This is a genomic window from Paenibacillus sp. FSL R5-0470 (genome assembly GCF_037975205.1).
Taxonomy (GTDB): Bacteria; Bacillota; Bacilli; order Paenibacillales; family Paenibacillaceae; genus Paenibacillus_AQ.
The window spans coordinates 1,730,141-1,845,483 of sequence record NZ_CP150238.1 but is presented as its reverse complement, the minus strand read 5'-3'; the positions used below and the strand labels follow the sequence as shown (position 1 = coordinate 1,845,483).

The following is a 115,343-nucleotide window of genomic DNA, read 5'->3' as shown; positions in this document are numbered from 1 at the left end:
TTAAAGATGACTGTTATATTGTTCCAGAGGTCGCCTCCTGCATGATTTCTAAGCAGGTACGACACGATCCCCCCATCACAGCGCAGAAATTCCAGCGAACGCTCAATTTCCTGCCGACCATGTAGACGAAATGCCGGATGTGTTCGCCGCAGTTCGATCAAACCTTTATAATATTGAAATACAGGCTTAAACATACTCTTCATGTTCCAGCGGATCGCGTTAATCGTATCACCGCTACGATAGCTATTATGATCTCCAAATTTACTGCGCAGTAGCTCATCACCGGCATGCAGGAATGGAATCCCTTGCGAGGTCAGGATGATTCCATTTGCAAGTAGGGATCGGCGCACGGTCTCATTGCTGAGAATATTCTCCAGATCTACATTCACGTAAGGATTAGCCCGTGAAACGGCATCCTGAAATCCCCCTTGAACGGTAAGCACCTTATCCCATAAATTCAAATTGTCATGGGCCGTTACATAGTTCACCGATTCCACTGGGGAGTCTGTAAATTCGTGGATGGCTCCTTTGATTCCGGCTGCAATAGCCCCTTCTTTGCCGTATTCCCCTGTAATGAAGCCCCGTCCCCATCCATCACTATCACCTTTGATCGCGGAACGAAAGTTATCATTGAAGACAGCATATCCTTTCCCCCGCTGCACACCTTTTAGCGTCTTTGTTGCCAGTGGAGAATCTCCACCTGTCCAAGGTTCGCCATATAACAGCAGATTAGGATTCACCTCAAGTCGAAGCTCTTCCGTTATTTCACGCATGGTCACACTATCCATCAGACCCATAAGATCAAATCTGAAGCCATCAATATGATACTCCGTAGCCCAGTAGGACAACGAATCCTTAATATATTTGCGTACCATCGGACGCTCTGTAGCCAGCTCGTTACCAACTCCCGAGCCATTAGATAAACGTCCCAAGTAGTCACGGCGATAGAAGTAATCTGGTACAAGCGGCTCGAAGGGGCCCTTCTCCACAGCGTACGTATGGTTGTAAACCACATCCATAATCACTGAAATCCCACGACTATGCAAAGCCTGAACCATTTCTTTAAATTCCCGGATTCGTAGACCTGGATCGGTAGGATCAGTGCTATATGATCCTTCCGGTACATTGTAATGCTGAGGATCATATCCCCAATTGTAGTCGGTATGTTCAATGGACGAACCACACTTTATTACACTTAACTCATCTACGGTCTGGAAATCAAACACAGGCATCAGATGTACATGGGTGATACCCAATTCAACAAGATGATCAATACCTATTGCATTTCCTTCCGGATCTCTTAAGCCAAATTCGGTAAATGCTTTGAATTTGCCCTTATAGTACATGCCAGAGCTCTCATGTGAGGAGAAGTCACGCACATGCAGCTCATAAATAACCGCGTCTGCAGGATGCTGCAATGGAGGAGCAACGTCCTTCTCCCAATGCTCAGGATGGGTCCTACGCAAATCAACGATTGCTGTTCTTAAACCATTTGCCGATACGGCTGTTGCATAAGGATCTACTGCTTCCGTCACATTTCCATCAGCAAATACAGCACGGTACATATAAAATTTCCCTTTTAAATCACCTGATAACTTAGTCTGCCAGACTCCGCCGTTCTGACGCTGCATATATATAATACGCCCACTATCTGTAGAGCTCGGATCAAATCCAATGTTACGTTGATTTCCATCTGTTTCGTACATAACTAGAGATACAGCAAAAGCAGTAGGTGCCCAAACTTTAAATACACTGTACTCCACCGAGTACGTCAAGCCCAGGTCTTTACCTTCATAGACCTCTAACATTAATTCTGTATTTATAACATTTTTACTCATGAGTTAACACCATCCTATGGCTCCCTGGCTAACTTATAGGGATGCTTATAAGTCCAAATATTTCCAATTTAGATCATATTAATACTTGCACAGCTCTGCAAGTCGGTAAAGGAGTATAAACTTTCTATGGATTCATACTATTATTATATGTAAGACATATTTACAGGTTTGGGTTCCTTACCGACTTTATACTCATCACTATTACTATCGGCATAGACATCTGTGCAATAAAGCAAATAAAAAGTGAATTTAATTATTCTAAATTGAGTATAACGCTCACGTATGAACTTAAGCCAACGTAAGAAATAAAATTATCGATATACACACAAAAAAACCGACCTCCAAACATCGGAAGTCGGTAATAGTAGTTGGAACGTTATAAAACGTTTAACGGAGTAATGCATATGGAAATAGTTAGTTAGTGATGCTTTGAACAAGTGCAGCTACTTCTTCAGCAGTGCCAAGTTGCAATGCTTTTGCAGCCAGTTCCTTCATGTCGGCAGCCGACAATTTAGAAATTTGACTACGTGCTGGCAGAATTGACGTTGCACTCATACTGAATTCATCAAGGCCAAGACCTAGTAAGAGTGGAATCGCTGTTGCGTCCCCAGCCATCTCACCGCACATTCCTGTCCATTTACCTTCTGCATGCGCTGCATCAATTACATTCTTGACCAGACGCAGGATGGCCGGATTGTATGGCTGATACAGGTAAGACACCCGTTCATTCATACGGTCAGCAGCCATTGTATATTGAATAAGGTCATTCGTACCAATACTGAAGAAATCAACTTCCTTTGCGAACTGGTCAGCCAGTACAGCAGTGGAAGGAATCTCAACCATAATGCCGAGCTGAATGTTGTCAGATACTTCCTTGCCTTCTTCACGAAGCTTCGCTTTCTCTTCAAGCAGAAGATCACGAGCTGCACGGAATTCACCAAGTGTTGCGATCATAGGGAACATAATGCGAAGATCCCCATGAACACTTGCTCTCAGTAAAGCACGCAGTTGTGTACGGAAAATATCCTGACGATCCAGACAAAGACGAATCGCACGGAATCCTAAGAAAGGATTCATTTCCTTTGGAAGATCCAGATACGGAAGTTCTTTGTCGCCACCGATATCAAGTGTACGTACGACTACCGGTTTGCCTTTCATATTCTCAAGCACAGTACGATAGGCGTTATATTGAATTTCCTCAGAAGGCAGCTTATCGCGGCCCATGTATAGAAACTCAGTACGATACAAGCCTACACCTTCGCCACCATTCTCAATTACACCATTGACATCGTTTGGTGTACCGATATTAGCCGCCAGCTCCACGTGCTTACCGTCTGCAGAAATCGTTGGTTTATCACGAAGTTTCTTCCACTCTGCAATTTGCAAGTCGTAAGCTTCCTGCTTGCGAACGTACTCTGCCACTTCTGCTTCACTAGGATTAATAAGAACGTCTCCGTTCAGACCATCAACAATCACTAGATCCCCAGAATTCACTTCTGTCATGACATTTTTAGTTCCAACTACCGCTGGAATTTCTAAAGAACGTGCCATAATCGCGGAGTGGGACGTACGTCCACCAATGTTTGTTGTAAAACCTTTAACATACTTGCGATTTAGCTGTGCTGTGTCAGAAGGTGTTAAATCCTCAGCGATAACAATAACCTCTTCATTGATTTCTGCAGGACTAACATAATGAATACCCAGCAAGTGGTTCAGCAGGCGTTTGGTCACATCACGCATGTCAGCTGCACGTTCTTGTAAGTAAGCACTCTTCATGTTTTCGAACATTTCAATGAATTGTGTAGCTACTTCGTTTAGTGCATAGTCCGCGTTAACCGATTCCTGACGAATTTTATCAATTACGGGATTAATCAGCTCAGGGTCCTCAAGAATCAGCAGATGGGATGCAAAAATCTCTGCTTTCTTCTCTCCTAGTTCTGCTAAAGTACGCTCTTTAATAGTCTGCAGTTCAGCACTTGATTTAGCAAGTGCGTCATTCAACTTGGCTACTTCTGCTTCAGGATCACTGATACTAGTTTTTGTAATTGTATAATCCGGATGTTTCAGGATAAAAGCACGGGCTACTGCAATCCCTGCTGAAGCCGCGATTCCTGAAATTTTATTCATGGATTTCCCCTAGCCCTTCTTTAATCATTACATCAGAAAGTGCGCTCAGAGCTTCAGCTTCTTCGCTACCTTCAGTAATCAGAGACAAAGTGTCTCCAGCTTCTAGACCCAATGACAATACGCCAAGAATAGATTTCAATGTAACTTTTTTGCCTTTTGCTTCTGCATAAGCTTCTGTACCTTTGAATTTCGTAGCTGTATTTACCAAGGCAGTTGCCGGACGTGCGTGAATTCCATCTTCATCAATAATTCTGAATGTTGTTTGCATAATATTATCCAACTCGCTTTCTTTTAATAGAATATTTTTAAATTTATAGTGAAGGCTTCGCTCCCTTTAATGTTTAAAGGAAGCGTCCACCCTTGCACTTTTACTGAATGGTAATAATATCCTTATCGCCAATGGATACCTTACCTGGCTTCTTCAAGGTTACGGAAGAGCCTTCTGGTAAATTGGAGAAAATAACAGGAGACATTACTGATGGTGCATGTGCTTTTACATATTCTAAATCCACTTCCATGATCGGCTGTCCAGCAGCTACAAGGTCGCCCTCTTCGACTAGAACTGTAAAGCCTTGACCTTTAAGCTTAACTGTATTAACCCCTATATGAACGAGCACTTCCTTACCTCCATCGGACATAATGCCGATCGCATGCTTGCTCGGGAATACATTAAACACTTTACCGTAGACCGGTGAAGCAATCTTTCCATCATCGGATAAGAAAGCAAAACCATCACCCGTCATTTTTTGGGAGAATACTGCATCGGGAACCTCAGTGATATCCACTAGTTCACCATTTACCGGAGAGACGATATCTTCTTTGATAATCGCTTCACCAGCTTCACCTGCCTGCTGTTCTTCTTCAGGCTGTGGCGTAGCCGCTACCGGCGTTGGTGCAGGTGTCTTCCCGCTAATTACATCTTGAATCTGAGATTTAATGGTATCGGAACGTGTGCCGAAGATCGCTTGAATGTTATTACCCACCTCAAGCACACCTGATGCACCTAACTTCTTCAGACGAGTCTTATCCACACCTGATTTATCTTTAACCTCCACACGAAGGCGGGTAATACAAGCATCCAGATGAGCGATGTTCTCTTTACCACCCAACGCTGACAAGATATTTCGTGGTAAATCATCACCCGTTTTAGAAACGGCTTCTGTGTTAGTATCTTCAACCTCACCCGTATCCTCTTCACGACCCGGTGTCATCAGATTGAACTTCCGAATAACAAAGCGGAATCCGAAGTAGTAAATTACGGCAAGGGCAAGACCTACTGGAATTACGAGCCACCAAGCCGTACGGTTCGGGATAATACCAAAGAGCACGTAATCAATAAAACCTCCAGAGAAGGTCATACCAATCTTGACATTAAGAATATGCATGGTCATAAAGGACAAACCTGCAAAAACAGCATGTACTGCGAACAGCAATGGAGCTACGAACAAGAATGAGAATTCAAGTGGCTCTGTAATCCCTGTCAGGAATGAAGTCAATGCTGCGGAAAGCATCAAACCTCCGACAAGTTTTTTATTATGAGGTTTAGCTTCATGATAAATGGCCAAAGCAGCTGCTGGAAGACCGAACATCATGAAAGGATACTTACCTGTTGTAAATGTTCCCGCTGTGAATTCTACGCCATCACGAAGCTGCTGCATGAAGATCCGTTGGTCACCACGAACCAATTCCCCAGCTTTATCTACGTAGGTACCAAATTCATACCAGAACGGAGAATAGAAGATGTGATGCAGACCAAAAGGAATAAGCGAGCGTTCGATTGTTCCGAAGATAAACGCTGCGAGCGTTTTATTCGTATCAATCATACTTTGTGATACATAATTCAGACCGTGTTGAATTGGCGGCCAAACTAAGGTCAATGCCAAACCAAGAATCAAAGACGTTACCGCAGTCATGATCGGAACGAAACGTTTACCTGCGAAGAAACCCAGGTAGGATGGAAGTTCGATTTTGAAGAATCGTTTGTACATGGACGATGCCAATATACCGACGAGTATACCTCCAAATACCCCCGTTTGCAGTGTTGGAATTCCTAAGACGCTAGCATAGGAAAAGTCGCCTTGGCTCAGGACATAATCATTGACGCCAATTACAGTACCCATCGTAACATTCATTACGAGGAAACCAATAATAGCGGCTAGACCAGCAACACCCTCACCACCGGATAAACCGATGGCAACACCCACGGCAAATAGTAAGGATAAATTATCAAATACAATTTGCCCTGAGTTCATCAATACGTTCGCAATTGCCTGAACTACATCGTTCTCAAGTGCCGGAACGTATTGTAGAAAATCGGGGTTTACCAGCATGTTTCCTATTCCAAGGAGCAGACCGGCTGCTGGCAGTATGGCTACTGGGAGCATCAGCGCTTTACCGACTCTTTGTAAAACGCCGAAAAGCTTTTTGAACATCATGGTCACTTCCTTTCATTATTCACATTTTCAGTAAAACAGATGCCAAAAAAGGCATGAGCAACACAGTATAAAGGTTGTTATCTAACGCTAAGGTTAGATTACCCCAAGATGGGGACTAGCAACCAAAATACTGTAAATCACTCATGCCTGATCGAATCAGTTACACGCTTGGTATTCTGTTTTAATTAGGACACCGATATTGTAGCACCGTTTTTTTGTAGTGACAAGCTTTTTTTAAAATATAAGAAAGTATAAGTTTCACTTTATACATTATCCTTATATTTCTCGCTTCGTCTCCATATCCACTTCATCCTCTTTCTTCTGGGCAAGACGTTGCAAATGAACTGTCAAATAACTGACCTCTGCTGGATACACAGGAATTCGAACTCGGTTCTCAATCACCTTAGTTAATTGCCAAGCCAAGGTATACATTTCGGGATACTCTCGTTTCATAAGACCATCCAGCGTAGAAGTCTCCCGCACTGATTCTCCACGGCGCAGTCTTTCTAGAACAAATCGTAGATGAGTCACCAACCGCGAATAATCAAGTGAATCACGTGGAATTCGATATTCGAGATTATTCTCTACGATTCCGATCAAATCACCAATCAAAAGAGAATGCTGTCTGACCTCGGAAATTTGTCTATTACTCAGCGCGCTAACGATATGAAGTGCAACAAAACCCACCTCATCTACAGGCAATTCCACGCCCATGCCTTCATTAATCCGCTCAATCGCATACTCTGCCATCTTATACTCTTCAGGATAAATTTCCTTAGTCTCATACAGAAACGGATTATGAATTGGGATATCTTGTTCATAACGCCGTATAGCAAATGAGATATGATCAGTGAGTGCAATATGAACATGCTCATTAAGTGGTTGACTACTGCTATGCATAATATATAACAAAATTTCATGTACAATCTCAATCAACTTCTCATCCACTTGGGGAAGAAGCTGTTTATATTGTTCCTGTTCTTCTTGGCTGCGGAGAATAAACATCTTCTCCACAGAGGATAGGTTAATCCGATCATGCAATTTTCGATTAAAACCTATCCCTTTTCCAATTACTACAACCTCGGAATATTGGGGATGGTCCGCAATGATAACGTTGTTATTTAACACCTTTGCTACAGTTATGCTACTCATTTTTGCCACCTCTTTTATCTCTAAACACCTGACTTCCAAGCAGCAAACGCAACATGAAACGGTATGATCAAGCAAAAAACGCCTTTGGCGTCCCTAAAGGACGGTAAGCGTTTGTGCGTGAAATATAAGGATAAAGTATAACATGAAACTTATACTTTCTTATATTTTAAAAAACTCTCGTTACCATCATATCATCAACATTCCGATATTAGAAGAACACTCGCATTCTATTTTACCCGGAAAGTTCGGCTGGAGAACTTGTATACCAACGTCACGGCAATAACCATATAAGCAATCGTTCCCGCAAGAACAACTAGCGTAAATAGTAACGATGCTTTTGGAAATCCGATACAAGCGACGCTTAGTCCCAATACAATGCTGTTGACGATAAAAAAGAACGGATTTTTCATGTTTAGCTCCGTGCTGTACGGTTGAAAGATATAATACATGAACAAATGGTGCACTGAGAAGAACAAGGAAAGACAAAGAATCGTTACCCAAAAGATCACCGCATCCATCAAACCCCAATCTGCACCAGAGAGCAGAAACAGCAGAGTACATGCTAAACATATGGCGACAGCAGGAATAAGATTAAGGCCACTCAATTTAATAAGACGAATCTTAAAATTGTCCAGAATCGCAGCTTGTTCACGATAGAATCCATAGCGCAACAAGCTTAAGTCACAATTGTAAAACATCGCTTTGCATACGCGCTCACCTATAGAGGTATAGTTCATTATAAATACAAAAAAGGGAAGTCCACCGAGCAGATATGCTGTAAACTTGGACGAAGTCTCCGGCGAAATAAGCATCATTAGGACAGCCACTATAAAGAGCACACCAATGATCGTTAAACGCCTCTGGATGGGTTGAATCAACAAGCGTTTATGCCTGGAGAAAAAAATAGCATTAAGGTAGGCGTAACCTGTCTTACCTTGAAAAGCTTTCCCCTTAAGTTCTTCCGACGAAAAGTCCTTCTCCTTGGTCTGAACATCTGCCACCCTCGCTTCTTTCATCATCCGGTTCATATCCAGCAATGGATCATCTATCTTGGTAACGACATCTACAGCACTGCGATAGTTAGGATATTTCCCAATATACACAGCTGCAATTCCTCCAAGTACAACAATCACAAAACTCACTGGGACACTAAATCCTGTCGCATCATTTACAAAAGCATATCCTAGATAAAGAGGCACATAGGCAAGTAGGCCACCTAGGCCAATCACCGTCCACACCCAGCTCATCTTTTTAACTAACACAATTTCTTTTTTGTCAAAAAACCAAAGATTTAGCGCCTCGGTGACTATTCTCCAGGCCGTTAACAGTAGTGTTAGCCATACGCCATGCCATAGCGGTGCCCCAAAAATCCCCGCAAACACGGTTAATGCCGGAAAAAAATATATAAAGAACGTTAGCCCTTTAAGCAAAAGCGTAGCATGCATATACTGTTTCGCCGGAATTCTCATCAGCTTCACACAGATATATTTATCCCGTTTGGGCTCTAATATAAATACATTCGAAACCCCAGCCACTATAAAGCTCAGAACTATAAAAATATGTAAGAACAATGCATACTGTTCGGCGAGCGGCAATTCTTTGTGTGTAAGGACGATTGGCAAATAGATCACAATTCCCAAATAGGCGAACTTGCCTAAAAACCCCCACACTACCCTCAATGCAAGTACTATCCCAGCGAAGACTTGTTTTAGTGCAATGTTAGAGTAAATATCCCCTTTTAAAAGTTTGCCAAGAACAGGCAGCTTTTTGAAATAGTAAATCAGCCGATTGGCTCCGGACGAACCTCTAATCCTCTGAATGCTGCGAAGTGTACTAATCATTGTTGCCATCCTGAAGTAAAGCTATGATTTGCTCCTCAAATTCTGGACTTTGCAGAGTCTCACGCGGAATTTCTTGAAGGGTTCCATGATTTAGAATAACCAACTCGTCACATAAATCGGCGGCTAATTGCAAAATATGCGTAGAAAAAATAATGATGTGATCCTGCTTCATCTCACGCAGCAATTTCTTGATCTCAAGAGCCACAACCACGTCAAAAGAAGTTAAAGGCTCATCTAATAAAATCAAAGGCGGGCGAGTAATGATAAAGCAGAGCATTTGAATTTTATTCTTCATCCCGTGGGAATAACCCTTAATCAGCCGGTGCCGATCTTCTTCCTCAAACTTAATAATTGAAAAATAATCTTCAATGCTTTTATTCGGATCGATCTTTTCACGGTTGATGTCCATATAAAACTTTACGAACTCATAACCTGTCAGAAACTCAGGCAAAATGGGTAGGGAAAATACATATCCGATGTCCTCGTCACGAAGCGGACGGACACTATCCTTCTCACCAATAAAGGCAGCTCCGCTATCCATTTGGATCTCACCACTCAAACAATTGAAAAGTGTAGTTTTACCTGCTCCATTCCGTCCAAGCAGCCCGTAGATCTTCCCTCTTTCAAAGGTGAAGTCTGCATCTTTAATCACCTGTTTACCATCGAAGCTTTTATGGATATGATCTAAAGTTAGTTGCACGCTCGCGCACCTCTCCTATTCTATAGCTAAGACCCAAAACATAGAGTAAGCCCGGTAGCAATCACCGAGCTTACCTTAAGTTAAATCATTCTATAGTAGTTATTGCTTTAACTAGTCCTCAGGTTGCTCAGCCACAGAAGTTGAAGCTTTGCTCGCTCCCCCCGATGCTGCTGGAGGTTGTATGGAGGTCACTGGTGTGACCGGAACAGCCTTGCTTCCAGTTGACCCTGAGGATCTAGTCGTCAGCCCTTTAATCAGGGCCTCTACGTCAATTCCAGAGACGTTCTTCAGCATCTCAGGAGCCGTAGACATCAACTGGGTTACATAGTTGCTGACACGTGCCGCACCTTCACCATTACCGGTATCTACAACCGTAAGCTTATCAATGGATGCCAGCGGCTTCGCGATTTGGCCAGCCAAATCAGGCAGCATTTTGACGATAATATCGAGCACGGCTGCTTCGCCGAATTTCTGGAAAGCTTCCGCCAGCTTTTCTTTGGCTTCTGCTTCCGCTAGACCGCGCAACCGGATAACCTCAGCATCCGCTGTACCTTTAGCCAGCTCTGCATCCGCCATCGCTTGACCTTCAAGACGCTTCTGCTCAGCTGTCGCTTTAGCTTGCGTTTCAATACTATATTGCAAGGCATCTGCCTCACGCATTCTCTTCGCCTTATCAGCTTCCGCCGCTTGCTCTACTGCGTAACGATCCGCTTCCGCTTTTTTCTTAACTTCTGCGTCGTACTGCTTCTCGCGAACTTGAATTTCTTTGGCTTGCAAATCGATTTCACGTTCCTTACGTACCAGCTCAACCTTCATCTGTTCTTCAACAACGGTCTGCTTTGCACGTGCCTCTTGAATATGATAAGCCTGGTCGGCTTCCGCTTTCGCTGTATCCTGATCCCGTTTAAACGCAGCCACCTTAAGCTGGTTTTCCTTGGAGGCTTCGGCGATATTCGTATCCCGCAGCAGTTCTGCTTTTTGCCCTTGCTCTTCAGCGTTTGCCTTTTGAATTCTCGCATCCCGCACTGCTTCTGCTTCAGCGATCTCTGCATCCCGCTTCACTGCAGCTATCCGCGGTTTACCTAATGCGTCAAGATATCCATGTTTGTCTCGTACATCCTTGATAGTAAAGGAAACAATTTGCAGACCCATTTTCTTAAGATCACGTGCCGCTACTCCTTGAACCTCTTGCGCAAAACGGTCACGGTTACGATATACTTCCTCAACGGTCATCGAACCGAGAATGGCCCGCAGATGACCCTCAAGAACTTCTTGTGCTTCGCTCTTCAGCGCTTCAATCGGTTTGCCCATAAATTGCTCAGCGGCTGTCGCCACATCTTCAGTCGAGCTACCCACTTTAATAATCGCTACACCGTCAGCAATAACCGGAACCCCTTGTTCGGTGTATACTTCCGGGGTCGTCACATCGAGTTTATGAGAAAGAAGCGACATAAATTCAGCCTTCTGAAAGATAGGGAGGATAAATGCCCCGCCCCCACGTACTATCTTTATTTTACGACCAGATCCATCGTCTGAAATATGATTTTTCCCCAAGAACGACCCCGTTACGATCATCCCTTCATCTGGTCCAACAGTTTTGTAACGTGCCCAGAATGCGATACCTAGCACAAACAAAACAGCAACGACAACAGCAGGGACTAACAAATACTCAGGAATACCGAACATTAAAGATCCACTCCTCTTCTCTTTTCGAATTCTGACACCAATGCAACGCCTTCTCTAACCTCCACTACAACAACTTTAATCCCTGCCGGAAGCAGCTCATGATCAAAGCTTGCTGCCGTATGCAGGCTATTGCCGGCGCCAAACTTTACCATAATCTCACCATAACCCGTGGCGGGAACAGGAATTGTGATTTCCCCGATCTTGCCAGGCAGATCACTCATAGAGAAACCATTGGACATTTCGCTTTTTTCCATGGGCTTAACCACCCCTAGATACATAAGTACTCCCAAAAAAGCGGCGGCTAACAAAGATAAAGCAATGATCGCCCCAGCTTCCAGAGCGCTGTACCGGGTTAGAAGAATGCCCGCTCCGCCGAACACGGTTATTCCTCCTGCCAGTACGGTGGGATTCAGAAAATCTACGGATACGAAATCAAAGACTCCATGCAAAGCATCTCCGATCACATCACCCACCAGGACGCTGACTATGGCAAATATGACGCCTAGCGCCAAGCAGCCTAAATACAGCGTTTGCATATTTACTTCCTCCTGTCTTCATTCAGGACTGTCATATTACTTTAAACGAATAAAGTAGGTCATTGGTTTCACAAACTTTGGATATTTACCCATAAAAGTTCCATTCTGAGGATAAACGCACGAAAAATGCGGTCAGCAGCAGCGGAGATCAGGGACGATGTTGAGGAGAAATCCACAGTAGAGCATAAACGCAAAGAAGCGATTCATCCATTATGGAAGAATCACTTCTTTGACGTTCTATAACATCTTCTAGACTAAAGACGAAGGGTCTCTTTCGTAGAAGAATTTACTTACAAAGCCATTTTATAAATTTCAACTACATCCTCACGGTCAAGCTTGCGGAAATTACCAAACGGTCCGAAACGAACCGCCTTATCAGCCATACTGCCGATCTCGCTGTCATCAATATCATAATCAGCGAGTGTCTTCGGTGCACCAATGGAATCCCAGAAGCTACGCAGCGCTTCAATTCCTTCCAGCCCTATTTCCTTATCGTTCTTGCCCGCAGGATCAACTCCAAACACGTTTACAGCAAGCTTGCGGAAACGGGCAGGATCAGTATCGATATTATATTTCATCCATTGTGGGAACAGAATGGCCAGGCCTCCACCGTGTGGAATATCGTATACAGCTGATACTGCGTGCTCGATGTTGTGAGTCGCCCAATCTCCTGCAAAACCCATGCTAACCATACCGTTAAGCGCCATTGTGCCGCAATACATGATCGTCTCACGCAGTTCGTAATTATTCAAATCTTCAATAAGCTTCGGTGCGGTTTCGATCACCGTACGTAGCAAAGTCTCACAGAAGCCGTCTTGTACCGGTGTGTTGCCATCAGTATGGAAATAGTGCTCCAGAACATGAGACATGATATCTACCATGCCGTAGACCGTCTGATCACGTGGCAGAGTGAAGGTATTCTCTGGGTCAAGAATCGAAAATGCAGGGAATGCATGAATACTGCCCCAGCCCATTTTTTCCTTGGTCACTTCGTTGGTGATTACAGAGCCGCTATTCATTTCTGATCCTGTAGCTGCCATCGTCAGCACTGTACCGAGTGGGAGAGCATCTTGAGCAGCTGCCTTACGTTCAACAAAGTCCCACATGTCACCTTCATATTTCGCCCCAACAGCAACTGCTTTAGCACAGTCCAACACACTACCGCCGCCTACAGCGAGGATGAGGTCGATATTATGCTCGTGACACAGCTCTACACCTTTATGTACGGTGGAAAGGCGTGGATTCGGCTCTACGCCTGAGAGTTCAGTAACCACAGCATCTATTGCACTCAGCTCAGCCATTACCTTATCGTACAGACCGCTACGCTTGATACTACCGCCACCGTACATCAACAATACATTCTTGCCGCACTTAGGAACCTCAGTCTTCAACGCTTCCAGCGTACCCTGTCCAAAAATCAGCTTGGTAGGATTATAAAAATCAAAATTACGCATATGTGTAAACCTCCATTAGTTATTTCAGAATGTTTTGCTCACTCGTATTATAAACCTCTGAATTGCCGCATTCAAATGGATTAGCTTCAAGCCACATAAATATCCCCACAAAGTGGTGCTTTACTTCGATGCAAACTCAGGTACTTTGCGGGGACCCCAAATATATAACCTAAAAAAAAAGATGTCCTTAAGCCTACAGGCTTAAGGACATCTTTTTTCCAAACTTTAGATCGCGCCGAAGCTCTTCACGAAACGACGGAAAGCAGCTTGCCCTTCCGGAGTCCGTTTATAGACACCCGCGTGTTCAAGAATATGTGTAAACTTGATGCCGACTTCGTTCTGCACAATCTTGACGGCTTCTTCATGCTGTAATGCCGTTCCGAAACGCTCTACAAGCTCCTGAACCCAAGCAGCGTGCTGCGCAAGTGGATGACTAGGATCATTCTTCACCGCTTCTAATAGTGCTTGATCTCCTGTAAGGATGCTCGCAATAGAATCGAGCTCTTCCTTCAGACGACCTGGCAGAATTGCGAGTCCCATAACCTCAATCAAGCCGATATTTTCCTTCTTGATATGGTGCATCTCCCGATGGGGATGGAAAATCCCTTCAGGATATTGCTCGTTAGTCCGGTTGTTACGCAGCACGAGATCCATCTCGAAGCTGCCATCTTCTGCCCGACGAACGATTGGAGTAACGGTATTATGAGGCTGCACTTCACCATCAACTTCGCTGAATGCCAACACTTCTGCATCAGGATCACTATACGCCTTCCAAGCTTCATAAAGTGCATTGCCACACTCCAGCAATACCGCTGGATCGTCACCATTCAAACGTAATACGGACATAGGCCATTTTACGATATTAATGCTGACACCCGGATAAGATGCATGCGTGAACGTATCTTCCTTAGGCGCTTTCTGAATAGGGAAGGTGTGACGTCCACCCTGAAAGTGGTCATGCGTCAGAATCGATCCGCCAACAATCGGCAAGTCTGCATTCGAGCCAATAAAATAGTGCGGGAAAGATTCCACGAAGCTAAGTAGCCGCTTCAAGGTATCCTTGGTAAGCTTCATTGGCACATGATCATGATGGAATACAATACAGTGCTCGTTGTAGTAAACATATGGCGAATACTGAAAGAGCCATTTCTCATTATTCAGCTGAAGTGGAATGACACGCAGGTTCTGGCGCGGCGGATGATTAACCCGACCAGCATACCCAACATTCTCGCGGCACAGCAGACATTTTGGATAGACCGGCGGCGGGAGCAAGCGGGCCATAGCAATTTCCTTCGGACTCTTCTCAGGCTTGGACAAATTGATTGTCATCTCGATGTCACCGTAAGGCGAATCTTGCAGCCAGTAGACATTCTTGGAAATCCGGTCCATCCGGATATAGTTGGAATCTATGCTTAATTTATAAAAGCGATCTGTAGCCGCGGAGATACCTTTTTCAGCAGCTAAACGGTTGAACTCCGCATTTACGTCTGATGGACGGGCCATTAGGAGTCCCATAATCTTGGCATCCAGCAAGTCACGGTAAGTGTCGCTATTCTCTGGAATCAATCCGATTTCAAAACCATAATCAATCAGTGCATCCAGTGGAACCTGTGGACCTGTAAGTGGACTTTGATCGATCTCGCCGACGAACGGCTCACTAAATCCGAACTGATCTAGCAGCACATTACGGCTATAGTCTTCATCTGATGGAGCAATGAGCTGCTCACGTAGTGCGAACAGAACTAGCTGTTCAATCGCATGTAAGGCTTTCTGGCCAGCAGGCGTAACCTTATTCTCGTTGTGCATTTTCAATTCTCCTTAAGTAGGGTCTCATGCTCTAGTTAAGCTATCTAAAGCCCCTTATTCTCCGTACCCCTGCGGATTGGCAGAATGCCAGTTCCAGGCGCTTTGAATGATATTCTCTAAGTCAGCATGCTGAGGGTTCCATCCAAGGATAGAGCGCGCTTTATCGGAGGAAGCTACCAGTACTGCCGGATCTCCAGCACGGCGTTCTTGAATAACTACAGGGATTTCTAGTCCTGTAACTTTCTTCGCAGTTTCAATAACCTGTTTTACCGAGAAGCCAAGTCCATTTCCCAAGTTAAAAATATTACTGTTGCTTCCGCTACGCAGATAAGTTACTGCGCGAACATGGGCGTCAGCCAGATCGCTAACATGAATGTAGTCGCGCACACAAGTACCATCTTCTGTAGGATAGTCGTCTCCGAATACGGCGATACTCTCCCGTTGCTTCAAAGCGGTTTGCAATACCAGCGGAACCAAATGACTTTCCGGACGATGGTCTTCACCGATTTTGCCACTAGCATGTGCACCTGCAGCATTAAAATAACGAAGCGCTACATATTTGATACCCAGTACTTTATCAAACCAAGCCATCATGCGTTCCATAGTCAGCTTAGTTTCGCCATATACGTTTGCTGGCTCGGTACGGTCTGTTTCTTCAATCGGCACCTTTTCCGGTTCGCCGTAGGTTGCAGCTGTAGACGAGAATACGATTTTGTTCACGCCAGCTTTTTGCATAGCTTCCAAAAGGCATTGTGTGCCGTATACGTTGTTGTCATAATATTTCACTGGATCCTTCATGCTTTCACCAACCAAAGAGCTTGCTGCAAAATGGATAACCGCATCAATCTCATTCTCGGCGAACAGCTTGCCAAGCAGCTCCTTATCACGCAGATCGCCTTCGTACAGCTTGCCACCCAGTAGCGCCTCACGATGCCCTGTTAGCAGATTGTCGATGACAACCACTTCTTCGCCGCGATCCAACAGCTCTGCTACAGTATGAGATCCAATATACCCTGCTCCACCTGTTACTAAAATTGCCATTTGATTACACTCCCTTCAATTCTTGGACACCATTACCGATGCCGCAAACGTAGAACTCACCAACCAAACCAGATCTTGTGGTATATGCCTCGCCTACTTCACGAATGAAACGTTCTACATCATCTTCATGTACCAAGGACACAGTACAGCCACCGAAACCTGCACCAGTCATACGGGAACCCAGTGTACCAGGAATACGCTGTGCTTCTTCAACCATAATATCTAGCTCTTCACAGCTAACTTCATACAAATCACGCAAGGAAGTATGTGAGTCATTCATGAACTGTCCAAACTGCTTCAGGTCATTGTTCTTTAAGACCTCAACGGATTCTAGTACACGTTGATTCTCTTCCACAACATGGCGAGCGCGGCGTCTAACAATTTCATCGGTGATTTTATCTTGATGTGCTTCGAATTGTTCACGATTGAGCTGTGCCAGATAAGCTAGTGAAGGCACTTCTTTTTGCAAAATAGACAAAGCCTCATCACACTGCTGACGACGCTCATTGTACTTGGAATCTACAAGTCCTCTGCGTTTGTTCGTGTTGCCGATAACCAGTTTGTAAGCACCAGTGATGAAAGGTACCAGATTATATTCAAGCGTATCGCACATTAACAGGATTGCATGATCTCGTTTGCCATTAGCAACTGCGAACTGATCCATAATTCCGGAGTTTACACCTACGTACTGGTTCTCAGCACGCTGAGACAAGAGTGCAATCTCAACGGTATCCGTGTCGCCGCCTTCGAGAGTTAGGAAAGCATAAGCAGTCACGACTTCAAGCGAAGCCGATGAGGACAAGCCTGCGCCATTCGGAATATCACCATGGAACAGCAGATCGTAACCTTTAGATACTGGAGTGCTTTTCTTCTCCAATTCAACCATTACTCCAACCGGATAGTCGATCCATTCTCCAGTTTTGGCCTTGCCAATTTCACTATAATCAATAGACGCTTCATAAGGAAAATTAGTAGATGCAAAATTCACTTTGCTGTCACTGCGTGGGCGGACAATCAATGTTGTTCCGAATTCCAAAGCTGCCGGCAGCACGTATCCACCGTTATAATCCAAGTGCTCTCCAATGAGATTAACACGGCCTGGTGCATAAAATACTTGAGCTTCTTGCTCGCTTACCCCGTACTTTTCGATGAATTTCTTTTTAAGTTCCTGTGTGCTCATTAATGCCACTCCATCCTTTCGCTGCTTCAGCCAGTGGGAATAAGTAAAGCGTTCTTTATGTATTCATTATAATAGAATCAATCATCCTCTGATAATGCAATCATGTGTGTAATGTATGGATAAATGTGACTTCCCATAATATAATAATTACACAAATAATTGATACACCCTAAACTATAAGCCATAAAATGACAATAACACAAGAAAGGCTGTCTCAAATGGAGCATACTTATTCCGTAGGATCTAATCCCGTATATTACGATAAACAAAATCTCCATGTACTGTTTGCTGGTCAAAGTCAGACGATTCCTATGCATCAAGCTGGCCCTAAGATTTACGATTATTATTTACTTCACTTTATAGAGTCTGGCTCAGGTGTTTTCCGTACTGAACATCATCAATATGCACTGGGAAAAGGTGACTGCTTCCTTATTCATCCAGGACAGCTGGTCAGTTATGTTTCGGATAAAGATCAGCCCTGGTGCTATCGCTGGGCAGCTTTTACTGGGAGTGAGACTGATAGCCTCGTGCTGCAGACAGGCTTTACACCTCAAAAACCTGTGGTGACTACAACGGGTGATAGCGTCATCCCAGGTGCCCTTTCCAGTATCATGCAAGCCTTCAAAGCAAACAAAGAAAGTGCACACCTAACTTCTCTAGGGTATCTTTATCTCATTGTAGGTGAAGCCGCAGATTTACTCTCTTCCTTCTCCCGTCTTCCTGGAGCTGAATCGCAGGTTAAGCGTACTGTGAAGCAAATGATCCACTACATGGCCTCCCAATATGCTCATCCAGTATCCATTGAACAAATGTGTGATACTCTTGGCTATAACCGGGCCTATCTATCCCGTGTATTTAAGCAAGAGACCGGATTATCTCCGGTGACCTACTTGCTGAAGCTGCGCATTGAAAAGTCCAGACAGCTGCTGCGTGAACGGCCCGAGCTGTCCGTGGAACAGGTAGCAGCATCCGTGGGGCTCACCGATGCTTTATACTTCTCACGCCAATTCAAACGGTTTTGTGCTCAGTCACCCACCGCTTACCGTCTCACAACGACTAGACATGTAAAAAAGACAAATCAGTAAGGGAAGCCTTTGAAAAAGGGATTCACATATTAGGCAAGTCCAATATGTGAATCCCTTTATTAAGCTGATCTTTCAGTTAGCTTCGGTTATGTTGCATATAGACTCAGATATTCAGGGTAAGCACGAAGATGTATCTCTTTTGCCCTTTTCTGAGCCATTTCCTTCAGTTCTGGCACTTGCTCCGCTTCAACATAGTCAGCGAGAACATCAATCACATCATCAAGGAGCTTCGCTCTAAAATAAAACTCAATCCGTTCCAATATTGCAAGGCCTGCTAAATCAATAACTAGATCCCTACAGTAAGTCCAATCTTTTGATTTATAGAGCGGCCAAAGTAGTACGGAATAATCCATTGCAGCGTCTCCAAAAACCGTAAGGTCATCCCAATCAATAATCCAAAATTCATTATTATCATTGACTAAGATATTCTGCCAATTCACATCATTGTGTACGATGTCCGACGCCTTTCTCTGAAAAGAAGGGTGCTGACTAACCATAATTCTCAAAGCTTCCACTTCTGTATCGAACCAATCTAAAGTGTCCGCCGTTACGAAGTCCAGCAAATGCTTTTCCGCTCTAATAATTTGCAGATCTTCTTCAAATCGATTGATGTATTCGTCAGTAAATGCGGCGGCATAATTGTAGTCCTCATCCTCACTTACAACTGCCATCCTAATTCCTTTATCCGCATGTAATTGATGAAGGGACCTCAGAACCTTTTCAACCACTGGCAGTGGATCGGAAATGGAGCTTAATGGTTTACCTTCGATAAAATCAAACACTAAACCATAAGAATAACCAGATGTTATTTCTTGTGTAATCTCCCTAATCAACCGTGGTGCCTTGTAATTATAAGTCAAATGTTCACTGATCTTAACCCATTGTTTAAGTCCCACTGCTTTTTGTTCTTGCGAGAGTTTTAAATGACGAAAGGTTTGACCATCCGTTATGCGATAAGATTGGTTTACAAACCCTCCAGGATTCCAAATATACTTAGCCTCAATCTTCGACCTATTTAAGCCTATAGATTCAGAGTTGGCTTCGGCCCACTCTTTCACCTTGTTCTCATCTTGAAGCAACTCCATCGATGCAGCTCATCCCTTCACCTACGTCTTCATCCAGTTCCATTCTCCGTTTGAAGAATAGTCTCAATGCGATCCAATTCTGCCTGCGAGAACTCCAAATGCTGAAGTGCAGCTATATTCTCTTCAATCTGACTAACTCTGCTAGCCCCTATCAATGCAGAAGTAACCTTCCCATCACGTAGTGTCCAAGCTAGTGCAAGCTGCGCCAAACTCTGGCCTCTTGAAACAGCAAGCTGATTTAACGCGTGGATCTTGCGCTTCACATCCGGTGTAATTCGGCTTTCATTTAACGCAGCAGAGGGTTTGGCCGCTCTTGATCCTTCTGGGATTCCATTTAAATACTTATTGGTTAACAATCCTTGAGCCAGAGGTGTAAAAGCGATACTGCCAACTCCGCTCTGTTCCAGCACACCCTGTAAACTCCCCTCAATCCAGCGATCGAGCATAGAATAACTCGGCTGATGAATTAAGAGCGGCGTTCCTAAGCTGTTTAAGATTCTAACCGCTTCGAGCGTCTGCTCCGCGGTATAGTTAGATAATCCTACATACAGAGCTTTGCCGGAACGCACAGCATGGTCTAATGCCTGCATGGTTTCTTCAAGTGGTGTTTCCGGGTCCGGCCGATGCGAATAATAGATATCAACATAATCTATGCCCAGCCGCTTCAGACTCTGATCCAGACTAGCGAGCATATATTTACGCGAACCCCATTCGCCATAAGGACCGGGCCACATGTTGTACCCTGCTTTTGTAGAAATCACCACTTCATCTCGATATGGAGCCATATCACTTGCAAGCACTTTCCCAAAGAGCTCTTCTGCTGAACCCGCTGGTGGTCCATAGTTGTTGGCTAGATCAAAATGAGTAATTCCAAGATCAAAAGCACGAGTGATCATTTCTCTGCCATTCTCGTAAGTATCAATTCCACCAAAATTCTGCCAAAGTCCTAATGAGATTGCCGGAAGCTTAAGACCTGAGTTCCCACAACGGTTATAACGCATGTCTTCATATCGTGCTTCATTTGCTACATATACCATTGCTTATCCCTGCCTCTCATTACGCGCTGTTTCTGTACTACCTTATCTTTAAACTACTAAGCGCAATAATAATCTGGCAACCGACAAGCGATGAGATTATCCCTTCTAACCAAGCAGATCCTTTACACTGCCGAGTACTTTCCCAATCCGATCTGTAATCAGAAGATCAGCTTGATCATCAAAAGGTGTCGGGTCGCCATTCAGCAGCACCGTACGTTTGCCCCGGAAATAAGTGACTAGACTAGCCGCAGGCTGGACCGTAAGAGAGGTTCCACCAATCATAAGCATATCTGCATCTGCTATCACTTCGACAGAACTCACCAGCACCGAGTGGTCCAATTCTTCTTCATATAGCACAACATCCGGCTTAATAATGCCACCACATTCGGGGCAGCGAGGGACGATCTCAGTGGTACTTAGGAGCTGCTCCAACCCGTAATAACGTGAGCAGTCCATGCAATAGTTACGATGAATGGAACCATGCAGCTCAAGTACCTTTTGGCTACCCGCCAGCTGATGTAGGCCATCAATATTTTGCGTAATAACTGCCTTAAGCTTGCCCTGTCGTTCCAACTCTGCAAGCAGCAGATGTGCGCCATTCGGACGAGCATCGGGATGAATCATTTTACTGCGGTAAAAATCAAAAAAAATGTCCGGTGAGGACATAAAAAAAGTTCGGCTCAGCATCACTTCAGGCGGATAAGGTGAATTGTGCTGAGTCTGGTATAATCCTGCTGCCGAGCGGAAATCCGGGATCCCACTCTCTGTTGATGTACCTGCCCCTCCGAAAAAAACGATGTTGTCACAGTCTTTAATCCAAGAAGCAAGTGTCTGCAATTGATCCATATGTTGTAGCACATCCTTTCCATTAGTATGCTGATCAGTAGGTGATCCTTAACTCATTATAGCTAGAAATAATCACATCTGCGTCAATCAAGTGATTTCCATCACCCATGTTGGAGATTCCAACGGCGAGGCGTAAGCCTGCACCTTTACCCAATTGCATATCTGCATTACTGTCACCAATAATAATCGTCACTTCAGGAGACAGCCCCAGCTCCCCGCAGGCTAATTCAGCCATTTCAGGTGCGGGTTTTCCGTTTAATACTCTGTCTCTTGTAACTACCGAATGAAAATAATGAGCAATACCAAGCCAATCCAGATGCTCCTGAGTGGTCTTTGCGCCATCTGAGGTAACCACCCCTAGCTTGAGTGATGCAGCCGCACACTGTTCCAGAAAAGGAAGAAGCCCTTCTAGAGGTTGTGCCGTGCGGCGTTTGCGTAATTCATACATAGCGTCCTTAGCTATACTCTTTACACGGGTCAACGCTTCATTCCAAGGAACACCCGCAGCATACAGCTGCCATGCAAGCACACCATAACTTTCTTCTTCTGTAGCCATGGTGAGCGGCCCTGCTGGATCATAACCAATCAACTTTCCTGCAGCATCATGCTGGGTACCTAGCACTTTACTCCGATCCACGATAAAATCAGTTCCCATAATCGCAAGCTGATTTTCCATCCCACATAGTACAAGCTCGGCCCAATTCCCCCAAGTGGCTAATAGATCCAATAACGTGCCATCTTTGTCGAACAATATTCCTGAACAGGGAATGCATTCATCGTTAATCTGTAATTCCGGCATAAATATCCTCCCTTTGTTGGAAAGACCGAAGGCTACCTGATATTCCCAAGCCAATCCAGCATGGCTCGCACAGTGTCATTTTGCTGTTCTTCTTCGGAAATGGTTGCTTTCCCGTCTCCTTTTTGTGGTCCATAACTTCCAAACTGAGCGTGATTTCCACCGACGATTGAACTATAAACCGTATTATCTGGCAAATAGGAACGTCCTTTGTTGTAGCTGTCTCTGTCAATAACCTGATCCTCTGTACCCACTACCGACAATACTGACAAAGTAGTCTCACGCAGACTACCTTTTTCATCTGGATAAGAAGCCAGGAAAAACACACCTTCCAGCTGGTCCGCATGCTCAATCGCATAACGTGACGCCATGACACCCCCAAGCGAATGCCCACCTAGAACAAAAGATTGCTTTGGATGCACACGAATAATCTCTTCTGCAGCATCGCCCTTTGTTACTGCTAAATTAAGCGGCATTTTAGCGATGTAGAACGGATGCCCCGCAGCAGCAATGCCCTTCGCCAGTGGGGAGTAAGCTTCTGGTTTCACCAGAGCTCCAGGGTAAAATATGATCGAGGCCCCCTTAGTAATGGAGGGTTCGAACGAAATCCAGTTTTCATTCTGTTCAACTGTAACTCCACCACTTGAAATCAGTGCAGTTTCTGCTTCTTCAGCCGGTGCATACGGAGTTAAATATTTCCACAACAGCAATCCGGCTACAACAAGAATGATTAGTACAATTAAACCAATACGACGCTTAGTTATTCTTTTCTTCAACATGCTCCACTCCCGGATGTTACTGCATATAAGAAAATTATAGTAGAAACCCACTGTTCTAACAACCTTCAACACATCGCCACATTTGGCACTAATGACAACGCTTTCAATAGTGAGTTAATTCACAATTCAATTGAAGAAAATCTTGTATTTTAAAATTAAAGCATCAAGCATCTTTGGGGGGAAGTCATGGTAGGAGAAAACTCGCTAGACACGCCTGGAAAGACCTTTTTTCTAAATTTACGTTTTGTTCTCATTGTTACTGTAATTGTTGGAAACGCCATAGAACCATTGATAGGCTCAATGAGCAGCTTGCATAGCTTATATATGTGGATCTTCAGCTTTCATATGCCGCTCTTCGTGCTCGTTACAGGTTTTTTTGCCAATAAACACCTTACGGGTACACAAGGCCGTCGCATTATCATGCAAATCGGATTGCAGTACATTATTTTTCAAAGCCTCTACTCTGTGCTGGACGCCACCATATATCAGGTGCAGGGTATCCATCATTCCTTTTTCGCCCCCTATTTGCTCTTATGGTTCCTGGCAAGTCATGCCTTCTGGCGTATACTGATGATCGGGATGCGTAAATGGGCTCCTGCCACTCAATTCATTTTTGCTGTCGCCGCTGGAATTGCCGTTGGGTACCTACAGCTTGATGGCGTATGGTTCAGCATTAGCCGCACTTTTGTATACCTGCCATTCTTCGTATTAGGTTATCATTTTTCGTTCCAGTCCTTTTCTCGCTTTTTTCAAAAATGGATTAAAATTACCGCTGCCGCAGTCTCCATCCTTCTATTTCTTCTGTTTGCATCTTGGGGATCAGACTTGCCGATAGGCTGGCTTTATGGAAGTATGACCTACATGCAGCTTGGGCTTCAAGAATGGTACGCAGGAATTTATCGTCTGGGCGTTTACGGGCTACAAATCACTGCTGCACTTGCGTTTATGGGGTGGATTCCTTACTCGCTTAGCCGGCTGACTGACTGGGGTTCCCGTACGTTATATGTTTTTCTACTTCACGGATTTATCGTTCGTTTTGCTGCTGTTTCTGGCCTGTACGCTTATATCAACCATTCTATAGGTGCCATGTTATTGGTGCTTTCTGCAATCTTACTGACCATTCTCTTAGCCCAACCAAGTGTAAAAAGGCTGCTGCATCCTATTGTTGAGCCCCCCGTTGGCTGGATGATCACCCTGCAGCGTGTTGCCTTAAGGCGCTCATTATAAGTGGCCTATCCCCTTGCGGATAGGTTTTTTTATACTATTTAAGGTCGGTCTCCTCATGAGAAACTTCACATTGTCCGGTAGAAAAAACGTGCTCTTTGTGATAGACTCACTAATAACAATGACTTCTCCGTTCATTATAGGCGGGAACCGTTTATACCAAAACAGCGGCATTTTTTATAGAATCGGCTTCGCCTTCTTCTCTAGGAAGCTCGTCCCCGTTCATTCTATAAACCGTATATACGCAGGTCCTTGGAGTTCATTGCGTTAATGCGACACTATATTTCATTGCAATTTATTTAGGGGGGAAATGTCAATATGGCAGCTAAGAAAATGCGTTCAGACATGATTAAAAAAGGCTTTGACCGTGCTCCACACCGTAGTCTCCTGCGTGCAGCCGGAGTAAAAGAAGAAGATTTCGGAAAGCCGTTTATTGCGGTCTGCAATTCCTATATTGATATTGTTCCAGGTCATGTGCATCTTCAAGAGTTCGGTAAGATCGTTAAGGAAGCGATTCGTGAAGCTGGCGGCGTTCCTTTCGAATTCAATACGATCGGCGTTGATGACGGTATCGCAATGGGACATATCGGCATGCGTTATTCACTACCAAGCCGTGAGATCATCGCTGACGCCTTGGAAACTGTCGTTTCCGCGCATTGGTTCGATGGCATGGTCTGCATCCCTAACTGCGATAAAATCACACCGGGAATGATGATGGGCGCATTGCGTGTCAACATCCCAACGATGTTCGTAAGTGGTGGTCCAATGAAAGCCGGCGTAGACAGTAAAGGTAAAAAACTCTCCCTTACCTCCGTATTCGAGGGCGTAGGTGCTCACCAAGTCGGAAAAATCAATGATGCTGAGTTGCTTGAATTAGAACAATTCGGTTGTCCTACCTGTGGATCTTGTTCAGGAATGTTCACTGCCAACTCCATGAACTGTTTGGCAGAGGCACTTGGACTGGCATTGCCAGGTAATGGTACCATCCTAGCTGTAGCTGATGAGCGCAGAGAATTTGTACGCAGATCTGCCACTCAACTGATGGAACTGATTAAGTTAGACCTTAAACCAAGAGATATCGTAACTAAAGAATCACTCGATAACGCTTTTGCACTGGATATGGCAATGGGTGGCTCCACCAATACGGTGCTACACACCCTTGCACTGGCTCAAGAAGCTGGTATCGATTATCCGCTTGAACGCATTAACGAAGTGGCTAACCGTGTTCCTTATTTGGCGAAGCTGGCTCCAGCATCCGATATTTTCATCGAAGATGTGGACCGCGCAGGCGGCGTTAGTGCCGTCTTGAATGAATTGCTGAAGAAACCAGGTGCTCTGTACGGAGACTGCATGACGGTTACCGGCAAAACATTAGCCGAGAACGTAATCGGACATGAGATCCAAGATACTTCCGTTATTCATAAGATCGATAACCCTTATTCCGAAAGAGGCGGTCTCGCCGTCCTATACGGTAACCTGGCTCCTGAAGGTTCCATCATTAAAGTAGGTGCAGTAGATGCTTCTGTTGGTGGATATCACAAAGGTCCTGCGATCTGCTTTGATTCCCAAGAATCCGCACTCGAAGGTATCGCTAACGGTAAGGTTAAAGAAGGCCATGTAGTCGTTATCCGTTATGAGGGTCCAAAGGGTGGACCGGGAATGCCGGAAATGCTAGCTCCTACATCGCAAATCGTGGGGATGGGTCTTGGTGCTAAGGTTGGTCTGATTACAGACGGACGTTTCTCGGGGGCTTCCCGCGGAATTAGCATCGGGCACATTTCTCCAGAGGCTGCTGAAGGCGGCCCGATCGCTTTTGTTGAAGATGGAGACATCATTGAACTCGACCTCAACAATCGCAAGATTGAACTCCTGGTTGACGAAGAAGTATTAGCGGTTCGCCGTACGGGCTGGAAAGAGTTTGAGCCTAAAGTTAAGACTGGTTACCTGGCTCGCTATTCCAAAATGGTTACCAACGCAAGTAACGGTGCAGTACTGAAGATTTAATTAGCAAATCCGAGTTCTAGTTGTTCCTGGCATACAAGAGCAGTCTACCTTAGATAATCTATGGTCGGACTGCTCTTTTTTATTGGGCACAAGAAAAAACGCCCCACAATCCATTTCTGGTTTGTGAGGCATCTATATTACGGTTCATTATATAAGACTAAATAATATCATGAATCAATTCGTTACTGTTGCCCCTGGCAATTCCACTTCTGTGAGTGAATCATTAAGTGACAACGCTTCTTCTTGCTGCAGTTTACGTTTTCTTACTGACCTTTCATCATGAGGCAGTTGCTTATTCATCTTCTTGAGCAATTCTGAGACAGGCATCAGGATTAGCTTCGGTACAAGGACCTCACTACGCTCCTTGAGCCTAGCACCACCATCTGGATGAATCACACTTAACAGGATCTTTAAGTAAAACTTGGTGGAGCGTGCGAATATGCCATCGGGCAAATCATGTACACTAAAGCCGAATTTCTCTGGCCCACGGTTAATCATACTAACCCCATAAAGTGCTTTGGCTTGCGCGAGGTTTACATCTTCGGCAATAACTTCTGCCAGCATTGGCAACCCTTTCTCCATTCTGCGGATCATGCGAATCGCAAGTTGAGCAGAAGAACGAGAATGAATACCTAACTCGAATAATTGCCTGTTATCAATATGCAGCTCAATGACTTTATCACCTTTACTCAGCAAGGTTCCATCACCAAGTTCAACAGGCTCTCCCTGATATTTACGCATTCGATAATGCATGAATGGATCGGCCGGGTTAATCGTCTTGAGCTGGAACATCACTTGGAATACCTGCTCCCAAGCCAACCAGAGTCCGACCAGTACTCGTTTACCAAAGGATAAACGCCGAATCGGTGATTTCTCCGCCATCTTGATCATGTCATCCACTCGAATGCTGCGCAGTCCTCTTCTTTGGGCCTCCTGCAGCGTCAGTTCAAGGGCTACAAGCATATTCTCGGGTGCGTCCGGATCGGCACCTAACGTTGTGCCACTATCATGCAGCAGCATCACTTCACCGGGATTCAATCGCGCCAGCATCTTCTCAGTGAGACGCTGCGCACCAAGCTTCTCACGCCAATCTCCAAACATTACCGACCATAGAACAATTTCAACTTGGCGACGCTTGGAAATATCGAACAAATTGACAATCCCCCAAGGCGGACGGTAATAAGTACTACGCTCGCCTATTATGTTGTAGATAATATCATTCGTGCGCTGAATCTGCCGACGAACGGTTGCGGGCCGCATGAGCCAGTTCGTCTTGTGAACATAATTATGAATTCCAATAAGATGTCCCTCTTCATGTATCCGCCTAATAAGATCCGGATAACGTTCAGCGTTAGATCCTACTACAAAAAAGGTTGCTTTTGCATCATACTTCTTCAATAAATCCAGAAGTAACGGTGTAAATCGAGGGTCAGGTCCATCATCAAAGGTCAACGCGAACTCATTTCGCCCAGTTCCTTTACGAAAGACACGGTAACCAAAAATGCGGCTAATCATACCCGGGATAAAAGCATAAAAAGATGAGATATAAAATAACCAGAGCAGCAAAGTCTGCATATGAATTCCTCGCTTTTCCAGAGTTGACTTTGGCTCGCCTTACGTCTGCAAGCAGAACCTGTGATACGGCCAAGTGAAGTTAGATAAAAAATACGTTACCCCCTATTTTAACACATGTATCAAAGAAATAGACGGTTTTTAGGTAAAATCATGTACAATGTATTCAAGCTGACCTATCAACTTATTAAAAAAGGGAGTTGTTTATATCTATGCTGCCGTTATACAAAAAATATTGGCGCACGTTCTTCGACATTGGATTAATTGTCCTCACGGTCTATCTGGTTATGTTCGCCTTCAGTAAATTGTATCAGTTAGCTGCACCTGTATTCCTATCTTTTTTTGTATTTTTGCTTATTGAACCGCTTGCCCGTTTCTTGAACCGACGGGGGCTTGCTAAACCATTCGCTTCAGCGATCTCAGTGCTTCTGTTCTTAATCGTTCTTCTGGGTACGTTATTTGGCGCTGGGCTATTGGTCACCATCCAAGCGCTTCACTTTCAAGATAACCTTCCTAAGTATACATATGTGGTGCAACAACATTTCGTGGAATCCACAACCTACCTTCAGCAAAAAATCGAAAGCTTGCCGCCGGATATTACCGATAAAGTAAATGGCTATTTTAAAGATGCCACGAATGTTCTTACTGGATGGCTTGTTACTTTTCTAAAATATATGGTCGGTGTGCTCGGATCCTTCTCCTCCTTCATGGCCAATTTTGGGATCGCCATTATTTTAGCATTTTTCCTTAGTATGGAGATTAAAGATTGGCGCAAGATTGCCCATGACAAAATGCCAAAAACATTTAAAACTGCTTACGCTTTTTTGCAGGGCAACGTCTTTAAAGCCATCGGCTCTTATTTAAAAGCCCAGCTTATACTGATCAGCATTACCTTTGTTATAGTACTGGTTGGCTTATTCATACTAAGGACCGGTAACGAAATCACTATGGCGCTTATCTGTGCTGTATTTGATGTTTTGCCGCTCCTTGGTGTAACGACGATTTTAGTCCCTTGGATCATCTATCTGTTCATTGTTGGCAATACCTCATTAGCAATCGGTTTAATCGTACTCCTGGCGATTGTATTGATTGTAAGACAGCTGCTTGAACCGAAGATTACCGGGAATTCGATTGGCGTATCGTCTGCTTTTCTGATGCTGTCCTTCGTCATTCTGTCCACATCCGCTTTCGGTATGGCCGGTCTGATCCTGTCGCCGATTCTGCTTATTCTGATCAAAGAACTAATTCAACAAGGATATCTTCAGAGCTGGATCTATTTGCCTCAAGAAGAGTTTATCGTTTCGCCCTTTGCTGCAAATGGCCCTTCATCTAAGGGCAAGGCCACTGCTACTCCTCCGGAGCCTCAAGCTTCTGTAGAAGACGATAATAAATCAAATATCTGACCGAACAGCTTAATGGCGAGATGCGGACTATCCGGAGCGACATTCTCTACTGCAACTGATACAGCATATTTTGGGTGATCCACCGGACCGTAGCCGATAAACCATTGATTGTTGCGTGCTACGCCCTTAACCAGCGTCTGTGCCGTCCCAGATTTACCTGCAACAGGCCAGTGTGTGCTTTGTAGACGGGTTCCCGTTCCTTCCGTTACAACTTTGCGCATCATGGACAGTAACTGGCGGGCTGTAGACTCAGAAATCCTCCCTGCTGAGGAAGGGGACAGATGTCCCGGCAGCTCCTCCAGCTTCTGCCCGTTCGCAAATGTGATTCGCTGCAGAATCCTTGGTGCCCTTACTTCACCTCCGTGCAGTAGCGTTACAATAAGATTAGCTGCTTGTAAGGGTGTGACTTGTACATCCCGCTGTCCAATTGCAGTTTGTACCCTGGCTCCCTTGTCATCCGGCAGTAAGGTAGTAAAGATGGTTCCCTTTTGCTCTCCGGAAAGTGGTTTTAGAAGTGGAAACCCAAGTGTCTTCTCGGCTTGCCAGCTGATATCTCTACCGAGTCCTAGCGCCAGTGCAGTTGATTGAAGCTGGATACCGCTTAAGCGCTCTGCCAGAGCAGCAAATACAGTATTACAGGACACGGCGAATCCTTGCGCCAGCGTAAGGGGTCCGTGTCCTTTTCCTGTCAGACAAGACAATCCATATTTCTCAAATTGCCCTGAACAATAAAAAAGCTCATCAGCGGAGGTTACACCCGCTTCTAAGGCCGCGGCGGCTGTAACGATTTTGAAGATCGATCCAGGAACGGCAGCCTGGAGTGCCCGATTGTTCCACTCCCCGCCTTGCGGAGATATCTTCTCTGGATTATAAAAGGGTAAAGATACCATGGCTTCAATATCTCCCGTCCCGGTATCTAACACCACTATGGCTCCTTCCTTCATTCCGGATTTGAGCGCAAGCTCCTCAATTCCCTCCTGAAGCTTTTTATCAATCGTTGTATATAACGACAGAGGGAAATAAGGATTGCCCGGAGCTTTAACTTGAATGGGACTGCCTGGAAGGCGATTCCCACGCGCATCCACTTGAACATATGCTTCCGTGTGTCCTACCCCTTGAAGCAAAGGCTCTAATGTCTTCTCTAAACCGTCCGTTCCCGTCATAGGAACTCTAAGACCCGTAGGAGAAGCCTTAGCTCCAGCATGCATAGTGGCTTCCGATAAATAGCCTAGCCATTGCCGACCTGAAGAAATCCCATCATATCTGCGTGCGAAAGGAAGCACGCCTACTCCGTCGATCCCCAGTGCACTCACTTCTTCTGCCTGTGCCTGAGACAACGCGAGTGGTCCTTTTCCCACTGAAGATGGCCATAGTAAAGGTTCTTTAAGTGACGACCGCTTATTTAACAGTTGTTCATAGCTGACACCCAGAATCTCCGCCAGTCGGTGCATGGGTTTAGCTTCTTCGTAAACAACCTTCGTCACAGATTTCTTAGCCATCTCCTCTTGTGGAAAAAAAGCCGCCGTCCAAATGGTTTCCCCCGCAAGAGGCTCATTCTTGCGGTCATACAGACGTCCCCGACCGCTATCCAGTACAGTCTCCCGTTCACTTTGAATTTCCGCCATCTTCGCAAGTGTATATTTTGTTCCAGGAACCGTCTGTTCCTTCATAATTAGCTGAACCCACGCCAGCCTAAGGATCAACACAGCTACAGCCGCAGATAAAATAAGAAGACCGCTGAATACACGCCGATGTTTGTTATTACGCAATGTCTTCCCTCCTGAGCAGACTCCACACTTATTATGTCCTACCTACATCCATTAGAATCGCCATAAAATGTTCATTGCAACATCAGAAGCTAAAATTTATATTCTGGCTTGTCACCGCTCAAAACAAAGAACCGCTTCTCCAAAAGGAATAAGCGGTTCTTTAATTTAGTATTCTGTTACGGCTACCCTACACGCTGAACTTCGATAATTTCTCCTTTAACTGCAAGGATGCATCCTCCAGCTTCAAAGAAAGCTCTACCAAATGATCACTTACACTTTGTTGCTCTCCACTAAGTGAGGCTACTTCTTGAGAGGCAGCTGATGATTCCTCAGCTATTGAGCTTACGTTGCTCATCGAATCGGATAGAACCTTTTGCGATTGACTCAGGCTGTCCATCGACACAGTTACAGCATTCAGACGGGCGATAAAATGCTGCATCTGATCCTGCACAGATACGAAGATATCGCTAGTGCTCTGCACGGAAGTCATTTGCTGATTAAAGAGCGGTGCAACTTCTGAAAGGACCACAACCGTCTCGTTCATATCTCTCATAACGGTATCTGTTATTTCTGCCACAACAGCGATAGACTCTTTCGATTGATCTGCAAGCTGGCGTATTTCATCGGCTACCACCATGAATCCTCGCCCGGCCTCGCCTGCTCTTGCTGCTTCAATGGTGGCATTCAGAGACAAAATATTTGTCTGCTGAGTAATATTTTGCATCACATTAAGAACCTTCATAACGGAAGATGCCGTTTCTGTCAGCTCGTTAACCTTCATCACAAGCTGATTCGTCTTCAGGCCCGTCCTATTCGTCTCATTAAGTAATTCTTTCAACCTGTTGAAGCCTTCCTCACTGAGTTCACCGATGCTATGTGCGGTGTGATCCATCTCGTGAGTAGCTGAATTAACTAAATCCATCTGTACCGAAATTTGCCCCGTCAACTCATTGCCACGATCAGCTTCCAAGGCCAGACTGCCAGCACCACCCGCAATTTCTTCCGTGGCCGCGGCAATATCCATAGCTGCATCAGCGGTCTTGCGCGAAACACCGCTAAGCTCATCGGCGGTTTCCAGTACCTTCCGAGCGGTTTCATTCGTATGGATAACCAGCTCTGTTATTCGTTCCATCATCATGTTAAAAGAACTGGATAACTGACCGATCTCATCACGTGAGGTGATATTCGTACGCACCCCTAGATTCCCTTCGGCTCCCTCTGACATCAAATTCTTAAGTCTGGTCAGCGGTCGAGATACCATTCTGAACATCCAATACCCTATCAAAATGGCGATAATAGCAGCTACAGCAACAATAATATAAGTAGTCTTGAGAATACGCAGCGCGTCTTTCGTCAAGTTCTCAGCCGGTACAACACCAAGTAATCTCCATCCCGAGGTCTCTAGTGTTCCATATACAGCTAATATAGATTTACCCTTCTCATCCTTTGTTGGCAATGAGCCTGCTGTATTCTGCAGCCCCCCCAAAAGCGTCCCTCCCAAATTCAGATATGTATCTGTGCCCACTTGCTGGGAGGAGGCAATCAATTCATCCTTATTCGTCAGCAATTGCATGTAAGAGCTTGTTCCAAGATCCACTTTACGAAGCTGATTTTCTAATTCGCTAATTCTAATATCGTTAATGACTATGTATCCCGAGCTTTTAGAATCACCGGCAATCGATTTTGCCAAATGGAAAACACCTGATGTATTTCCTTCCTGGCCCTGTAATTCACGTGGAATCCATATACTCTGTGGCTTCTCTTCTAGCTGCTTAAACCATGAGGATTCTCTGAAACTCTCAATAAAAGCGCTATCTTTGGTACCCGCCGAAGAAATCGAAAAACCTTCATTCATCGGAATAAGGTATACGGCCTCCACACCGTTTGATGCCGTGAGCCAATCATTTAGCTGCGCACTAATCTGGTTAGATAGTACCTTACGTTCCTCATTACTTGTAGTGGGATTATTCCCTTGTTTGAGTGCACTTTGAATTTCATTGTCATACAAGATTCTTCCTAGACCATCCTCATAACGTAACAATTCCACATCAAACTTCTCAGCGGTTTGAACGACTGTCTGTTGATTGGCTGACAGCGCATTCGTCTCGATCGTATGCTCAGCTACGGAATAGGAAGTGTAGCCGAGAGAGAGCACGAGCACCATCGTCGAAACAAAGAAGATGAGAAAAAGCCGCACCCCAATGGATTTGGATGGATGCAGCTGGAATCGTCTTTTTTCTTTTTTCACTTGTACTTTCATCTAATCATTCACCACCGTTGTCGTCTGTTATGCCTACTGGCTTATCGTTTACAAGGTCATGAACATTTGTAACACCCGATCGGAAAGATATGGCAAATACTCATGACCGTACTCATAATAAACCATAAGCTCTTTGGGCGCTAGTACTTTGTTGTACGCGGCAAACTGCGTTGAAGGTGGACAAATCACATCGGATAACCCTGTAACCCATAACATTTTGGCTTGAATTCGCTCCGCGAGATTCTGAATATCGATGTAACCCAGTCTATTAAAAATCTCGTCCTCACGTAAATGATGAGGATCAAAAAAGCGGAAATAATAGTTAATTTCCTCATAAGCTGACGTAGTGATATCAAGCTCCCAAGCCCGTCTATAATCTGAAAGAAACGGATACACAGGAACGGCCATGCTCACACGCGGCTCTAATGCTGCACAAGCTACAGTAAGCGCTCCGCCTTGAGATAAACCAAAAGCACCTACTCGTGCTGGATCAACTTCCTCCATAGACATCAATATTCGAGCAGTCTGCGCTGTATCCAGAAACACATTACGATAGTAAAGGTTGTGCGGATTAGGATCGTCAATGCCGCGAATAATATGTCCACGAATGGTTGTGCCTTTTACTGTAAGATTATCTTCGGAAAGTCCGCCTTGTCCCCGGCAATCCATCGCAAGGACACTAATTCCATGGGCCGCATAACTCACCTTCTCCATCCAATCCCCGCTGTCACAGGAATATCCATGAAACATCACGACACCAGAACCTTTTTCTGAACCCCTTTTCTTCGGTCTTACATATTTACAATGGATTCTTGCTCCACCAACGCCGGTAAAATACAGATGAAAACATTCCGCCAGCTCGCTGACGAACTCCGCAGGCTCTAGCTCATAATCTAGTGACTGGGCGTCCAGATCATGCAAAGCCCGCTCCCAAAATGCGTCAAAGTCGACTGGTTTTGAGCTGCTTCCGTTATATTTTTTTAATTGTGACAATGTCATGTCGTTTCCCATATTAAGGTCCTCCTTAAGGTTTTTTCACTTAAAAAACAATGGAAACGGAAAACCCGCTTATGTGAGTTTTCCGTTAGTTTCTTCTAATAACAAGAGCTCGCTAGTTGCACTAAACACCACCAAACAGGTTAGTTTAAGTGCACTTTGTGCAATAGAATCTCTCCATATGAGCATCAGTTGGTGTTCTATTGTACTTTGTGCAATCAGTTCGAGCGAAAATGAGCATAAGAGTGATTTTTGCGGAAATCCATTGCAGAGAGTGCAATAGATTCTATTTTTCAGACGAAATCGAGAGTTTCTATTGCAGAGAATGCAATGAAAAGCTCAAGCCACATAACACATAACACAAAGCGCGCAACGTGCAGAACCCAGCACATAAAATACAGCACACTACACGCCGCACACTTTTTTCGAACGCTGCTCAGCCACCAAATATCTACCCAACTTCACTCTACCTAAAGCTTGTTCCTCAAAGGTTGTTCACCCTATTAAATTTTACCTAAACCCGCATCATCGCCAACCTCTTCATGGGTGTCGATGACATAGTTGACGATTTCATCAACAGTTGTATATGCAACGCCTACATAAGTGTCAGCAGCGCCATAATAGATGGCGATACGGCCCGTTTCTGCATCATGCAGAGTGGCACATGGGAACAGAACGTTATTCACAAAACCTCTTTCCTCATACCATTCTTCAGGAGTTAGCACAAAATTTTTCGAGCGATATTTTACTTTCGAAGGCTCGTTAATATCCAAAATAACTGCACCCATGCTATATACAAGACCGTTGCAGGTACCAGTAACGCCATGGTAGAACATCAACCAGCCTTCTGTAGTTTCAATCGGTGCAGGTCCGCCGCCAATCTTGACACTTTGCCACCAGCCTTGGCCACCTTTACTCATGACATGGCGGTGTTTACCCCAAAATACAAAGTCAGGACTTTCACTAAGGAATACATCACCGAATGGTGTATGGCCGCTGTCACTTGGACGGGACAACATCACGAAGTTATTGTTGATTTTTCTAGGGAACAATACACCGTTCCGGTTGAAGGGCAGGAATGGATTTTCCAAGCTGGTAAATGTTTTGAAATCTTGCGTTTTAGCAACACCGATAGCTGCGCCGTAAAAATCTGTACACCAGATAATATAAAATGTATCTTCGACCTTAACCAGACGTGGATCGTAAGCATAACGCGGCTGATAAGAGTTACCTTCTTCATCTATAAATCGGATCGGCTCATCATCGATTTCCCAATCTAGACCGTCAACACTATGTCCCATGCGCAAATGCGGACGCGTTGTGTTATCTTCTACACGAAATACTCCGATAAAACTACCTTCAAACGCAGTAACCGCACTATTAAAAATACGGGCTACTCCTTTTGCAGGATTTCTTTTGATAACCGGGTTATCATTATGTCTCCAAATCGGGTTCTCGTAGCCAGCAGGCTTATCCTGCCAAGGCATGTTCGGGATGTTCACTGCACTCGCTCCTACCAATTTCACTTCATTCATTAGTATTCCCTCCAAATGTATGCAACTTTTCAGTATGCTACTTTATCTAGTGCTGCTATGAAATCTACTACTAAGCTTACTTAACGGAACCTTGCGAAAATCCATTGTAGATATACTTTTGCAACGCGGTAAACACAACCAATGTCGGAATAATCGCGATCATAATCGCCGCACATATTACTTCCCACTGCGATCCATATGGACCTTTAAACTTAAAGAGTGCTGTGGAGATCGTTTGGAGATCTGTTTTCGGCATATATAGGAAAGGAGTGTAAAAATCGTTATAAATATTTACGCCCTTCACAATAATTACTGTTACAATTGCCGGTTTCAGCAGTGGCAAAATAATTCTCCAATAAATCGTCCAATACGAAGCCCCGTCCAGCATCGCGGATTCATCCAGTGACTCGGAAATCGAATCCAGAAACTGCATGAAAATATATACAGCGATAATATCCGTACCGAGGTACATCACGATGGGTGCCCATCTGGTATTAAACAAGCCCAAGTGATTGATGATTTGGAAGGTTGCCACTTGCGTTGTAACACCCGGAATCAGGGTAGCAATCAGAAACATACTGATAAGAACTTTACTGCCTTTAAATTTGAAGCGGGATAAAATATAAGCCATCATCGAACCCGTCAGCGTTGCACCCAGGATAGAGATCACAACGATAATGACAGTGTTTTTAAATCCTAGAAGCATTTTGCCATCAACAAAAGCCTTAGTGTAGTTGGAGAAATTCAGCCAATTCTCTGGTAGCGTTAACGGTCCGGTTGAAGCGTATTCCGGCCCTGTTTTTAATGAGGCAAAAAATACAACTACGATAGGTATCAATGCTGCAAGTGCTCCCAAAATCAAGGTGAGATATTTGAATATACTAGCAGTGGTATATTTTACAGAATGCATAGTTTATTTCTCCTCCTTGATCAGAACGCGCTGCAAAATAGTAACTACTATAACGATACCCAGCAAAACTACGGCCATCGCTGACGCTAATCCAACTTTGCTATATTTGAACGCTACATCGACTGTCTGAATAACAAATGTGCTACTTCCGTTAGATCCGCCTGTCATGACGTATGGAATTTCAAACACACCAATAGCGCCACTGACCGCAAGAATCAGGTTCAATTGCAGAATACGTTTAATACTTGGCAAAATAATATGCATAAACTGATGCCATCTGTTTGCACCATCAATCTCAGCAGCTTCATAAATATCCGAACCGATCGAGGAAATAGCCCCAAGGAAGATCAGGAAGTTCATCCCCATGTATCTCCACAGTGACGCACCTGCGAGCGAGAAGTTAATCAAATTCGGATTGAGCAGCCACTTCTGCTGTAAACCGCTGAGTCCGAGCAGGTTAAGAATCGTATCTAGCGTTCCATCTGGTTTGAAAAAGAACAGAAAGATAAAGCCGATCGCTACACCGTTTAGCAAGGTTGGGAAGAACAAAATCCCTTTGAATAAATTTTTCATGCGAACACTAAAGCTCAGTATGGTTGCAAAATACAAAGCAAGTGCCATCTGAATAAAGGTAGTGAAGAAATAATACAAGCTGACCTTAAATACGGAAAAATACTCCGGTTTCGTAAAAATGGTTTTGTAGTTTTCTAACCCAACGTACTCCATATTTTTACTTAGGCCATTCCAGCTGGTGAAGCTGTACCGAAACATACTGATTACTGGATAATAAGCAAATGTGAGTAGTAATACGATCGGCACTAATGAGAACAAGCATATGATGGCAATCCGTTGATTTTTGTAACTCAAATTCGAAAACTTGAACACCCGATACACCTCCAGAAAAGCATCCTCATTTATTTATGACTCGTTTAAATGTGAAGGGGGAAATGCCCGTTCGCATATCCCCTCCCACATCCACTACCGCCTATAGCATTTAAGAAAGCTTATAGTTGTTACTGTGCTGTGACTTTAGCGCGAGCGGCTTTCCACTTGTCGTTGAGGTCCTTCATGATGTCATCATAGGATTCTTTTCTGTTGCCAATTGCGGCTTCAATAATCCGTTTCTTGAAGTCTGGTTGCCAAGCACCGATTTCGGCTTGTTTGTCGATTTCATCAGACCAGCCTTCTTCACCGGCTTTAGCAGCTGCAAGTGTATCAAAGGTTACTTCAGTGCCTTCATATTGTTTCAGAATTTCTGGAAGCTCTGCACCGATAGCCGGGCTCATACCGCCACCTTCAGTCGTTGGGTAGCCAGATTCGTTAATGAACCAATCCACCCAAGCTCTAGCAGCTTCTTTGTTTTTACTATGAACGCTGACACCCAGATTGTAGTCACCAGCAAGTGGTACAAGGATTTTATCTGCATTCGTAGGGAATGGCATAAAGCCAACATCATCTGGATTCGTTGCTAAACCTTTGATTTGACCGATTGCCCAAGATCCAAGAACCATCGTGCCGATTTTTCCGTTAGCCAGATCCGCTTTGGAAGATTCCCAGTCTGTAGTCGTTGGATCTTCTTCAATCAAACCTTTTTGTGCTGCATCGTACAGGATTTTGTACAGCTCATAGTGAGGTTGACCTGGAACATAGTTATCGTCGCTAGCCACTTGACCAATGTTCACATAATCACGGTTACCAGCTACTGTAGCCAGATCCGCTTCCCATTGGGTCAATGTCCAGCCAGCTGCGTAGTTTGTGTACAGAGGCACAGCTTTCGTTTTGTCTTTAACAGATTGCAGAGCAGTTAAGAATTGTTCAGGCGTTCTTGGAACCTCTGTAATCCCGGCATCTTTAAAGACTTGTTTGTTGTAAATAATACCGTTAAAGTTGATGGTCATTGGAATTCCGTAAGCCATTCCGTCTACTGCTCGTTCTTCCACACCTGTATATTGTTTTTGCATATCTTCGAGTGTACCCAGTGGTTCGAAGAAATCGGGAATATCTTTAATAGCTATGCTTGTAGGTAACAACAGAACATCGCCATAGTCACTAGTGCTCATGCGAATTTTAATTTGATCTTCGTAAGTAGCAAGCGCTTCAAAGTTTACCTTTACATCAGGATATTTCTCATTGAACTTAGCCGCATACTCTTTGAATACGGTATCAACAATATCCGTTCTTTGCGTAATAACCGTGATATCCCCTTTAATATCCTTGTCTGCTGCATCATCAGCCGGAGCTACCGTCGCCTCTGTTGAGGATCCATTGCTTCCTGTGTTTTTAGCGCCTTCATTGTTGGTGTTGTTGTTTGAGGAACAACCGCTAAACAATCCTGCCATAAGTGTCAGTGCCATCAAGCCCATCATTGTTTTGCCTTTTTTCATGCTTTTACGACCCCTCTCTTCAATTCGAATCTAATTTGGTTTAATAACAAAAATAATAACTTTTATCATCACTATCAATTTAATAGAGTAATCGCTATTATCAAACTCACTGAAATACTCTTAAAAAAAGTGATGATATCGCTTACAAACTCATTATAGATCTATTTTTAACGCAAAACGATGGTTTGAATTGCTTTTTCTGGTCTTGTATTTGTTATTTTTGTTTTTATTATGGTGTTTTTATTATCTAATTTATTGAAAATAGCCACAAAAAAAGAGAGCTTATCGCTCTCCTAAATAATAGCTTCCTATATAGGACTAAAACTCACGTTCCAATTTCGGTAATTTACAGCCACTTTTGTAATCCTTAGGTGTCATACCACACATTTTCTTGAACAATTTATTAAAATAAACCGGATCACTATAGCCAACCTTATCGGCAATTTCATAATTTTTTAAGTCGGGATGCTCGATCAGCAATTCTTTCGCCTTAGTAATACGAATCCGAATTAGATAATCGGTGATGGTTTGCCCCGTCTTTATTTTAAACAACCGGCTGAGGTAGCTCGCATTCATACCGACGGTCTCCGCCAAACGCTCAAGTTCGAAGTTCTGATCATACTCCCTCTCCAGTATGCTTTTAGTCTGTTCAACTACGTAATGCTCTCCACCATCTGCCGCTTGAGAGAACATCTCCTCCTGCTCTGTGACGTTCTTTTTCTTTGTATCCTCTACTCTCTTGAGCAATTCATATAGCTGAGTCTTATCAATAGGTTTTAGTAAATAATCCATCACCCCATGGCGGATTGCTCGGCGGGCATATTCAAATTCACTAAAACCGCTAAGAACGGCAATAGGTATATCCTCCATATGTCCTCTAACCTGTTCAATCAACATAAAGCCATCCATTCTAGGCATTTTGATATCTGTAATAAGCAGATCAATGTCATCTCGGGATAACTTTTCAAAATGCTCCCAGGCTTCCACCCCGTTACCGTAGGATCCAATTACATGTACATCTAGCTCCATCCTCGATGTGATTTTTTCTAGCCCCCTGCGAATGACCTCCTCGTCGTCCGCAATCATAACATTTATCATTTGAGCACTTCCCTCCAGTTGTATCTGCCAGTTATTATGATTGCTCCATCATCACGAATAGAATTCTTCCTATGTATTACGTCAATGTACGATTACACTCTTTTATAGTCTTGTATTTACTATAACGAAAGTTATTCTAATTTCCCAGCTGCAACTATAAATTGTCCTTGAAATCATCTTCGAAAAAGTATATAACTAAATTAAGTTGTTATTATAAACTAACAAATTAATAATAACTATATAACAAAATTAATTTACTAATTATTCTCTTTTCTATTTTCAATGTAAGGTGGGGATTCTCGATGATATTTAACAACGAATACATTGCAGGCATAACCTGGGGCTTCTCGGGTACACGTGGTTCATGGAAAACGGAAGAAGCGGAACGTTCGATGGAACTCATGTCTTCAGTCACTGGAGCGAACTGGACGGCCATTGCCTTTAGTGCGCTTCAAGCTACCGCTCATTCTACGGAAATTCCCTATGGGGAGGCGCCAACCGTTACCGACGAAGAAGTGAAACAGTCCATCAGTAAAGCGAAGTCACTGCAGCTAAAGGTATGCCTGAAGCCGATCGTTAATTGCGCGGACGGAACTTGGCGTGCTCATATTAACTTTTTCGATAAGGATGTTCCTTGCGAGCCTAAATGGTCTGAGTGGTTCAGCTCTTATACTAAATTTATTCTGCATTATGCTGCTATTGCTGAAGAAACAGGCTGTGAGATGTTCTGTATCGGCTGCGAGCTTGTACAAACGGATAGACGAGAAACCGAATGGCGTACGCTTATTGCCGAGGTTCGGAAGGTTTACTCAGGAATTCTTACTTATAATTGCGATAAGTATCAGGAGGATAACGTGACCTGGTGGGATGCGCTCGATGTGATTTCTTCAAGTGGATATTATCCAGCTAACGATTGGGAAGCTCAGCTCGACCGGATTGAGCATGTGGTGAGATCACAGAATAAGCCATTCTTTTTCATGGAAGCGGGTTGCCCAAGCCGAAGCGGGAGTGCGGCGATTCCTAATGATTGGACCTTGAAGGGTGAACCAAGTCAAGCAGAACAAAGCAAATTCTATCAGGCAATGTTTCAAGGCTGTGAGCGCAGAGATTGGGTTCAGGGCTTTATGCTTTGGGATTGGCCTACTCATCTTTATCCAATTCATGAAGCAGAACACAATGATGATTATTGTATGTATGGCAAACAAGCCGCTGGGATCATCAACGATTACTTCACCTCGAAAATCAATAAGTAATGTGAGGAGTGACTACTTACCAATGATTAATTCACCAGAATTATGGTTGACCCAGCTTGAGGATGAGCTACAGGGTAATATTCTTAGTTTTTGGATGAAACAGACGAAGGACGAAATCAATGGCGGTTTTGTTGGTGAAATCGACAATCAGCTGAACATTGCACCTGACGCGGAGAAAAGCCTTGTGCTTAATGCCCGCATTCTTTGGTCCTTTGCCAGCGCTTACCGGATCTACGGCAAGACAGAATATCTGGCCATGGCAGAACGTGCCTATGCCTATTTGATGGATCATTTCATCGATAAGGAGTATGGCGGATTATACTGGATGGTGAATGCTGAAGGCAAACCTTCTCAGGAGAAAAAACAGATCTATGGTCAAGCTTTTGCTATCTACGCATTGGCTGAATTCTACCACGCAACTGGACGGCCTGAGGTGTTAGATGAGGCTATTCAAATATTCCAGCTTGTTGAGAAATATGGCTATGATTCAACTTATAAAGGTTATCTTGAAGCTTTATCTCGGAAATGGCAAATCACCGATAACCTCAGTCTTAGCAGCAAGGACTTGAATGAGAAAAAATCAATGAACACGCATCTACACGTGTTGGAAGCGTATACCGGACTTTATCGAGTATGGAAGTCAGAGGAGTTGGCGAGTACGCTGGCTGAGCTAATCGAAACGATGCTGGACCATATCATTGATAACGAAGGCAAGCATTTTCATCTTTTCTTAGATGAGGCATGGAATGTAAAGTCAGATATTATCTCCTATGGACATGATATCGAAGGCAGCTGGCTGCTTGTGGAAGCCGCAGAAATACTTGGCGAAGAAAAGCTGCTACAGCGTGTTCGAACCGTCGCTATCTCCATGGCAGAAGCTGTTCTTGCAGAAGGTATAGATACCGATGGCGGGATATGGAATGAAGCTGATCCGAGCGGATTGCTAAGCAAAGATAAAGATTGGTGGCCGCAAGCGGAGGCGGTTGTTGGATTCTATAATGCTTATCAGCTGACCGGTGACAGCAAATTTAACGAGGCTGCCCAAGCCACCTGGACTTTTATCGATAAATATATGGTGGATCACAAACTAGGCGAATGGTACTGGGGCGTGGACGAGAACCATCTGCCCCTCCCTCACGCAACCAAGGTTAGTGCCTGGAAATGCCCTTATCATAACAGCAGAGCCTGCTTCGAAATGATCGCACGACTGAATTCAACCCTAAAGGAGACTGTATAATGTCATCGTTATTTCATGAACGCAAACAACAATTAACAGAACGTTATGAAGCGCTGATCACCCGTAAAAATGAAAAGCTTCCTTATGGAAACGGTATTTATGACCGTTATGCTTATCCACTGCTTACCGCCGAGCACGCTCCTCTAATCTGGCGTTACGACTTCAACCCTGACACTAATCCTTACTTCGCTGAAAGAATCGGCGTCAACGGCGTTTTCAACCCTGGTGCCATAGAACTTAACGGTAAGTTCTATCTTGTTGCCCGCATGGAAGGTAATGACCGTAAATCTTTTTTTGCTGTAGCTGAAAGTGACAATGGTGTGGATGGCTTCCGCTTCTGGGATCATCCAGTCGTGTTGCCTGAGACAGAAGTTCCGGACATCAACGTTTACGACATGCGCTTAGTAAGCCATGAAGATGGCTGGATCTATGGCCTCTTTTGTACAGAACGTAAAGATCCAGACGCTCCACACGGTGACCTTTCCAGCGCAGTAGCACAATGTGGTATTGTCCGTACAAAGGATCTGAAGATCTGGGAACGTCTGGCCGATCTTAAGACAGGTTCTGCTCAACAGCGCAATGTCGTGCTCCACCCTGAATTTGTGGATGGAAAATACGCCTTCTACACTCGCCCTCAGGATGGCTTTATTGATGCAGGATCCGGTGGCGGTATTGGCTGGGGACTCTCGGATACGATTGAGGATGCCGTGATTACAAGTGAGACAATCATGGATGAGCGCCACTACCATACCATCAAGGAAGTTAAGAATGGCCAAGGTCCAGCTCCAATCAAAACACCAAAAGGCTGGTTGCATATCGCACACGGTGTGCGAAACACTGCAGCTGGGCTTAGATACGTCCTCTATGCCTTTTTATCTGACCTGGAGGAGCCAAACAAAGTCACACATTCACCAGGCGGTCATTTCATCGCACCAGACGGTGAAGAACGTGTCGGTGATGTCTCCAACGTTGTATTCTGTAACGGTGTAATTGCACGCGATAACGGTGAGATCTATATCTACTACGCTTCCTCCGACACCCGCATCCATGTAGCAACAACTACGGTTGAACAAATGTTAGACTACGTACTGAACACACCAGAAGATCCACTCCGCTCTTATGCTTGTGTAGAGCAACGTATCGCCCTCATCGATCGTAATTTAGCGCTGTAAATAAGAGTTCAGAGTCCATAAAAATCAACAGAGCAGCGATTCTCCTTAATGGAGGGGGCGCTGCTCTGCATTTTTGATCATTCTGTGTCCCCTAGCACGTTACTGTGGGTATCTGATAGTGTTTACTGATGCTCTTTCGACTTGTAAATCTGTTCATGGATACTCCCTTATTGTTGATAAATATCCATACTTTTTAGCCGTTTAATGATTAATTCCTATAGATTAAGCTCAAAATAGCTCAGTAATCCCCTAACTCCAAGGAGGCTGAGATATAAATGTTCAAACGTATGGATGAGATCATGATCGAGATTCCTGAAGTTGAGAAGCCAGATCCCAATGCTGCTGCCGCTGTACAAGAACTGCTTGGCGGAAAGTTTGGAGAAATGTCGACCCTTAACAATTATCTCTATCAATCCTTTAATTTCCGTTCAAAAGACAAACTGAAACCCTTTTATGATTTGGTGATGAGTATAACAGCGGAAGAGCTAGGCCATGTGGAGCTAGTTTCGCATGCCATCAACAAATGCCTTCGAGGGTCAACAAGTTATAAAGAGCCAGATTCCACCCCTCTAGGTTCCGTAAAAGATGCGCGTTTATCCTATCACTTTCTGGCGGGGGCTCAAGGTGCTATGCCTTTTGATTCAACGGGGAATCCATGGACCGGAGCAAATGTATTTAATAGCGGCAACCTAGTGGAAGATCTGCTACATAACTTCTTCCTCGAATGTGGAGCCAGAACACATAAAATGAAAGTTTACGAAATGACGGACCATCCAGCTGCACGCGCTGTAGTCGGATTCCTCTTAGTGCGCGGTGGCGTCCATGTGGTCGCTTATGCCAAAGCCATCGAAATCGCAACAGGTGTTAATGTAACGAAACTCGTGCCGGTTCCTTCGTTAAATAACAAATCGTTTAGTGAAGCGAAGAAATATGAGGAGAAAGGTGTGCATACAAAGCTGTACACCTGGAGTGACAGTGACTTCGGCGCCATCGATCAGATTTGGAAGGGAACCCACCCAGAGGATAACCTCCCGCTTGAAGTTATTAAGGGAGCACCTAAAGGCTTCCCGATCCCCGTAGCTCCTGCAGTCGAAGAGGAGTTCGCCCCAGGAATCTCCCCCGAAGACTTTAAAGAAATTGCCAAACGCCTCAAAATGGCTGGAAATATTACAGAATAATATTTAACGTGAATCTGGTGAGGAATTTACGCAGCATCTTCCTCACCATAGGTTCACTTTTTTTAATTGTACAAAGCCCGATATTCATCCTCCAGCATAGACATCAGAATCATGTTATGAAATTCTCCGTCTACATAAAGAGCATCCCGCTCCACACCATCGTGCTTGAAACCAAGCTTCTCATAGACATGAATGGCTCTTGGATTAAAAGGATATACACCCAGATGGATACGATGCAGCTTCAAGGCTTCAAAGCCATATCGCAGCATTTGAGTCATAGCCTCAGTACCGTAACCCTTCCCTCTATGTTCATGACTACGAATCCCAATTCGAATATTTGCGCTACGGTTGTCCGGATCTATTTCGTTCAGAACCACTTCTCCAACAAGCTCATCCGTTTCCTTGACGATAATCATTAGATCCACACGATCCTCAGCTGGAACACTAATCTTTCGAATCCAAGCCGAAGTCTGCTCGCGAGAGATTTCCCCTTGCGACCCTGTTAGACGACCCATCTCATCATCAAGTAAAAATTTGTAATAGGCCTCCAGATCGGACTCTCCTACACCACGCAGATGAATATTTTCGCCTTCGATCTTTGGTATTGCAACTGCTTCTGACATAACTGAGTCCCCCTAACCAAAATTCCATGGCTTTCAATTATTTTTAATCGGCTAATTTCTATTCTCTCGGTATATCCACAGAATCACGATGCACTATGTCTGCTGCAATCAGAATCTTCTCCAATGGTGCAGAGGGATGCCCAATCCGACTTAGCAATTTCTCCACTGCCGCCCGACCCATCGCTTCTTTAGGGACATGTACAGTAGTAAGCGGCGGAATGCCTCTTGAGGCATCCTCAATATTATCAAAGCCCGTGACCGAGATATCCCCTGGAATATTAAGACCTTCTGCCTTCAGGATGTCACTGACCGTAAGTGCTGTTTTGTCATTGGCGCAGACCAAGGCGGTTGGGAGTGTCTTAGCTTTTTTCCGCTTCATCACCCAATTTTTAAAATCCTCTTGGAATACCTCTTCCTCCACCCCTTCTAAAAAGAGATTCGCATCATCTTCCAAAGGCAGTCTTATCCCACTCTCCTCCAGCGCACTCCGGAAGCCAATCCATCGATCCCGAAAACTGCGTGAAAATCCAATATTCCCGATAAAATGCATTTGTGTATGGCCTGTCCCCATCAAATGATTAGTAAGTCGAGCCATGGAATCCACATTGTTCGCGAATACAGTATCACTTGGAATTAATGGATCTTCATGGTCAATCAACACCATCGGCAGACCGATGCGATGTACCTCAAGTAGTAAAGAAGTGGAGATTTCGCCCACACCTACCAAACCAAGAATCCCGCTTGGGTTCAAGATATTCACGAAATTATCCGCACGATTCTCAGAGATGATCACCATTCCAAGTCCTTCTTGATCCAGCGCAAGGGCAATACCGTCCACAATTTTTCCCCAATACAAGGAATCCTGAGTTTGCGAGCGGATATTCGGCATTAATACAAGCACAGATTGCTTATTCCGATCACTCCCCCCTACCGGAGGAGTCCGTTTGACACCTTGGACAAAAGCATTTTTTTGCGTAAAATAGCCTAACTGCGAAGCCGCTTGAATCACTCGTTCTCTGGTCGTCTCATTAACGCCAGCTTTACCAGAAAGTGACTTGGAGACAACAAATTTGGATACACCGAGATGATCAGCTATTTTTTGCATGGTGACCTTTTTAGCCATATTAAACCCTCCAGAGATTGTAATAAAATTAATGTTAAACCAAAGTTAAGGCTGAGAAGTTACCTGTGTTGCTACCCGCGCTTCCGTCCATTTTGCATTTAATTCGTCAAAAGACTTTTGTAAATCAGGCGCAGCAAGTAACTCTTGAATATAATCTCCGGACCAAAAGGACAGCTTAGCTCCATTTGCCAGATCGATGAACGCATCACTTTGTACCGTGCCATAAACCAGCTTAGGTTCATAAGATAAAAATTCACGGTACTGCGGCATAAAAGGGTTCAGACTACCATCAGCAGGAAGGAATCCCCAATCATCTGAATACGAAGTCTCTTTTACAAAAAAATTCAACCAAGCCATAGCAAGCTCTTTATTCTTACTGTATTTGCTAACACCCACGAACCAGTCTGGATTGATCGGCGCATAGTGAGTACTGCTATTATCATAAGGAAATGGGAAGAATCCGATATCATCTGGTGAAGCCCCCACATCAAGCACTTGACCAACCGCCCAATTTCCAAGTAAATACATGCCAGCTTGACCTTTAGCGAGTCTAGTCTTAGAGATCTCCCAATTGTTCGAGAAGAGTTCATTCTCTACATAACCTTTAGCAATTAAGGTTCGAGCAATGGAAATGGATTTCCCCCACTCATTATCAAGCTGCCATGGACTATCCTCATTTACCATATTATTTAGATACTCAGGGTTGCCTGTCATATAATTGACCAGACTATTTCCCCATTCACGCAGTGGCCAGACGGCTCCATAATTCATATACAGCGGGATAATTCCAGCCTCTTTTAATTTAGCGCAAGCTTCGTAGAATTGATCCAGTGTCTGTGGAACCGCGGTAATTCCTGCTTTTTCGAAGGACCTTTTATTATAGACAATCCCTACCGTGGTAGTTCCCGTAGATAGCCCATATCGCTTTCCATCATAAGTAGCAAAAGAAGTGAAGCGCTCACTAGCCGAAGTTTCTTCATCCAACGGTTCGAAAAAATAATCCAGTTCCTTTGATGGAAGATTCACAGGAAGCAAAAGTACATCTCCGGCGTCCTTGGTGGACAGTCTTACCAGAATGTCCGTTGCGTAATTGGATAAACCTTCAAATTCAACATTCGCTTCGGGGTACTTTTGCTTAAATTGGTCTGCGTACCCTTGAAAGGTTCCATTCTCAATCAGATCTATTCGATTGGTCATCATGACTATGGTGCCGGATAAGTCAGACTTCACCTCGTTTCCAACTGGAGGCACTGTAGATTCCGTCTGTTTGGTGTTGTTCTCACAGCCACTAATCGATAACAAAATGAGAAGCAGCAGTATGGTACGCGTAGTCCAGTGTAATCTCATCCCCATCAACGGACAGCCTCCTCTTATTTCAGTCAGATAATCTAATCATTTCCGGTTCCAGCAACGGCAGTGACAAAATAACATCCGTCCCTTGTCCAAGCTCACTATATACCTCAATTCCAAAAGCCGCTCCATAATGAAGGCGCACTCGCTGCTGTATATTTTTCATACCAATGCCCCCATTGATACTTTTCTTAGGAGGACTTTCTTTCTGCAGCCCATCGTTCAATCTCTCCAAAGTGATCTTATCCATTCCACAGCCATCGTCCTTAATATGAAAGAACAGCATTTGCTCAGTCATCTCACAACGGATACTTAAATGCATTTGTGGTTTATTATCATCCAAGCCATGATAAGCAGCATTCTCTATGATCGGCTGGAAGACCAGCTTGATAATAGAGTAATTATCTAGCTCCTTCGGTACGTCGATCTCGAGTACGAAACGATTAGGGTAGCGACAGTTCAGCAGTTCAACATAATTGCGTACATATCCAAGCTCTTGCTTCATTGTCGTTTTGCCGCTCAAATCACTTGTACTATACCGTAGCAGTTTACCTAAAATTGAGATCATGTCCGCAGCTTCAATATCATCATTGAGCTCAGCGGTCATTCGGATCGACTCCAGCGTATTATAGATAAAATGAGGATTAATCTGACTCTGCAGTGCGTGAAGCTCCGCTTCCTTCTTCTGTTCTTCAATTCGGTAGATATCCTGAATTAACTGCCTGATCCGAGCCAACATTCGATTAAACTGATGCCCGAGCAGACCAATCTCGTCACGCCGTCTAACCCTAAACATCACATCTAGATCGCCGCCCTGAACCTTTTTCATCAGTTGAATCATCTGCGATAGTGATTTAGTGAGTGCAAAGGAAAGGATAATAGAGATAATTAACGCAAGTACAATGATACTTAATGTAGCAGCGAGCGTTGTATTACGGGTTACCTTCACATCCCGCATTAGCACATCTACAGGAATCGAAATAATGGCCTTCCAATTGGTCTTGTTAGAGCTTGAGTAAATATTTAGAAAATCTTTTCCGTTGACTGTATCATAGAAACTCCCGGATTTCCCATCGACCCTTTTGAATAGCTCTGAATCAGATACATCCGTGGCAAGAAGTTTTTTGTCACTGTCGTACACGACCATCCCCATCTCATCAACGATCAAAGATTTGCCATGCGTTACTTTATCCAGCTCCGTAACCCGATTCTCCAAATTGCTAATATTCGCTTCAACCGCGATCAGCCCAATCGGATTTAACAAACCATCCACGATTTTGCGAACAACGGTAAAAGCATATCGAGTGCTCTGCAAATTACTCGTAAATGATTGGGTACCAAACAAAAGGGCCTCTCCGCTGGAATCCTTCGTCTGCTGACTCCAGTACTTATAGCTTTGATCGAGGTCGAGCCGTACTCCACCATCCTTGGCAGAATAATAACCATTCCCATGCGCGTCAAAAATATAAACCGTGTTCGCGCCTCGCTTAATATTATTAATAAATGAAATGTTGCCTTCTATGCCCCGCTGAATGGACAACAGTAAATCAAAATCTCCGGGTAACAATGTAGCACTGCCTGATTCGCCACCCATGATCTCTTTCTGCTCATGATAGTGGTTCGAACGAATTAAATTTTGTTTAATATCGTTCACATAGGCTGGCATAGATGAAATACGCTTCATATCTTCGATATAATCATCTACTCCATCCATCATTTGATCGATTAACTTCTCAGAATAAGCAATGGTGTTGCCCTGAATAGATTCTGAATAACTCTTATAAGTAAACACACTAATGAAGGTAAGCGGAAGGGTAATAATTATTAAAAAGACGAGGAGCAGCTTGCGTTCCATACTCATGTCCCCGATAACGGACCACCAGCCAAAGATGCGTTTACCTTTCATACGGTCCTTCTCCTTAACCCTTTTTTACCTAACTTGTTATTATTATTTACCTAACAAAATTATTATACGGGGAAGTCCTTCTTTACACAATAACAAAACCGCTTCCTCATAACGAAGAAGCGGTTTTGTTATGTAAATCATAAAAAAATTAGTTAGGGACCCACTTATTTTATCGTGAATAATGACAGTTTGTCCTTTAACTGTCCTGAAGCACTTTCCAGCTTACCTGACAATGAAACGAGTTGATCACTTACACTTTGTTGTTCATTACTGAGTGAAGCCACTTCTTCGGAAGTCGCTGATGATTGCTCAGCTACAGCACTTACGTTACCCATGGCTTCCGACAACACAACCTGTGAATGATTCAAGCTACTGATCGCTGTTGTCACCGATTCCAGACTAGTAATGAACTCATCCATCTGTCCTTTTACGGATACAAAGATATCGCTCGTGCTCTTCACTGAGCTTATTTGCTCTTTAAAGAGAGGTGCCACTTCAGATAATACAGCTTCCGTTTCGTTCATTTCCGTTATGATCTTGTCGGTGATTCCGGCTACAAGAGCAATAGACTGCTTCGATTGGTCGGCAAGCTGTCTTACCTCACCTGCTACCACCATAAAGCCCTTGCCAGCTTCGCCTGCACGTGCGGCTTCTATCGTCGCATTCAATGATAAAATATTCGTCTGCTGTGTGATACTCTTCATCACATCCAGCACCTTAATCACTGAGAATACTGTTTCTTTCAAATTGTTAACACGTTCTACAAGCGCACCTGTCTTTTCCCCAGTACGGCTAGTTTGATCCAGTAAATCCGTTAATTGCTTGGCACCTTGAGCACTAGCTTCTCCAACCCCGCGTGCTGCCTCATCCATCTCACTATTGGCACTAATCACGGTCTGCATTTGCGTAGCTATCACATCTGTAAGCTCATTACCACGTTCAGCTTCAAGTGCCAGACTGCCTGCTCCTCCAGCAATTTCTTCCGTAGCGGCTGCTATTTCCTTCGCGGAAATAGCTGTCTTACGCGAAGCTTCTCCAAGCTCACCAGCGGTCTCTAGCACATCTCGTGCAGTTTCTCTCGTTTGCGATACAAGCTCAGTAATACGCTCCATCATCAAGTTAAAGGAGGCTGATAGTTGTCCAATCTCATCCTTAGACACATATTCTGTACGTACACTTAAATCTCCGCTTGCACCTTGAACCATAAGATCCTTCAATCGTGCCAGAGGGCGAGCAATCATACGAACCATCCAAATCCCAATAAATATCGCAAGCAATGCCGCACCGGCAGCCGTAATGAACGTCGTCAACAGAATCGGACGGGCTTCCTTCACTAGTTCTTCTGTAGGAACTACACCTGCGAGCTTCCAATCTGCCCGCATCATCGGATTAAAGACCGCCAGAATTTCTTTTCCGTTTGGATCTTTAGCTTCTAGGCTATTATTATTTTTCTTACTCTCTTTGATAAAAGAAAACTCCGATGACTTTCCATCGTCTAGCGGATTAGAAGAAGCCACTACTGTACCTTGCGGAGACACAAGTTGAATACGGGAGCCGTCTCCCAGCTTCACACTTGCGAAAGATTCTTCCAGCAGTGTATTCTTCAACACAAGCATAATCATGTATCCTTTATCTGCTCCCAGACTTTTAAGAGATCTTACCAAAGCAATATCTTTTTCTTCTGCTCCTTGAAGAGAGGTTGAAAACCAAATATTTTTAGAGTCGTTATTGTTAGCGTCTGAATAATAAGAATTATATTCTTTAGAATCGGCCACAATTTTCTTGAACCATTCTTGTTCTCGTAATCCATCAAAATAAATGCCACCACTGCCAGATGTAACAATTTCCTGTTCAAGTGACTCGGGAATCAATGCGACACTGAGAATATTAGAATCTGTTGTAGTCTGATTGGACAATTTCTTACTTATTGAGCTTGTTGCTTCAAATTTCTCGTAAGCAGTTTGTGCAGTAGCCATTGATCTAAGATCCGTTTGCAACTGCACATCAAAAAAGAGCTGCAATACCGTATTCTCATATTGCTTCAAGGTAATATCCAGCTTCTCAGCAGTCTGAACAATAGTCTGGCGGTAGGCTTCGGATACGTTATTCTTTATCGTTGTTTTTGCCTTCGAATAAGATATAAGTCCAAGTGACATAACTACGATTACAGTGGAACATAAGAATATTAGAAATAACTTCACACCGACGGATTGGATAGGATTAACTCTCTTGATTTGGCTTCCCCAACCCAACATCATTTTCTTAGCGTCTAACTTTGATGTCTTTCCTGTACCTACTTCATTGCTCTGTACATTTACGGATTTTTTATTGTTCTTCTTCATCTCTCTAACCTTCTCTCTTTATGCTTTTCACTAATACTATTTTGATCAGGATCCCCATCATGATCATCTACCCGCTAATATTAGAGGACATATGAAAGCGCTAACCATATTATATATCGGTTTATTAGGCCTTTTTTCTTAGCTTTACTATACTTTTTTTATAACTTTTAACCTATGTATTCTGAAACAAAAAAACTCCCTTCGTTCTACCCTCCTTTTGGATTTATTTGTTAGTTACTAATATATATATCTTATTGTTAGCTTTGTCAAAAGAAAAACAGGGATGCTCTTATAGAAAGAACATCCCTGTATCTTATTAAGATTTTCTCTTACGCATCATATCAAAGTATGCTACCGGCTGATCTACCTTCATGCGGACACGTTGCAGAGGATGACGAGCTGCGTCAAGCGGGTTGCCTGCTTCATCCCACAATTCCGCTACAGTCTGCTTAAAGAATGTATCATTGGGTCCGAAGAATTCAACTTCCTGCCCTGGCTTGAAGTGATTGCGTTGCTGAATGAGCGCCATTCCACTCTCAGCATCGTATTCTAGTACAAGTCCGGCAAAATCATAAGGAGCGGCTTTTTCTTCAGGCTCATAGATATGATCTTCATGATCCGGAGTATCATAGAAGAACCCTGTGTTAAGCGGACGATTCGCCGCTTTATTCAGCTCATCCAGCCACTCTTGCTTCAACTCGTACCCTTCCGGATCAGCCATGTAAGCATCAATAGCTTTACGATAAGCGTTAACTACAGTAGCTACATAGTGAATCGACTTCATTCGTCCCTCGATCTTGAAGCTGTCAATGCCTACTTCAATGAGTTCAGGGATACTTTCCAGCATGCACAAATCCTTAGATCCCATGGAGAAAGGATTATCTCCTTGCTGATGCAGTGGAATCTGAGTTACACCCGGAAGCAAAGGGGCCGGAGATTGTGCTACAGCTTGATCTTCTTCAGATACCCAAGCGCCTTCAGGACGCGCATCCTCGAACAAATCATATTTCCAGCGGCAAGACTGACAGCAGCCTCCGCGATTGGAGTCACGATCTGTAAAGTGATTGGATAATACACATCGACCGGAGTACGAAGAGCACATCGCACCATGAATAAAGCTCTCGATTTCAATGTCAACATGCTTCTTAATCTCAGCGATCTCTTCCAGGCTTGTCTCACGTCCGAGTACTACACGTGGCAGACCCTCTTCTTTCCAGAAGGATACCGCTTGCCAGTTCAGTGTAGACTGCTGAGTACTCAAATGTACCTCTAATCCAGGTACTAAACGGCGTGCTGTATCTACAATGACCGGATCAGCAACGATAATAGCCGCAATGCCAACTTCATATAAGTTACGCAGATATTCTTCAATCCCTGCGACATCTTCATTGTGAGCATAAATGTTCGTTGCAACAAATACCTTAGCGCCGTATTTCTTGGCGAATTCAACACCTTCACGCATTTCCTCAAAGCTGAAATTGTCTGCTCCTGAACGCAAACCGTATTTCTGCCCTCCGATATAAACAGCATCCGCACCATAGTGTACTGCGAATTTTAATTTCTCCAAATTACCGGCCGGAGCTAGGAGCTCCGGTTTGTCCAGACGGTAACGTTTGCCCTTGTATTGCGGCTTTGTCATGGTTCCCATTCCTGTTCTCCCCTCCATCGCCCCACAAAGTGATGTCTGTGCATGCTTACTGCACCTAGTCTTTGCGGGGAACTAAAAAACTTTCATTAAATTAAACTTAATATACTTGCTCTTTATAGAAAAATCCGAAGCTTAGCTCCCGTTCTGGATCCTGCAACGTTCTGATAGCTTCCATCCAATCCTCTTGGAAAGAATATGCTTCTGGATCAGCTACATAGAGATCAATAGCTTTGCGATAAGTCTTAACAACCGCCACATTATACGCTGTTGATTTCAACAATCCTTCAATCTTAAAACTCTGTACGCCTGCAGCCATAAGGATATGAAGATCCTCCAAAATACAAATATCTTCCGAGCTCATAATATGTGTACCGTTCTCGTCTTCATAGATTGGGAACTTTTGGTCATCTCGTTCTGCCTCGATCAAAAATAGACCACGTTCCTTACCAAGACTGCCGCCCTCGCTTGGACGTCCTTGATGTGACATATAGCTTTCTACAAGCTTACGCTTGGAATGGTATATATTAGTCATGCCGTGAACCTGAACCTGTGCCTCTACCTCTAAAAGCGGAACCATTTCCGTCATTTCATCCATATTCAGCTCACGGGCAAGAACGACGCGAGTAGCACCTTTACGCCCCCAATAATTCGCGGTTGCGTAATTGGTAGAGGTCATTTCCGCATTCCAATGCAGATTCATGCCCGGTGCTTCCTTCTTCACTGTGGTTAACACAGCAGGATCACCGAACTCAACACCGTCAACACCAAGTTCACCTATCGCCTTCACATAGGCAGGGAGCTCTTCGAGAAGAAGGTTGGACATGAGTCCACCTAGTCCAGCATATACTTTGCAGCCACGCGCATGTGCCATTTCTACAACAGCAGCTGTATCTTCCAGAGAGAAATGTCCGGCAAGACGCATGCCAAAACGGTCATCCCCGATGAGCAATGCATCTGCTCCGGCATCCAGCAAAGCAGCAGCTTCCTCTAAGGATGCTGCTGTCGCCAGCAATTCCGGTTTGTTAATCATGTTGTACCTCCTACTTGTACAGTTATTTCAACCGCACCACTCTTCATTTTAATATTTTATTTCGATTCTTGCTTACTTTTTTCGATATTGGCTAAATGTTCCTTGTAGGTCTTAGCAAACAAATGGCCCTGTGTACCATCTTTCTTAGTCACATAGAAGTAGTATTCAGATGCCTCAGGTTCAAGTGCCGCCTGAATGGAGGCCAGCCCCGGATTACTAATAGGTCCCGGAGGAAGCCCAATATTTCTATACGTATTATAAGGACTGTCAACTTCCAAATCTTTATATAACAGTCTTTCCTTCTGTTTGTCGAGCAAATATTGAACCGTAGCATCAATCTCCAGCTTCTGCTCTTTCTTTAAGCGGTTATAAATCACGCCAGCAACTAGTGGTCGTTCACTATCTACCACAACCTCACGCTCGACTAACGAGGCCACTGTCAACAGCTCATGAAGTGTCATTCCACGTGCTTCTAGCTTTTGCTTCCAATTCGGAATCGTGTCCAGTTTCTTCTGGAACTGATCCAATAATGCCTCTACAACTTCCTGCGGTGTACTATCCTTGGCTAGTTCATACGTTTCAGGGAACAAATACCCTTCAAGCCGATGACGAAGGTTCTTATTCTGTGGGATACCTAGAACATCAATTGCCTTCAAGCCCGCACCGGTATCCATTATTTCGAGAAAAATAGCAGCATCCTGATTCCAAGCCTCAGCAAGCTTCTTGGCAATCTGCTCAGTAGTATATCCTTCCGGAATCGTAAAAGTTACGGTCTCTTCCTTAACAACATCACCCGCATTTAGCCTCTCGATGAGCTCGTCATAGGTGTCTCCTGGACTAGCAACATAAGTACCAGCTTTGAAGCTGGAACCTTCTTTGGTCCATTTCAAATATCCCTTAAAAAAAAGACTGTTCCTAATAATGCCATTTTGTTCGAGCAGATCAGCAATTTCCGCGCTGCCCATGCCCTTCTCTATCGTAATTGTTACGGCAGGTCCTGCAGGTTCTACCGGCTGCATTCCGTTCCAAATGTACCAAGCGCCTCCGCCTCCTGCTGCTACCAGCAAAAGAATAACAATAAGCACAGTACGGATTGCGGATTTCAAGTCAGGTTCCTCACTTTCCGACTATAAAGTATAAAAGTGTACTACTTAAAATTCAATACATATTTCATGATCATGATTGTTGTATTAATTATATTGATCGTATTCCAAGCAAAAAGAGCGCGGAATTCTCCGCCCTCTTCCGTACTCATCATAAATGTAACGTACATGTTTAAAGTTTATTCTGCATCGTCCACTGGAAAAGTCATCTCATCATATAGCTCAGAGATGTCTTCCCACTCTTCATCGTCCACGATGTTCTCTAGTTCCGGAAGTCCGTTAGGAGAGACAACGATACGCAGAATTTCATATTCCACGTCTTTACCGGTGCCTTTCAGCACCGCATAGCCAATACCACCGACTTCAAATTCGGCGATAATATCGTAAATGGAAGACTTGCCCTGCTCATCTTCCAGTTCTACTGTTTCTCCATAGGCTTCCTTAAGCCGCGAAGTCCATACCGCTTGATCAGCGGATACATCAATCATTCTCAGATCCTCCGTCCAACTCGTCAACCAGTGTGTTGAAAGTCTCTTCGACAATCGCCCACTCCTCGTCATTATCGATCATGAACAATTGAAGATCGTCGCCTTCTTCCACATAACGGAACGCATAAACCTCATCGGTTTCCTCGTCCTCGGAATCAAGCGGAACCACCATCATGTACTTAGCGTCCGAGCCATCAACCTCAAACTTCATAATGACCTCGAATTCCTCTTCATTACCTTCCTCATCAGGAATATAGATAATTTCCGGTTCTTCCTCTTGGCCAATCTGTTCGTTTGTCATATCCTCGCACCCCTCACCTTTTACTGTTAGCATCCAAAAAATTTTGCAAAATCAGGGCTGCAGCCATTTTGTCCACAATCCCTTTGCGTTTCTTCCGGCTGACGTCCCCTTCAATCAGCACCCGCTCTGCGGATACCGTCGTCAGACGCTCATCCCAAAGGTGTACGGGCATTGCAAATTGCTCCCGTAGCTTGTCAGCGAACTCTATGCAGATTTCGCCCCGGGGTCCTACTGAGCCGTTCATATTCTTCGGTAGACCAACGACAATCTCTCCAATTTCGTGCTCCGTAACAAGTTCACGAATACGTTCGAACTCATTACCAGTACCGCGGCGCTCAATCGTTTCAAGAGCTTGTGCCGTCCATCCAAAAACATCGCTTGTGGCTACACCGATTCTACGGTCGCCGTAATCCAATCCTAACTTCTTCATCATCTGGGATTATCCACCTTGTGATTGACGAGGTAGAATCTAACCAGCTCTTCAATCAGCTCATCACGTTCTTTTCTCCGGACCAAACTTCTCGCATTGTTATGACGCGGAATGTAAGCTGGGTCTCCGGAAAGTAGATACCCTACGATCTGATTGATCGGATGATACTCTTTCTCCACCAGTGCATCGTATACAGCGAGCAATATTTCCTGGGGAGAAGCTTCCTTTTCGTCGCCCTTCACATTGAATTTGACCGTTTTGTCCATGGAGTCCATTTGTGACACCTTCCTTCTGCAAAATCACCCTAAAAGGGCGGCTTCGCAAAGTTGCTACTGTGCAGCTCACTTGCTTCCTTTATCATAACATATTCATAGCCCAACGAGGAAATCCTGCGCGTGGAATAACGCTTTTTTTGGCATTTCCTCTACAAAAATAATGATATTTTTGGCTTTTAAGCTATTGTCAAGCACAACTATTCATGAAAATCTAACCACCTGTTAATAAAGAGTAGCGGTACTGATGTCAAACTCTCAGTACCGCTATGTTTTTTCGTAATACGTTTAAAATAAGAAATAGTTTCGTAATTTTTATTTATGCTAGGGAAGCGACTAATTCTTCTGCTTTAGCCAGTGCCTCGCCAAGCTTGGAGGCATCTTTACCACCAGCTTGTGCCATATCTGGACGTCCGCCACCGCCGCCACCGCATACTGCTGCGACTTCTTTAACGATCTTACCAGCGTGGAAGCCCTTCTTCACCAGATCCTGTGGTACAGCTACAACAAAGTTCACCTTGTCGTCCATGGCAGCACCCAGAACAAGTACAGCATCCGGGAGCTTGGATTTCAATTCATCTGCAGTAGAACGCAGAGCGTCCATATTTCCTGCTTGAACAGCAACAGCAAGAAGCTGTGTACCTGCACCAACCGTCTTCACACTGCTTGTTAGTTCAGCGGCAAATGTTGCGCTCAGCTTAGATTGCAAGGATTCATTCTCACGCGAAAGCTCACGCACTTGGTTATGCAATGCTTCAATCCGTTTTGGAACGTCGTTCAGAGAAGACTTCAGTAGACCCGCAGATTGCTTGAGCAGATCCAGTTGGCTCTCAGTGAACTGATAAGCGTAACGTCCAGTCACCGCTTCGATACGGCGCACTCCGGAACCAATACCACTTTCACTAAGCAGCTTGAAAATTCCAATTTGAGACGTGTTGGATACATGGCATCCACCACAAAGCTCAAGGCTGTAATCGCCGACTTGAACGACACGGACAATATTGCCATATTTTTCACCAAATAATGCCATGGCGCCCATAGCCTTAGCTTCGTCAATTGGCTTGTTCTCAATGACTACATCAAGGCCACGCCAAATTTGTGCATTCACACGATGCTCGATGTCGCTTAGTTCTTCCGGTGTAATCGCTCCGAAGTGGGAGAAGTCAAACCGTAAACGTGCACCTTCTACTAAAGATCCTGCTTGGTTGACATGACCGCCAAGAACCTCTTTGAGCGCTTTATGCAGTAGATGAGTAGCTGTATGGTTCTTCACGATATCTTCACGCTGTGCACGATCCACTTCAGCGCGAACCGATTCGCCTACTTTCAATTCTCCAGCTTCCACAGTTACCAAATGTACATGTTGACCATGTGGAGCCTTGAACAATCCTTTTACCTTAGCTGTAACTGAACCGCCAGTAAGCAGACCTGTGTCACTTACTTGTCCACCACTTTCAGCGTAGAACGGTGTTGCTTCAAGAATTACTTGGCACTCTACGCCTTCGCCAGCGGTATCGACCAATTCATCACCCACAACAATAGCCATGATTTTCGACTCTGTTACCGAGTCATTATATCCAACAAATTCACTTTTAACCGTCAGATCCGCTAATGCGCCACCTTGGATCTTCATGCTGCCACCGTCATGACGTGCAGCTCTTGCACGATCACGCTGTTCTTGCATAGCGACATCGAAGCCTTCACGGTCTACAGTTAATCCTTGCTCTGCTGCGAAATCTTCAGTCAGGTCAAATGGGAATCCGTAAGTGTCATATAGCTTAAATGCATCAGCTCCAGCAATCGTGCTGTGCCCATCTGCTTTTGCTTTAGCGCTGATCTCACCCAAGATAGCCAATCCATCAGACAATGTCTCATGGAAACGTTCTTCTTCTGTACGGATAATCTTGGCGATATATTCCCGATTCTCGACAACGGATGGATAATACACACCCATAATCTCACCAACGGTTTCCGTCAACTCATGCAGGAACGGACGATCCAGACCCAGGGTCTTTCCGTAACGAACAGCACGGCGTAGCAAACGGCGGATAATATAACCACGACCTTCATTAGAAGGAAGTACTCCATCCCCTACGGCAAAAGTAACGGTACGCACATGGTCAGCGATAACTTTAAGCGCGATATCCTGCTCAACATTATCTTTATATGTTACACCAGCAAGCTCAGCTGTTTTTTGAATAATCGGTTGGAACAAATCGGTATCGAAGTTGGAATCTACATCTTGAAGAATGGATGCAAAACGCTCCAGTCCAGCACCGGTATCAATGTTCTTGTTCGGAAGCGGCGTATAGCTGCCATCCTTGTTATGGTTGAATTGTGAGAACACAAGGTTCCATACTTCGAGCCAACGTTCGTTTTCTCCACCCGGATACATTTCTGGATCGCTCATGTCGCTACCATAAGCTTCGCCGCGGTCATAAAAGATTTCCGAACAAGGACCACAAGGGCCTTCGCCGATATCCCAGAAGTTCTCATCTCCCAGCTTAATGATGCGTTCTGCTGGCAAGCCCACTTTTTCATTCCACAGCTTGAATGCCTCTTCATCCTCAGCATACACAGTTACGGAGATACGTTCTGGATCGAAGCCGATCCACTCCTTGCCAGTCAAGAATTCCCAAGCCCATGTGATAGCTTCTTCTTTGAAATAATCGCCGATAGAGAAGTTACCTAACATTTCGAAGAATGTATGGTGACGGCGTGTCTTCCCTACATTCTCGATATCATTGGTACGAATACATTTCTGCGAGTTCGTCAGGCGCGGATTCTCAGGAATCTCACGGCCATCGAAGTATGCTTTCAGCGGTGCCATACCTGCGTTGATCCACAACAGCGAAGGATCGTTATGCGGTACGAGAGATGCACTAGGTTCAATCTTGTGACCTTTACTTTCAAAAAACTTAAGCCATTTGGAACGAATTTCACTTGCTTTCATTGTTTACAGCTCCCGTCTCATCTTTTTAATTCGGCTCATGCGCCAGATTGTACAAATTTTTTAAAAAATAAAAACAAAAAAACGCCCCTGAATAATTCAGGGACGATTAATATCGCGGTACCACCCTGGTTATCGCCTTGACCCAATTTACGGGAAAGTTAAAGGGCGATCGCCTTGTCGCGGCTGATAACGGGTGCCCCCGGTGAGTTTGTGATCTCACACTCCGAAATTAGCTTTCCACCGGCCTGTCTTCAAGGTTCTCACAGCCATTACGAAATGCTTTCGTAAAGGAACCTGTTCTCTGATCAAGCCATCCTCCGGCGTACTTCATTTTCATCAACGTTTTATCCGATTTACATTTTAACATTTCAAGTATAGCCAGTGCCCCTTCATCTGTCAATCTGAGGAGGAGTTAAGGATAACGTGAGAATATATGATTTTTGTAATGGTGAACTCGGGCACTTAAAGAATATAGTAAATCTCAGATAGTATTTGGAAAATTATGTATTATAAATAATACTCTAGAATACGCAATGCTCGGGTAAAACCTAAGGAGGATTACAAATCATGCTGCGCAATAAAGTAACTGAGGAGCTATCGATTGTTAAAGTTAAGCCTACATCAATACGCTTTATCGTCAGTCTCATTTTTATTCATATTCTCTTCACTCTAACGGTTAACCTTGTCCTTTTTGCAAATGGAACTTTAAGCGTTATTGCCGAAAGCACAAACGGATGGATCAACGAAACGTTAGCTGCAAATCTGTTCGGTCTTGTGTTAGAAGTGGTTATTTTCTTATGTACAATAGCTAAATTATCGCTGAGGGATTTGGGGTTAAAAAGGAATACATTATTAGCAGGACTTATCGGCACTTTTCTATTTTGGCTCGCAATTAACATTGTTGATTTAGGTATGACATTACTGACTCACTCAAGTTTAACATTCAATAATGATATTTTCACGAATTCGAACGTCGTCTTTGGTGAATTCCTGGGTCAGATTTTCGGAAATGCTTTACTGGAAGAAGTTTTGTTTCGGGGCTTTCTGCTAGTTCAAATCTATCTCTTATTAAAAAAAGTCAATAACCATACTTCACGCATCGGTTGTGCAATGCTTATCTCACAATCCATCTTTGCCGCTATACATATCCCAAATCGGATCTATTCAGGATTAGTCGGAATGGATTTTGTTTATGATTTTATCGTACTAGTAATTCTAGGGGTCATATTCTCATTACTCTATGTCTTAACCAAGAATCTATTTTTCGTGATTGGCGTCCATTCCTTAATGAATGTTCAGATTATGTTTTGGAATAGTAGTTTTACTCATACAGCAACTTTAATCTGTTTGTTGTTACTGACTTGTCTTTTAATTTGTTTCAAAAGGAAGGAATTCCGAGCACAGAAATCAGAGGGGGCAGTGCCAAGCTGAATAAATGGAATCGGAGAATTTTCTAGAATCGCGACTGACCCAATTGTAAACATAATCAGCTAAAGCAAGCAGTCGATAACCAAAACGGAGGGCAGCAATTCTCAAGTAAATATGAGAATCGCTGCCCTGTGCTGTATATTTACGTTTTTAATATAAAAGAGCTACGTTTCCGTCAGCTGGCGCAGGCAGTACGTATCCTTAATAACAATTCTAAATCAGCTTGTGTGCAAACCACTTTTCGCCCCTGAAGCGCCAAAGAAAAATGCCCCCGCGAACGGCCCACTCGCAGTTCATCGCCAGCCAGACACCCATGACACCGTAGCCCAGTACGATCCCAAGGATGTATCCAAAAATCACCCGAAACAGCCACATCGTCAGCATTGAGGTAATTGAGGTGAAGCGGGAATCTCCTGCTGCCCGCAGTGCGGACGGCAAAATAAAGCTGATGGCCCACAGCGGAACTTGGGCAATGGAATTCACCAGCAGCACCACAAACAGATCATCAATGATCTCGGAAGGTGGGGAAAAGATCGATACCAGCGGGTGGAATAGCGGCATCAGAATCAAGGCGATCAACGCCAAAGAGCCGGACCCGATCCAGAGAAAGGACTTGATGAACTTTCTGGCTTCAGAGACATTCCCCCGCCCAATACATTGGCCGACCACCGTTACAATAGTAAGCGACAGCGCGCTGGCTGGAATTTGAAACACCAGAGCCAGCGAGCCGGCAATGGCATTGGTCGCAATGGCATAAGTGCCTAGGCTGACAATAAACACCTGAGTGAGCAGTTTCCCCCCGTTGAAGAACATCTGCTCCGCTGCGAACGGCACGCCGATGAACATGATTCTCCTCAGCATGGTCAGAGGGATTCGGAATAGGTCACGAAAACGCACCCGCAGGGCCGTATCCACCTTGAACAGATACACCAGGGCACAAACCATACCTGCATACCGCGCGATATTAATCGCAAGCGTCATCCCCAGCACACCCATGTGCAACAGGTTAATGAAGACCACGTTCAAGATAACATACAGCAGGTTCATGATGAGCGACAGCATCAAAGAAGCCCGTGTCTTGCCCACACCTCGCAGAGCTCCGCATACCGCCTGAACCACCGCGATGCCCAGATATGAAATACTGCTGCCGATCAGGTAGATGCGGGCATTGTCCAGCACTTCGGGTGAGGCGGTTCCGAACAAAAGGTTCAATATAGGAGTATGGAAGCCCATCAGGAGCAGACCGATTCCCAAAGCGATCAGCGACACCGAAGCGACCGAAGCCGCCGTAGCCTGGGACACCATCCGGTCGTTTCCGCTCCCTTTATACTGCGCGACTACCACTGTCCCCCCGGTTGCAACCGCCACAAACACATTGATCAGAAAAATATTCAGCGAATCCACCATATTCACTGCACTGACCGCCGCCATCCCGGACGAGCTGATCATTGCGGTATTTACCAGATTAAGTCCAATAATGAAGGCCTGGTCAATCAGAATTGGAATAAATAAAGCTATAATTTGCCGATAATCCATCCCCTCCCCAGAAAGATATTTCTCCAGCAATCTTTTCTTCTGAAGACTAGCCCGAAGCTGCATAACATATCACATTCTTTTCTGTAAAATGGAAAAAACTCTTCATCCGAAGAGCTTTTCAACAAATTATACCCATTATACCGTGGGCACTTTACATTCAGTTTACTATAGATACACCTTTAAGTCTTTAATCAGGAGTCAAAAAACAGCAACTGCCCTTCACATATTTGGAGAAAATAAACTTCATCAGAATTATGCAGCTTCAGACCATCAGACCATAGAATCATTCGTTCATCAAAAGTATTGGCAAAAGTCTTTAAGCGGATTGCGTTATGCTTGATGATTATGATCGATCTTTGCATTTACGCAAGAAAAACGCCTGACGGCTTTCTTGGAGGTAGAGTTACAAGCTGAATACATCCGTAATTCCATAATCGTATCCATATACACCTTCGTAGTGAGGTTCCGAGAGACGAACCATATTGCACTTATTCCCTAATAACAAGCCCATTCCGAGGTGACTTGGGGCGGATAACGGCGCTGGCTCGCTTACTTTACCGTAGGCACATTGTATTCGGTTTTTCACATACATTTGGCTCGTTTACGTTACCGTCGGCACATTGTATTTGGTTTTTCGCATACATTGGGCTCGCTTATGTTACCGTCGGCACATTGTATTCGGTTTTCCGCATACATTTGGCTCGCTTACGTTACCATTAGCACATTGTATTCGGTTTTTCGCATACATTTGGCTCGCTTACGTTACCATCAGCACATTGTATTTGGTTTTTCGCATACATTCGGCTCGTTTACGTTACCGTCGGCACATTGTATTTGGTTTTTCGCATACATTCGGCTCGCTTACGTTACCGTCGGCACATTGTATTCGGTTTTCCGCATACATTTGGCTCGTTTACGTTACCGTCGGCACATTGTGTTCAGTTTTTCGCATACAATTGTCCGTAAGTTTGACTAAAACATGTATTTCGAAGGATATAAGGTCCGCTCGGCACGTTATACATCCCAAAGAGGCGTGTGCTTAATTAATAACAGGGCTCCCCATGTCCACTAGTTGAATATAGGCCATCCCATAAATTCATTTCACATTTCTCCGCAATCTCGAAATTTTATAAATTCTATTCCATAAAAAAAACCCGCGCTAGGCGCGGATTCTTAAAGAAACTATTAAGCCTTCTATTATTTTGCACTCTCGGCAATCGTCTTATAAGCTGCTAAATCTGTATACACTTCCACCTTAAGCGGATTGCGTTTATGTTTGGTAATTTTATAGAAGTGATAGACAAACACTGCAATATTAGCTGCTAAAGATAATGCACTCACAACCCAAAGTGCCGTTTCGCTGTGAGAAGATTGTACGGAGAACTTTGAATCGCCAACAAACGCCGGGAACGACATTGTAAACATCATCCAAATCGCCAAGGTTTGTGCACGGTGCTGTAGCCATGCTCCTTTTTTGAAGAAGAATGCTGGAATTGTACAAGAGATCAGAAGAGCTGCACCTGCATAGAAGGAATGGTCAGAAACTGCGTTATATACATAGGCAAAGTTCCAAATGTCATAAGCAATGATCCAGAACCACAGCTGGTCCGGCCACAACATATCCTTACTCTTGTCTTTACTAATAACGATACCCATCCAACCAGAAATCGTAATAATGTTCAGAATACCTGCGATCCCGTTCATAATGTTCCAAGGACCACCTACCATCATTACGCCATCCACCATGCCTTGCAAGCTGTACACTTGGAAATCACGGATAACTGCTTCAAGAATGTTAACTGCAAGGATAATCGCCGGGAACATTAATATATATTTATTTTTGTCCCATCCCTTAACATAACGGATAGCCATAAACCCTATACATCCTGCCAAGGCAGAATATACTTTTACCCAGTGAAACCATGTTCCAGTACTGGAGCCTTCGCCTGCCGTATTCGGCCAGACCGCTATAGTAAGAACAATAGGGACAACGATAAACAGAATGATTGAGAACCACTTGCTTCTTCGAGCTATTTCGTTGAAAATCATTAATCCTGCAAGTACCACTAACCACATTAGAGCAGAGTACCAAGGAATCGATTCGAATAAAAACATAATGTATTCCTCCTTCATATTTTGTATATAAGCTATGTCTTGAGTCCAATATATCCCATCCTCCTTCGAACGATCAAACCGCTCAAAACGTTGATTTATCAAGGTTTTCATAGTCTCATTTCGAGTTGAGTTTACACATCAATAGGACTGGATTTCATCCAAGGTCCTACCCCAAGTAAGGGAATCTATTAGAAACTATGTCTACAGAACTACAAACTGTAAACCTAACTCGAACGTAAAATATCCCCCACAAAGTGGAGTTTTGCTTTAATGCTTACTCAGGTACTTTGCGGGGGGCCCAAAATATATACTTTATGCAATACAAAAAACCTTGCCGACAAATTTCTTTGTGGACAAGGCTTACTACTCACGCATTATCAAAAAAATCTTTCAACTAAGTATTTCGAATATACGATACAGTTCTCCAGTGTAGGAAAATTCATAATTTCTCCAGCATAATAGATCTTATCTCTTCCTTGCATTTGATCAAGCCGTTCATAGAAGCCTTCACGGATCGCATTAGAATCTACATGGGGGAACTGCTTCCAGCGCTTCATCATATACAGACGGATATTCTCGCCGCCAAGCTCGCGAAGTTTATTTTCTACCTTTTCCCTCATCTCGAGATCTGTCATCTCATCATTCTCCGCTACATAAACCGTAACTAGATCCGTTGTTCCCATATCTGCCCACCTGTAATACCATGCCATCATATGTCCCTTGCGTTCAGGATTCATATTGCAGGGGATATATCCAGAAAGCTCCGGCAACCCCTTCACTCTGTAGGCATATACCCGAAACCGTTCATAGATTATACACTCAAACAATGCTCTATCTACCGAAGATAAGTGAATCATATCGCCCAGATGCTCTAAGGAAGCAGTATAAATAACCTTGTCAAAATAAAAGATATCCTGGTTTGTTTCCACCCGAACTTGACCATTTCCCTCTTGCTCCATATGTAGCACTTCACAAGTCAGACGCAGATCCTCTACTTGGTCGGCCATTCTTCTAATGAGTTCAGTAACTCCCTTAGGCCAGGTTATCATGTGAGTGATCTCAATAAAGGATAATAAATTATCATAAGTAAGAAATTTCAATACATAGGCGGCCGGCACATCCTGAATACTCCCAAAACCAAAAGTATTGAAGTAATGCATATATACCTGCCCAATTACAGATAGCTCATTCTCCGTACACCAATCTGAAAAGGGCTGACATAGATCTGCCGGTAAGTGTAGAAAACCCGGTTCTTGTAGTGACTTATAACGTTTCAAAATATCTGGCAACCGTTTGAATTCTTGGGTAAACATCTGAATTTGGTCCATAGGAATCTGAGTAGTTTTTTGCCCATTTGTATCAAAAAATCCCCGTTCCAATAGTGGCCCCTTGTCCATAAGATCAAACTCTCTCATGAGTTCTATCGTATGTTTATAAGTTGGCAAGCCGATTAGAGTTCCCATTTCATAAGTTTTCCCTTTGTATTCGATGGAGTGGCACTTGCCACCTACTCGGTCCGACTTCTCAAGGAGAGTAATATGAGTATATCCTTTTTTCGCTAGTTGGTAGGCAGCTGAAACCCCAGAAATCCCTGCACCGATGATCCCTATCCTGTCTTCATACTTCATATTAGTCATCATCCGTTATCTCCTTGTAAATAACCATAATGGCAAGGTCTCACGCTGACCTGCATACTCAAGTGCGACATCCGATGGTATTTTACCTTGATTAGGTCCGTCTGTGATCACCCTGCTGAAGTTATAGATCCTCAAATATTCGTGTAAACGCTTTTCTAAAGTCTCAAAGGAATCAATCGTATCATCCAACCAAGCCTGCTGATAGAACTCTTTCGTCAACACCGCTGCAAATTGCTGTAAGGGCTGAAATACTTCTGTCTGATCTGCAGTAATAGCTACTTGATTTATGTTGTTCTTATGTAAAAAATCGCTGTATTTATGTTTACCTCTATCCCAGTTCGTAGTAAATTCACGACTCTTGTTCGTAACCAGATTATTAATTTGGAATTCTAAGGTCTTCATCAATGGGATGACCTTCAAATCCATAAAATCGATAAAATGAATGGCGGACTTCCGATTATATAGCTTAACTAAGCCTAATCTGGAATAGGCATCGTAGACCACGTATTGATACACCTTTCCTACCCTTGGGAACACTCCCATATAGCTAATACTCTGTTGGCACATATACCCGGGATGAGCATTTTCCGGATTTTTCATCCTATAGTCCAGAGGTTTGGATTTCTCTTTACACCCTCTGCTGTTAGCCGCTTGCGCGCCGTCCCGCTTCTTTGCTTTAACTTCTTTGGCGTAAGCCTCCCGTTCTATTCTCTTACTAAGTCCATTTCGACGCAGCACATTATAAATACCTGACTCCCCTATGTTCACACCCTCATCCTGCAGTTCGTAAAAGATTCGCTTGGGTCCATCTTCAGGGAATTTGGCAACGTATTGTAAGATCAATCTTTCCGTTCGCTTATCCACTTTATTAGGCATTACCGGCTTTCGTTCCTTCTCTGCCAGTCCATCCATCCCCTGCTCTTGGTAAGCTTTACACCACTGATAATAGATCGTCCGGGATATGCCAAACTCCTTGCAGGTTTCGCTCACATTGTTGCTGACAGTTCCTTGCATGAGGATATGATATTTGTTGTTTGCATTCATCTATTACACCCCCTATTCTTTATTTTATACATAGTTGGCGTTAAATACAGTGCTATTCTACAAAGGATAGGTGAAAAACTTATACTTTCTATTATTTTAAAAAAGGAGAGACAGCTCAAGGCTTCTCCCCATTCCGAACAAAATGTGTGCTGTATGCCCCACCGGAAATCTCCAAACAGTTCAGACGTTGACCATAGGCACATCCACCATCCACACCAATCTTATCGCCCAGCGGACTAAACCAGATGTCTTCCGAATCATGTAGATCCATCGTCGAGGTATGACCGAAAATAACCGTTTTGTCAGTGCTAACTACAGGATTCGTATAAAATGGCTCTCTGATCCAGATAAAATCATATGGATCCTGCTGCTTCCAATCCTCTATTAATGGATTAATGCCTGCGTGGACAAAGATATGGTCTTCCGTCTCATGATAAAGTGGCAACGAACTTAGAAAATCCAAATGATGTTTGTATTTCTGTCTAATTTCTTCTTTCAGCAGCATATAATCATGCCAGCCAAAATCCACTTTAAAAAAGTCAGAATCCGCCTCGCAATAGCTCATCAATGTATACAAACCACCGTTGTTTAGCCAATGCGTATCCAGTTTATCATCCTCGCTGGTGAGCGCGTCATAGGCCATTTTATCATGATTGCCTTTTAGAACTGTGACGTCCCATTCCCGCTTTAGGGCCATAACTTGATCCACAATTCCTTTGCTATTGAGACCTCTATCCACATAATCCCCCATCAGGATGAGCTTGTCCTCGGATGGCCGATAGTTTATTTTTTTTAATAATGCGTTGAATTCGGAATAGCTTCCGTGAATGTCGCTAATCGCTAATATTCTGATTGTAATTCCTCCTTGCTCTGGATGCTGCAAGCTAAAACGCCTTCGGCGTCCTTTAAAGGACGGTGAGCGTTTATGCGAGAATTATAAGGATAAAGTATATCGCGAAACTTATACTTTCTTATAATTAAAAAAAGACGTTCCGGGCAGAGGCACCGAAATATCTTTTTTTTTGTAATGGTCGCTATACGGAATCCATAACGAGTGGATCTTCATCGGATTGAGTAAAAAGCTGGCGGCTTCTGACTTCATGCACCGCTTCTTGAAAACGATCACATAGAAAAATCAACTGGTCGATCTCTTTCTTACCCACCTTTTCCGTAACTTCACTTAAAATACCTGAAAAAGTAGCCATCTGGGAATCATAAATCTGCTCCCCTTTATTCGTCAGACCAATATATACAACCCGCCGATCGGTATCGGACGTTGTTCGCACCACGTAACCCTTCTCCTCCAAACTGTTAACCATTTGTGTCGCAGTAGGTCTGCTAATTTGGAGCAAGTCGCTTAATCTAGAAATCATGACTCCCTGCTGCTCTTCGACTTCGTCTGAAAGCTTCTTTCGCTTCATTAAATTGTTTATGACATACATCATCATAAATTCTCTATACGAAATCACTTCCTTTGAGGACGGACGAGAGGTCAAACGTTTAATATTTTCAAAGGCTATAATTAGCTTTTGCTCTTGACTATTTTGAGTATCCATAGGGCACCTCCAATTTAACTCAATCTAATTAGATTACTTACCTATTTCCAAAAAATCAAGTCCAAATCACATTCTGTTTCCATAAAAATTAAATAATTAAACAGTTGTGCTAAATGATGAATTTGTGTATTATACATAAATGATAGTTTGGCTACCTAATTATTAAGACATGAATTCCCAAACTACAATATATAGAACTTAAAGGAGAGGAACAGCTCTGGAGCATCTTTCGCAAAAGAAAAAAGTTACAATTATGATTGCTTTAATGGCGGCTATGTTTTTCGCAGCAATCAACCAGACCATTGTGGGTACTGCAATGCCCCGAATTATTGCGATGTTAGGAGGCATTGAACATTATACTTGGGTAATTACCATCTATATGCTCACCTCTACAATCGCTACCGTACTTGTCGGCAAATTATCCGATATCTATGGAAGAAAACCATTCCTCTTAGCGGGGATCGTTATTTTTATTATAGGCGCTTTCCTGTCCGGATTGTCGACAAATATTTTCCAAATGATCACTTATCGCGGGATTCAAGGTCTTGGCGGCGGGATTCTAATGTCGGCTACCGTAACCGCTGTAGGTGATTTGTTCGCTCCTAGAGAGAGAGCCAAGTGGACTGGAATTATGATGGCCATATTTGGATTCTCTAGTGTAATTGGTCCTACCCTTGGGGGCTTCATGGTGGATCACATGGCTTGGAAATGGATCTTCTGGATCTTCTTGCCTTTCGGTATCGTGGCTTTCTTTATGATTTGGAAAATGTTCCCTAAAACTGCACGCTCCACTTCAGAATCCATTGACTACTTAGGCTCCATTTTCCTTTCCCTTACCATTGTTGCACTCTTGCTCGGCTTTTCATGGGCGGGTACAAAATATGAATGGGGTTCCCCAGAGATTCTCAGCTTGTTCGGGGCATCTATTCTCGGAGTTATTATTTTAATTCTGATTGAACGAAAAGCTAAAAGTCCAGTATTGCCATTATCCTTATTTAAGAATTCCATCGTAACCATCTCCATGGTTGTCGGCTTCCTGATGAATGCCGGTATGATGGGCGCAATGATCTATCTGCCATTTTTTGTCCAAGGTGTAGAAGGTGTCTCCCCAACCAACTCGGGATTCATTAATATGCCAATGTCACTGGCAATGATTGTACTTAGTACGCTCGTGGGTAGATGGATCTCCAAATCAGGTAAATACAAGCGTTATGCCCTGATGGGTATGCCATTTATGGTTGTAGCCATGATCATAATGGCCTTTATGAGCAACATTGCGATGGCCGTAGTCAGCATGATTGTCTTCGGGATTGGTTTAGGACTATCGATGCCTGTCTTTACCTTAACCGTACAAAATGCTGTAGCTCCCTCCATGCTAGGGGTTGCTACTGCTACAAATACTTTGTTCCGTAATTTAGGTGGAACCATCGGTATCGCTATTATGGGTACCATCATGAACACTTCATTAACGAATAAACTAGAGGCAGCAGTGTCCTCTGGCAAGGGTCCAGATTTAACCAAGCTTGACCCTGAATCCGCTAAACAACTTTCCGCATTTATGAATCCGCAAATGCTGCTAGATCAGCCTAAGCTGAAGGAACTGCACACAACGCTGCCAGAGCAAATCCAGCCGCTCTTCAATCAATTGATTGAGATGCTGCGGAACGCACTAAGCGATTCTCTGACGGTTGTATTCTTAAGCGGCACGGCACTGTTAGTCATTGCAGCATTGCTTGTCCTGTTCCTTAAAGAGATTCCGTTACGAAGTGGTGAGAAAAAAACAGAGGTAACTGCAGAGGGAAAAAGCGAAGGCAAAAACCTTGAAAAGTCAGTACCTGCTGCACATTAATCACAAATAAATATACATTAGAGATGTCCGTAAACAGCTTTGGCTGTGCGGCATCTCTTTTTTATGTGAAGGAGATTAGGATTCGGTTGGTTGATCGTTCAATTCTTCGAAATAATCGTAGACTTCGTTTAACAGCTCCATTAACGAATCTGTCTTTTCTCTACCCATATAATCTATCATGCCTTTAAAGGTATTTCGGGATTTCGTCACGGCCATTTCGGCCAAATGCTCTCCTTTTTCCGTAAGCGTGATCTCACTGATTCGGCGATCCTGGGCATCGGCAGAACGCACTACATATCCCTGTGCAATCAGACTATTGACCATCTGTGTAACCGTAGGAGAAGTGACTTTAAGAAACTTGCTGATATCTGATACGGTCTGGCCCTTCTTCCCTTCCCGTTCCTTGCCGAGCTTTAAAGAAACCAACATCCGAACCTCACTTGGCTTCAATCCCCAGACTGTAGTTTTACGCCAATTCATCCTGGCAAATTGCTGGAAAGCTTCCATTAGTCCATCAACATTCTGATATTTATCTTCGTTCATCAGTACACCCCATAAGATCCATTTAACACTAAGTATAGCCTAATCGAGCTTAAAAAAGAATTGATAGATGTCAGATATCCATTTTCAAATCATTACTATCGAGATGTATAATGGGATCAGAAGAAAGGGCTTGGTCGTCCTTTACTGACGATAAATGATACATTGTTATATATAAAATACAGGCAATTCACGCCTATTCGAAAGAGGTTATCTATCATGTCCTTTTCTTATTCTACATATGACGCTCTAGGGCTTGCTTCGCTTGTCAAAGCACGTGAAGTCTCCCCTCGTGAGCTTGTCGAAGCCGCTTTCGCTCGGCTCGATGAAGTCAATCCAGTTCTTAATGCAGTCGTGCGCACTCGTAGAGAAGCTGCTCTTAAGGAAGCTGACGATATGCCTGTTCATGATAGCACTCGCCCGTTTGCCGGCGTTCCTTTTCTGCTCAAGGATATCTCCCAAGCTATCGCTGGAGAACCTCTTACTTCGGGTGCCTTGCTTATGAAAGACAATATTGCCAGACGTGACTCGAACTACGTAGCACGAATCAGAAACGGCGGATTTATTCCGCTTGGACATACGAATACACCAGAATTCGGCCTCAAAAACATTACCGAGAACGTCCTTCATGGCCCGGCACGTAATCCGTGGAATCCCGAATATTCCCCCGGCGGTTCAAGTGGTGGTGCAGCTGCAGCTGTAGCTTCTGGTATTGTTCCGGCAGCGGGTGCTAGTGATGGTGGCGGCTCGATCCGTATCCCTGCCTCGTTCACCGGCTTGTTCGGACTGAAGCCCACCCGTGGACGTACTCCAGTAGGACCAGGTGTCGGTCGTCAATGGCAAGGCGCTTCTATTGACTTTGCATTGACAAGGTCCGTACGCGATAGTGCTGCCATGCTGGATCTACTACAGGTTGTGCAGCCAGAGGCTGCTTTTCAAACACCTCTATATCCGGGCGTCTATTTAGACGATCTATTCAAGCCAGCACAGCGAAAACTGCGCATAGCGTTCACAACAGCTTCTCCAGTAGGCACTCCTGTAACGAATGAAGCAGTCATTGCTGTGCTCAAAACTGTAAAATGGCTCGAAGCTGAGGGGTATGAAGTTGAAGAAAAGCTAAGTCCAGTAAATGGTGTTAGGCTGATGGAGAATTACTATACAATGAATACTGGCGAAGTGGCAGCGATGTTCGTATCGCTGGAAAAAATGATGGGACGTTCCATTACTTCCAGTGAAGTCGATATCGTTACTTGGGTCCTTGGGGAAGCCGGAAGAAAAGTCTCTGCGGCAGAATTTGTGCATAGTCTGGATGAATGGGATATTGCAGCCGCTCAAATGGCAGGTCTGCTTAACCGCTACGATCTGTATATCACACCAACAAATGCGGATTCAGCTCCTAAGATTGGCGAGTTAACGCATAGCTCTGCTGAAATCGAAAAACTGCTGCATGTACATGAGTTGCCGAAAGAGGAACAAGAGCGAATGATTTACGCTATGTTTAAACCAAGCCTAACCTACACACCGTTCACCCAGCTCGCCAATTTGACGGGTCAGCCAGCTATGAGCGTTCCCGTCCATATGTCGCAAGAGGGTCTACCGTTGGGGGTACAGGTAATGGCTGCTAAAGGCCGGGAAGATTTACTGCTTCAGCTTGCAGCCCATCTTGAACAATCCGAGCTGTGGGTAGGGATGACAGGGAATCCGCTCTTTCCATGATGAATTAGAGGGAACAGATTGCAAAGCTCACGCTACTCCTGCTCCCGCCCGCAAATGCCATAGAAGAAGAGATGGATGGCTTCCTCCAGAAAGGCATCTATGTCTTCTTGTTTGCTGGCTTCATCTAGCATTTCCCCCGAACTTCGCATGTACATTCCCATAAATGAAAGAATCCCTTTGGTGGATACTTTATTTGAAATTTCTCCTCGTGCTTTGCCATCCTCCACCATCTTAACCATCAATGGTAAAACGTCGTTTGTATACCGTTCTTCAAGATAATGAAACATGTCCTGATCCTCAATCATAAGCTCCTTCACAGTCGTGGGAGACAATGAACTGTAGGTTTCTCTCTCCATCGTCATAATGTATTCAATAATCTCTTTTAGAGAATGCTCTCCATGAATGTAATCTTCAAATTCGCGAATCGCCTTCTCTATAAAATCCTTAAAGGACTCACCAAGCAGCGCTTCCTTGCTGCCAAAATAATTATAAATCGTCACCTGTGAGACACCTGCTTCTTTCGCAATGTCTGCGATCCGGAGACGTTTGGGCTCACAGCTCTTGAGCATTTCCATCGTAGTCTTCATAATTTTGAATTTTATTTGAGCGGCTCTTTTCTCAAATCCATTCATGCTATTCACCCTTAACTTCATTATATAGTGCGCTTATTTAAATTTAATGAAATATTTATTATCAATTATTTCATAATTCCATTGACTTCACTATTCACTAGGAATAATATAACATATGAAATATCCAATTAGTAATAGTTCATTATTTTGCAGCGGGGGTGGCGGCATGCTTGTAGTTGAAGGCTTAAGCAAACGATTTTCGAATGGCAAGGGAATCGAAGATGTTACGTTTACCGTAAATAAAGGTGAGGTGTTTGGGTTTCTGGGGCCTAATGGCGCGGGTAAATCTACGACCATAAGACATATCATGGGATTTATGAAGCCGGACAAAGGTAATGCGAGCATCCATGGACTTGATGTATGGAAAGCACAGGGTACAGTCCAGAAGCATATCGGCTATCTACCCGGTGAAATCAACTTTTTTGACGGGATGACAGGCATTTCTTTCCTTAAATTCATGTCTGGCATGCAAGGGATGAAGAACACTACTAAACGTGACCGCCTCATTGAACGACTGCAATTTGATGCCTCAACTCCGATCCGCAAAATGTCAAAGGGAATGAAACAAAAAGTCGGTATTGTCGCAGCTTTCATGCACAATCCTGAAGTTATTATTCTGGATGAACCAACCTCGGGACTCGACCCGCTTATGCAAAAGGTATTTATAGATCTCGTATTGGAGGAAAAAGCAGCCGGAACCACATTTCTAATGTCCTCTCACAGCTTTCAAGAAATTGAGCGCACCTGTGACCGAGCTGCGATCATTAAAGACGGACGTATCATCACTATAAAAAATATCCATGAACTGCAATCGATGCAGCGGAAGCTGTTTGAGGTTGTTTTCGCGAGTCGCGAGGATGCAGAACAATTCGCCGCCTCCGGCCTGCAGGTGGAAGCTCGTGAAGGGAATATGGTCCGCATTGCCGTTCAGGGTAATTACGATCGATTCATTCAGGAGACCGGGAAATATAATATCCGCAGTATGGATGTGTTCACGCAGAATCTAGAGGACATTTTCATGGACTATTATGACCGTGAGGGGGCCGTGCAATGAATCTTCCACTCTATAAAGAAATGATGAGGGTGAACCTCAAAGGCATTATGAATTACGCCTTCGGTTCTGCCTTCTATATTCTGTTTATGATCTGGCTGTATCCAGGGATCGCCGGAAGCACACAAGCCATTGATGACCTCATTAAAGCTATGCCGGAAGGTGTAGGTAAAGCCTTTGGATTAAACAGCGGATTTACCAGTGCTGAGGCTTTTATCTCAGGAGAATATTATGGACTTATTCTGGTACTGATTCTATCCATTGTATGTGTACAAATGTCGACGCAGCTCATGGCTCGACTTGTGGATCGTGGCTCTATGGCTTATCTTCTGATAGCACCAACTACGCGGAGAAAAGTAGCTACCACGCAGGCGCTTGTACTCACAACAGCATTGCTCCTGATTATGGGCGTAACCACACTCGCCGGATTATTAGGTAAAGCATGGTTCCTCGGCAGTGAATATGAATTTAATAGCGGCCGATTCGCTCAGCTGAATAGCGTAGCGTTTTTATTGTTTTTTGCCGTGGGGGGACTTGCTTTTCTCGTATCCTCGGTTTGTAATGATGAGAAAAAAGCGCTTGGAATTTCCGGCGCTATCACCTTCGGATTCTTCACTCTGGATCTGCTAGGCAAAATAAGCGATAAACTGGAGGGGTTACGTTACCTGACCTTGTTCTCCTTCTATCAGCCTGATAAAATCGTTCAAGGAAACGTGGAGATTATTCAGGTTTCTAGTTGGTTACTGTTGATCGGTATTCTCGCTTTTGCCATAGGGATCGAACTGTTCAGACGACGGGATCTTCCATTATAGGATTAAGGGACGCTCCAATAGCATGTGGCTACTGGAGCGTCCCTCTTTCATATAGAAGAATATACTAAGCTTCTTCACACTAGAGAAGCATTATTTTAAGATTTCGTATCAGGTCTAGGGACACCAAAGTTTGGCGTTCCATCCTCATTCCACTGGATCACTTGCACACGCGCGTGCCGATTAGGATCATATAATGGGTCTCCCACAATTTCCTTATAGCTTCTAGCATGGAACACTAGGATATCCTGTTTGCCATCTTCTGAGACTGTAAAGCTATTATGTCCCGGTCCATATTGACCGTTTTCTTCAGAAGTTGTAAACACAGGTTCTGGTGTTTTGACCCATGATTTCGGATCCATTAAATCACTATCCTCATCAGCGGTTAACAACCCCATACAGTAGTTATGATCTGTTGCACTTGCCGAGAAAGTCATGAAAATACGTCCATTTCGCTTAAGAACTGCCGCACCCTCATTCACCAGGAAGCCGATTTTTTCCCAATCATATTCAGGCGTGGTGATGCACACCTGCTCTCCTTTTAACGTCCAAGGATTTTCCATTTCAGAGATATACATATTAGAATTACCAGGGATATCAGGATCCTTTTGTGCCCATACGTAGTATCTAACCCCTCTGTGTTCAAAAGTGGTTGCATCCAGGGCAAAGGATTCCCATTTCGTTTTGATTTGACCCTTTTCCACCCACTCCCCTTCTAATGGATTTACGGATGAGTTTTCTATGGCAAACATGCGATGATCAAATAAGCCATCTTTCGTATCGGAGGTATGTGCAGCTGCAAAATACACGTACCATTTTCCATCAATATAATGAATCTCGGGCGCCCAAATATTGGCACTCATTAAGCCTGTTTCATGCTTAAGCCAAATGGTCTTACCCTCAGCCTCAGCTAATCCCTGAATGGATTCAGAACGACGAAGCTCGATTCTATCAAACTCCGGAACCGAAGCTATGAAATAATAATAACCATCAGTATGTCTATAGATCCATGGATCTGCCCTTTGCTCAATAAGCGGATTTTTCGCATTGAATTCTCTCATGATGACAACTCCTATATCTCTCTTTATTTTTAATTTTATGGGTCACCAAAACACACCCTTCCTTATAAGAAGGCAAGGTGTATTTAAGCTATGTTCATTTGATCTACCCTTTAATACCTGAATTCAAGTTAATAGATTGAACGAAGTATTTTTGAGCAAATATAAATAACAGTAGGGTTGGAACGATCGCCAAGATTGCCGACCCCATTAATTGCCCGATCATACGATAGTTTCCGTAGATATCTTGTAGCAAGAGCAACCCAGCTGTGACTGGCATTTTGTCTACATCTGTGTACACGATAACCGGCCAGAGGAAGTCATTCCAAGATCCCGTAAAGGAGAACAATCCGCAAACAATCAGAATCGGCTTAACTAACGGCAATATAATTTGCGCAAAAATTCTAAAGTCACTAGCACCATCAACTTTTGCAGACTCATCTAATTCTTTTGGGATACCGTTCATAAACTGTCTGACCAAGAAGATATTCCCCATACCCGCAAGACCGGGAATAATCATTGCCCAAGAAGTGTTCACCCAGCCCAAGGAATCGATAATTTTGTAAGAAGGAATTAAGTTAACTACACCCGGGAAAAAGGAGATCCCTAACAAAGTAAAGAACAGTGTGTCTCTTCCTTTAAAGTTAATACGGGTATAACCAAAGCCTGTAATCGAAATCACAATAACGACCAGGATCGTATGAGTTGTAGCGATAAACAATGAATTGCCTAACCAACGTAGAATTGGGGCTGTAGAAGTATTGTTCAGAATCGTAACATAGTTCTCAAATACCCATGTTTCAGGAAATAGTCTAAAGCCTGAAGAAACCACTTCCGTTTGTGATCTAAAAGACGTGGAAATCCCGAATATTACTGGAATAATCCAAATCACACAAAGGATAAGCAAAAAAGCATATGATACATATTTTGAAATGCTAACATTGGATGATCCTTTTACTTTGCCTGGTCTATTTACAACTGGACGATTATCTAGGCCATTTACCGCCTGATTTGACATTTTAGTACACCTACCTTTTCCATTTCCTTGTTAATCAATTAGTTCTCAAGAACCTTATGTGGCATTTCGGTTCATTACATAATATTGCAGCGCTGAGATCACCAAGATTACTAATCCCAATAACACTGCCATCGCCGATGCCATCCCTGCAATGGATTCACCGTTTCCGAAAGCTAATTGACGAATATACATCATGAGTACGTGTGTACTTTGTCGAGGCCCGCCATCAGTCATCATTAACGGTTGGCCGAATACATTGAAGGCTCCGGCAGTTGTCATAACAAAGGTATAGATTAATGGAAAACGAATAGATGGCAAGGTGATACTTGTGAATCTTTTAATTGAACCCGCACCATCGAGCTCGGCTGATTCATATAATTCTTGCGCAACGCCACTTAAAGAAGCACGATAAATAATCATGTTGCCCCCAATACCGCCCCATAGAGTGATTACAATGATGATAATCCACGCATACGGCTGATTTGCAGGCCAAGCAATTTGTGATCCGAATAGATTACCAGTAATCCCTAATTGCTTATTAAAGATCAAAAGCCAGATTAGTGCAGCCGCAGAAATCGAAATCAAGCCCGGAATATAGAGAATAGATTGAATTAAGCTCTTCATTTTAACTTTTTTATGTTCTAGTGCAACAGCAACCATTAATGGGATAACTATTAATAATGGAACAGAGAGACCCACAAAGATCAAAGTATTTTTTAGACCTCTGAAAAATTGAGTATGAAACGTTGATTTGCCATCAAATAGAATGGCCTTATAGTTATCAAAGCCCACCCATACCGGGTCACTCATTAAATTCCACTTTGTAAATGAAGCATAAATCCCATAAATCGTTGGCAATAAAATGAAGACAGCAAACAAAATGACGTGCGGACCTACAAAGAAGGCAGGTGCCCAGTTTATTTTCTTTTTCATAGGATTTCATTTCTCCTTTTGCACAAAGTAATGCACCACAGTACGGCACATTACTTCGTACAATCTATTCTATTTCGCTTTATTTCGCTGCACTGCTGCTTTCTGCGATCTTATCTTCTACAAACTTCTGCATGGTTGCCAAGGTCTCATCTAGATCAACGTTACCGCGAACGATATCTGCGCAATAAGTATCTACTGCTTCTGCAATGTATGGGTAGTACTCATATGTGTAAATGTAAAGGGATTCAATTTCTTTTTCATTAGAAGTAAAGAAGGATTGCATGTAGTTTTGGTATTCCGGACTTTGGTTAACTACGTTACTTGCGACGTTTTGACCAGCTTTTGCCCATTCCATTGAGTTTGTACGCACATATTCTAAGAAGTTAGCAATCCCTACTTCTTTTTCATCTGTTCTCTTATCGTTCTTAAGCATAGCGAACAAGTGAGAAGAAGATCTATTCGTGAATTTATCAGCGGTTGGAGAATAAATGTTAGTCACACCAAAGTTCAAACCTTCAACTCCAGCATGTGCGGTAGAACTCCAAGTTCCGTCTGTGGAGAAGAGTACGTTTTGGGATTGGAACATCAAGTAACCGTCTTCACCAAATGGAGTCATCAAACCAGCATCAGCAATTTTCTTAACGTCTTCAAAGGCTTGTTTAAATACTGGGGAGTTAACAGCCGGTTTGCCGTCCACCTGAATATCTCCGCCCAAGTTTTGAATTTGAGCCAGGATAACCCATCCGAGCAAGGCATCATTAACTACATAGTCGCCTTCATCCAATTTACCTTGTAAGGAAAGCATTTCATCAATCGTAACAACGTTATCATCCAAGAAAGATTCAGCATTATATTTCTTGAGCAAATCTTTATTGTAATACATTACGTTACTGTGGATATCAAGAGGTACTGTGTATTGTGTTCCGTCGATGTTACCAGTGTTCCAAGCTTGTGGTAAGTAATTTTCAGCTTTTAGTTCAGGTTGTGCCGGCAATACAGTATCTTGCATGGGTTCTAAGACACCTTGCTTAACAAACCCAGGAACACGGTCAGCGTGGATAATTGCTAAATCAGGAACACCTTTGCTGGAAGCCAAAACGGTAGAAATTTTCGTGTACATATCAGCTGTAATAACGTGCTTCACTTTAATCTCTGGATTCGTTGCATTGTACTCTTTAACGATTTGATCCATATAAGCACCATCATCACCAGTCAGCGGTGTCCAGAACGTAATCGTCTTACTATCATCTTTACCACCACATCCTGCTAACACTGTCGTTAACATTAGAACCGTTGCTAATACTACTCCAAATTTCTTTTTCATTACTCTCTCCCCCTGCAGCTGTAATGTTAAGATAATCATTCACATTAACTTTGTTGGAAACGATTAACTTAAACTTAGTATACAGTCGCTTTGAAAGCGTAGTCAATAACTTTTAAATAAACTTAATAGATTTTTTTAAAACTTAGTTAACCTTTTAGTTCATTAAGAGGAGATGAAAGCGATATATTATTTACTTCAGTTACCTTTCGTGTTACTTTATATAGAGATTAATAAACTTTACAGTATATGAAATTACTTTGAAAGAAGTGGATAAAATGCAATTGGAAATAGACAAGTCCTCTCTCGTTGTTTATGAAGCCTTGGCAAGTGAAGTACGAATAAAAATTATTCAGTTACTCTCCAAAAATAAGATGAACATCAAAGATTTGGCAGAAGAACTTAAAATAAGCAGTCCCATCGTAACAAAACACATTAAAAAGTTAGAAGATGCAGGAATCATAAAAACAGAAAAAGTTCCTGGTAAATCCGGAATGCAAAAAATCTCAATTCTTAGAGTCGACCATATTGAGATTAACTTTCCTAAAAAAATCTTTCATTCCTTTGCCTCCTATGAGACATCGGTGCCGATTGGTCATTATACGGATTATGATCTGAAGCCTACATGCGGACTTGCCACAGAGAAAGAGTTTATCGGCAGAGTAGACGAACCTAAATATTTCATGGATTCTAAAAGAGTCGATGCAGAGATTCTATGGTTTACCCAAGGTTATGTTCAATACAACATTGCCAATTTTCTGAAAAAAGATGAAACCTTACAGCAATTTGAAATTAGCCTAGAGCTTTCTTCCGAATTTCCATTTGCCAATGACGTATGGCCTTCAGACATCACCTTTTCTTTGAACGGCTTGGAATTAGGTACTTGGACAAGCCCTGGGGATTTTGCTGATGCAAGAGGTAAATTCACACCTGAGTGGTGGCCGCACAATATTAACCAGTATGGATTACTAAAAACGATTAGAATTACTAATCACAATGGAACATACATTGACGGTGACCCCATGTCTTCCGTTTCGATTGAGGATTTAGATACGACCTGTGACCGATGGACTTTCCGGATCGAAGTGAAGGAAGATGCAAAACACGTCGGAGGCGCTACAATTTTCGGAAAAAAATTCGGAAATCATGATCAAGATATCATGTTCAAAATGTATTACCTTTAAAATCTTCTAGTATGCACATGTATCAAGGTTGGTTCTTTCATGGGGGCGAACAACTAATTAGTATTTATTCTTCCTTAGCCCCCCTATCTGTACTGTGATATGAACCAGTTATCACTTTCCCCTATCCATCTCTTTATCGCCCACATTTCCCACCTTCTTTCACTTTCCACAACTCCAGTAGCAATCTACAGTACTTTTCATATGCTATCCAAACCCAACTACATTTTGTTAATAAAATTATAAATAGATTCATAATTTCATAAATTTCTATTTGACTATATGCTAATATCATGCTTAAAATGAGAACAACATAAAACGTTTTCCACGATATGGTTTGTATAAACATAAAACAAATCCATTTTGGTTTGTGAAAAACGTTTTTTTAATTGCTCTATTGTAAGCGTTTTACATTTTTCGTACCGCCGCAATCTCTAATCAATAGAATCGGAGGATCATGAATTTGAGGAAAACAACTCGTAAGCTAACTGCTTCACTTCTTGCACTCACGCTGCTAGTACCTACACCATTCATTTCAGCAGCTTCTGCAAGCGATTCCAAAACAATCGCACCATCCACGCAACAACAGGCTGTCGATTATTCGGGCCACTGGGCACAGAAAGATTTTCAATCCTGGGTGGAAAAGGGCTTGATTTCAGGCTATGGAAATGGAGTTTACAAACCTAATCAAGAGATCACCCGCGCGGAATGGGTCACATTGATCAATCGGGTCTTTAATTTGCAGGAAAAATCAGAAATTGCCTTCACGGATGTACTGGAGTCAGGTGCTTATTACAGCGATATCCAGAAAGCTTCGGCTGCAGGATATGTATCAGGATATAGCGATGGCACCTTCCGACCAACACAGGTAGTAAGTCGTCAAGAAGCCGCGGTTATGCTGCACAGACTATTCCAGCTCAATTCTTCTGCAAATACCTCTGCACCAAAAGATGTTGAAGATTTACCCTCATGGAGCCAAGAAGCTGTATTATCTTTATTTGGTGAAGGTTATTTGAATGGTTATAGTGACGGCAGCTTTAAAGGCGCAAAAGCCGTAACAAGAGCGGAAGCACTGCGTATGATTGAGAAGTTGGCCGGGGAAATCACTTCTAAGAGCGGGAGTTATACGGGGATTACCACTCAGAATATGGTAATTAGTAACCCGGGTGTTGAGTTGAACAACTCCACCATCTCCGGAAACCTGTATCTTACCGAAGGTATTGCAGAAGGTGATATCACGCTGAATAACGTCACTGTTAAAGGAACAATATTCGTATCCGGCGGCGGCGAAAATAGTATCGTACTTATTAACTCTAATGCAGGTGACATGGTTGTAGATAAGCGTAATGGGAAACTCCGCGTCGTTACTAAAGGAACGAGTGCCGTACCAAGTGTACGTGTACATTCCGGTGTAATGCTTGAGGAAGATACTACTTTGACGGGAGCAGGCTTCGGCCGGGTCGTTATAGAGAATACGCTCCCGAACGATTCAATCATCAGGCTGAGAGGAAATTTTGATTCTGCTGAGGTACGAGCGGTAGGAGTGCCTACACTACATCTAGCCGCAGGCAATATTACTGAAGTTACATTGAACCAATTAGCCAAGCTGCGTGTAGATGCTGGTGCAGCAATCAAGAATCTTATCCTTGGTATAAACGATATGATTACTATCCAAGGCACCGGGAAGGTTAGCTTTGACAGTAAATACAGTAACTTAATCAAATTTGAAACACCTACTCCGACAGCTACGGCAACGTCTGGTTCTGGTAGTTCAGGTTCTGGTGGATCGGACGGCGGCGCTGTTGCTACACCTACTACTACTCCGGTTCCTACAGCTACAGTGACTCCTACTGCTACGCCGAGTCCGGGAGCTACAGCACCAGCACTCACCAATGTCTCTGTACATGATCCGTCGGTGGCTGTAGACAAAGGAACGTATTATGTGTTCGGGTCTCATATCGATGCGGCCAAATCGGATGATCTGCTGAACTGGACTCGTTTCACAAATGGTTATACAACACCGGGCAACGTACTCTTTGGTGATCTTTCCGCGAATCTGGCAGAATCCTTTAAATGGGCTGGAGAGAACGATTCTGACAGTAAAGGCGGATTCTCCATATGGGCTCCAGACGTTTTCTGGAATGAGGATTATAAGAATGCGGACGGAACCACTGGCGCTTACATGATGTATTACAGTGCTTCTTCCACTTACATCCGCTCAGCGATTGGCTTTGCCACTTCGCAAAATATTGAAGGTCCTTATACCTATGGAAATACCGTAATTTATTCCGGCTTCACCAAGGAAGAAGATTACGATACTAACAGCAAAATTAATAAAAAATGGACAAATACAAATATTCAAAAGCTTATTGATAACGGAATATTAGAAGATGCCAACCCAGATTGGTTTGACGCAGGCGGTTCATATAAGAACAAAACGTATACAAACGCAATTGACCCGACGTTATTCTACGATAAAGATGGCAAGCTGTGGATGACTTATGGATCATGGTCAGGCGGCATATTTATTCTAGAAATCGATCCAGCTACCGGCGAGCCAAAATATCCGGGTAAAGATGGAACGACCGCTGATGGACGTATAATCGACCGGTATTTCGGTACCCATATTTCTGGCGGTATGACCAAATCGGGCGAAGGTCCGTATATCGTTTACGACAAGAATACAGGTTACTACTTCTTATACGTAACTTATGGAGGACTTGCGTCCGACGGTGGTTACAATATGCGTCAATTCCGTTCAATGAATCCGGATGGTCCTTATGTGGATGCTGCCGGACAAAGTGCAGTGCTGGCAACGACCAATGATCATTCGGCCATTGGCAACAAAGTTCTTGGTAATTTCATGTTCACGAACGTGAATAGTGATCCAGAATTCCAAACTTACGGCTATGTTGCATCAGGCCATAATTCAGTCAATTATGATGAAGAGACGGGTAAAATATTCAACTTCTTCCACACTCGCTTCCCGCAGCGTGGTGAAACACATGAGCTTCGTGTGCATCAAATGTTCACCAACGAAGATGGATGGCCGCTCACTTCTCCTCATCGTTACACTGGTGAAACTATCGCAGCTGTTATGCAGGAAGATGTTATTGGAGCTTACCAGTTCGTGAATCACGGGAAAGATACTTCTGCTAAAATTAAATCCACAACAGCTATCGAACTGCGAAGTGATGGAACCATTACAGGGTCCGTAACCGGTTCTTGGGAGCTAAAAGGAGAGTATTACGCCGACCTGCTCATCAATGAAATAGAAAACGGAGCTACTGTACAAAATCTCTACAAAGGTGTATTCGTAAAACAATGGGATTCCACTCGTCAGAGCAATGTTATGACTTTCACAGCCATGTCCAATAAGGGTGTTACCGTCTGGGGCAGCCAAATTGAACTGCTGAGCACAGATCAAATTGTATCCAATGTTAAAGATAGTTTAAGCTTGGGCAACACAAGTAAAGTATACAAAGATCTTACGCTCCCAACTGAGGCCGTAAGAGGAACAGTCATTACGTGGTCGTCTTCCAATGAAGCCGTAGTAGGAAACGATGGTTCAGTTGTTCGTCCTGAAAAAGGACTCGGAAACGCAACGATTGAACTTACTGCTACGATTGCGCTGGGTGAGTCTACTGCAACTAAGACCTTTACTATCATTGTAATGGAACTGACTGGAAATATACTGGAAGACGGTTTGGTGGCAGCGTATGATTTTGAAGGAGATCTTTCAGAGAACGGAGATCGTACTGATAAGGGTACAATTACCGGCAATCGGATTAACAATACTGGTGGGAACATCACCTATGAGACAGGTGAAGTTGGTCTTGCAGCTAAATTCGACGGTAGCTCCGGTATTCGCCTACCAAATGGTTTGATTAAAGGCAACACCTACACAATAGGCATGTGGCTTAACCCACAAGAACTGACTCAATTCACTACAGCCTTCTTTGGTGCTACAACAGATACGAATTGGATTAGTCTCTTGCCTTATGGAAACGGTGGAGCTACTACCCGGATGTGGTTTGGTAGCCAAACCTTCCACGATGCAGAAGCAGGCATGCAGATTCCAGTTAACCAATGGTCGCATATAGCTTTCACTTACGATGCCGGGACTGTGAAGCTGTATGTGAACGGAGTATTGAAGTACACTGGAAAAGGATTTACGGATGTATTTAACAGTGCAGATGCAGTATTCGCCCTGGGTGTAAACTACTGGGATATCCCATACAAGGGTTTGATTGATAACCTGCGTATCTACGAAAGTGCACTTTCCGCTGAAGCTGTAGACTTGCTGGTAAACGGTGAGCCTGACAGTAATGTAAAAGTAAGTACGATAACCATCCATGATGCTGAAATGGATGTGGCTGTGGGGAATACCTTTACCCCTCAAGTAAAAGTACTGCCTACCAATGCAGGAAATAAGAAGCTCACTTGGAGTTCTAATGATCCTAGCGCCATTTCAGTTGATGCTACAACCGGAACCGTAACAGCGCTAAAAGTAGGTGGCGAAGCAGTGATTACAGCCACTGCGGCTGATGGTAGTGGTGTCTCAGCAGACTATAAGGTAAACGTTACGGATGGAAAAGTAGCCTATTATGCTTTTGATGGAAGCCTTGATGACTCCCTCCAATTGGTCGGTACTGGCCAGGTTACGGGAATAAAAATCGAAGCTCCAACTGTTGGTAACATCACTTACGGTAACGGTATCACTAATCAAGCAGCAGTATTTGACGGTGTTTCCGGAATCCGGTTACCTAATGGATTAATTGACAGCAATACCTATACCGTATCTATGTGGTTAAACCCTGAGCAGCTTACTGATGCAACAACAACCTTCTTCGGTGCTGCTTCGATAAACAGCTGGATTAGCTTCGTTCCACAGAACGGCGCAGGTAAAACACTGCTATGGTCTGGCGAGGCATGGTATGATGCTGTTTCCGCTATGAAGATTCCAGAGAATAAATGGACGCATGTAGCATTTACGGTCAACAACGGTACCGTGAAGGTATACCTCGACGGAGTTGAGCAATTCTCCGGTGAGGGCTTCCCGAATGTGTTTAAGAACAAGAATGGTGTGTTCGCTCTTGGCGTAAACTATTGGGACGTACCTTATAAGGGAATGATTGATGAACTGAAGATTTATAGCAGAGCACTCAAATCAGACGAAATACTGACCGAATATAACTCAAATGTAAATTAAGAGAATCATCATTTGGAAAGAGAGCGGAGCCTCAGGCTCCGTTCTTTTTATCTTAAGTCACGCGATCAAAGTGAATGAGCGCCCATAAAATTTCTCACCTTCGTATTGTAAAACAAGCATTTAAATAATATAATCATTAACTATACGTCTTGAACTAAATTGGAGGCCATCTATGAAACTTGACCTGTCGGAAGAATCTCTTCCCGTCTACGAAGCTTTAGCCAGTTCAGTTCGTCTGCACCTGCTGCGCTTGCTTGCCGAGAACCCAATGAATGTCAAGGAATTGGCCGCAGCGGTAAATTTGAGCAGCGCCATTATGACAATGCATGTGCGTAAGCTAGAAGCTGCAGGACTTATCCAGACACATATGGCACCTGGACGAAGTGGTCTGCAAAAGATCTGTACGCTGGCTGCTGAAAGCGCCGAGATCACCTTTCCAGGCAGACAAATTAATGAGCGCAAAAGCTACCGCAAGGAGATTCCTGTTGGGCATTATTCTGACTTCATGATCGAGCCTACCTGCGGTCTTGCCACTACAGAGCAAGTGATTGGCAGCTTTGATGATCCCCGTTATTTCTGGGATCTCGAGCGTATGAATGCTGGTATTCTCTGGTTCGGCAAAGGGTATATCGAATATAAAATCCCTAACTTCCTTCTCTCCAGTCAACAGCCCGAGGAGCTAATCATTACGATGGAGATTGCCTCCGAAGCGCCTTCCATTAATAATAATTGGCCCTCCGACATCACTTTCACACTGAACGGAGTACAGCTTGGATTCTGGACCAGTCCGGGTGACTACGGAGATAGACGTGGTAAATACACGCCAGCTTGGTGGCCAGCACTCACGAATCAATACGGCCTTCTTAAGCAGCTGCGCATTACATCTAAAGGCACGTTTATGGACGGCCTGAAACTGTCCGACGTTACGCTGGATCAAGTGAACATTCGCAACAAGCAATGGACTTTCAAGCTTTCCGTCGATGAAGAGGCCGAGCATATTGGCGGCATTACCCTTTTTGGCAAAGGCTTTGGCAACTATAATGATGATCTAATCGTTGAGCTGTTCTACACAGATACCCATGAATAAAGCCGCATTCATCTCCCATTGGAGAGTCGAATGCGGCTCTTATTTTACCTTATTTCATGTTCAATGAAGGGTCCCCATAATCCGCCACCAGGCAGTGGACAGCCACGTTCCTTAAGCTTAGCTACAACAGGAATAATGCATCCACAAGCTACGCAAGTCACACTCTCATGCAGCTTAGGACAAGTCCCGCAAAGAGAAATCCGTTCAGCATAAACCTCATCTGGAACACAAAGCTCTGTCTTAAACATGGATGATGACAAGATTCGCTCTATCTGTGCATCGGTAACCTTATAATCGTCGCGACACCCCTTGCATGCAGATGTTGTTGACATGATAACACCACCTTATACCTTCGGCGTAATCTCCAGCACAGTTACTGACATTGGAGCCAGCTCTACATTAAGAAGATCACCTTCAAGTGTAAAGGCTGTAAAAGCTTGCGGTACGACAGCATCTGGCTGAATAAATGTATTATGAGCATCTATCTTGTTACCTGTGAGCGTAGTGCCTGTCACTTCAACCTTCTGCCCGGAAAGGCCACGTAGCTCGAGGGGTACAGTAGCTGATGCAGCGTGATTCAAGTTGCAAAGACTGACATGAATGATCCCAGCGTCTGTTACGGAAGCTGAAGCAGATACTTCAGGAATCTCGCTGCCCTCAAAGCTGTAAGTCCCACTATCGATTGTTAACTCCAACAACTCAGCATCCTGATGGACTTTAAACATATTGAATACATGATAGGTAGGCGTTAGCAGCATTTTTTCTCCTTCGGTTAAAATCACTGCTTGAAGCACGTTAATGGTCTGCGCAATATTTGCCATCCGTACCCGGTCACTGTGTTTATGGAAAATATTCAGGGTTACGCCAGCTACAAGGGCATCCCGAATTGTATTTTGTTGATATAGGAATCCTGGATTCGTACCCGGCTCAACATCATACCAAGTTCCCCATTCGTCGACGATAAGGCCTACTCTTTTATCTGGGTCATATTTGTCCATAATAACGCCATGTTTAGTAATCAGCTCATCCATGCGAAGGGCCTTCTCCAAAGTGCTAAACCATTCACTAGTTTCAAAGCCTGTTGCTGCCCCTTTATTCTCCCATGCTGGACCAGGAATCGTATAATAATGAAGGGTAATCGAGTCCATAAAGCGTGTAGCTTCACGCATTAGAACTTCCATCCAATGATAATCATCCACGTTAGGACCACAAGCGATCCGATGAATACGATTCTCCCCGTAATTACGTACATACGTCTGATATTGTCGATAAAGATCTGCATAATATTCTGGACGCATATTCCCGCCGCAGCCCCAATTCTCATTGCCAACGCCAAAATAAGTGACAGCCCAAGGCTCTTGATGACCGTTCTGCTGGCGAAGCTCAGACATCGGTGAGACACCGCCAAAGGTTAAATACTCTACCCATTCGGACATCTCTTGAACCGTACCACTTCCCACATTACCATTGATATAAGGTTCACATTCCAGCATCTCACATAATTCCATAAATTCATGTGTACCAAAATGGTTGTTCTCAACCGTGCCGCCCCAATGCGTATTGATCATACGTTTACGAGCTTCGCGATCACCAATACCATCTTTCCAATGATATTCATCTGCAAAACATCCACCCGGCCAGCGAAGTACTGGAATTTGTATTTCTTTAAGCGCTTTCACAACATCATTACGAATACCGTTAGTGTTAGGAATCGGTGAATCTTCTCCGACCCAAATGCCTTCATAAATACAACGTCCTAGATGCTCAGAGAAGTGTCCATAAATATTTTTGTTTATCGTACCTTTGCGAATGTCTGTGTTAAGGATTGCGCGATCTGCCATGAATAAACTCCGCCCTTCAACATTTATATTTTTATTAACTAATTAATAATTATACAAACATTATAGAGCGGTCCTCAGCGATCCGTCAATCTCCAATATGAATGAATCTATTCTTTATCAATCGGTTTGTTTATCCCGTCTTCATAATAATCAAAAACGAGCTGCCGCTGCGTTCCTCTTACCCCGTAAAATACGTCGGAGATCCGTTTCCCCTTCCGTCTTAATTCGTTCTCCAGCCATTCTTTGGTCAGTCCATTATTCTCAAGATTCTCTTCAATGAGGACGCCATCCATAATTAACTCAACGGGAAAGCTCTGAGGAACCGAAAGAAGCTTCAAATCTTTTCGAGTAACATATTGATACTCTTGTTTCTTTAAGACGGATACCATTCCGTTATCTTCTAATACGGCATACTCTACTACCTCTAGATTAAAAATTTCTTTTTCCCTCAGTGCCTGATCCAAGGAGTCTAGCGAATACCTTACCTTTTTCATATTCCCTTCAAGAATTTTCCCGTTTTCAATAAGTACCGTAGGTGATCCGGAGATCCAGCTTCTCATTCTACGACTCTTTATAGCGATGATAGATAGTAGAAAAGACGTAGCAGTGATAACAATGAGCGCCACGATCATATATGACGACTTCAGGTCTTTATTAAAAGCCAGGTTTGCCGCAAGCGATCCTAATATAATGCCTGTCACGAAATCATGAAACGTCAAATTAGAAATCGTTTGTTTACCCAATATCTTAGCTATCACAAGCAGCATGATCATAGCGACCACAGTACGAAGAACAATATCCATATGCGCCTGCATCTCTAGTGCTCCTTTCTATTCAATCCCCTATTATTCACAAACCAAGGTGAAATGAAACGTCATTACAATTGGTTTAATTTTAAAAGGTCATCCGGAGACTTCTATAAACGTCAAAAGGGCTCTGGAATGGTTCTACTGAACCGTCCCAAAGCCCTAGCTACGAATGCTTATTTTTCAGTCTTGATTGCAAGCAGATTGTGCAGAATCATTGCGCTTTCAGCTCGAGTTGCTGAGCCTCCCGGATCGAATTGCCGCTCACTCCGGCCCTGGACGAATCCAAGGACCTGGGCGGAAATTATCGATTCACGGGCCCATGTGGCAGCCGCGCTCAGGTCGTCAAATTGAATCATCGGCTTTAGGTCAGCCTTTTTTCCATTGACATACGCATAAGCGCGCATTACCATGACCGCCATTTCTTGGCGAGAAATATGGGCTTCCGGAGCAAAGTAGGTTTCACTTACCCCGTGAACTATCCCTGCTGCTACAGCCTGCGCCACTTCCTCCGCATACCACTGATCCGCAGATACATCTGCAAATACTGTAGATGATTTCCCTTCAAGGTCCAGCAGGCGGGTAAGCATAACCGTAAATTCCGCCCGGGTCACTAACCGATTCGGATCGAACTTCCGAAGACTAGTGCCTTGAATCAGATGTTTAGCGGACAGTTCTTGGACAGGCTTATATACCCAATGGCCGGAGGGAACATCGTCATACGATTTGTTGTATTCCAGCACAGCATATGCACCGGAATGTTCGGTATGCAGAGCCACTTTCCCCTTCAGCCAGGAAGCGCCCGCATACCCCATTATTCCGGAATCAGACAAATAATAGCCACCAAGCAATCTCCTGTTCGCCTCAGGATGAGTGTTAAGCTCAAATGTAACCCGCTCTACAAATTGTTGAATGACGCTCTTTTTCCCGTCTCCTGTGACAATATAGAGCTTAAAGTCAAGGAACTCTCCTGCCTGGTGCAGCTCTGCGCCGGATTGTCGCTCCGCGCTGGCCAGCATTCGTTGTGCTGCTGCCCCTTCCACCTCAGAAGCCTCCAGAATGATCTGGCTGCCTGCCAATTGCTCCACAGGAATTAATGCCTGCAGCTGTTGAAGCAGCGCCGCCGGAAGGGTCACATTGAAGTTAGAAGCCTCAACCCGAAGAGGCTTCTGCTTAAGAATATCCGCTGCCATGCCCGGCAATACTAGCACTCTCAATTTGCCCTCATACACAATGGCAGCCGAAAGATCATTCAAAGAGGCTGCATTTAGTTGCAGTCGTCCTGCCATTTCCTCAAGTACAGAAGGCACTTGTGGTTGAGGATTCGGAGCAGTTGAAGTGCCCTCCTCCGCTTGTAGAATTTGAAGCTCAAGGCTGCTCTCCTGGCCTCCGTACTTTGCAGTAATAACAACCAAGCCCGGAACGAGCGCTTGCAGCTGCCCCGCTGCCGTTACTGTAACTACATTCCTGTTACTGCTTTCGTAGATCACACCCTCGGTTAACGTACGGCGGCTATTGTCGCTATATACCGCCGTAGTGACCACCTTACCGCTCTGACCTATTTCCAAAGATGCCGGACCGCTTAACGAAATCGAGACGAGCTCTGGCAGCGAATCATACACTTTTAACAGATAGGAAGCGGTCATGTTATCATATACCGACGAAATAACCGAAAGGCCTGGGCCTTTTGCTTCAATATGACCTTCCTCGTCTATACTTGCAACATTAGGATCGCTACTTTCATAGATGATGCCTTCGGTTACTATATAATGGCTGCCATCGCTGTATACAACCGAAGTAACCGCCGTTCCAGTCTCCCCAACAGTCAGGATTTCCGGGCCGCTGATTGCCATTGAAGTTCTTTCAGTTGGCTCCATGACCGTCACCTGAAGCTGCCGGAAGGACTCCACATTGCCAGCCTTATCCACCGAACGGTAATCAATGCCGTAGGTTCCCGGGTTCTCAATATATACGCTTTCAGTGACCGTATTCCATGCACCGCCGTTAAGCCGGTATTCCGTCCGCTTAACCCCCCAGCCGACAGTTCCCCCATTGGATTGGTCGGTCGCATCGAAGATGATATTCACTTTGCCCTTATATACGCCCCCTTCTCCCGTTGTTCCAAGTACAGTTGCTTTTGTGACCGGAGGTGTTGTATCCTTCGGCAAAATTTCCAGATATGCGGCGTATTTGCCATTCTCATTCTTGCGGCTTCTTATATCAGTAGCAAGATTATAGCCTACCTGCCTAAGAGCCAGACTTATAACCGGATCGGAAGGGAACTCCGAGCCTACCCATGAGGTGATATCGAACTGCCGCCACTGCTCCGGCCCGGAAAAGGTCTGCAGCGCGGCCTGATTGCCGATTTTTGGAGCATTATTGTAATTCAGCGTTGCCTCTGTCCATGAATCATCACTAACTACAAAAACACCGATATCGGACAATGTTCCGGCCCCGTCATTCGTCTTTCCGTACACGTTCAGCTTCACAGAACCCACTTCACCGACAAACGGGTTCAGATCGAATTTTAGATAAGCTCTTCTGTCCGTGTCCCCATTGCCGTTTCTGATTTGCAAGTAATTCACCGAGCTATAATTGACTGCAGCTTTCGATCCTCCGTTGACATACGCATCTTCAGTCACATACAACTTCGTTTTGGCCGCTTCGTCCGGTTCCGAATCAGAGGGCTCAGAGGGCTCGGCATTCGGATCAATTCTGAACTTGATAACATGGCTTTTCCCTTTGGAGCCGCTTGTATCGATTGCGAGTTCGATCCTCGGTGAGAGTTGCATTACGGTCACGGTTGAATCTTTCATTAGTTCTTCCAGCGCGGCTTTACCGACATCCAATTTCACTACAGATTGGGATTGGGTCGGGTCCGAAATAGCTATCGTCAATTCATCTCCAGACTCCTTGATGATGACGGAAGCTGGATTATTAGCACGCACGAATTCGATCATTCCCGGAACCCAGAAGTTCATAGCCGTAAGTCCCAGCTTCTGTTCCTTTACGGCTTGAACACTATCCGTATTGGCAATAATTTCGATGTCGGGGTTGTTGCTATAACGCGCTGTCGCCGCTTCATCCTGATTCGGCAGCAGCACGTACGAATACGATTGATCCACAGGCTTCGTTCCCTGAGCAATCGACAGGCTGGCATAATCTCTAGTGATCGGCTCCGTTGATCCCCCTTGATTAATATCCTTCCAAGCGCCAGTCCGGGCCTCCCGCAGACCGTCTATCGTTGGTGCATCAGGGAAATAATAACCGATCCCCGAGCCGGGAATATTTCCTTCCAGATGTGCCCAATGTACCTTATTCATCGACTCAGACCAACCCAGCGCAGAAGGCTTAACCTCACCGTTGATCGTAAGTACATTGTCACCGCTCTCCTTGAGCTTGCGGTTATCTACGATGGTCTCCACCTTGCGGTTATCCGTGCTTGTAATACCTGCCCCAAGCGCTACGATTTCATCGTCGAACATGAACCAGGACTTTTTACCGGATAATGTGCTGTTATCCGGATCCAGATCCATGCCGGCCGCTCCGTAAAGTCCGTCTATGGAGGATCCTCCTACCCATGTTTTTGATGTAGTCTTGGCTGCACCACGCGTTGCTCCATCCGATGTAACCCCTGGCAGACGGTAAGCATTTACAGTCGGCCAGAATGCATCAGCATATTGATTCAGATCCTGATTATACAGATAGGTAATGCCTTCACCCGTATACCAACCCTTCAGGTTCTCCGTCCCGCCTTCATAGTTGGCAATTCGGGCCGAAGACATGCTGATTCCAAAAGCATATCCAGGCCGATGATGGACAATTCGGTCCATCGCTGCAAACTGCTTGTGCACAGTAAGGTCTCCCGATGGCTGCACCTCTGGATCATTCATAAGCGTCTGGAGCAAGACAATATCCGCGACTCTTAGACCCTCGTAATAACTGTCTAATGCTGTATCGGCTTCGAACCAATACTTCACCATCGATTTAAACCGGGCCGCTTGCTCCGGTGGCGCGGAGGAAGCCAACCGAAGAATATGCGACCAAGGCACGAGTTGTCTGTTCCCCCGGGCTATCGATCTGCCGAACACCATATCCATCATTAGTTTTCTGTAGACAAGAGGTTCATAAGAATCCGTTACCCAGTTATATACATTCTTCAGATTGGCATCAGTCAGCGGCCAAGAGGACCCTGTCAGCAAGGTCATCATCTTCATCATATCGCCAAGCAATACAGCCCCGTAGCTGCCGGTATATGCAATATTATTATGCTGGATAAAGGAGCCATCCTCATAGAATCCATCTCCGCGGGTTACATAAGGCAATACCTGGCTAACGGCATCCCGTCCCTGTTTGATCTTCCCGCTATCACGATTGTGAATGCCTCTCAGAACTACTGCCAGTGCTTTATCCAACCGATTCGCACCGGTTTCCATCAAAGAGGGTTGATTCGTCCGTTTGGTCGGGTCCGGGCAGAACTTATCGATGGCTTTGGTATAGCTGGCAATCTGATCAACGGACAAATACTCGAACATCAAGGCCATCGTATCTCCCAATGCAAGCGGAATGCCGATCTCCCATTCGAACCAGTTTCCTTTCTCCTGTTTGGTTTCGTTATACCAATTAGCGTATAAGAAGTCCAAACCGCCCAGAATATCTGTTTTTAACTGCATATTCTGGTATAAAGGCGAGCCGGTTGTTGAAAAGGCAATGGCCATGTCCTTCAACCGGTTATAAGAGGCTGCCGTATCAAAAGCATCCGCCGTACTACCCGGCTTATCACTCCATAGATAAGTACGGTCCATTTGCTTATTCATCGTATCCCAGTATCCGGTTTGCAACTGATTGCTTATCTTATCGGATAAAGCTGTTATCGACTTGGCAATGTCCGGATTGTGTGGATCGAAGGATTTCCCTCCGGTTAAATAATCCACCCATCTTTCACGAAGCTCGTCATATTCGTCTTTCGGAGCCTCTCCTTCATTAATATTAAATTTTATGACATGCGTTGCCCCTATGGAATTCGTCACATCTACAGTGATAACTGCATTTCCCGAAACCTGCAACACTTCCGTCTTGCTGTCTTTGCTGAGTAAAGTCAACCCCGGTACATCCAGTTCTAGGGACAATGAGTTTTGCGATTGTGTAGGATCAGACACCGAAACGACAAGCTCCTGATCGGCCTGCTGAATCATCACGGAAGCAGGATTGCGTGCCTTGATGAAATCCACCGTTCCGGCATTCCAGAAATTAGCGGCAGTTATGCCCAGCTTTTTCTCTCTGACTGCATGCACATCCTCTGTATTGCTCAGCACCTCGATATCCGGGCTACTACTATAGTCTTCAGTACTGGCAATGTCACGATTAGGCAACAGGACATAGGAGTATGAGCCATTCAAAGGCGTATCTCCATGCTCAAATGCCAGGCTTAAATAGTTCCGTGTAACGGGAACATCGGATTGAGTGGTATTTATCTCTTTCCAGCTGCCGGTTCTGGCTTCACGCTGAGCTAAGAGACTTGGAGCGTCCGGGAAATAATACCCGACGTCGGAGCCTGGTACTTTGCCTTCCAGATGGGCCCATTGAACGTTCTTCACTGTCTCTACCCATCCGGGCTGTGACGGTTCTGCAACTCCGTTGATTAATAGTTCATTATTCCCCGCTTCGTTCAGCATCCGGTTATCGATGATCGTCTCGACAGACTGCGGGCCGGCTTTTGTTTTGGAAATTCCCGAACCGAGTGCCACAATCTCATCATCGAACATAAACCAGGATTTCTTGCCCTGCAAGTCGCTGCCGGTCACTTGGGATAGCGAGAAATCCATGCCCGCTGCACCGTACAGACCTTCCAGCGAAGATCCTCCCACCCAGGTCTTCGGATTCATGTAGCTTTTCCACTCCACAGGTACCATTCCTTGCCCCGACCCATCGGTTGTCGTTCCAGACAAGCGATAAGCATTGACGGTAGGCCAGAAGTCATTGCGGTATTGGGAGAGATCCTGATCGTATAAATAGGTCATCCCAATCCCCGTATACCACCCTTTTAGGTTCTCGTTGTTCCCTTTCTCAAAGGCCGAGATACGATTGGAGAACAGGCTCAGGCCAAAGCCGTAGCCTTCACGTAGATGAACAACCCGGTCCATACCGGCGAATACCTGATTCTTAATCAGTGATCCTCTTGGATGGATCTTCCCGTCATTCATCAGTTTTTTGACAATTGTTATATCGGAAAGAGACAATCCGTCATAATAATTGCCGGCTGCCATATTTGCTGAAATCCATTCTTTCGCCGCTTGCTTGATAGATAATGCAACATTCTCCGGTGCAGTTTCAGCCATTCGCAGCAAGGTGACAATTAAGCCCCTAGCGCTGCCGCTCCCTTTTCTGGAAATGCCCCTTCCATTAACCGAGTCCATAAATTGACCGTTATAGATCACCGGCTCATACGTCTGGGCCACCCATTCGTAAATGTTCAGTACATTCGGGTCCGTTATCGGCCATGGTGAATCAGTCAGCAGGAAAGACATATCCGCCGTACCTTTGAGCCAGACCGAACCATAACCTCCTGTATAGGCAATATTATTATGCTGTACGAGTGAACCGTCCTTGTATACACCGTCTCCATGAGTAGTGTATACATACTCTGAGCCGATGGAATCACGGCCCTGAATGATCTTCGCACTATTGTTGCCAACAACGCCTCTTACCGTGACCACAAGCGCTTTATCAAGCAGGTTGGCACCCGTCATCTTCGTACCCTTTACACCAAGCACGGCCCCAGTTTTCGGATCCGGACAGAAGGCATCAATAGCCGCAAGATATTGATTAATTTGCTGCGGCGTTAGATGGTCATACATCAGCACCATAAGATCATTCACAATCTGCGGAGTGCCGATCTCCCAGTCCCACCAGTTCCCATAAGCGCTTTTGCCCGGATTGTAACGGTTCGTGTACATCCAATTGATTGCGCTTACAATGTCATTCGCCAAAGAGCTGTTTCTATATAGTTCCGACCCCTCCACAGAATAGGCCAATGCCATAGTCTTCAAGCGGTTGTAAGCGCTTGTAATAAATTGCGAATCCGTAGTGCTTGCGGCATCGCTCCACAAGAAGGTGCGGCCAGATGATTTGTCCATACTCTCCCACAGCGTAGCCGCCGAAGCTGCCTGTGCGCTTATACTAGCAGCTATGTCAGGATCTTCCGCATCGAATTGGCCACCCCTTAGTCGGTCATACCATTTCTGCCGCAGTTTATTGTAAGCCTGCATTGTGTCAGAGGATTCGACATTCACCAGGCATTCAGCTGCAAGGATACCGTCTGGTGTGGCGATCTTGATGGTCGAAGAGCCAACACCCGTCCCCGTCACATTGCCGAAAGCATCCACAGTCGCAGCTTCAGGATTACTAGAGGTCCACACTACTGCTTTGTCCAGCGCCGTTGAGGGGGATAAAGTCGGCAGTAATGCAACCGTGTCCCCTTTGATCATCGAGAAGGCTGTACGATCCAGTGCAATCCCCGTAAGTCCCGAATATTCCTCCAATACGATATCATCTATCCATAGCTTTCCTTTTCCAGTTTCCAAAAAAGGCTCAATGACAAGCTTCGTCGCATTGGCTGGCATAGTTAGAAGCACTTGCTGCAGGGTCCAGTCATGCGTGCCTGTTATTTTAGGAGAGGAAGGCCCATCCCCCACTTTGGCGGTATTATAATACTGTGTTCTAAAGTAGGCACCTTGGCCGGTGACATTATCAGTCTTCAACCAGACTTTAAGTCTGTAGGATTTACCGGGGATAACCGAAGTTACCCCCTGATTGATAGAAATCCTGCTTGTGGAAAAGGCATCGAACAGCATGGACCGGGTTCCATCATGCGCTGTCCCAGCGTCGATCTTAATATTTGCTGTTTTATTCGTGCCCTTTCCACTGCCGGTAGGAACCCATAAGCTCCAACCCACCGGAGCCGAGTCTGTAACCCCTGTCCAAGTTGCATCCAGGGTTGACGTTGTATTTTCAAAGCTTCCGTTAAGTATAAGATTAGACGCAGCCGCTGAGGCTTTACCATCAGCGTTGTAATGAATTCCAACACATGAAGAAAAAAGATCAACAATGAGAACTAACACTAAAACCAGACTTGATTTCCGCATTTGTTCACCCCAATCTTTGAATTGTTTAAAGCTAGCAATGTCTACAAGTTATCTTCCTGCACAAAATTCAGCACGGCATCGTCGACGGCCGAAGTTCTTCCCAGATCAGGGCAATTTACAAGCTCAATTTCGCAAGTCTCCGCACAGCCGTGTAGTTCAAAAAGAACCAGTTCATTACGACCTTTGCGCAGCAATGGACCAGGGATGTATAGGGCCCTTTGCGGTCCTGCGTTCCAGTAGCGGCCTAGATTAAATCCGTTGATCCAGGCAACCCCTTTATTCCATCCATCGAACCGTAGAAAAGTATCCCCAATTTCCTCCGCCTCAAAGCAGCCCCGATAGAATCCGGGCAAACCTGAAGGTGCCGCAGCTTCTTGCTTCTCCACCGTCTGCTCCTTGTACTCAAGTGAAGCCAGCGTTCCCGGTTCTAACGGAAGTGTACGGATCGTCCAGTTATATTGCAGCTGGTTATCGATTCGAACCCCGTCCAGAATTCCTTTCGGATCACGAATGAGCGGCCCATAATTAATCCGACCCATATTCTCGACGAGAATATCCAGTTGCGCTCCACCGGCAGGAATGGAAAGTTCAAGTGGCTGCGGATTCCAGCGTTCAATGACCCCAAGTAACTGTCCATCCAGGAAGACCTGCGCCCGATCACGCACACCTTCGATGTAAAGCTTCTGCCTGGACCGTGGTCCCTGCACATAAGTGCTGTACAATATAAAACCATAGGATTGTCCCAGCTTTTCCATCGGCTGCACACACACACTGTTCACCGGCTCGGATAACTTCTCCAGATTGGAAGTTGTGAATAGTTCCGCTCTTTCCATCAAGGCAACTTTCCCGTAGGAGATCTTCGGAATCGGCTCAGGGAGCGGACAAGTCGGTGCAAATCCATGTTTGCCCAGTACCGACCGAACAGCTTCAAATTTCGCTGTCGTATCTCCCCATTCCGTGAGCGGGGCATCATAATCATAGCTTGTAGTCGTCGGCTCGTAGGCGACGATATGATTCGCCCCATTATAGAAGCCAAAATTGGTCCCGCCGTGGAACATGTACATATTGAGTGAGGACCCGTGCGTCAGGATATCATCCAGAACGCCAGCTACATCTTCGGCATCGCGCACATGATGATCCTCCATCCAATGATCGAACCAGCCGTTCCAATATTCCATCACCATCAGCGGCTCTTCAGATCGGTACTCCCGGTATTTGCGGAAGGATTCCTCTGCACAGGAGCCAAAATTAACTGTAGCATGCACATCTTCCAGAGTTCCACCGAGCAACATTTCATCGGTTGGTCCGTCGGAGGTAAAGAGCAACACATCGACCCCTCTGCTGAGGAGTCCATTACGCATATATCTCAGGTAACTACTGTCATTGCCATAGCTGCCATATTCATTCTCTACCTGGACGGCCAGAATCGGCCCGCCATGTGTGGACAGTAGCGGAACCAGCCGAGGAATCAGCTCATCGTAATACCGGTCCACCTTGCTTAAATAAAGAGGATCACAGCAGCGAAGCTGAAGTTCACTGTAAGCCAGCAGCCAGGCCGGCAGACCACCGAATTCCCATTCGGCACAAATGAATGGACTCGGTCTGACAATAACATGAAGCCCAAGCTCTCCGGCCAGTTCAATAAAAGAGACCACATCGGCCATGCCATCAAATACGAACTCCCCTTCCTTGGGTTCATGCATATTCCAGGCGACATAGGTCTCCACGGTATTGAATCCGCAGGCTTTCAATTTCAGTAGCCGGTCTTTCCAGTATTCAGGCACAACCCGAAAATAATGAATGGCTCCCGATACGATCCGGTAAGGCTTTCCGTCCAGCAAATATTGTCCGTCGTTCCAAGTGAGTAGGCTCATTATCGACGACCTCCTTTTTAGCATTTATTCTAGCGATTCCCCACAGTGGTAGACGGCAAGCCGTCTAATCTTAGGGCTTGCGGCAGCTACTGGCACCCGTAGTCGTATCTTCTCTGCGCATACCGGAGGGAAGGCGTCGATTTTCTTATGGCCAATCGCGCTGCCACGTTTCAACTCCATCCACGCTCCGTCACTGAATGCTTCCAGCACATATTCGCTCACTCTTTCGCCATAAGCGATGTCCTCCATAATCTCGGCGTGGTCAATCACAGTAGCTACAGGCAATTCCAGCTCAATAAGATCTCCAGTGCCCGCCGTTACGGCTAGTGCCTTTCCGAATCTACGTTGAATCTCCTTGCCAAATTCCAGCAGTCGCTGCACATCGGCCTCTGGAAGCAGCCCGCGGTTGTCAGGGGCCACATTGAGCAGCAAAGTCGCCCCATGTCCGACCGAACGATAATAAATATCCATTAGCTGCTCCAGAGACAGCAGCAGATGCTCTTCCTGAGGATGCCAGAACCAGCGGTCTTTACGGATGGGCACATCGCATTCCGCAGGCACCCAGCTCGGTGTTCCGGGAAGCCAGTTCAATGAAGCTTCACTGAACATGCTACCTCGCGCGGAATCCGCAGTGTTCCAGCAGGGATAAGGAGCAAGGCCATCCTCATTGCCAACCCAGCGAATCGTTGGTGCCCCCATATTAAACACCATAGCACTTGGCTGATATTGTTTGATCAGATCCATAATCCGCCGCCAATCGTAATTACGGCCTTCAGATCCTGCGCCGTCGAACCAAATCTCCGTAAGTGGGCCGTAGCCCGTAAGGAGCTCCTGCAATTGCAAGCAATAGAAATCATCATATGCTTGCGGTTCCGCATAACATGGCTCATGTCTGTCCCATGGAGACAAATAAATGCCGAAGCCTAGTCCAAATTCACGGCAAGCCTCCTCGCACTCCTTGACAACATCGCCTCGCCCTTCTTTCCATGGGCTGGAGGCAACAGAATAAGTACTCGTTGCAGTCGGCCACAGGCAGAAACCATCATGATGCTTAGCGGTCAGTATAAAATAACGGAATCCAGCTTCTTTAGCTGCACTAACCCATTGGCGGGCATCCAGATGAAACGGGTTAAAGACCGTAGGTGAATCGCTACCTTCTCCCCACTCCTGATCGCAAAATGTGTTCATTCCAAAATGGCAGAACATCCCCAGCTCCAGATCCTGCCACTCCATCTGTTCCTTAGAAGGCAAAGCTACTTGCTCTTCGGACTTGTTCTTTGAAGAAATGCTTTCCATCATTTTTATACTCTCCCGTATATTTGTGTAAGCCCAATGTATAAATAAGGGCTTTGGAAAGCCGGTTGATGACCTTCCAAAGCCCCGTCCCCAACTTGGGATACCTCGCTTATTGCCTATTTACTTGATGACACCTTTTTCGTTGATAATTTTCGTTGCTTCATCAACCATCCATTGCTGCACCTTATCAATCGATTCATTTCCAAGCATGAATCTGCTGAAGCCGTCATCGATAATTTTGGTCAATTCGGAAGTTGCCGTCGTCATCACCTGCGCACCGTCAAGGAACTGAATTTCTTTATCGAAAAGTGTGTATTTGAGTGAATCCATATCATACATATCTTCTTTGCCAGCGACCAATTTAGTCAGCAAGGTCTCATTATCAGCTTTTTTATATCCGGAGAATTCCAGTCTGTTATCACTAACAGCCGTCGACATAAATCTCATCAATTTGAAGGAAGCCTCTTTGTTCTTTGAAGTTGCGCCCATCGCCAGCATGTTGCCGCTGGTGAAGTATTTGCCTTCATAGTCTTTCGGTTCCGATCCTGCAGGAGGCACCGGTACCGGAGCAAAGGCTGTCTTGAATTCATGCGGATACTGCTCGGTGTTACCTGGATCAGCAATTGTCCAGTTGCCAGCCAAGATCATAGCAGCTTCTTCATTGAAGAATTCGGTACGATAGTTAAGCTTAGCGGCAAGAGCATCTGCATAAGATTTCGCAGATTTATCAGCAGACTCCATATCTTTACGCAGCTGGAAGAAATACTTATAAGTCGGATCCGCGAAGATTGTCGTCCCGTCATCATATACGAACGGGTCTTTCATCATCGTTTGAGCTGGAGCGTTCATGTACAATTCCCAGGTGTGGAAATATGTGCCGTAACGTTTGTCCACGCCTTCGCCTTTGGTCAGTTTTTTGGCATAGTCGCGGTAGTCATCCCATGTCCAGCCAAAAGTAGGTACAGGCAGACCCGCTTCGTCCAGTGCATCTTTGTTCAGCATCACGTAGTTGCTGCTCTTCGTATATTGCAACCCATAATAGTTGTTGTCGACCTTAGCATTCACATAATATTCATCCTCAGGAACGAGGTTATCTTTCTCATAGAATTCATTCAGCGGGGCAAGTGCTCCCCGAGTCGCCCGTTCAAGCACGCCTCCCAAGCTTGGCACCTGAACAACATCAATCGCTTCGCCGGAAGAAATCAGGAAGTCGAGTTTCTTCAGCATCTCCACAGAATCACCGGGAACGAGTGTCACATGCTCTACCTTGATGCCTGGGTTCTGATCCATAAATTCCTGCAGCATAGCATCGGTACCAGCCGACTGGGCTTCATTATCCCAGTTATAATACTTGATGGCCACTTGCTTGTCCACCTTGGTGTTCCCGGCATTCGTACTAGCTTCAGCATTCCCATTCTTTTCCGAGTTTCCGGAATTTCCACAGGCGCTTAGCGTTAAGGAAACCGCCAGCATGGAGCCCAGTACAACGGATAATCTTTTTTTGCTCTTTGTTTTCATTTTACTTCCCCCCGCACTGAATTTTAAGTATAGTGCCTTGTTCATTTCTTATTATAGGCATCCGCTTTACTGGCCAAGTGCACAATTTTGCTGTTGTAGGATCACATTTTTGACTTTTACTATCTATCGCACACCCGCAGGTCAGCCCTTTACGCCGCCAAGGGAGATTCCGTTAATGACTTGCTTTTGCAGAGCGATGAACACGATGACGAGCGGGATGATCGCCGAAACAGCTGCCGTCATCATAATCGCATAGTTGTTCGAATAATCGTCCCGGAACAGTGTCATACCGAGTGGGATAGTGTACAAATTCTTATTTAGTAAGAAGATCAGCGGATTCTGGTAATCATTCCAGGTCCAGATAAATTTGATGATCGCCACCGTAGCGAGCACCGGCTTGCAGAGCGGAATAATGATAGACCAGAATATCCGTAAATGGCCTGCACCGTCAATTCGTGCCGCTTCAATGTATTCGTCGCTGACACCAATCATAAATTGCCGCAGCAGGAACGTGAAGTAGATGGAGAACATACTCATTAATATGATTGCAGCATGAGTATCATAAAGACCGAACCAGCGAATCAGCAGAAAGCGCGGAATCAGTGTGGCCTGGTCAGGTATAATCATGAACGACAGCAGCGCCAGAAACACCATATTTCGTCCTTTGAACTTGATTTTGGTCAAGGCGTACGCCGACATAGATGAAATGATAAGTGTAATTAAGGTTGTAATAATCGCAACTTTAAAGGAATTTAAATAGAAATGAGAAAAAGGTACTCGTCCCATCCAAACCATCTTGAAATTATACGCTACATTGATCTTCTCAGGAATCCATTGGATCGGGAAGCGCATAACATCTTTCTCATATTTAAAGGCTGCGGAAATCATCCAGATCAGAGGAATAAGAAATACAATGGACAAAGCCCCCATGATGCAGGTAGTGATCACTCTGGACATATTTTTTCTAATCAATTGCATGTTAATCTCCCCCCTTTATTCTTCATTTCTCATTTTCCAAGTAGCTGCGGTGATCAAGCCTATGACGGCGAATAGCAGCCAGGAAATTGCAGAAGCGTAGCCCATGTTGTAGTATTTGAACCCTTCCTCATAGATCCTGAACACAAGCACGGTAGAAGAATTGTTCGGGCCACCTTCGGTCAAAAACGCGATGATGTCGAACACCTTAAACGAGCCAATCAGCATGGTTATAAGCAAGAAGAACGTGGTTGGACGCAGCATCGGAACCGTGATGGCAAAGAATTTCTTCAGTGCGCTGGCTCCATCTATTTCGGCGGCTTCGTAGATTTCATCGGAAATATTCGTCAAGCCGGCCATATAGATAATAATCGTGTAACCCAGACTCGCCCAAGAACTGATAATGGCAATCGATAACAGCGAGGTCTTTGGATCCACCAGCCATTTTGGAGGACTGGAAATTCCAAGCTCCATCAAGAACTGATTGATCGGTCCAAGGGATGGATGGAACAATGCGCTCCATACGGCGGCAATTGCAATAATCGAAGAAATATAAGGGATAAAGAAGGCAACTTTGAAATAGTTTTTAAGAAATACACTATTTTGAATCAATGCCGCCAGCACCAAAGCAATCGCAATCGGTATCGGCACGGTCATAATCATATAGATAGCATTGTTCTTCAAAGCTTGAATGATGCTCGGATCATGGAACATTTTGATATAGTTATCCAATCCGATAAACTCGATCCCTTGAACCCCCGACAATAGATCCCATTTCGAGAAGCTTAAATAAAGTGAGAATCCAAGTGCAAATACATTAAGAAAAAGCATTCCGACAATTTCCGGAGCTAGAAAGAGCCACCCGGTCAAAGCCTCTTTCCGTTGCGGAGTCCAGAACTTCCGCTTCTCCTGCAGAATTTTTGGCACAGGTTGTTTTGCAGCCTCCACGTTGTATCACCTCGACAATTTGATTTGTCATTATAGTAATATATCCGCCTCCCGTATGAAGGAGTGATTATGACCCGAGATGTGCAAGATTTTGACCTTTGTCATTCGACATCAAAAAAACCGCCCTAGATGGGCGGCGGGTCTATTCGGTAGGCTGAGATTTGCACTCTCAGCGTACCGAGTGTTTGGATTTATATTCGCTCGGCGTTGTTCCCACATATTTTTTAAATACTTTTGAAAAATAGGTTCTGTCCGAATATCCCAGACCAACGGCCAGCGATTCCAGGTTTTGGGTGGAGATTTTCAGCATTTTGGTCGCAACCTTCATCTTGTGCTGATGTACATAGTCCGTAAAAGTCAGACCTGTCATGCGTTTAAAATAACGCGAGAAATAGCTCGGGTCAAGAAAGAGATAACGTGCCATATCAATTGAAGTGATGTTATCGCCAAGATGCTGATCGATAAATTGCTGGATAAGCTGCAGCTTGGGCTCCTGTGGGGGAGTTCCCGCCACCTGCTGTTTGTTGCCTGTAATCTGCACAAGCTTTCTTTCCACCAGTTCCATCGTATCCTCCAGTGTGCGGGTTTGCACGAGATAGACGAACAGATCCTCATCGAATGTTAGGCTAGTGAACATCAGCTCGATACCGCGGAGCATAAAGGATAAATCCCGGACGAAATCGCCCGGATGGATAGCCATAACTTTTGCAGTCCTAGCGATTTCCTGAAGAGTGCCACGGATGGCTTCAAGATCATTTTTAATCACGGCCCGTTCCATCTGCGGGATATAACTATCCAGAAATCCTTGAGGAGCAGGCTGGAAGCGAGGGGTAGCGATTTGCAGAGTATCCAGAACTGTGTATTCCGCACTCGCATAGAACTCGCACTTGTCTTGGACAATTTGCCGATGAATCTGTCCAATTGCCTGCAGCTCTATTTTCTCAGTGACTGCGATGATGCCCGGTTGAATCTTAAGGAGATGGGAGCACTCGGAACACAATCGCTGTAAATAATCATGAAAATAAAGACTGGCATTCTGCGCCAGATTCACACGGTAATTATACAGAATCACAATATTCTTCTGCTCCAAAAAAGGCGTAATCCCCTCACACGCTTCGGACAGCTCTAGGGCTATATTGTAGATGGCATATAAAATAAGTGGATACTCGCTCTGCTTGTACCTCTTCTCGAAACTGGAAAAGTGAATGCTGACCGTGCCCAGCATGAACCACGGATACGTCCAGGATATGCCGATTTGCGTCGCATAGGCTAGCGTGGTTTCGGGCGGAGCGCCGCCAATCACCCTTTGCAGCAGATTCTGCCGGAATAACTGGCTATTGTATCCCGTTTCCCCATGCTTGATTAGCCCGATCTTCGATTTAAGCAAGCGTACAGACTTGGCAAGGCTTTTCTCCAGTTGCTCGTCCGTAAGCTGGTCCTTAATTAAATAGTCATCCACCTTCAGCTTTACCGCTTGCTGAGCATAATGGAAATCCTCATGACAGGTCAGGAAAATAATTCTGACCTCCGGCTTCATCCGGGTAAAGTAATCGGCCAGCTCAATCCCGTTCTTTTGCGGCAAGCCAATATCTGTGATCACGATATCGGGTTGTACTTCCTCAAACATTAATAACGCCTTGGCACTGGAATAGGTGCTGCCGACAATCTGCAAGCTATGTGCTTCCCAGTCAATCATCTGCTGAAGCACCTTGAGCATAGGAACATCATCATCTATGAGCATCACTTTATACATCAATATCCCTCTCTCTCTCCGACAGATTAACCTGATGATTGCCTTGCGGCAAATACAGAGAAACGGACACCCCACCTTGCGGCAAATTATGCAGCGACAAGCGGGTATCCTGACCATAGGTCAGCCTCAGCCTTTGAACCACGTTAATTAAACCGACCCTTTGATAAGTTCCATCCTGTTCATCGTCCTTGTAGAGCAATCTGCGGTTCAGTCCTGCCAGAATTTCTGCCCCTGCACCACAGCCATTGTCTTCGACTTCAATCATAATCCCATCAGGGATCGTTCGGGCACGGACGACAATACGCGGTGCCGGGTGGTCAACTAGACCGTGAACGATGGCATTCTCTACGAGAGGCTGCAGAATAAGTTTAGGAACGATGAGCTTCTCTGTATCCGCTTCCAGATCGACCTCCAGTTCAAGAGGGATTTCGTTGCGGATCTTCATGATGTCGATATAATGGCTAAGCAGTCTGCATTCTTCCCGTAAGGTAGCCGGTTCATTGACCTTCAGATAGGCACGGAGAAGACTCATTAGCGAATCAATGATCCCGCTGTGCAGCTTATCTTTAGCCAAAATAAGGCTACATTTGATCGAATTCAACGTGTTGATCAAAAAGTGGGGACGAATCTGCATAAACAGCGCCTCAAGTTCCATCACTCGCTTCTGTTCTTGCTCCAGCTCGATGTCGTGAATCAATCCTTGCAGTTGATCCAGCATAGTATTCAATGTCTGCCCCAGCTCAGCGATTTCATCCTTGCCCTTGACCTCCAGCCTGACATCAAGATTCCCCATCCCGAACTGGCGCACAACGCGCTGCAGCTTCATGATCGGACTATGCAATCTTTTGGCAATCACCATGGAAGTGGCCGAAAAGACAATAAACAAGAGAAGCACTAAACCAATACCACTATAAAAAGTTCGCGAAATCTGGCCCGACCATTCTTTCTCTGAAGCTTCATAGACCAGCTCCCAATTGGATTTGTCGATGGCTCTGGCCGTACGCACGCTCCCTCTAGCTTCCTTGCCTTCTGGGGCTAGCTCTGAGTTCCCGGCGATCAGACCTCCTCTGGAATCAAACAACGCCAGCTTGCCAAACTCGACCGGCCCGAGCAATTTGTTGAAATAGGCATCGGGAATCGAGATGAGAAGCACGGACACCTGCTGTTTCTCCCGGCTATCATAGATTACTCTGGCAATATAGTAGCTACTGCTTTTACCGGAACCGCTGTCAGCCATCCCAAGCCATTGCAAGGTCTCCGGTTCGTGAATATTGACACGTCCCATCAGCTTGTCCATGTTGGCATTAATCACGGATAAATTCTCAGTCCCAGACGAGATCACAAAGTGTTTCCGGTTAACCAAATACATGCGAATGTTATTATTTAGCGGCTTAGAGTTGATGAGCGAAAACACATCCTGAATTTGCGTAAAATGTACGTAATCCTGATAGGTATTCAATCGCTCGGTATCTGCAAAGACCTTCAGATTGGCGCGAAAATTGGTATCGTTTACAATAAAATGCGATGCAAATGTCACATCATCAATGGTCTTGTTTAGTTCGTCAATCATAACGTTCAGAAAGTTATCGTTGCTGAGCTGCAGCTTTTCTACCATCGTATCCCGTATAAGCACAAAGGAGATGATCGATACTGCAATCAGCGGAATAAAAATCAGCAAAAGAAATGAAACCTGGATACGTCTATAGTAAGTGAATTTGAACATGTTTTCTCCGCGCCTCTCTCATGCTCTTTTCTTTTATTCTATCAGCCCGTTATCCAGTATACATGCATTATTTGATTACCGTGACTTTCTTTTGAACGTTTGCGAAAACAATAAGCACTACTTCACCAAATATTTGTATACCTTCCACTACATAGGAATTTAAGTGACTGGATGGAACCTCGTGGCTGATCACGATAATATGCTCCTCATTCCTTTCAGGGAAGCTGATCCGGCATGCCTCCACCTGCACGGCATCCACAGGTTCACCCGTATGGCGGTAAATCGGCACCTGTTCAACCAGTGGACAGAACGGCTCACCGGAAGGCTGCGGGTACAGCATCTGCATCATCGATACCGTTCCTTTTCCCGTTCGGGAGTAAACGGCATGTTGATTGGGTTCCAGCAGATTGTATTCGCGGGAGATTACCCCGTCATCAATCTTGCCCTGAAGTCCTTTAACATTAACGGGAATGATGCAAAGATTGGCTTCTCGCTCATTGTTTGTACGGCAAATGAATGTCTCGTCTTCCATCTGAACCGCTCCGGGTGCAAAATGAAAATGCTGGGAAAACTTATGCTCCTGACGGCAGCTAAAGCTGTCGACCAGAAGCCAGTAATAAGGCTTGATGAATATGATCCTCCTTAGCAGGTGTACCGGATCATCCAAATGACGGTAGCCATCATGGCTGCCCTCAACATAATCAAAGTCCGGATTGCTGATCCATTTGCTGCCTGCCGGCTTCGCAATTTGGGAGAAGGACCATGTATCCGTGATTTCAGTGAATCCAATTCCGTCAACAGTAGTCGTATTATGGGCAGCGCTTTCTTTTAACGCTTTTCTAAGTGGTGTGTGAGCACTATAGTTGTATCTGCCCAGATCGGTAAGCATATCCCGCCCAAAGGCATGCAGATCGAAATGTAGCAAATCCGCGTGACCATGTCCACCACCAAGCGGTCCGCAGTGGAAATATAGGTACAAGTCCTGCTCGTCCCAACCCGTTCGCATCACATAATGACCGGAATGTGTGAAAGAGCGCGACAAGTAAGGCGGTTCCTCCGCAATCAGCTGCTCGTAGCCTTCAACTCCACTCGTTCCGAACAACCAGGCATTGTCATAATCCATATGATCGTATCCGCCAAAGCGGAGCACAGAATCCTGGAACAACCAACCTGCATAAGTCAAAATCGAACGGACATCGCTGTCATCACTATCCCCGAGCATCGGCTGCCGATGATTCGGTTTGGCCCAATACAAGGAAGCGACGGCCATTTGATGAACTTTTTGCTGAAGTTCATCCTGTAGCTCCAGTCCATTCATGCGAGCCAAGCGGATGCAGTCGAGAAAACATACCAGAACCTCATGGTGATAGGTGGGCGATTGCTCCCAATGGATACCATCCGCCATAACCTGGATTCTAGCTGTCTCCCCCAATCTCTCCTCACCGAGCTGTCGCCAAATCTTAGCTTTAGAAAACTCAGGGAAGTAGAGCGCGGTTTGGAATAAGCCACAAGTCTCCAGAACGCCCCAATTGCTGATATTCTTCCAGCCCGTAAACGATAAAGCTAAATATTCGCTGTGTTCATGAAGGGATATCATCACTTTCGCCAGAAGCGTCGGTGTGAGCAGCGGACTATCCTGTATATAGGACAGCGCTTTGATCCAGTTCGCACAGCGAAGACCCGCTTCAATGGTGCGCCAAGTCAACGTATCATTCGTAGGCATGTCTGGAACAGGATTACGGTCCATCCAATCTTCAAGCTGACAGCAAAATGTTCTCGCATACTCCTCATTACCTGTTATCGCATACGCTTGTCCTAATGCCACCCAGTAGCGGTGGCGATTCAGCATATAAGCCCATTCTACATCCTTATCCGGAATATAACGCCAGTCAATTTCTTCCTCAAAGGAAACCGGAATGCGGCTGCGCTCCATATCCCAGGGAAACCGAAAAAGAAACGTCTGCTCCATAACTTCATCCGCCGTCTTCATTACGACTTCCAGCTCATCTGCGCAATATTGCTGTATATAATCGATATGCTGCTGTTTCCGACTGTCCTCTGCCCGCCAGCCCGGCGTGCTCCGACTAGTCAAATACCGATGCAATTCAGTCAGCGCATCGTCCTGCCGCGCTTGGCTGAGCGCATCCTTCACGGGCGCTAGAGCAGGTAACTCAAGGTCGAGTAGCGTAAAGACAGCATAGGGAGAGGTTGATCGGACATCAGCATTCATACCAGTACCCCCTGGTGCCTTTTTGCAGCCGCAGCAACGCTTCGAGGTAGAAATAATCTCCCCAGATCATGAAATCATCCGGAGACAGACCGCCGCGTACATGGTAAGAGCCGTGCTTCAGCAGCCCCTCCGCATCTTCACCAATCGTGGAATAGTTCTGCACAAGTGAAGTCATCGACTGTATTAATCCCTGCTGAAAATAAGCCCGTTCGGGATCTCCCTCTTCCATTAGCTCCAACAGTTCCTGTAGTCCAGCCGCAACAATTGCAGAGGCCGAGCTATCCCGGTACGTATCCGCAGACACTGGAGCATTAAAGTCCCAGTAAGCGACATGATCCTGTGGCAAATGGTCCAGAAAATAGCGGGCCATCCGCTTGGACGTTTCCAAATACAACGGATCCTTAGTATAGCGGTAAGATAATGCAAAACCGTAGACGCCCCAGGCCTGCCCGCGCGTCCAAGTCGATCCGTTAGTATAACCCTGGTGTGTAGCGCCGCCAATCGGCTCTCCTGTCTTCTGGTCGAAGAAAAACGTATGGTAGGAGCTGTCATCTCCCCGCACCAGATAACGTTTCGTTTTATCCGCCTGCATGACCGCCACCTGCCGATATAGGGAATCACCGGTCTGTTGTTCCGCCCAATACAGAAGAGGGAGATTCAACAGACAATCAATAATGATGCGCCCACCTTCCTGGGCATCTCCCACAGGTCCCCAAGCCTGAATATAACCACCGCCTGTGCGCCAGCGCTTCAGTAATAAGTCTGCCGCCTGCAGTGTCAACTGACGCGCGGATTCGTCTTTATCTATAATCCACTGGGCCTTGGAGGATAACGAATACAAAAATCCGATGTCGTGATGATCAAGCACCGTCTTTGCCGCGAAACGGCGGCGGAAATCCTCTACGGTATGAGATGCCGCGATACGAAAGCTGTCATCCTGCGTATATTCATAGCACAACCACAACATGCCGCTCCAGAATCCATTGGTCCAGTCGTCATTGTTATTGAGCTGGTAAGTTCCATTCATGCTGACATGAGGGAATCTATCCCCGAATCGGTCTATATTCTTACGTACCTTCTCTATCGCATCTTCAATCGCATTGCTCCACATAAGTTCCTTGCTCCCTTCGGGCTCTTCGTTTCTTATGTTTCATGATAAGGAGAGTGAACAGGATCTAATAGGGGCGATTTTTGCTTTGATGTGCATTATTTTGACTTTTGTACGAAGTAACAAAACGTATAACTATTTATGGAAAAATACGTTAAAATCAGAAAGTGACTTACAACTTTCATTTTTTTAGAAACGGAGTGTCCTATTAATGAAAAAGCTAGGTGCATTATTTTTATCCATTTTCATGGTTATGTCTGTCTTTACCACTGCCCATGCGGCTGAAAAGCCTGTCGGTGTGTGGATTGATGGAACAGAAGTAAAGTTAGGCAATTCTAACCCTGTTGTAGAAAAAGGAACTACCTTGGTTCCTATGCGTCCACTCCTAGAGAAGCTTAATGTAAATATGAATTGGAATAAAAAGACCCAAACCGTAACGGGGACCAAAAATGGACTAGCCCTCTCACTGACTATCGGCAGCACCACAGCAACGGTAAACGGGGAGAAGAAAAAACTAGAGGTGGCTCCTAAAACCATCAACAATGTCACCTATGTTCCTGTCCGCTTTATCGGTGAAACGATCGGCTATAAAGTAGAATGGAACGCGGCGCAGCGCACCATCACCTTTGTAGCTAATAACGAGGCTGCAGGGAGCACCGGATTCTTATGGAAAGTGGAGAATAACGGTAATACCGTCTATCTACTTGGCTCTATCCATGTGGCTAACGACAAAATGTACCCGCTACGCACGGAAATTGAAGCTGCTTTTGAAGCGTCTCAATATCTCGGGGTCGAAGTTGACTTAACAAAGGTTGATCAAACGGAGATGCAAAAGTTCCTTACGGAGAAAGGTTCTTATACAGATGGGACCAAGCTCAAGGATCACGTATCCGCTGATACCTATAACAAAGTTGTTGCGCTTCTGAAAGCGAATGGTCTTGCAGGAAATGCATTCGATTCCTATAAGCCATGGGTCGTTACTCAAGGTATCTCAAGCCTACAAATGCAAACAACAGATTATACACCGGATACGGGTATCGACCTATATTTCACACAGAAGGCAGGCAAACTGAATAAACCTATCATTGAATTGGAAAATATGCAATTGCAGCTGAACATGTTCAATCAATTCTCAGATGGATTGCAAGAAAAGCTTCTCCTTGATACACTCGATAGCCTCAAGCAAACGGACAAAGCTGCAGCAACGGCTTCGCTGGATGCATTATCCCAAATGTGGATGCAGGGGGATGAACAATCACTCGTAGCTATGACACAAGCGGTCGCTAAGGAGCCAGAATACTATAAGGGTCTCGTTTCGGATCGGAATGCCAACATGGTGAAGCATGTAAAAGAGTATTTGAATAGTGATAAAAAAGCGACTTATCTTGTCGTTGTTGGTGCACTACACATGCTGGGTGATGATGGCATTGTGACTCAATTGCAAAAAGACGGCTTTAACGTCGTCAAACAATAAATACTAGTGTCAAAATAAATACTAGTGTCAAAATAAATAAGGCTGTCTCTTAGTCATCTACAATGACTTTGAGGCAGCCTTTTATTTTTACTTTTTTAGCTCAATCTAAAAATAGTAGTTAATTTCATTTGATTAACTGATCCACCTTCACCGGAAGTCCAGTAGCGATCGAACGATTAGCTGCAATCCCGGTCATAATAGACAACGCCCCATCCACATGGGAAGCCGCCCGATTAAATCGATCCTCCACAGGTCGTTCAAAAATATCACGAAGCATGACCGGATCTCCGCCCCCATGTCCCCCAACGCCTTCTTCAATTTCAACTTCATAAGGCGGCGCAAAATGAGGGAATACAGTGATTTGCTTGTCCTTTAGTGCCCCTTCATCTTCTTTCTTCCCCCCGGCGTTTACATAGGACTGTTCAACAACCTTAACTTCCATCCGCCCCTTCGTCCCATTAAATACTACAATGAAGCCTTCCCAAGGCAAATAAGCATTAAGTGAATAGTTCATAATCGTCTTGTTTTTGTATTTGACCATGACTGCCATCGTATCCTCAATGCTGATATTATCACCGAATACACTTTGATCTCGCAGGTACCCATCTTCATGCTCGGCATCCAGATACATTTGCTTAAGCTGCTCGTTGTCTTTTAGATGAAGCGCAAAGGGATCATTTTCCGCTGCACTACTACCATGGGCACGCTGATAAAACTCTGTCACCCCGCGCTTCTCCGCATTCTCTCTGCCATAGAACCTTAAATCTCCCATGGCATAGACCGTATCCGGACGAGAGCCCAACCAGAAATTCATCAAATCGAAATGATGTGTTGATTTATGAACCAACAGCCCTCCGCTGTTCCGTTTATCCCGATGCCATCTGCGGAAGTAATCCGCCCCATGCTGTGTATTTAGCAGCCACTCAAAATTAACGGATAACA

The 115,343-nt window shown here is 44.6% G+C and carries 85 protein-coding genes (2 of these 85 running past the window's edge); 17 read left to right on the top strand and 68 right to left on the bottom strand.

The window, feature by feature from the left end; translation table 11 throughout:
* From pulA to MKY99_RS07940, 13 genes are all read right to left on the bottom strand, one after another.
* Positions 1 to 1,838, bottom strand: partial view of a type I pullulanase gene (pulA, locus tag MKY99_RS08000; protein ID WP_339269776.1) — the 5' portion only. The gene continues 502 nt to the left of window position 1, outside the view; only the first 1,838 of its 2,340 coding nucleotides appear in the window; it begins with the start codon at positions 1,836 to 1,838; its stop codon lies beyond the left edge, outside the window.
* A gap of 414 nt (positions 1,839 to 2,252) precedes the next feature.
* On the bottom strand, positions 2,253 to 3,965 hold the full coding sequence (gene ptsP / locus MKY99_RS07995; RefSeq protein ID WP_149645821.1) for a phosphoenolpyruvate--protein phosphotransferase: 1,713 nt from the start codon (positions 3,963 to 3,965) through the stop codon (positions 2,253 to 2,255).
* On the bottom strand, positions 3,958 to 4,233 hold the full coding sequence (locus MKY99_RS07990; protein WP_042131974.1) for an HPr family phosphocarrier protein: 276 nt from the start codon (positions 4,231 to 4,233) through the stop codon (positions 3,958 to 3,960). Before MKY99_RS07990 ends, ptsP begins: the two co-directional genes overlap by 8 nt.
* 100 nt (positions 4,234 to 4,333) lie before the next feature.
* The gene (ptsG, locus tag MKY99_RS07985; RefSeq protein ID WP_339271547.1) at positions 4,334 to 6,397 is read right to left on the bottom strand and encodes a glucose-specific PTS transporter subunit IIBC; all 2,064 of its coding nucleotides are present in this window, start codon (positions 6,395 to 6,397) and stop codon (positions 4,334 to 4,336) included.
* Between the two features lie 279 nt (positions 6,398 to 6,676).
* On the bottom strand, positions 6,677 to 7,552 hold the full coding sequence (locus MKY99_RS07980; protein WP_339246209.1) for a PRD domain-containing protein: 876 nt from the start codon (positions 7,550 to 7,552) through the stop codon (positions 6,677 to 6,679).
* Positions 7,553 to 7,779: 227 nt separating this feature from the next.
* The gene (locus MKY99_RS07975; protein WP_339269773.1) at positions 7,780 to 9,393 is read right to left on the bottom strand and encodes a hypothetical protein; all 1,614 of its coding nucleotides are present in this window, start codon (positions 9,391 to 9,393) and stop codon (positions 7,780 to 7,782) included.
* Positions 9,386 to 10,093 carry an ABC transporter ATP-binding protein gene (locus MKY99_RS07970; protein ID WP_339269771.1) on the bottom strand — a complete coding sequence of 236 codons (708 nt, stop codon included), beginning with the start codon at positions 10,091 to 10,093 and terminating at the stop codon, positions 9,386 to 9,388. Before MKY99_RS07970 ends, MKY99_RS07975 begins: the two co-directional genes overlap by 8 nt.
* Positions 10,094 to 10,204: 111 nt before the next feature.
* Positions 10,205 to 11,779 (bottom strand): flotillin family protein, encoded by a 1,575-nt coding sequence (locus MKY99_RS07965; protein WP_339269769.1) that lies wholly within the window; start codon positions 11,777 to 11,779, stop codon positions 10,205 to 10,207.
* Positions 11,779 to 12,315: a hypothetical protein gene (locus MKY99_RS07960; protein ID WP_042186148.1), complete on the bottom strand. Its 537-nt coding sequence runs from the start codon at positions 12,313 to 12,315 to the stop codon at positions 11,779 to 11,781. The genes MKY99_RS07965 and MKY99_RS07960 overlap by 1 nt, the downstream gene beginning before the upstream one ends.
* A 290-nt stretch (positions 12,316 to 12,605) precedes the next feature.
* A complete protein-coding gene (locus MKY99_RS07955) occupies positions 12,606 to 13,769 on the bottom strand; it encodes an iron-containing alcohol dehydrogenase (RefSeq protein ID WP_339269767.1) in 1,164 nt (387 codons plus the stop codon).
* 225 nt (positions 13,770 to 13,994) lie between these two features.
* Positions 13,995 to 15,575: a UDP-glucose--hexose-1-phosphate uridylyltransferase gene (locus tag MKY99_RS07950; protein WP_339269765.1), complete on the bottom strand. Its 1,581-nt coding sequence runs from the start codon at positions 15,573 to 15,575 to the stop codon at positions 13,995 to 13,997.
* A gap of 54 nt (positions 15,576 to 15,629) precedes the next feature.
* Entirely contained in the window at positions 15,630 to 16,616 is a 987-nt protein-coding gene (gene galE, locus MKY99_RS07945) for a UDP-glucose 4-epimerase GalE (RefSeq protein WP_339269763.1), read from the bottom strand.
* Positions 16,617 to 16,620: 4 nt separating this feature from the next.
* Complete coding sequence (locus MKY99_RS07940; protein WP_339269761.1) at positions 16,621 to 17,796, bottom strand: galactokinase; 1,176 nt, start codon at positions 17,794 to 17,796, stop codon at positions 16,621 to 16,623.
* Between the two features lie 188 nt (positions 17,797 to 17,984).
* On the opposite strand from MKY99_RS07940, the gene MKY99_RS07935 reads away from it, so the two are divergent.
* Positions 17,985 to 18,881 (top strand): AraC family transcriptional regulator, encoded by an 897-nt coding sequence (locus MKY99_RS07935; protein ID WP_339269759.1) that lies wholly within the window; start codon positions 17,985 to 17,987, stop codon positions 18,879 to 18,881.
* An 86-nt stretch (positions 18,882 to 18,967) separates the two neighbouring features.
* Here MKY99_RS07935 and MKY99_RS07930 read toward each other — a convergent pair whose 3' ends face one another.
* From MKY99_RS07930 to MKY99_RS07910, 5 genes are all read right to left on the bottom strand, one after another.
* On the bottom strand, positions 18,968 to 19,966 hold the full coding sequence (locus MKY99_RS07930; RefSeq protein ID WP_042186136.1) for an aminoglycoside phosphotransferase family protein: 999 nt from the start codon (positions 19,964 to 19,966) through the stop codon (positions 18,968 to 18,970).
* Between the two features lie 29 nt (positions 19,967 to 19,995).
* Positions 19,996 to 21,003 (bottom strand): L-glyceraldehyde 3-phosphate reductase, encoded by a 1,008-nt coding sequence (mgrA, locus tag MKY99_RS07925; protein ID WP_076284244.1) that lies wholly within the window; start codon positions 21,001 to 21,003, stop codon positions 19,996 to 19,998.
* Positions 21,004 to 21,108: 105 nt separating this feature from the next.
* On the bottom strand, positions 21,109 to 21,849 hold the full coding sequence (locus MKY99_RS07920; RefSeq protein WP_339269758.1) for an NAD-dependent protein deacylase: 741 nt from the start codon (positions 21,847 to 21,849) through the stop codon (positions 21,109 to 21,111).
* A 34-nt stretch (positions 21,850 to 21,883) separates the two neighbouring features.
* Entirely contained in the window at positions 21,884 to 22,648 is a 765-nt protein-coding gene (locus MKY99_RS07915) for an HAD family hydrolase (RefSeq protein WP_339269757.1), read from the bottom strand.
* A 32-nt stretch (positions 22,649 to 22,680) separates the two neighbouring features.
* A complete protein-coding gene (locus MKY99_RS07910) occupies positions 22,681 to 23,424 on the bottom strand; it encodes an alpha/beta hydrolase (RefSeq protein ID WP_076284247.1) in 744 nt (247 codons plus the stop codon).
* 186 nt (positions 23,425 to 23,610) lie between these two features.
* Between MKY99_RS07910 and MKY99_RS07905 the strand changes: the two genes are divergently transcribed.
* Positions 23,611 to 24,651 (top strand): fucose 4-O-acetylase, encoded by a 1,041-nt coding sequence (locus MKY99_RS07905; RefSeq protein WP_339269754.1) that lies wholly within the window; start codon positions 23,611 to 23,613, stop codon positions 24,649 to 24,651.
* A 315-nt stretch (positions 24,652 to 24,966) separates the two neighbouring features.
* A complete protein-coding gene (gene ilvD / locus MKY99_RS07900) occupies positions 24,967 to 26,652 on the top strand; it encodes a dihydroxy-acid dehydratase (RefSeq protein WP_042125516.1) in 1,686 nt (561 codons plus the stop codon).
* A gap of 174 nt (positions 26,653 to 26,826) precedes the next feature.
* Here ilvD and MKY99_RS07895 read toward each other — a convergent pair whose 3' ends face one another.
* A complete protein-coding gene (locus MKY99_RS07895) occupies positions 26,827 to 28,227 on the bottom strand; it encodes a polysaccharide deacetylase family protein (RefSeq protein ID WP_339269752.1) in 1,401 nt (466 codons plus the stop codon).
* 209 nt (positions 28,228 to 28,436) lie between these two features.
* Here MKY99_RS07895 and MKY99_RS07890 point away from each other — a divergent pair, with 209 nt between their 5' ends.
* Positions 28,437 to 29,627, top strand: a complete 1,191-nt coding sequence (locus MKY99_RS07890) for an AI-2E family transporter (protein ID WP_149645806.1) — start codon at positions 28,437 to 28,439, stop codon at positions 29,625 to 29,627.
* Here the strand turns inward: MKY99_RS07890 and MKY99_RS07885 are convergent.
* From MKY99_RS07885 to MKY99_RS07850, 8 genes are all read right to left on the bottom strand, one after another.
* A complete protein-coding gene (locus MKY99_RS07885) occupies positions 29,588 to 31,396 on the bottom strand; it encodes a penicillin-binding protein 2 (protein WP_339269751.1) in 1,809 nt (602 codons plus the stop codon). The genes MKY99_RS07890 and MKY99_RS07885 overlap by 40 nt on opposite strands.
* A 187-nt stretch (positions 31,397 to 31,583) precedes the next feature.
* A complete protein-coding gene (locus MKY99_RS07880; RefSeq protein ID WP_339269750.1) occupies positions 31,584 to 33,656 on the bottom strand; it encodes a methyl-accepting chemotaxis protein in 2,073 nt (690 codons plus the stop codon).
* 48 nt (positions 33,657 to 33,704) lie between these two features.
* Positions 33,705 to 34,667 (bottom strand): alpha/beta fold hydrolase, encoded by a 963-nt coding sequence (locus tag MKY99_RS07875; protein ID WP_339269749.1) that lies wholly within the window; start codon positions 34,665 to 34,667, stop codon positions 33,705 to 33,707.
* A gap of 488 nt (positions 34,668 to 35,155) precedes the next feature.
* Positions 35,156 to 36,187, bottom strand: a complete 1,032-nt coding sequence (locus MKY99_RS07870; protein ID WP_076284259.1) for a glycoside hydrolase family 130 protein — start codon at positions 36,185 to 36,187, stop codon at positions 35,156 to 35,158.
* 76 nt (positions 36,188 to 36,263) lie between these two features.
* Positions 36,264 to 37,097, bottom strand: coding sequence for a carbohydrate ABC transporter permease (locus MKY99_RS07865; protein WP_042186110.1), 834 nt, complete (start codon positions 37,095 to 37,097; stop codon positions 36,264 to 36,266).
* A 3-nt stretch (positions 37,098 to 37,100) separates the two neighbouring features.
* On the bottom strand, positions 37,101 to 37,982 hold the full coding sequence (locus MKY99_RS07860; protein WP_042186108.1) for a sugar ABC transporter permease: 882 nt from the start codon (positions 37,980 to 37,982) through the stop codon (positions 37,101 to 37,103).
* A 128-nt stretch (positions 37,983 to 38,110) separates the two neighbouring features.
* A complete protein-coding gene (locus tag MKY99_RS07855) occupies positions 38,111 to 39,481 on the bottom strand; it encodes an extracellular solute-binding protein (RefSeq protein WP_339269746.1) in 1,371 nt (456 codons plus the stop codon).
* A gap of 318 nt (positions 39,482 to 39,799) precedes the next feature.
* Positions 39,800 to 40,579, bottom strand: coding sequence for a response regulator (locus tag MKY99_RS07850; protein WP_339269744.1), 780 nt, complete (start codon positions 40,577 to 40,579; stop codon positions 39,800 to 39,802).
* A gap of 302 nt (positions 40,580 to 40,881) precedes the next feature.
* On the opposite strand from MKY99_RS07850, the gene MKY99_RS07845 reads away from it, so the two are divergent.
* From MKY99_RS07845 to MKY99_RS07830, 4 genes are all read left to right on the top strand, one after another.
* The gene (locus tag MKY99_RS07845) at positions 40,882 to 41,832 is read left to right on the top strand and encodes a 1,4-beta-xylanase (protein ID WP_339269742.1); all 951 of its coding nucleotides are present in this window, start codon (positions 40,882 to 40,884) and stop codon (positions 41,830 to 41,832) included.
* Positions 41,833 to 41,854: 22 nt separating this feature from the next.
* Complete coding sequence (locus MKY99_RS07840; protein WP_339271545.1) at positions 41,855 to 43,069, top strand: AGE family epimerase/isomerase; 1,215 nt, start codon at positions 41,855 to 41,857, stop codon at positions 43,067 to 43,069.
* Positions 43,069 to 44,241 carry a glycosidase gene (locus tag MKY99_RS07835; protein ID WP_339269740.1) on the top strand — a complete coding sequence of 391 codons (1,173 nt, stop codon included), beginning with the start codon at positions 43,069 to 43,071 and terminating at the stop codon, positions 44,239 to 44,241. The genes MKY99_RS07840 and MKY99_RS07835 overlap by 1 nt, the downstream gene beginning before the upstream one ends.
* Before the next feature lie 275 nt (positions 44,242 to 44,516).
* Positions 44,517 to 45,419, top strand: a complete 903-nt coding sequence (locus MKY99_RS07830) for a manganese catalase family protein (protein WP_076284263.1) — start codon at positions 44,517 to 44,519, stop codon at positions 45,417 to 45,419.
* Between the two features lie 62 nt (positions 45,420 to 45,481).
* On the opposite strand, the gene MKY99_RS07825 is transcribed toward MKY99_RS07830, so the two are convergent.
* The 13 genes from MKY99_RS07825 to alaS form a co-directional block, all read right to left on the bottom strand.
* Positions 45,482 to 46,042 carry a GNAT family protein gene (locus MKY99_RS07825; protein WP_339269738.1) on the bottom strand — a complete coding sequence of 187 codons (561 nt, stop codon included), beginning with the start codon at positions 46,040 to 46,042 and terminating at the stop codon, positions 45,482 to 45,484.
* 58 nt (positions 46,043 to 46,100) lie between these two features.
* Complete coding sequence (locus tag MKY99_RS07820) at positions 46,101 to 47,165, bottom strand: LacI family DNA-binding transcriptional regulator (RefSeq protein ID WP_339269736.1); 1,065 nt, start codon at positions 47,163 to 47,165, stop codon at positions 46,101 to 46,103.
* Positions 47,166 to 47,210: 45 nt separating this feature from the next.
* Positions 47,211 to 48,518 (bottom strand): ABC transporter substrate-binding protein, encoded by a 1,308-nt coding sequence (locus tag MKY99_RS07815; RefSeq protein ID WP_081382962.1) that lies wholly within the window; start codon positions 48,516 to 48,518, stop codon positions 47,211 to 47,213.
* Between the two features lie 22 nt (positions 48,519 to 48,540).
* Positions 48,541 to 50,421, bottom strand: coding sequence for a sensor histidine kinase (locus MKY99_RS07810; protein ID WP_339269733.1), 1,881 nt, complete (start codon positions 50,419 to 50,421; stop codon positions 48,541 to 48,543).
* 164 nt (positions 50,422 to 50,585) lie between these two features.
* Positions 50,586 to 52,763 carry a methyl-accepting chemotaxis protein gene (locus MKY99_RS07805; protein ID WP_076284267.1) on the bottom strand — a complete coding sequence of 726 codons (2,178 nt, stop codon included), beginning with the start codon at positions 52,761 to 52,763 and terminating at the stop codon, positions 50,586 to 50,588.
* A 316-nt stretch (positions 52,764 to 53,079) separates the two neighbouring features.
* Positions 53,080 to 54,411, bottom strand: a complete 1,332-nt coding sequence (locus tag MKY99_RS07800) for a U32 family peptidase (RefSeq protein WP_339269731.1) — start codon at positions 54,409 to 54,411, stop codon at positions 53,080 to 53,082.
* Between the two features lie 97 nt (positions 54,412 to 54,508).
* Complete coding sequence (locus tag MKY99_RS07795) at positions 54,509 to 55,441, bottom strand: peptidase U32 family protein (protein WP_339269729.1); 933 nt, start codon at positions 55,439 to 55,441, stop codon at positions 54,509 to 54,511.
* Between the two features lie 56 nt (positions 55,442 to 55,497).
* Complete coding sequence (gene mltG / locus MKY99_RS07790; protein ID WP_339269727.1) at positions 55,498 to 56,547, bottom strand: endolytic transglycosylase MltG; 1,050 nt, start codon at positions 56,545 to 56,547, stop codon at positions 55,498 to 55,500.
* Between the two features lie 176 nt (positions 56,548 to 56,723).
* Positions 56,724 to 57,032, bottom strand: a complete 309-nt coding sequence (locus MKY99_RS07785) for a DUF1292 domain-containing protein (protein WP_339269725.1) — start codon at positions 57,030 to 57,032, stop codon at positions 56,724 to 56,726.
* The gene (locus MKY99_RS07780) at positions 57,025 to 57,333 is read right to left on the bottom strand and encodes a DUF1292 domain-containing protein (protein WP_038569507.1); all 309 of its coding nucleotides are present in this window, start codon (positions 57,331 to 57,333) and stop codon (positions 57,025 to 57,027) included. Before MKY99_RS07780 ends, MKY99_RS07785 begins: the two co-directional genes overlap by 8 nt.
* Before the next feature lie 13 nt (positions 57,334 to 57,346).
* On the bottom strand, positions 57,347 to 57,763 hold the full coding sequence (ruvX, locus tag MKY99_RS07775) for a Holliday junction resolvase RuvX (RefSeq protein WP_042193474.1): 417 nt from the start codon (positions 57,761 to 57,763) through the stop codon (positions 57,347 to 57,349).
* Positions 57,763 to 58,038, bottom strand: a complete 276-nt coding sequence (locus tag MKY99_RS07770) for an IreB family regulatory phosphoprotein (RefSeq protein WP_042125473.1) — start codon at positions 58,036 to 58,038, stop codon at positions 57,763 to 57,765. Before MKY99_RS07770 ends, ruvX begins: the two co-directional genes overlap by 1 nt.
* Before the next feature lie 316 nt (positions 58,039 to 58,354).
* Positions 58,355 to 60,988 (bottom strand): alanine--tRNA ligase, encoded by a 2,634-nt coding sequence (gene alaS, locus MKY99_RS07765; protein ID WP_076300047.1) that lies wholly within the window; start codon positions 60,986 to 60,988, stop codon positions 58,355 to 58,357.
* Positions 60,989 to 61,555: 567 nt separating this feature from the next.
* On the opposite strand from alaS, the gene MKY99_RS07760 reads away from it, so the two are divergent.
* On the top strand, positions 61,556 to 62,419 hold the full coding sequence (locus tag MKY99_RS07760; protein ID WP_339269723.1) for a type II CAAX endopeptidase family protein: 864 nt from the start codon (positions 61,556 to 61,558) through the stop codon (positions 62,417 to 62,419).
* Between the two features lie 210 nt (positions 62,420 to 62,629).
* Here the strand turns inward: MKY99_RS07760 and MKY99_RS07755 are convergent, their stop codons facing one another.
* The 8 genes from MKY99_RS07755 to MKY99_RS07720 form a co-directional block, all read right to left on the bottom strand.
* On the bottom strand, positions 62,630 to 64,015 hold the full coding sequence (locus tag MKY99_RS07755) for an MATE family efflux transporter (protein ID WP_339269721.1): 1,386 nt from the start codon (positions 64,013 to 64,015) through the stop codon (positions 62,630 to 62,632).
* A 128-nt stretch (positions 64,016 to 64,143) separates the two neighbouring features.
* Positions 64,144 to 64,314, bottom strand: coding sequence for a hypothetical protein (locus tag MKY99_RS07750; RefSeq protein WP_339269719.1), 171 nt, complete (start codon positions 64,312 to 64,314; stop codon positions 64,144 to 64,146).
* Positions 64,315 to 64,355: 41 nt separating this feature from the next.
* The gene (locus tag MKY99_RS07745; protein WP_339269717.1) at positions 64,356 to 64,538 is read right to left on the bottom strand and encodes a hypothetical protein; all 183 of its coding nucleotides are present in this window, start codon (positions 64,536 to 64,538) and stop codon (positions 64,356 to 64,358) included.
* A gap of 611 nt (positions 64,539 to 65,149) precedes the next feature.
* On the bottom strand, positions 65,150 to 66,067 hold the full coding sequence (locus MKY99_RS07740; protein WP_042186069.1) for a DUF5692 family protein: 918 nt from the start codon (positions 66,065 to 66,067) through the stop codon (positions 65,150 to 65,152).
* A 377-nt stretch (positions 66,068 to 66,444) separates the two neighbouring features.
* A complete protein-coding gene (locus tag MKY99_RS07735) occupies positions 66,445 to 67,707 on the bottom strand; it encodes an FAD-dependent oxidoreductase (protein ID WP_339269715.1) in 1,263 nt (420 codons plus the stop codon).
* Positions 67,708 to 67,710: 3 nt separating this feature from the next.
* Complete coding sequence (locus MKY99_RS07730) at positions 67,711 to 68,748, bottom strand: helix-turn-helix domain-containing protein (RefSeq protein ID WP_339269713.1); 1,038 nt, start codon at positions 68,746 to 68,748, stop codon at positions 67,711 to 67,713.
* A 115-nt stretch (positions 68,749 to 68,863) separates the two neighbouring features.
* Entirely contained in the window at positions 68,864 to 69,631 is a 768-nt protein-coding gene (locus MKY99_RS07725; RefSeq protein WP_339269711.1) for a metallophosphoesterase family protein, read from the bottom strand.
* A gap of 151 nt (positions 69,632 to 69,782) precedes the next feature.
* Positions 69,783 to 70,304 carry a MarR family transcriptional regulator gene (locus MKY99_RS07720; RefSeq protein ID WP_052404196.1) on the bottom strand — a complete coding sequence of 174 codons (522 nt, stop codon included), beginning with the start codon at positions 70,302 to 70,304 and terminating at the stop codon, positions 69,783 to 69,785.
* A gap of 217 nt (positions 70,305 to 70,521) precedes the next feature.
* Between MKY99_RS07720 and MKY99_RS07715 the strand changes: the two genes are divergently transcribed.
* Complete coding sequence (locus tag MKY99_RS07715) at positions 70,522 to 72,153, top strand: MDR family MFS transporter (RefSeq protein WP_339271542.1); 1,632 nt, start codon at positions 70,522 to 70,524, stop codon at positions 72,151 to 72,153.
* 75 nt (positions 72,154 to 72,228) lie between these two features.
* On the opposite strand, the gene MKY99_RS07710 is transcribed toward MKY99_RS07715, so the two are convergent.
* Positions 72,229 to 72,696, bottom strand: a complete 468-nt coding sequence (locus tag MKY99_RS07710; protein ID WP_042186061.1) for a MarR family transcriptional regulator — start codon at positions 72,694 to 72,696, stop codon at positions 72,229 to 72,231.
* A 216-nt stretch (positions 72,697 to 72,912) separates the two neighbouring features.
* On the opposite strand from MKY99_RS07710, the gene MKY99_RS07705 reads away from it, so the two are divergent.
* Complete coding sequence (locus MKY99_RS07705; protein WP_042186059.1) at positions 72,913 to 74,409, top strand: amidase; 1,497 nt, start codon at positions 72,913 to 72,915, stop codon at positions 74,407 to 74,409.
* A 32-nt stretch (positions 74,410 to 74,441) separates the two neighbouring features.
* Here MKY99_RS07705 and MKY99_RS07700 read toward each other — a convergent pair whose 3' ends face one another.
* Positions 74,442 to 74,996, bottom strand: coding sequence for a TetR/AcrR family transcriptional regulator (locus tag MKY99_RS07700; protein ID WP_339269709.1), 555 nt, complete (start codon positions 74,994 to 74,996; stop codon positions 74,442 to 74,444).
* A gap of 211 nt (positions 74,997 to 75,207) precedes the next feature.
* Between MKY99_RS07700 and MKY99_RS07695 the strand changes: the two genes are divergently transcribed.
* Positions 75,208 to 76,095, top strand: a complete 888-nt coding sequence (locus tag MKY99_RS07695) for an ABC transporter ATP-binding protein (protein WP_339271540.1) — start codon at positions 75,208 to 75,210, stop codon at positions 76,093 to 76,095.
* Entirely contained in the window at positions 76,092 to 76,904 is an 813-nt protein-coding gene (locus MKY99_RS07690) for an ABC transporter permease subunit (protein ID WP_339269707.1), read from the top strand. Before MKY99_RS07695 ends, MKY99_RS07690 begins: the two co-directional genes overlap by 4 nt.
* A gap of 95 nt (positions 76,905 to 76,999) precedes the next feature.
* Here MKY99_RS07690 and MKY99_RS07685 read toward each other — a convergent pair whose 3' ends face one another.
* The 4 genes from MKY99_RS07685 to MKY99_RS07670 all read right to left on the bottom strand — a co-directional run bounded on the left by MKY99_RS07685 (position 77,000) and on the right by MKY99_RS07670 (position 81,234).
* A complete protein-coding gene (locus tag MKY99_RS07685) occupies positions 77,000 to 77,962 on the bottom strand; it encodes a family 43 glycosylhydrolase (protein ID WP_339269705.1) in 963 nt (320 codons plus the stop codon).
* A gap of 103 nt (positions 77,963 to 78,065) precedes the next feature.
* Positions 78,066 to 78,977, bottom strand: coding sequence for a carbohydrate ABC transporter permease (locus MKY99_RS07680; RefSeq protein ID WP_339269703.1), 912 nt, complete (start codon positions 78,975 to 78,977; stop codon positions 78,066 to 78,068).
* A gap of 54 nt (positions 78,978 to 79,031) precedes the next feature.
* Positions 79,032 to 79,910 carry a sugar ABC transporter permease gene (locus tag MKY99_RS07675; protein ID WP_042186039.1) on the bottom strand — a complete coding sequence of 293 codons (879 nt, stop codon included), beginning with the start codon at positions 79,908 to 79,910 and terminating at the stop codon, positions 79,032 to 79,034.
* 79 nt (positions 79,911 to 79,989) lie between these two features.
* Positions 79,990 to 81,234 (bottom strand): extracellular solute-binding protein, encoded by a 1,245-nt coding sequence (locus tag MKY99_RS07670; RefSeq protein ID WP_042186037.1) that lies wholly within the window; start codon positions 81,232 to 81,234, stop codon positions 79,990 to 79,992.
* 275 nt (positions 81,235 to 81,509) lie between these two features.
* Between MKY99_RS07670 and MKY99_RS07665 the strand changes: the two genes are divergently transcribed.
* The 3 genes from MKY99_RS07665 (at position 81,510) to MKY99_RS07655 (ending at position 88,711) form a co-directional block, all read left to right on the top strand.
* Complete coding sequence (locus tag MKY99_RS07665) at positions 81,510 to 82,415, top strand: ArsR family transcriptional regulator (RefSeq protein ID WP_042186035.1); 906 nt, start codon at positions 81,510 to 81,512, stop codon at positions 82,413 to 82,415.
* A gap of 460 nt (positions 82,416 to 82,875) precedes the next feature.
* Positions 82,876 to 87,624 carry a LamG-like jellyroll fold domain-containing protein gene (locus tag MKY99_RS07660; protein ID WP_339269701.1) on the top strand — a complete coding sequence of 1,583 codons (4,749 nt, stop codon included), beginning with the start codon at positions 82,876 to 82,878 and terminating at the stop codon, positions 87,622 to 87,624.
* 172 nt (positions 87,625 to 87,796) lie between these two features.
* Entirely contained in the window at positions 87,797 to 88,711 is a 915-nt protein-coding gene (locus tag MKY99_RS07655) for an ArsR family transcriptional regulator (RefSeq protein WP_042186033.1), read from the top strand.
* A 44-nt stretch (positions 88,712 to 88,755) separates the two neighbouring features.
* Here MKY99_RS07655 and MKY99_RS07650 read toward each other — a convergent pair whose 3' ends face one another.
* The 13 genes from MKY99_RS07650 to MKY99_RS07590 all read right to left on the bottom strand — a co-directional run bounded on the left by MKY99_RS07650 (position 88,756) and on the right by MKY99_RS07590 (position 112,930).
* Positions 88,756 to 89,043, bottom strand: a complete 288-nt coding sequence (locus tag MKY99_RS07650) for a hypothetical protein (RefSeq protein WP_042186032.1) — start codon at positions 89,041 to 89,043, stop codon at positions 88,756 to 88,758.
* Between the two features lie 12 nt (positions 89,044 to 89,055).
* Positions 89,056 to 90,552 carry an alpha-N-arabinofuranosidase gene (locus MKY99_RS07645; RefSeq protein ID WP_339269698.1) on the bottom strand — a complete coding sequence of 499 codons (1,497 nt, stop codon included), beginning with the start codon at positions 90,550 to 90,552 and terminating at the stop codon, positions 89,056 to 89,058.
* Positions 90,553 to 90,659: 107 nt separating this feature from the next.
* Complete coding sequence (locus tag MKY99_RS07640) at positions 90,660 to 91,367, bottom strand: DUF421 domain-containing protein (protein ID WP_042186028.1); 708 nt, start codon at positions 91,365 to 91,367, stop codon at positions 90,660 to 90,662.
* A 167-nt stretch (positions 91,368 to 91,534) separates the two neighbouring features.
* Positions 91,535 to 99,502: a polysaccharide lyase family 8 super-sandwich domain-containing protein gene (locus MKY99_RS07635; protein ID WP_339269696.1), complete on the bottom strand. Its 7,968-nt coding sequence runs from the start codon at positions 99,500 to 99,502 to the stop codon at positions 91,535 to 91,537.
* Between the two features lie 41 nt (positions 99,503 to 99,543).
* Positions 99,544 to 101,376: a beta-galactosidase family protein gene (locus MKY99_RS07630; RefSeq protein ID WP_339269694.1), complete on the bottom strand. Its 1,833-nt coding sequence runs from the start codon at positions 101,374 to 101,376 to the stop codon at positions 99,544 to 99,546.
* Between the two features lie 24 nt (positions 101,377 to 101,400).
* The gene (locus MKY99_RS07625; protein WP_339269692.1) at positions 101,401 to 102,675 is read right to left on the bottom strand and encodes an alpha-L-fucosidase; all 1,275 of its coding nucleotides are present in this window, start codon (positions 102,673 to 102,675) and stop codon (positions 101,401 to 101,403) included.
* Positions 102,676 to 102,792: 117 nt separating this feature from the next.
* Positions 102,793 to 104,190 carry an extracellular solute-binding protein gene (locus MKY99_RS07620; RefSeq protein WP_076300067.1) on the bottom strand — a complete coding sequence of 466 codons (1,398 nt, stop codon included), beginning with the start codon at positions 104,188 to 104,190 and terminating at the stop codon, positions 102,793 to 102,795.
* A 141-nt stretch (positions 104,191 to 104,331) separates the two neighbouring features.
* Complete coding sequence (locus MKY99_RS07615; protein ID WP_042186014.1) at positions 104,332 to 105,168, bottom strand: carbohydrate ABC transporter permease; 837 nt, start codon at positions 105,166 to 105,168, stop codon at positions 104,332 to 104,334.
* A 15-nt stretch (positions 105,169 to 105,183) separates the two neighbouring features.
* The gene (locus tag MKY99_RS07610; protein WP_042125419.1) at positions 105,184 to 106,113 is read right to left on the bottom strand and encodes a sugar ABC transporter permease; all 930 of its coding nucleotides are present in this window, start codon (positions 106,111 to 106,113) and stop codon (positions 105,184 to 105,186) included.
* Between the two features lie 169 nt (positions 106,114 to 106,282).
* Entirely contained in the window at positions 106,283 to 107,866 is a 1,584-nt protein-coding gene (locus MKY99_RS07605) for a response regulator (protein WP_339269689.1), read from the bottom strand.
* A complete protein-coding gene (locus MKY99_RS07600) occupies positions 107,859 to 109,589 on the bottom strand; it encodes a histidine kinase (RefSeq protein ID WP_339269688.1) in 1,731 nt (576 codons plus the stop codon). Before MKY99_RS07600 ends, MKY99_RS07605 begins: the two co-directional genes overlap by 8 nt.
* Positions 109,590 to 109,656: 67 nt before the next feature.
* Positions 109,657 to 111,819, bottom strand: a complete 2,163-nt coding sequence (locus MKY99_RS07595) for an alginate lyase family protein (RefSeq protein WP_339269685.1) — start codon at positions 111,817 to 111,819, stop codon at positions 109,657 to 109,659.
* Positions 111,809 to 112,930: a glycoside hydrolase family 88 protein gene (locus MKY99_RS07590; RefSeq protein WP_339269684.1), complete on the bottom strand. Its 1,122-nt coding sequence runs from the start codon at positions 112,928 to 112,930 to the stop codon at positions 111,809 to 111,811. The genes MKY99_RS07595 and MKY99_RS07590 overlap by 11 nt, the downstream gene beginning before the upstream one ends.
* Positions 112,931 to 113,138: 208 nt before the next feature.
* Between MKY99_RS07590 and MKY99_RS07585 the strand changes: the two genes are divergently transcribed.
* Positions 113,139 to 114,401 carry a TraB/GumN family protein gene (locus MKY99_RS07585; protein ID WP_339269682.1) on the top strand — a complete coding sequence of 421 codons (1,263 nt, stop codon included), beginning with the start codon at positions 113,139 to 113,141 and terminating at the stop codon, positions 114,399 to 114,401.
* 124 nt (positions 114,402 to 114,525) lie between these two features.
* Here the strand turns inward: MKY99_RS07585 and MKY99_RS07580 are convergent, their stop codons facing one another.
* Positions 114,526 to 115,343, bottom strand: the 3' portion of a protein-coding gene (locus MKY99_RS07580; RefSeq protein WP_339269680.1) for a Gfo/Idh/MocA family oxidoreductase. 466 nt of this gene lie beyond the right edge of the window; only the last 818 of its 1,284 coding nucleotides appear in the window; the start codon falls outside the window, past its right edge — the gene reads right to left on this strand; the stop codon is at positions 114,526 to 114,528.

What these genes read in the sequence shown, in the direction of transcription:
- ptsP (WP_149645821.1), bottom strand. Translation starts at nt 3,965, where the DNA reads ATGAATAAAATTTCAGGAATCGCGGCTTCAGCAGGGATTGCAGTAGCC.
- MKY99_RS07990 (WP_042131974.1), bottom strand. Translation starts at nt 4,233, where the DNA reads ATGCAAACAACATTCAGAATTATTGATGAAGATGGAATTCACGCACGT.
- ptsG (WP_339271547.1), bottom strand. Translation starts at nt 6,397, where the DNA reads ATGTTCAAAAAGCTTTTCGGCGTTTTACAAAGAGTCGGTAAAGCGCTG.
- MKY99_RS07980 (WP_339246209.1), bottom strand. Translation starts at nt 7,552, where the DNA reads ATGAGTAGCATAACTGTAGCAAAGGTGTTAAATAACAACGTTATCATT.
- MKY99_RS07975 (WP_339269773.1), bottom strand. Translation starts at nt 9,393, where the DNA reads ATGATTAGTACACTTCGCAGCATTCAGAGGATTAGAGGTTCGTCCGGA.
- MKY99_RS07965 (WP_339269769.1), bottom strand. Translation starts at nt 11,779, where the DNA reads ATGTTCGGTATTCCTGAGTATTTGTTAGTCCCTGCTGTTGTCGTTGCT.
- MKY99_RS07960 (WP_042186148.1), bottom strand. Translation starts at nt 12,315, where the DNA reads ATGCAAACGCTGTATTTAGGCTGCTTGGCGCTAGGCGTCATATTTGCC.
- MKY99_RS07955 (WP_339269767.1), bottom strand. Translation starts at nt 13,769, where the DNA reads ATGCGTAATTTTGATTTTTATAATCCTACCAAGCTGATTTTTGGACAG.
- MKY99_RS07950 (WP_339269765.1), bottom strand. Translation starts at nt 15,575, where the DNA reads ATGCACAACGAGAATAAGGTTACGCCTGCTGGCCAGAAAGCCTTACAT.
- galE (WP_339269763.1), bottom strand. Translation starts at nt 16,616, where the DNA reads ATGGCAATTTTAGTAACAGGTGGAGCAGGGTATATTGGATCTCATACT.
- MKY99_RS07940 (WP_339269761.1), bottom strand. Translation starts at nt 17,796, where the DNA reads ATGAGCACACAGGAACTTAAAAAGAAATTCATCGAAAAGTACGGGGTA.
- MKY99_RS07935 (WP_339269759.1), top strand. Translation starts at nt 17,985, where the DNA reads ATGACAATAACACAAGAAAGGCTGTCTCAAATGGAGCATACTTATTCC.
- MKY99_RS07930 (WP_042186136.1), bottom strand. Translation starts at nt 19,966, where the DNA reads ATGGAGTTGCTTCAAGATGAGAACAAGGTGAAAGAGTGGGCCGAAGCC.
- mgrA (WP_076284244.1), bottom strand. Translation starts at nt 21,003, where the DNA reads ATGGTATATGTAGCAAATGAAGCACGATATGAAGACATGCGTTATAAC.
- MKY99_RS07920 (WP_339269758.1), bottom strand. Translation starts at nt 21,849, where the DNA reads ATGGATCAATTGCAGACACTTGCTTCTTGGATTAAAGACTGTGACAAC.
- MKY99_RS07915 (WP_339269757.1), bottom strand. Translation starts at nt 22,648, where the DNA reads ATGCCGGAATTACAGATTAACGATGAATGCATTCCCTGTTCAGGAATA.
- MKY99_RS07910 (WP_076284247.1), bottom strand. Translation starts at nt 23,424, where the DNA reads ATGTTGAAGAAAAGAATAACTAAGCGTCGTATTGGTTTAATTGTACTA.
- MKY99_RS07905 (WP_339269754.1), top strand. Translation starts at nt 23,611, where the DNA reads ATGGTAGGAGAAAACTCGCTAGACACGCCTGGAAAGACCTTTTTTCTA.
- ilvD (WP_042125516.1), top strand. Translation starts at nt 24,967, where the DNA reads ATGGCAGCTAAGAAAATGCGTTCAGACATGATTAAAAAAGGCTTTGAC.
- MKY99_RS07895 (WP_339269752.1), bottom strand. Translation starts at nt 28,227, where the DNA reads ATGCAGACTTTGCTGCTCTGGTTATTTTATATCTCATCTTTTTATGCT.
- MKY99_RS07890 (WP_149645806.1), top strand. Translation starts at nt 28,437, where the DNA reads ATGCTGCCGTTATACAAAAAATATTGGCGCACGTTCTTCGACATTGGA.
- MKY99_RS07880 (WP_339269750.1), bottom strand. Translation starts at nt 33,656, where the DNA reads ATGAAAGTACAAGTGAAAAAAGAAAAAAGACGATTCCAGCTGCATCCA.
- MKY99_RS07875 (WP_339269749.1), bottom strand. Translation starts at nt 34,667, where the DNA reads ATGGGAAACGACATGACATTGTCACAATTAAAAAAATATAACGGAAGC.
- MKY99_RS07870 (WP_076284259.1), bottom strand. Translation starts at nt 36,187, where the DNA reads ATGAATGAAGTGAAATTGGTAGGAGCGAGTGCAGTGAACATCCCGAAC.
- MKY99_RS07865 (WP_042186110.1), bottom strand. Translation starts at nt 37,097, where the DNA reads ATGCATTCTGTAAAATATACCACTGCTAGTATATTCAAATATCTCACC.
- MKY99_RS07855 (WP_339269746.1), bottom strand. Translation starts at nt 39,481, where the DNA reads ATGAAAAAAGGCAAAACAATGATGGGCTTGATGGCACTGACACTTATG.
- MKY99_RS07850 (WP_339269744.1), bottom strand. Translation starts at nt 40,579, where the DNA reads ATGATAAATGTTATGATTGCGGACGACGAGGAGGTCATTCGCAGGGGG.
- MKY99_RS07845 (WP_339269742.1), top strand. Translation starts at nt 40,882, where the DNA reads ATGATATTTAACAACGAATACATTGCAGGCATAACCTGGGGCTTCTCG.
- MKY99_RS07840 (WP_339271545.1), top strand. Translation starts at nt 41,855, where the DNA reads ATGATTAATTCACCAGAATTATGGTTGACCCAGCTTGAGGATGAGCTA.
- MKY99_RS07835 (WP_339269740.1), top strand. Translation starts at nt 43,069, where the DNA reads ATGTCATCGTTATTTCATGAACGCAAACAACAATTAACAGAACGTTAT.
- MKY99_RS07830 (WP_076284263.1), top strand. Translation starts at nt 44,517, where the DNA reads ATGTTCAAACGTATGGATGAGATCATGATCGAGATTCCTGAAGTTGAG.
- MKY99_RS07825 (WP_339269738.1), bottom strand. Translation starts at nt 46,042, where the DNA reads ATGTCAGAAGCAGTTGCAATACCAAAGATCGAAGGCGAAAATATTCAT.
- MKY99_RS07820 (WP_339269736.1), bottom strand. Translation starts at nt 47,165, where the DNA reads ATGGCTAAAAAGGTCACCATGCAAAAAATAGCTGATCATCTCGGTGTA.
- MKY99_RS07815 (WP_081382962.1), bottom strand. Translation starts at nt 48,518, where the DNA reads ATGGGGATGAGATTACACTGGACTACGCGTACCATACTGCTGCTTCTC.
- MKY99_RS07810 (WP_339269733.1), bottom strand. Translation starts at nt 50,421, where the DNA reads ATGAAAGGTAAACGCATCTTTGGCTGGTGGTCCGTTATCGGGGACATG.
- MKY99_RS07805 (WP_076284267.1), bottom strand. Translation starts at nt 52,763, where the DNA reads ATGAAGAAGAACAATAAAAAATCCGTAAATGTACAGAGCAATGAAGTA.
- MKY99_RS07800 (WP_339269731.1), bottom strand. Translation starts at nt 54,411, where the DNA reads ATGGGAACCATGACAAAGCCGCAATACAAGGGCAAACGTTACCGTCTG.
- MKY99_RS07795 (WP_339269729.1), bottom strand. Translation starts at nt 55,441, where the DNA reads ATGATTAACAAACCGGAATTGCTGGCGACAGCAGCATCCTTAGAGGAA.
- MKY99_RS07785 (WP_339269725.1), bottom strand. Translation starts at nt 57,032, where the DNA reads ATGATTGATGTATCCGCTGATCAAGCGGTATGGACTTCGCGGCTTAAG.
- MKY99_RS07780 (WP_038569507.1), bottom strand. Translation starts at nt 57,333, where the DNA reads ATGACAAACGAACAGATTGGCCAAGAGGAAGAACCGGAAATTATCTAT.
- ruvX (WP_042193474.1), bottom strand. Translation starts at nt 57,763, where the DNA reads ATGAAGAAGTTAGGATTGGATTACGGCGACCGTAGAATCGGTGTAGCC.
- MKY99_RS07770 (WP_042125473.1), bottom strand. Translation starts at nt 58,038, where the DNA reads ATGGACTCCATGGACAAAACGGTCAAATTCAATGTGAAGGGCGACGAA.
- alaS (WP_076300047.1), bottom strand. Translation starts at nt 60,988, where the DNA reads ATGAAAGCAAGTGAAATTCGTTCCAAATGGCTTAAGTTTTTTGAAAGT.
- MKY99_RS07760 (WP_339269723.1), top strand. Translation starts at nt 61,556, where the DNA reads ATGCTGCGCAATAAAGTAACTGAGGAGCTATCGATTGTTAAAGTTAAG.
- MKY99_RS07755 (WP_339269721.1), bottom strand. Translation starts at nt 64,015, where the DNA reads ATGCAGCTTCGGGCTAGTCTTCAGAAGAAAAGATTGCTGGAGAAATAT.
- MKY99_RS07750 (WP_339269719.1), bottom strand. Translation starts at nt 64,314, where the DNA reads ATGCAAAGATCGATCATAATCATCAAGCATAACGCAATCCGCTTAAAG.
- MKY99_RS07740 (WP_042186069.1), bottom strand. Translation starts at nt 66,067, where the DNA reads ATGTTTTTATTCGAATCGATTCCTTGGTACTCTGCTCTAATGTGGTTA.
- MKY99_RS07735 (WP_339269715.1), bottom strand. Translation starts at nt 67,707, where the DNA reads ATGATGACTAATATGAAGTATGAAGACAGGATAGGGATCATCGGTGCA.
- MKY99_RS07730 (WP_339269713.1), bottom strand. Translation starts at nt 68,748, where the DNA reads ATGAATGCAAACAACAAATATCATATCCTCATGCAAGGAACTGTCAGC.
- MKY99_RS07720 (WP_052404196.1), bottom strand. Translation starts at nt 70,304, where the DNA reads ATGGATACTCAAAATAGTCAAGAGCAAAAGCTAATTATAGCCTTTGAA.
- MKY99_RS07710 (WP_042186061.1), bottom strand. Translation starts at nt 72,696, where the DNA reads ATGAACGAAGATAAATATCAGAATGTTGATGGACTAATGGAAGCTTTC.
- MKY99_RS07705 (WP_042186059.1), top strand. Translation starts at nt 72,913, where the DNA reads ATGTCCTTTTCTTATTCTACATATGACGCTCTAGGGCTTGCTTCGCTT.
- MKY99_RS07700 (WP_339269709.1), bottom strand. Translation starts at nt 74,996, where the DNA reads ATGAAGACTACGATGGAAATGCTCAAGAGCTGTGAGCCCAAACGTCTC.
- MKY99_RS07695 (WP_339271540.1), top strand. Translation starts at nt 75,208, where the DNA reads ATGCTTGTAGTTGAAGGCTTAAGCAAACGATTTTCGAATGGCAAGGGA.
- MKY99_RS07690 (WP_339269707.1), top strand. Translation starts at nt 76,092, where the DNA reads ATGAATCTTCCACTCTATAAAGAAATGATGAGGGTGAACCTCAAAGGC.
- MKY99_RS07685 (WP_339269705.1), bottom strand. Translation starts at nt 77,962, where the DNA reads ATGAGAGAATTCAATGCGAAAAATCCGCTTATTGAGCAAAGGGCAGAT.
- MKY99_RS07680 (WP_339269703.1), bottom strand. Translation starts at nt 78,977, where the DNA reads ATGTCAAATCAGGCGGTAAATGGCCTAGATAATCGTCCAGTTGTAAAT.
- MKY99_RS07675 (WP_042186039.1), bottom strand. Translation starts at nt 79,910, where the DNA reads ATGAAAAAGAAAATAAACTGGGCACCTGCCTTCTTTGTAGGTCCGCAC.
- MKY99_RS07670 (WP_042186037.1), bottom strand. Translation starts at nt 81,234, where the DNA reads ATGAAAAAGAAATTTGGAGTAGTATTAGCAACGGTTCTAATGTTAACG.
- MKY99_RS07665 (WP_042186035.1), top strand. Translation starts at nt 81,510, where the DNA reads ATGCAATTGGAAATAGACAAGTCCTCTCTCGTTGTTTATGAAGCCTTG.
- MKY99_RS07655 (WP_042186033.1), top strand. Translation starts at nt 87,797, where the DNA reads ATGAAACTTGACCTGTCGGAAGAATCTCTTCCCGTCTACGAAGCTTTA.
- MKY99_RS07650 (WP_042186032.1), bottom strand. Translation starts at nt 89,043, where the DNA reads ATGTCAACAACATCTGCATGCAAGGGGTGTCGCGACGATTATAAGGTT.
- MKY99_RS07645 (WP_339269698.1), bottom strand. Translation starts at nt 90,552, where the DNA reads ATGGCAGATCGCGCAATCCTTAACACAGACATTCGCAAAGGTACGATA.
- MKY99_RS07640 (WP_042186028.1), bottom strand. Translation starts at nt 91,367, where the DNA reads ATGCAGGCGCATATGGATATTGTTCTTCGTACTGTGGTCGCTATGATC.
- MKY99_RS07635 (WP_339269696.1), bottom strand. Translation starts at nt 99,502, where the DNA reads ATGCGGAAATCAAGTCTGGTTTTAGTGTTAGTTCTCATTGTTGATCTT.
- MKY99_RS07630 (WP_339269694.1), bottom strand. Translation starts at nt 101,376, where the DNA reads ATGAGCCTACTCACTTGGAACGACGGACAATATTTGCTGGACGGAAAG.
- MKY99_RS07625 (WP_339269692.1), bottom strand. Translation starts at nt 102,675, where the DNA reads ATGATGGAAAGCATTTCTTCAAAGAACAAGTCCGAAGAGCAAGTAGCT.
- MKY99_RS07620 (WP_076300067.1), bottom strand. Translation starts at nt 104,190, where the DNA reads ATGAAAACAAAGAGCAAAAAAAGATTATCCGTTGTACTGGGCTCCATG.
- MKY99_RS07615 (WP_042186014.1), bottom strand. Translation starts at nt 105,168, where the DNA reads ATGCAATTGATTAGAAAAAATATGTCCAGAGTGATCACTACCTGCATC.
- MKY99_RS07605 (WP_339269689.1), bottom strand. Translation starts at nt 107,866, where the DNA reads ATGTATAAAGTGATGCTCATAGATGATGATGTTCCTATGCTCAAGGTG.
- MKY99_RS07600 (WP_339269688.1), bottom strand. Translation starts at nt 109,589, where the DNA reads ATGTTCAAATTCACTTACTATAGACGTATCCAGGTTTCATTTCTTTTG.
- MKY99_RS07595 (WP_339269685.1), bottom strand. Translation starts at nt 111,819, where the DNA reads ATGAATGCTGATGTCCGATCAACCTCTCCCTATGCTGTCTTTACGCTA.
- MKY99_RS07590 (WP_339269684.1), bottom strand. Translation starts at nt 112,930, where the DNA reads ATGTGGAGCAATGCGATTGAAGATGCGATAGAGAAGGTACGTAAGAAT.
- MKY99_RS07585 (WP_339269682.1), top strand. Translation starts at nt 113,139, where the DNA reads ATGAAAAAGCTAGGTGCATTATTTTTATCCATTTTCATGGTTATGTCT.